This is a genomic window from Brevibacillus porteri (genome assembly GCF_003013475.1).
Lineage (GTDB): Bacteria > Bacillota > Bacilli > Brevibacillales > Brevibacillaceae > Brevibacillus > Brevibacillus porteri.
Map to the genome: position 1 here is coordinate 1 of NZ_PXZO01000027.1, position 115,343 is coordinate 115,343.

At 48.1% G+C, this 115,343-nt stretch carries 106 protein-coding genes and 3 riboswitches (1 of these 109 running past the window's edge); of the genes, 29 read left to right on the forward strand and 77 right to left on the reverse strand.

What is annotated here, in order from left to right:
* Positions 1 to 51 precede the first annotated feature (51 nt).
* From pstB to C7R92_RS15120, 4 genes are all read right to left on the reverse strand, one after another.
* The gene (pstB, locus tag C7R92_RS15105; RefSeq protein WP_017247278.1) at positions 52 to 825 is read right to left on the reverse strand and encodes a phosphate ABC transporter ATP-binding protein PstB; all 774 of its coding nucleotides are present in this window, start codon (positions 823 to 825) and stop codon (positions 52 to 54) included.
* Positions 826 to 844: 19 nt separating this feature from the next.
* A complete protein-coding gene (pstA, locus tag C7R92_RS15110; RefSeq protein ID WP_017247277.1) occupies positions 845 to 1,735 on the reverse strand; it encodes a phosphate ABC transporter permease PstA in 891 nt (296 codons plus the stop codon).
* Positions 1,736 to 2,683, reverse strand: coding sequence for a phosphate ABC transporter permease subunit PstC (gene pstC / locus C7R92_RS15115; RefSeq protein ID WP_017247276.1), 948 nt, complete (start codon positions 2,681 to 2,683; stop codon positions 1,736 to 1,738). It lies immediately after the preceding gene.
* Positions 2,684 to 2,772: 89 nt separating this feature from the next.
* Entirely contained in the window at positions 2,773 to 3,702 is a 930-nt protein-coding gene (locus C7R92_RS15120; protein WP_017247275.1) for a phosphate ABC transporter substrate-binding protein PstS family protein, read from the reverse strand.
* 181 nt (positions 3,703 to 3,883) lie between these two features.
* On the opposite strand from C7R92_RS15120, the gene C7R92_RS15125 reads away from it, so the two are divergent.
* Positions 3,884 to 4,084 (forward strand): DUF378 domain-containing protein, encoded by a 201-nt coding sequence (locus tag C7R92_RS15125; protein ID WP_106834815.1) that lies wholly within the window; start codon positions 3,884 to 3,886, stop codon positions 4,082 to 4,084.
* Positions 4,085 to 4,666: 582 nt separating this feature from the next.
* Here the strand turns inward: C7R92_RS15125 and C7R92_RS15130 are convergent.
* From C7R92_RS15130 to C7R92_RS15165, 8 genes are all read right to left on the reverse strand, one after another.
* Positions 4,667 to 5,215: a GerMN domain-containing protein gene (locus tag C7R92_RS15130; RefSeq protein ID WP_106834816.1), complete on the reverse strand. Its 549-nt coding sequence runs from the start codon at positions 5,213 to 5,215 to the stop codon at positions 4,667 to 4,669.
* Positions 5,216 to 5,229: 14 nt separating this feature from the next.
* A complete protein-coding gene (locus C7R92_RS15135) occupies positions 5,230 to 6,885 on the reverse strand; it encodes an N-acetylmuramoyl-L-alanine amidase family protein (protein WP_106834817.1) in 1,656 nt (551 codons plus the stop codon).
* 172 nt (positions 6,886 to 7,057) lie between these two features.
* On the reverse strand, positions 7,058 to 7,534 hold the full coding sequence (locus C7R92_RS15140; protein WP_017247271.1) for a hypothetical protein: 477 nt from the start codon (positions 7,532 to 7,534) through the stop codon (positions 7,058 to 7,060).
* Between the two features lie 41 nt (positions 7,535 to 7,575).
* On the reverse strand, positions 7,576 to 7,833 hold the full coding sequence (locus tag C7R92_RS15145; RefSeq protein ID WP_106834818.1) for a hypothetical protein: 258 nt from the start codon (positions 7,831 to 7,833) through the stop codon (positions 7,576 to 7,578).
* A gap of 129 nt (positions 7,834 to 7,962) precedes the next feature.
* Positions 7,963 to 9,558, reverse strand: coding sequence for a peptide ABC transporter substrate-binding protein (locus C7R92_RS15150; RefSeq protein ID WP_106834819.1), 1,596 nt, complete (start codon positions 9,556 to 9,558; stop codon positions 7,963 to 7,965).
* Positions 9,559 to 9,694: 136 nt separating this feature from the next.
* Positions 9,695 to 11,347 carry a peptide ABC transporter substrate-binding protein gene (locus tag C7R92_RS15155; protein ID WP_069852078.1) on the reverse strand — a complete coding sequence of 551 codons (1,653 nt, stop codon included), beginning with the start codon at positions 11,345 to 11,347 and terminating at the stop codon, positions 9,695 to 9,697.
* Positions 11,348 to 11,770: 423 nt separating this feature from the next.
* Positions 11,771 to 13,396 (reverse strand): peptide ABC transporter substrate-binding protein, encoded by a 1,626-nt coding sequence (locus C7R92_RS15160; protein ID WP_106834820.1) that lies wholly within the window; start codon positions 13,394 to 13,396, stop codon positions 11,771 to 11,773.
* 242 nt (positions 13,397 to 13,638) lie between these two features.
* The gene (locus C7R92_RS15165; protein WP_208636210.1) at positions 13,639 to 14,448 is read right to left on the reverse strand and encodes an AraC family transcriptional regulator; all 810 of its coding nucleotides are present in this window, start codon (positions 14,446 to 14,448) and stop codon (positions 13,639 to 13,641) included.
* 115 nt (positions 14,449 to 14,563) lie between these two features.
* On the opposite strand from C7R92_RS15165, the gene C7R92_RS15170 reads away from it, so the two are divergent.
* Positions 14,564 to 15,013, forward strand: a complete 450-nt coding sequence (locus tag C7R92_RS15170; RefSeq protein WP_106834821.1) for an SRPBCC family protein — start codon at positions 14,564 to 14,566, stop codon at positions 15,011 to 15,013.
* A gap of 57 nt (positions 15,014 to 15,070) precedes the next feature.
* Here C7R92_RS15170 and C7R92_RS15175 read toward each other — a convergent pair whose 3' ends face one another.
* The 8 genes from C7R92_RS15175 to C7R92_RS15210 all read right to left on the reverse strand — a co-directional run bounded on the left by C7R92_RS15175 (position 15,071) and on the right by C7R92_RS15210 (position 24,616).
* Positions 15,071 to 16,720, reverse strand: coding sequence for a peptide ABC transporter substrate-binding protein (locus C7R92_RS15175; RefSeq protein ID WP_106834822.1), 1,650 nt, complete (start codon positions 16,718 to 16,720; stop codon positions 15,071 to 15,073).
* 188 nt (positions 16,721 to 16,908) lie between these two features.
* Positions 16,909 to 17,748: a MetQ/NlpA family ABC transporter substrate-binding protein gene (locus tag C7R92_RS15180; protein WP_106834823.1), complete on the reverse strand. Its 840-nt coding sequence runs from the start codon at positions 17,746 to 17,748 to the stop codon at positions 16,909 to 16,911.
* 59 nt (positions 17,749 to 17,807) lie between these two features.
* A complete protein-coding gene (locus tag C7R92_RS15185; protein WP_106834824.1) occupies positions 17,808 to 18,473 on the reverse strand; it encodes a methionine ABC transporter permease in 666 nt (221 codons plus the stop codon).
* On the reverse strand, positions 18,474 to 19,487 hold the full coding sequence (locus C7R92_RS15190) for a methionine ABC transporter ATP-binding protein (protein WP_106834825.1): 1,014 nt from the start codon (positions 19,485 to 19,487) through the stop codon (positions 18,474 to 18,476).
* 101 nt (positions 19,488 to 19,588) lie between these two features.
* Positions 19,589 to 19,705: riboswitch (SAM riboswitch) on the reverse strand.
* Between the two features lie 106 nt (positions 19,706 to 19,811).
* Entirely contained in the window at positions 19,812 to 20,972 is a 1,161-nt protein-coding gene (locus tag C7R92_RS15195; RefSeq protein WP_106834826.1) for a Ger(x)C family spore germination protein, read from the reverse strand.
* Entirely contained in the window at positions 20,972 to 22,096 is a 1,125-nt protein-coding gene (locus tag C7R92_RS15200) for a GerAB/ArcD/ProY family transporter (protein WP_106834827.1), read from the reverse strand. Before C7R92_RS15200 ends, C7R92_RS15195 begins: the two co-directional genes overlap by 1 nt.
* A gap of 11 nt (positions 22,097 to 22,107) precedes the next feature.
* The gene (locus C7R92_RS15205) at positions 22,108 to 23,559 is read right to left on the reverse strand and encodes a spore germination protein (RefSeq protein ID WP_106834828.1); all 1,452 of its coding nucleotides are present in this window, start codon (positions 23,557 to 23,559) and stop codon (positions 22,108 to 22,110) included.
* A gap of 70 nt (positions 23,560 to 23,629) precedes the next feature.
* A complete protein-coding gene (locus C7R92_RS15210; protein WP_106834829.1) occupies positions 23,630 to 24,616 on the reverse strand; it encodes an LCP family protein in 987 nt (328 codons plus the stop codon).
* A gap of 186 nt (positions 24,617 to 24,802) precedes the next feature.
* Here C7R92_RS15210 and C7R92_RS15215 point away from each other — a divergent pair, with 186 nt between their 5' ends.
* Entirely contained in the window at positions 24,803 to 26,035 is a 1,233-nt protein-coding gene (locus C7R92_RS15215; protein WP_106834830.1) for an MFS transporter, read from the forward strand.
* Positions 26,036 to 26,094: 59 nt separating this feature from the next.
* On the opposite strand, the gene C7R92_RS15220 is transcribed toward C7R92_RS15215, so the two are convergent.
* The 6 genes from C7R92_RS15220 to C7R92_RS15250 all read right to left on the reverse strand — a co-directional run bounded on the left by C7R92_RS15220 (position 26,095) and on the right by C7R92_RS15250 (position 33,020).
* Positions 26,095 to 27,807 carry a DUF4179 domain-containing protein gene (locus tag C7R92_RS15220; RefSeq protein WP_106834831.1) on the reverse strand — a complete coding sequence of 571 codons (1,713 nt, stop codon included), beginning with the start codon at positions 27,805 to 27,807 and terminating at the stop codon, positions 26,095 to 26,097.
* Positions 27,804 to 28,358 (reverse strand): RNA polymerase sigma factor, encoded by a 555-nt coding sequence (locus C7R92_RS15225; protein WP_106834832.1) that lies wholly within the window; start codon positions 28,356 to 28,358, stop codon positions 27,804 to 27,806. Before C7R92_RS15225 ends, C7R92_RS15220 begins: the two co-directional genes overlap by 4 nt.
* Positions 28,359 to 28,611: 253 nt before the next feature.
* On the reverse strand, positions 28,612 to 29,313 hold the full coding sequence (locus C7R92_RS15235; RefSeq protein WP_106834834.1) for an SDR family oxidoreductase: 702 nt from the start codon (positions 29,311 to 29,313) through the stop codon (positions 28,612 to 28,614).
* Between the two features lie 658 nt (positions 29,314 to 29,971).
* On the reverse strand, positions 29,972 to 30,400 hold the full coding sequence (locus C7R92_RS15240; protein WP_007721164.1) for a BrxA/BrxB family bacilliredoxin: 429 nt from the start codon (positions 30,398 to 30,400) through the stop codon (positions 29,972 to 29,974).
* Positions 30,401 to 30,480: 80 nt separating this feature from the next.
* Positions 30,481 to 32,151, reverse strand: coding sequence for a ribonuclease J1 (gene rnjA / locus C7R92_RS15245; RefSeq protein WP_106834835.1), 1,671 nt, complete (start codon positions 32,149 to 32,151; stop codon positions 30,481 to 30,483).
* A gap of 98 nt (positions 32,152 to 32,249) precedes the next feature.
* Positions 32,250 to 33,020, reverse strand: a complete 771-nt coding sequence (locus tag C7R92_RS15250) for a hypothetical protein (RefSeq protein WP_106834836.1) — start codon at positions 33,018 to 33,020, stop codon at positions 32,250 to 32,252.
* Positions 33,021 to 33,123: 103 nt separating this feature from the next.
* On the opposite strand from C7R92_RS15250, the gene C7R92_RS15255 reads away from it, so the two are divergent.
* Positions 33,124 to 33,462 carry a YqzG/YhdC family protein gene (locus C7R92_RS15255; RefSeq protein ID WP_106834837.1) on the forward strand — a complete coding sequence of 113 codons (339 nt, stop codon included), beginning with the start codon at positions 33,124 to 33,126 and terminating at the stop codon, positions 33,460 to 33,462.
* On the opposite strand, the gene C7R92_RS15260 is transcribed toward C7R92_RS15255, so the two are convergent.
* Together C7R92_RS15260 and C7R92_RS15265 are read right to left on the reverse strand one after the other, a co-directional pair.
* Positions 33,459 to 34,085, reverse strand: a complete 627-nt coding sequence (locus C7R92_RS15260; RefSeq protein WP_244195753.1) for an SCO family protein — start codon at positions 34,083 to 34,085, stop codon at positions 33,459 to 33,461. The two genes, C7R92_RS15255 and C7R92_RS15260, sit on opposite strands and share 4 nt — an antisense overlap.
* Positions 34,086 to 34,166: 81 nt before the next feature.
* A complete protein-coding gene (locus C7R92_RS15265) occupies positions 34,167 to 34,478 on the reverse strand; it encodes a rhodanese-like domain-containing protein (RefSeq protein WP_106834839.1) in 312 nt (103 codons plus the stop codon).
* Between the two features lie 312 nt (positions 34,479 to 34,790).
* Positions 34,791 to 34,897: riboswitch (SAM riboswitch) on the forward strand.
* 89 nt (positions 34,898 to 34,986) lie between these two features.
* Here C7R92_RS15265 and C7R92_RS15270 point away from each other — a divergent pair.
* The 10 genes from C7R92_RS15270 to C7R92_RS15315 all read left to right on the forward strand — a co-directional run bounded on the left by C7R92_RS15270 (position 34,987) and on the right by C7R92_RS15315 (position 46,105).
* Complete coding sequence (locus tag C7R92_RS15270; RefSeq protein WP_106834840.1) at positions 34,987 to 36,291, forward strand: homocysteine synthase; 1,305 nt, start codon at positions 34,987 to 34,989, stop codon at positions 36,289 to 36,291.
* A gap of 158 nt (positions 36,292 to 36,449) precedes the next feature.
* The gene (locus tag C7R92_RS15275; RefSeq protein ID WP_106834841.1) at positions 36,450 to 37,499 is read left to right on the forward strand and encodes an ArsR/SmtB family transcription factor; all 1,050 of its coding nucleotides are present in this window, start codon (positions 36,450 to 36,452) and stop codon (positions 37,497 to 37,499) included.
* Positions 37,496 to 38,722, forward strand: coding sequence for an MFS transporter (locus C7R92_RS15280; protein ID WP_106834842.1), 1,227 nt, complete (start codon positions 37,496 to 37,498; stop codon positions 38,720 to 38,722). Before C7R92_RS15275 ends, C7R92_RS15280 begins: the two co-directional genes overlap by 4 nt.
* Before the next feature lie 47 nt (positions 38,723 to 38,769).
* Entirely contained in the window at positions 38,770 to 39,708 is a 939-nt protein-coding gene (locus C7R92_RS15285) for an AAA family ATPase (protein WP_106834843.1), read from the forward strand.
* A 4-nt stretch (positions 39,709 to 39,712) separates the two neighbouring features.
* Positions 39,713 to 40,903 (forward strand): DUF58 domain-containing protein, encoded by a 1,191-nt coding sequence (locus C7R92_RS15290; protein ID WP_106834844.1) that lies wholly within the window; start codon positions 39,713 to 39,715, stop codon positions 40,901 to 40,903.
* Positions 40,900 to 42,228, forward strand: a complete 1,329-nt coding sequence (locus tag C7R92_RS15295) for a DUF4129 domain-containing protein (RefSeq protein ID WP_106834845.1) — start codon at positions 40,900 to 40,902, stop codon at positions 42,226 to 42,228. Before C7R92_RS15290 ends, C7R92_RS15295 begins: the two co-directional genes overlap by 4 nt.
* 152 nt (positions 42,229 to 42,380) lie before the next feature.
* Positions 42,381 to 43,478, forward strand: a complete 1,098-nt coding sequence (locus C7R92_RS15300; protein WP_106834846.1) for an ArsR/SmtB family transcription factor — start codon at positions 42,381 to 42,383, stop codon at positions 43,476 to 43,478.
* 1 nt (position 43,479) lies between these two features.
* Positions 43,480 to 44,289, forward strand: coding sequence for an ABC transporter permease (locus tag C7R92_RS15305; RefSeq protein ID WP_106834847.1), 810 nt, complete (start codon positions 43,480 to 43,482; stop codon positions 44,287 to 44,289).
* A gap of 17 nt (positions 44,290 to 44,306) precedes the next feature.
* The gene (locus C7R92_RS15310; protein ID WP_017247238.1) at positions 44,307 to 45,293 is read left to right on the forward strand and encodes an ABC transporter ATP-binding protein; all 987 of its coding nucleotides are present in this window, start codon (positions 44,307 to 44,309) and stop codon (positions 45,291 to 45,293) included.
* Positions 45,290 to 46,105 carry an ABC transporter permease gene (locus tag C7R92_RS15315; protein WP_106834848.1) on the forward strand — a complete coding sequence of 272 codons (816 nt, stop codon included), beginning with the start codon at positions 45,290 to 45,292 and terminating at the stop codon, positions 46,103 to 46,105. Before C7R92_RS15310 ends, C7R92_RS15315 begins: the two co-directional genes overlap by 4 nt.
* A gap of 68 nt (positions 46,106 to 46,173) precedes the next feature.
* On the opposite strand, the gene C7R92_RS15320 is transcribed toward C7R92_RS15315, so the two are convergent.
* The 9 genes from C7R92_RS15320 to C7R92_RS15360 all read right to left on the reverse strand — a co-directional run bounded on the left by C7R92_RS15320 (position 46,174) and on the right by C7R92_RS15360 (position 56,703).
* Positions 46,174 to 46,866 (reverse strand): M24 family metallopeptidase, encoded by a 693-nt coding sequence (locus C7R92_RS15320; RefSeq protein WP_167403212.1) that lies wholly within the window; start codon positions 46,864 to 46,866, stop codon positions 46,174 to 46,176.
* 414 nt (positions 46,867 to 47,280) lie between these two features.
* A complete protein-coding gene (locus C7R92_RS15325) occupies positions 47,281 to 48,039 on the reverse strand; it encodes an HAD-IIB family hydrolase (RefSeq protein ID WP_106834850.1) in 759 nt (252 codons plus the stop codon).
* 103 nt (positions 48,040 to 48,142) lie between these two features.
* Positions 48,143 to 49,528, reverse strand: a complete 1,386-nt coding sequence (pdxR, locus tag C7R92_RS15330) for a MocR-like pyridoxine biosynthesis transcription factor PdxR (protein ID WP_106834851.1) — start codon at positions 49,526 to 49,528, stop codon at positions 48,143 to 48,145.
* 70 nt (positions 49,529 to 49,598) lie between these two features.
* The gene (locus tag C7R92_RS15335) at positions 49,599 to 50,978 is read right to left on the reverse strand and encodes an MFS transporter (protein WP_106834852.1); all 1,380 of its coding nucleotides are present in this window, start codon (positions 50,976 to 50,978) and stop codon (positions 49,599 to 49,601) included.
* Positions 50,979 to 51,052: 74 nt separating this feature from the next.
* Positions 51,053 to 51,643, reverse strand: a complete 591-nt coding sequence (locus C7R92_RS15340) for a TetR/AcrR family transcriptional regulator (RefSeq protein ID WP_244195754.1) — start codon at positions 51,641 to 51,643, stop codon at positions 51,053 to 51,055.
* Positions 51,644 to 51,790: 147 nt separating this feature from the next.
* Complete coding sequence (locus C7R92_RS15345) at positions 51,791 to 52,819, reverse strand: NADH:flavin oxidoreductase/NADH oxidase (RefSeq protein WP_106834854.1); 1,029 nt, start codon at positions 52,817 to 52,819, stop codon at positions 51,791 to 51,793.
* A 579-nt stretch (positions 52,820 to 53,398) separates the two neighbouring features.
* Positions 53,399 to 54,502, reverse strand: coding sequence for a citrate synthase/methylcitrate synthase (locus C7R92_RS15350; protein ID WP_069852010.1), 1,104 nt, complete (start codon positions 54,500 to 54,502; stop codon positions 53,399 to 53,401).
* A 99-nt stretch (positions 54,503 to 54,601) separates the two neighbouring features.
* Positions 54,602 to 55,690: a DUF418 domain-containing protein gene (locus C7R92_RS15355; RefSeq protein WP_244195755.1), complete on the reverse strand. Its 1,089-nt coding sequence runs from the start codon at positions 55,688 to 55,690 to the stop codon at positions 54,602 to 54,604.
* A 98-nt stretch (positions 55,691 to 55,788) separates the two neighbouring features.
* The gene (locus C7R92_RS15360) at positions 55,789 to 56,703 is read right to left on the reverse strand and encodes a LysR family transcriptional regulator (RefSeq protein WP_106834856.1); all 915 of its coding nucleotides are present in this window, start codon (positions 56,701 to 56,703) and stop codon (positions 55,789 to 55,791) included.
* 210 nt (positions 56,704 to 56,913) lie between these two features.
* On the opposite strand from C7R92_RS15360, the gene C7R92_RS15365 reads away from it, so the two are divergent.
* The 3 genes from C7R92_RS15365 (at position 56,914) to C7R92_RS15375 (ending at position 60,173) form a co-directional block, all read left to right on the forward strand.
* A complete protein-coding gene (locus C7R92_RS15365) occupies positions 56,914 to 58,563 on the forward strand; it encodes a DUF6583 family protein (RefSeq protein ID WP_328141022.1) in 1,650 nt (549 codons plus the stop codon).
* Between the two features lie 352 nt (positions 58,564 to 58,915).
* Positions 58,916 to 59,608, forward strand: a complete 693-nt coding sequence (locus C7R92_RS15370; protein ID WP_106834857.1) for a hypothetical protein — start codon at positions 58,916 to 58,918, stop codon at positions 59,606 to 59,608.
* Between the two features lie 139 nt (positions 59,609 to 59,747).
* Positions 59,748 to 60,173: a hypothetical protein gene (locus C7R92_RS15375; protein WP_106834858.1), complete on the forward strand. Its 426-nt coding sequence runs from the start codon at positions 59,748 to 59,750 to the stop codon at positions 60,171 to 60,173.
* A 45-nt stretch (positions 60,174 to 60,218) separates the two neighbouring features.
* Here the strand turns inward: C7R92_RS15375 and C7R92_RS15380 are convergent, their stop codons facing one another.
* The 9 genes from C7R92_RS15380 to C7R92_RS15420 all read right to left on the reverse strand — a co-directional run bounded on the left by C7R92_RS15380 (position 60,219) and on the right by C7R92_RS15420 (position 67,486).
* Positions 60,219 to 60,653, reverse strand: coding sequence for a metal-dependent hydrolase (locus C7R92_RS15380; protein WP_017247226.1), 435 nt, complete (start codon positions 60,651 to 60,653; stop codon positions 60,219 to 60,221).
* An 89-nt stretch (positions 60,654 to 60,742) separates the two neighbouring features.
* Positions 60,743 to 61,105 carry a cupin domain-containing protein gene (locus C7R92_RS15385; RefSeq protein WP_106834859.1) on the reverse strand — a complete coding sequence of 121 codons (363 nt, stop codon included), beginning with the start codon at positions 61,103 to 61,105 and terminating at the stop codon, positions 60,743 to 60,745.
* A gap of 593 nt (positions 61,106 to 61,698) precedes the next feature.
* Complete coding sequence (locus C7R92_RS15390; protein ID WP_106834860.1) at positions 61,699 to 63,384, reverse strand: methyl-accepting chemotaxis protein; 1,686 nt, start codon at positions 63,382 to 63,384, stop codon at positions 61,699 to 61,701.
* Between the two features lie 140 nt (positions 63,385 to 63,524).
* Positions 63,525 to 64,538 carry an NAD-dependent epimerase/dehydratase family protein gene (locus C7R92_RS15395; RefSeq protein WP_106834861.1) on the reverse strand — a complete coding sequence of 338 codons (1,014 nt, stop codon included), beginning with the start codon at positions 64,536 to 64,538 and terminating at the stop codon, positions 63,525 to 63,527.
* Between the two features lie 16 nt (positions 64,539 to 64,554).
* Positions 64,555 to 65,136, reverse strand: a complete 582-nt coding sequence (gene clpP / locus C7R92_RS15400) for an ATP-dependent Clp endopeptidase proteolytic subunit ClpP (protein WP_017247222.1) — start codon at positions 65,134 to 65,136, stop codon at positions 64,555 to 64,557.
* Positions 65,137 to 65,171: 35 nt separating this feature from the next.
* The gene (locus tag C7R92_RS15405; protein ID WP_069851996.1) at positions 65,172 to 65,429 is read right to left on the reverse strand and encodes a hypothetical protein; all 258 of its coding nucleotides are present in this window, start codon (positions 65,427 to 65,429) and stop codon (positions 65,172 to 65,174) included.
* Positions 65,426 to 66,019 (reverse strand): winged helix-turn-helix domain-containing protein, encoded by a 594-nt coding sequence (locus tag C7R92_RS15410; protein WP_017247220.1) that lies wholly within the window; start codon positions 66,017 to 66,019, stop codon positions 65,426 to 65,428. The genes C7R92_RS15405 and C7R92_RS15410 overlap by 4 nt, the downstream gene beginning before the upstream one ends.
* A gap of 425 nt (positions 66,020 to 66,444) precedes the next feature.
* The gene (locus tag C7R92_RS32590) at positions 66,445 to 66,600 is read right to left on the reverse strand and encodes a hypothetical protein (protein ID WP_158265756.1); all 156 of its coding nucleotides are present in this window, start codon (positions 66,598 to 66,600) and stop codon (positions 66,445 to 66,447) included.
* A gap of 127 nt (positions 66,601 to 66,727) precedes the next feature.
* Positions 66,728 to 67,486, reverse strand: coding sequence for an MBL fold metallo-hydrolase (locus C7R92_RS15420; RefSeq protein ID WP_106834863.1), 759 nt, complete (start codon positions 67,484 to 67,486; stop codon positions 66,728 to 66,730).
* A gap of 118 nt (positions 67,487 to 67,604) precedes the next feature.
* On the opposite strand from C7R92_RS15420, the gene C7R92_RS15425 reads away from it, so the two are divergent.
* The 3 genes from C7R92_RS15425 to C7R92_RS33155 all read left to right on the forward strand — a co-directional run bounded on the left by C7R92_RS15425 (position 67,605) and on the right by C7R92_RS33155 (position 68,568).
* Complete coding sequence (locus C7R92_RS15425; protein ID WP_069851992.1) at positions 67,605 to 68,018, forward strand: Lrp/AsnC family transcriptional regulator; 414 nt, start codon at positions 67,605 to 67,607, stop codon at positions 68,016 to 68,018.
* A gap of 98 nt (positions 68,019 to 68,116) precedes the next feature.
* The gene (locus C7R92_RS15430) at positions 68,117 to 68,407 is read left to right on the forward strand and encodes a hypothetical protein (protein ID WP_106834864.1); all 291 of its coding nucleotides are present in this window, start codon (positions 68,117 to 68,119) and stop codon (positions 68,405 to 68,407) included.
* Positions 68,408 to 68,433: 26 nt separating this feature from the next.
* Entirely contained in the window at positions 68,434 to 68,568 is a 135-nt protein-coding gene (locus tag C7R92_RS33155) for a hypothetical protein (RefSeq protein WP_017247216.1), read from the forward strand.
* A 50-nt stretch (positions 68,569 to 68,618) separates the two neighbouring features.
* Here the strand turns inward: C7R92_RS33155 and C7R92_RS15435 are convergent, their stop codons facing one another.
* Positions 68,619 to 68,963 (reverse strand): cupin domain-containing protein, encoded by a 345-nt coding sequence (locus C7R92_RS15435; protein WP_007726152.1) that lies wholly within the window; start codon positions 68,961 to 68,963, stop codon positions 68,619 to 68,621.
* Between the two features lie 230 nt (positions 68,964 to 69,193).
* Here C7R92_RS15435 and C7R92_RS15440 point away from each other — a divergent pair, with 230 nt between their 5' ends.
* Positions 69,194 to 70,357, forward strand: coding sequence for a cation:proton antiporter (locus C7R92_RS15440; protein WP_106834865.1), 1,164 nt, complete (start codon positions 69,194 to 69,196; stop codon positions 70,355 to 70,357).
* A gap of 91 nt (positions 70,358 to 70,448) precedes the next feature.
* Positions 70,449 to 71,582 carry a glycerate kinase gene (locus tag C7R92_RS15445; protein WP_106834866.1) on the forward strand — a complete coding sequence of 378 codons (1,134 nt, stop codon included), beginning with the start codon at positions 70,449 to 70,451 and terminating at the stop codon, positions 71,580 to 71,582.
* 11 nt (positions 71,583 to 71,593) lie between these two features.
* Here the strand turns inward: C7R92_RS15445 and C7R92_RS15450 are convergent, their stop codons facing one another.
* The 4 genes from C7R92_RS15450 to C7R92_RS15465 form a co-directional block, all read right to left on the reverse strand.
* The gene (locus C7R92_RS15450) at positions 71,594 to 73,069 is read right to left on the reverse strand and encodes a glycosyltransferase family 4 protein (protein WP_106834867.1); all 1,476 of its coding nucleotides are present in this window, start codon (positions 73,067 to 73,069) and stop codon (positions 71,594 to 71,596) included.
* A 202-nt stretch (positions 73,070 to 73,271) separates the two neighbouring features.
* Positions 73,272 to 73,421: a 50S ribosomal protein L33 gene (rpmG, locus tag C7R92_RS15455; RefSeq protein ID WP_007726139.1), complete on the reverse strand. Its 150-nt coding sequence runs from the start codon at positions 73,419 to 73,421 to the stop codon at positions 73,272 to 73,274.
* Positions 73,422 to 73,445: 24 nt separating this feature from the next.
* A complete protein-coding gene (locus tag C7R92_RS15460; protein WP_106834868.1) occupies positions 73,446 to 74,660 on the reverse strand; it encodes a GTP-binding protein in 1,215 nt (404 codons plus the stop codon).
* Positions 74,661 to 74,909: 249 nt separating this feature from the next.
* Complete coding sequence (locus tag C7R92_RS15465) at positions 74,910 to 75,866, reverse strand: hypothetical protein (protein WP_106834869.1); 957 nt, start codon at positions 75,864 to 75,866, stop codon at positions 74,910 to 74,912.
* A gap of 255 nt (positions 75,867 to 76,121) precedes the next feature.
* Here C7R92_RS15465 and C7R92_RS15470 point away from each other — a divergent pair, with 255 nt between their 5' ends.
* From C7R92_RS15470 to C7R92_RS15480, 3 genes are read left to right on the forward strand one after another with little or no spacing between them, the layout of a single operon-like run.
* Positions 76,122 to 77,486, forward strand: a complete 1,365-nt coding sequence (locus tag C7R92_RS15470) for a VCBS repeat-containing protein (protein ID WP_106834912.1) — start codon at positions 76,122 to 76,124, stop codon at positions 77,484 to 77,486.
* A gap of 37 nt (positions 77,487 to 77,523) precedes the next feature.
* Positions 77,524 to 78,231 (forward strand): response regulator transcription factor, encoded by a 708-nt coding sequence (locus tag C7R92_RS15475; RefSeq protein WP_017247206.1) that lies wholly within the window; start codon positions 77,524 to 77,526, stop codon positions 78,229 to 78,231.
* A complete protein-coding gene (locus C7R92_RS15480; RefSeq protein ID WP_244195756.1) occupies positions 78,218 to 79,612 on the forward strand; it encodes an ATP-binding protein in 1,395 nt (464 codons plus the stop codon). Before C7R92_RS15475 ends, C7R92_RS15480 begins: the two co-directional genes overlap by 14 nt.
* A gap of 106 nt (positions 79,613 to 79,718) precedes the next feature.
* Here C7R92_RS15480 and C7R92_RS15485 read toward each other — a convergent pair whose 3' ends face one another.
* Positions 79,719 to 80,351, reverse strand: a complete 633-nt coding sequence (locus C7R92_RS15485; protein WP_017247204.1) for a nitroreductase family protein — start codon at positions 80,349 to 80,351, stop codon at positions 79,719 to 79,721.
* A 127-nt stretch (positions 80,352 to 80,478) separates the two neighbouring features.
* Between C7R92_RS15485 and C7R92_RS15490 the strand changes: the two genes are divergently transcribed.
* Positions 80,479 to 81,234, forward strand: a complete 756-nt coding sequence (locus C7R92_RS15490) for an SDR family NAD(P)-dependent oxidoreductase (protein ID WP_106834871.1) — start codon at positions 80,479 to 80,481, stop codon at positions 81,232 to 81,234.
* Between the two features lie 222 nt (positions 81,235 to 81,456).
* Here C7R92_RS15490 and C7R92_RS15495 read toward each other — a convergent pair whose 3' ends face one another.
* The 7 genes from C7R92_RS15495 to C7R92_RS15530 form a co-directional block, all read right to left on the reverse strand.
* Positions 81,457 to 83,130: a b(o/a)3-type cytochrome-c oxidase subunit 1 gene (locus C7R92_RS15495; RefSeq protein WP_106834872.1), complete on the reverse strand. Its 1,674-nt coding sequence runs from the start codon at positions 83,128 to 83,130 to the stop codon at positions 81,457 to 81,459.
* A gap of 15 nt (positions 83,131 to 83,145) precedes the next feature.
* Positions 83,146 to 83,613 carry a cytochrome c oxidase subunit II gene (locus C7R92_RS15500; protein ID WP_017247200.1) on the reverse strand — a complete coding sequence of 156 codons (468 nt, stop codon included), beginning with the start codon at positions 83,611 to 83,613 and terminating at the stop codon, positions 83,146 to 83,148.
* Between the two features lie 23 nt (positions 83,614 to 83,636).
* Positions 83,637 to 83,804: a hypothetical protein gene (locus C7R92_RS15505; protein ID WP_017247199.1), complete on the reverse strand. Its 168-nt coding sequence runs from the start codon at positions 83,802 to 83,804 to the stop codon at positions 83,637 to 83,639.
* Between the two features lie 603 nt (positions 83,805 to 84,407).
* Entirely contained in the window at positions 84,408 to 84,800 is a 393-nt protein-coding gene (locus tag C7R92_RS15510; RefSeq protein ID WP_106834873.1) for a peptidase M56 BlaR1, read from the reverse strand.
* 329 nt (positions 84,801 to 85,129) lie between these two features.
* A complete protein-coding gene (locus C7R92_RS15520) occupies positions 85,130 to 85,537 on the reverse strand; it encodes a hypothetical protein (protein WP_106834875.1) in 408 nt (135 codons plus the stop codon).
* 313 nt (positions 85,538 to 85,850) lie between these two features.
* Positions 85,851 to 86,507 carry a response regulator transcription factor gene (locus tag C7R92_RS15525; protein WP_069851973.1) on the reverse strand — a complete coding sequence of 219 codons (657 nt, stop codon included), beginning with the start codon at positions 86,505 to 86,507 and terminating at the stop codon, positions 85,851 to 85,853.
* Positions 86,482 to 87,552 carry a PAS domain-containing sensor histidine kinase gene (locus C7R92_RS15530; protein WP_106834876.1) on the reverse strand — a complete coding sequence of 357 codons (1,071 nt, stop codon included), beginning with the start codon at positions 87,550 to 87,552 and terminating at the stop codon, positions 86,482 to 86,484. Before C7R92_RS15530 ends, C7R92_RS15525 begins: the two co-directional genes overlap by 26 nt.
* A 161-nt stretch (positions 87,553 to 87,713) precedes the next feature.
* On the opposite strand from C7R92_RS15530, the gene C7R92_RS15535 reads away from it, so the two are divergent.
* A complete protein-coding gene (locus tag C7R92_RS15535; RefSeq protein WP_106834877.1) occupies positions 87,714 to 88,229 on the forward strand; it encodes a GNAT family N-acetyltransferase in 516 nt (171 codons plus the stop codon).
* Between the two features lie 47 nt (positions 88,230 to 88,276).
* On the opposite strand, the gene C7R92_RS15540 is transcribed toward C7R92_RS15535, so the two are convergent.
* The 4 genes from C7R92_RS15540 to ytaF all read right to left on the reverse strand — a co-directional run bounded on the left by C7R92_RS15540 (position 88,277) and on the right by ytaF (position 93,715).
* Positions 88,277 to 89,251, reverse strand: a complete 975-nt coding sequence (locus C7R92_RS15540; RefSeq protein ID WP_017247196.1) for a copper amine oxidase N-terminal domain-containing protein — start codon at positions 89,249 to 89,251, stop codon at positions 88,277 to 88,279.
* Between the two features lie 126 nt (positions 89,252 to 89,377).
* Positions 89,378 to 90,079, reverse strand: coding sequence for a sporulation protein YunB (gene yunB / locus C7R92_RS15545; RefSeq protein ID WP_106834878.1), 702 nt, complete (start codon positions 90,077 to 90,079; stop codon positions 89,378 to 89,380).
* A gap of 30 nt (positions 90,080 to 90,109) precedes the next feature.
* On the reverse strand, positions 90,110 to 92,914 hold the full coding sequence (locus tag C7R92_RS15550) for a calcium-translocating P-type ATPase, SERCA-type (protein WP_106834879.1): 2,805 nt from the start codon (positions 92,912 to 92,914) through the stop codon (positions 90,110 to 90,112).
* A 108-nt stretch (positions 92,915 to 93,022) separates the two neighbouring features.
* A complete protein-coding gene (gene ytaF / locus C7R92_RS15555; RefSeq protein WP_017247193.1) occupies positions 93,023 to 93,715 on the reverse strand; it encodes a sporulation membrane protein YtaF in 693 nt (230 codons plus the stop codon).
* A gap of 166 nt (positions 93,716 to 93,881) precedes the next feature.
* Here ytaF and C7R92_RS15560 point away from each other — a divergent pair, with 166 nt between their 5' ends.
* On the forward strand, positions 93,882 to 94,472 hold the full coding sequence (locus tag C7R92_RS15560; protein ID WP_106834880.1) for a TetR/AcrR family transcriptional regulator: 591 nt from the start codon (positions 93,882 to 93,884) through the stop codon (positions 94,470 to 94,472).
* A 19-nt stretch (positions 94,473 to 94,491) separates the two neighbouring features.
* A complete protein-coding gene (locus C7R92_RS15565) occupies positions 94,492 to 95,121 on the forward strand; it encodes an HXXEE domain-containing protein (protein WP_106834881.1) in 630 nt (209 codons plus the stop codon).
* A gap of 59 nt (positions 95,122 to 95,180) precedes the next feature.
* On the opposite strand, the gene C7R92_RS15570 is transcribed toward C7R92_RS15565, so the two are convergent.
* From C7R92_RS15570 to kdpB (C7R92_RS15640), 14 genes are all read right to left on the reverse strand, one after another.
* A complete protein-coding gene (locus tag C7R92_RS15570; protein ID WP_106834882.1) occupies positions 95,181 to 96,842 on the reverse strand; it encodes a DUF4179 domain-containing protein in 1,662 nt (553 codons plus the stop codon).
* Positions 96,823 to 97,389, reverse strand: coding sequence for an RNA polymerase sigma factor (locus C7R92_RS15575; RefSeq protein ID WP_106834883.1), 567 nt, complete (start codon positions 97,387 to 97,389; stop codon positions 96,823 to 96,825). The genes C7R92_RS15570 and C7R92_RS15575 overlap by 20 nt, the downstream gene beginning before the upstream one ends.
* 195 nt (positions 97,390 to 97,584) lie before the next feature.
* Complete coding sequence (locus tag C7R92_RS15580; RefSeq protein ID WP_106834884.1) at positions 97,585 to 99,237, reverse strand: DUF4179 domain-containing protein; 1,653 nt, start codon at positions 99,235 to 99,237, stop codon at positions 97,585 to 97,587.
* Complete coding sequence (locus C7R92_RS15585; protein ID WP_106834885.1) at positions 99,218 to 99,784, reverse strand: RNA polymerase sigma factor; 567 nt, start codon at positions 99,782 to 99,784, stop codon at positions 99,218 to 99,220. The genes C7R92_RS15580 and C7R92_RS15585 overlap by 20 nt, the downstream gene beginning before the upstream one ends.
* Positions 99,785 to 99,906: 122 nt before the next feature.
* Positions 99,907 to 101,238 carry a DUF4179 domain-containing protein gene (locus C7R92_RS15590; RefSeq protein WP_106834886.1) on the reverse strand — a complete coding sequence of 444 codons (1,332 nt, stop codon included), beginning with the start codon at positions 101,236 to 101,238 and terminating at the stop codon, positions 99,907 to 99,909.
* Between the two features lie 157 nt (positions 101,239 to 101,395).
* Positions 101,396 to 102,238 carry an arginase family protein gene (locus tag C7R92_RS15595; protein ID WP_106834887.1) on the reverse strand — a complete coding sequence of 281 codons (843 nt, stop codon included), beginning with the start codon at positions 102,236 to 102,238 and terminating at the stop codon, positions 101,396 to 101,398.
* Positions 102,239 to 102,300: 62 nt separating this feature from the next.
* Positions 102,301 to 103,026 carry a hypothetical protein gene (locus tag C7R92_RS15600; protein ID WP_017247184.1) on the reverse strand — a complete coding sequence of 242 codons (726 nt, stop codon included), beginning with the start codon at positions 103,024 to 103,026 and terminating at the stop codon, positions 102,301 to 102,303.
* A gap of 12 nt (positions 103,027 to 103,038) precedes the next feature.
* Positions 103,039 to 105,369: a universal stress protein gene (locus tag C7R92_RS15605; RefSeq protein WP_106834888.1), complete on the reverse strand. Its 2,331-nt coding sequence runs from the start codon at positions 105,367 to 105,369 to the stop codon at positions 103,039 to 103,041.
* Between the two features lie 21 nt (positions 105,370 to 105,390).
* On the reverse strand, positions 105,391 to 105,954 hold the full coding sequence (kdpC, locus tag C7R92_RS15610) for a potassium-transporting ATPase subunit KdpC (protein WP_106834889.1): 564 nt from the start codon (positions 105,952 to 105,954) through the stop codon (positions 105,391 to 105,393).
* 36 nt (positions 105,955 to 105,990) lie between these two features.
* The gene (gene kdpB, locus C7R92_RS15615) at positions 105,991 to 108,030 is read right to left on the reverse strand and encodes a potassium-transporting ATPase subunit KdpB (RefSeq protein WP_106834890.1); all 2,040 of its coding nucleotides are present in this window, start codon (positions 108,028 to 108,030) and stop codon (positions 105,991 to 105,993) included.
* A gap of 210 nt (positions 108,031 to 108,240) precedes the next feature.
* The gene (kdpA, locus tag C7R92_RS15625; RefSeq protein ID WP_106834891.1) at positions 108,241 to 109,914 is read right to left on the reverse strand and encodes a potassium-transporting ATPase subunit KdpA; all 1,674 of its coding nucleotides are present in this window, start codon (positions 109,912 to 109,914) and stop codon (positions 108,241 to 108,243) included.
* A 694-nt stretch (positions 109,915 to 110,608) separates the two neighbouring features.
* A riboswitch (cyclic di-AMP (ydaO/yuaA leader) is annotated at positions 110,609 to 110,755 on the reverse strand.
* Positions 110,756 to 110,917: 162 nt separating this feature from the next.
* Positions 110,918 to 112,855 (reverse strand): putative bifunctional diguanylate cyclase/phosphodiesterase, encoded by a 1,938-nt coding sequence (locus C7R92_RS15630; RefSeq protein WP_158265757.1) that lies wholly within the window; start codon positions 112,853 to 112,855, stop codon positions 110,918 to 110,920.
* Between the two features lie 9 nt (positions 112,856 to 112,864).
* Positions 112,865 to 114,190 carry a methyl-accepting chemotaxis protein gene (locus tag C7R92_RS15635; protein WP_158265758.1) on the reverse strand — a complete coding sequence of 442 codons (1,326 nt, stop codon included), beginning with the start codon at positions 114,188 to 114,190 and terminating at the stop codon, positions 112,865 to 112,867.
* A 37-nt stretch (positions 114,191 to 114,227) separates the two neighbouring features.
* Positions 114,228 to 115,343: the 3' portion of a potassium-transporting ATPase subunit KdpB gene (kdpB, locus tag C7R92_RS15640; RefSeq protein ID WP_069851937.1), read on the reverse strand. The gene runs 885 nt beyond the window's last position; the window shows 1,116 of its 2,001 coding nt (coding positions 886-2,001); its start codon lies off the right edge, out of view; the stop codon is at positions 114,228 to 114,230.

A 115,343-nucleotide genomic window follows, 5' to 3' on the forward strand; every position in this document is an offset into this window, starting at 1 on the left:
ATTCTAAGGGGTGCACTTCAACATGTGCTCGGGAGGGCTATTATTTTTCTATCAACCAAAACGTCCGCTAATATACGCTTCGGTTTTTTCGTTCTCAGGTGATGTGAAGATTTTCCCCGTCTCATCCATCTCGATCAGCTCACCCATCAGGAAGAAGGCGGTTTTCTCCGAAATTCGCGCTGCCTGATGGAGGTTATGGGTAACGATCACGATCGTATACTCATCTTTTAGCTGCATGACAAGCTCTTCGATTTTCATGGTAGAGATCGGATCGAGAGCGGAAGCCGGTTCGTCCAACAGCAAAATGGTTGGTTGCATCGCGATTGCACGCGCGATACAAAGCCTTTGCTGCTGTCCACCAGAAAGGGAGAGCGCTGAATCGCGAAGACGATCCTTTACCTCATCCCAAAGCGCTGCTTTTCGCAAGCTCGACTCAACCAATTCATCCAAATCACGTCTATTGGTCATCCCGTGGAAACGCGGTGCAAATGCGATGTTTTCATAGATCGATTTGAAAAATGGATTCGCTCGTTGGAACACCATTCCTACCACTTGGCGCAGGCTCTCGATGTTTACTTGCGAGCTGTTAATGTCGATACCATCTACAATAATGGAGCCCTCTACACGACAAGAAGGAACCAGATCATTCATCCGGTTCAAGCTCCGTAGAAGCGTCGATTTCCCACATCCGGACGGACCGATAAAGGCCGTCACGGAGTTACGTTCAATATCCATTGATATATTTTTTACGGCTTGCTTCTCTCCGTAGTATACATTCACGTTATTCGTCTGAATGATCGTTTCTTGCATGGTCAGTACGGACATGGCTGCCACCTACCTCTTCTTAGTTTGATCCTGACGTCATCTTTTTGTAAACCCAATTCCCGAACCAACGAGCGGAAAGGTTAAAGAGCAAGACGGCAATAATCAGAACAGCAGCCGCGCCATCTGCGACATCACGCGCATCCGGTGTCAGCCCCTCGCTGTTTACCTTCCAAATATGCACGGCCAAGGTCTCGGCAGGACGGAACGGGTTCAACGGTGAGGTCGTACTATTCAATGAGAAGTCGGTGAAATCCAGATTCGGTGAAGACATCCCTGCTGTAAACAGCAAGGCAGCCGCTTCCCCAAATACACGGCCAGATGCCAGAATGGCACCCGTAATGATACCTGGGAGCGCTGCTGGAAGGATGACAGACACGATGGTACGCCATTTGGTAATACCAAGCGCGAGACTCGCTTCCTTTTGACTGCGAGGTACGTTGCGCAGTGCATCCTCTGTTACGCGAACCAAGAGTGGCAGGTTAAATACTGTCAGCGCAAGTGCTCCACCAAACAGGGTATAGCCCCAGCCAGTCATATTTACGAACACGAGTAATCCAAACAAACCAACTACGATAGACGGAAGGGAAGACAATACTTCTATACTCATGCGGATAAACTGTGTAATCTTGTTATCCGGCGCATATTCGGCCATATAAATGCCTGCTCCGATTCCGAGTGGCAACGCGATCAGCATGGTCAGGACCAGCAAGTACAACGAGTTGAAAAGCTGTGGTCCAATCCCGCCACCCGCATTGACGATATCCGGCGGAGAGGTCAAAAAGTCGAGATTCAGCTTATGCCAACCTTGAGAGAGAATGAAGCCCAATAGTCCCACCAAGGTACCAATAATCAGTACGGCAATCAGTGTCAAAACAACAGTAGCAGCGCGGTCCATCAGTCTCGCTTTCATCTATTTCGCCAACCTCTTTCTGCCCAACAGGCGCAAAATCACGATAAAGATGAAAGACATCGCCAAGAGCAGCAAAGCCATTGACCAGAGAGCATTGTTATACGGAGTTCCTTGAATCGTATTCCCCATGTTCAATGTAATACCGCTAGTGAGCGTACTGATCGGTTCGAACAAACCGCCTGGCAGCTTCGTTGTGTTACCGATAACCATTTGCACAGCCAAAGCTTCTCCAAAAGCGCGAGACATCCCCAAAACAATGGCCGTTAAACAGCCAGGAAGCGCGGAATGCAACACGACATTCCAAATGGTTTGCCAGCGAGTAGCACCCAGCGCGAGTGAAGCGTTGCGCAAATCTTGCGGAACAGCCTCAATTGCATCTGCTGCCACACTCGTAATGGTAGGCAAAATCATCAGGGCAAGAACAAGTCCCCCTGCCAATAAGCTGAAGCCAAGAACATCAAATTGTTCGCGAATAAATGGAACAAGCAAAGTTAGTCCAACATAACCGTAAACGACTGATGGAATACCAACCAACAGCTCGATAACCGGCTTCAATACTTTTTTCCCGAAGCCAGGAAAGATCTCTGTCATAAAAATAGCGGCGCCGATTCCAAGTGGCGCGGCAATCAAAGCAGCCAGTGCCGTTACGAAAAACGAACCGAGGATAAAGGGCAACACACCATACGCGGATGGTTCACCTTCTGGGTCCCATTTGTCATGCGTTAAAAATTCTTTGAAGCTTACTCCATCGACGAAGAACGTCGACAGCCCTTTTGAAGCAATAAAATAGGTGATGGATAAAACAACAATAACGAGCAAACCCGCACAAATCATCGCGATGGTTTTGCCGGTAATATTCTCTGTCTTTTGACGCTTGTTCGTTGTCAGCATTTTTTGCGCAATCATCGATTTACGCTCTGTATTTACCCCTTCAGTACGATGGCTCATGTTCTCCCTCCTGGAAAGAAAACGACTGTACGCAAGCAAAATGAGGGGAAGGCCCCCCTACCCCTCTATTTTGCTGTTGACGATAACGCTTATTTTTGTGTTACTTTGCCTTCTGCATCACGTTCCACTTTCATATCTGTGATTGGCAGGAAGCCCAATTCTGTTACAGTTTTCTTTTGTACTTCGTCAGTCAGGATGAAGTCCAGGAACGCTTTTGCATCGCCAGCTGCTTCACCTTTGGTGTACATATGCTCGTACGCCCATACTGGATATTTGTTCGATGTAATGTTTTCTGCGTTTGCTTCCACACCATCCAATTTCAGAGCTTTTACAGAGTCATTGAAGTAGGACAGAGCCAAGTAACCAATTGCACCTGGTGTTTCAGCAATGATTTTGCGAACAGTACCGGAGGAATCCTCTGTGATACCTTCTGCTTCTTCTTTACCATCCAACGCGAATTTGCTGAATGTCGCGCGAGTTCCGGAAGATTTCGGACGGTTAACCAGCGTGATCTTCATGTCTTCACCGCCAACGTCTTTCCAGTTGGTGATTTTACCAGTGAAGATGTCGATCAATTGTTGCTTAGTCAAGTTGTCTACTTTTACTTGCGGGCTTACTGCTGCTGCCATACCGACAACCGCTACTTTATGGTCTACCAGTTCGTTTGCTGGAATGCCTTTTTTCTCTTCTGCAAAAATATCGGAGTTACCGATCGTTGCTGCACCGCTTGCTACTTGGCTCAAGCCCGTGCCGCTTCCTCCGCCTTGTACTTGGATTTGTGCGCCTGCATTTTTTGCCATAAAGTCTTTGGCCGCTTGCTCGACCAGAGGCTGTAAAGCGGTAGAACCCACTGCTGTTACAGGTTCACCGGAAGTTTTTGGTGTCGAACCAGAGTTGCTTTGCTCTTTAGCTGGTTGTTGCGCTGGTGCTGGAGTCTGCGCAGTGTTGCCGCTTCCACACCCCGCGAGTAATGCCCCTACACATGTCAGCGCAATAAACATTTTGCTGAGTTTTTTCATTGGATGAAAATCCTCCTTAAAAGGTTCGGTTTGTTTTTTCTCTCTTACAAGTACAAACTATACAGCGGGAATGTTGTCGTATTATGTTGTGAATGTAAAGCTTTCTTAAAGATGGAGGGATTCCTGTTGTCAAACCGCAAACATGGGAATAATGTCCCTATTCTTTTCTGGGGGTGTCCATATGGATCGGCTGGCCTTGCTGTTTGTTATCATTGGTGCCCTGAACTGGGGATTAATCGGGTTATTTCAGTTTGATTTAGTCGCAAGCTTGTTTGGGGGAGCGGAGTCTATCGTAAGTCGAATCGTGTATACGATGGTAGGCTTGTTTGGGGTGTATGCCATCAAGTTTCTTTTCACGGATCGGGAAGAAACACCAACATAAAAAAAGATGTCCCGCTGTCCGGCTGTTGGGGAGAGGAGGAAACAGGAGAAAACGCTCAGCTTCTTGTCCCACCCGCTGAGGGATTCATTGCCCGCCTCCATGAAAAAAAGCGAAACCCGCGTCCAAAGTGGTCCATTCAAGAGGTGTCTCAGAGGTGGACGCTAAAAGCTTGTTTCGCTTTTTTTCATTACGCCTCGGTCGGTGTACCAAAGATCTTCGCTTATTTCTCCTGTTTCCTCTACGAGCTTTCCGTGCTATTCGAGGTTTTAAAAGCCTTAAAAAAAGATTGAAGAATGTACTCAGTCACGACAGAGAAGAATATTTCCAGACGTAGCGACTTGTGGAGTCCTACCGAGCGGAGAAGCGATTAGCGGGCAAAAGAAATGCAACGTGCCCATGCGACGAAGCGGCTACCACTTTTGCGTTTCCCCGTTAATCGCTTCGGAGCGGACAGTCTCAACCCCCAGCAGGACGGAGCCTGGAGCCTAGACTGGAAATATTCTTCTCCCTACGACAGCCACGATACGAGAAAAAAAGCGGCACATCCCGATTAACAGGATGTGCCCCCTTTATGGTGATGAATTAATTGTCTCGTTTCAGTGGCTCAGAGAGATCTACGTGCCCCATCAGCGTTTCTACTTTCTTGCCATCCTCTAAGAAGACAATTTCCTTTACTTCCGAGAACTGAAAGAATGTATTCTTCAACGCATCCAAAGCCATCGTCTCGCCACTTGAACCCATATTGAACTGATTCTTGCTATCCGCATCAATCGTCAGGGTTCCTTTATCAAATGTGATCGAATGGTACTTGAAGTCTTTCCACAGTGGAATGTGCACGTCTGGCTTCACAGGCGTCTCCAGCAGGGACAGTGCCTTTTTGTACTTCTCGATATCTTCGGCAAACGTGATCTCTTGCTCTTCTTTTTGCAGCTCCATCACGTTATTATCTGAATAGTAAACGGTGACCATTTGCTTTTTCAGAGTCGGCTCTGTTGTCGATGGATCAGTGTTTGAACCAGATGGCTGTTCTACTGGTGTGGTTGGCTGTGGTGTTTCTGTCGCGTTTTGCCCACATCCGGCCAAAAGCAGCATCACTAACGCTGCCATCCAGATCACTCGACTTTTTTTCATCGTGAAAAGCCCCCTTACTGATAAGACTCGTAGTATTCACGAATAGCCGTAACCATAGCTTTCGCGATTTTATCTTGGAATGCCGGATTCATTAGCTGCGCACTCTCCTGTGGATTGGAGAGAAAGCCTGTCTCGGTCAATACGGCAGGCATTTTTGTGTTTTTGATCACATAAAAGCCTGATTTCTTGACTCCACGATCCGGGAACTGCGTTGCCCCTTGTAAATGTTTATGTACCAATTGGGCAAAAGCTTTACTGTTTTCATTATAATAGAAAGTTTCTGTCCCAGCCGCTGTTGGTTTCGGGAATGAGTTGGCATGAATGGACAAGAACAAGTCTGCTTCCAGATCATTGGCAATAGCAACTCGCTCTGACAGTTCATAAAACACATCCGTTGTCCGTACTGGAACGACCTGAAATTCTGGATATTGCTTCAGCAAAGCAACGACTTTATTGGCTACAGCCAAAGTGAAATCTTTTTCACGCTTGTCAGCAGCACTAGAAGTCCCCGGGTCTTTTCCTCCATGACCGGCGTCAACGACGATCAGGTAGCCCGTTTTCTTCGGTTTTGGCGTCAATTTTACTTCGATACCGTCTTCCGTGTAAGCCAGCTCATACGCGCTCTTTTGGTTCAGCTCAATGACGACGCGAACTGTGTCAGGAGATGCACTGTATTGGCTGTAACGCAGGTCAGCGATGAGAGGTTCTTCTTTCGCTTGTTCTGCCTGATTCTGTTCATCAGAATCTGAATCTCTGTCTTGGTCTTCATCATCAGCGGAGGCTATTTCCTCGGATTCACCTACACTATCATGTTTCTCGTCTTGACGTTTTAGATCTTCGATTAAATCATCATCCAATGCTGTTTGTGGGAGATCCAAGACGATCCGGTGAGGACCTGTCATCACAAAGGACTGAGGAATTACAGGTATGGTCGTTTCAATACGAACACGGTCGCCATCCTTAGATACATCTTTCAAAACATTGAGGCGATCGATCTCAACCTGATTATTTTTCTTGTCCCACGCAAATGACCCGCCAAGCTCGTCCTCCAATTGACGTAATGGGAGGACCAACTGATCATCAATCGTCATCCCGCGCTCAGGTCGTTTCCACGCAAAGCCTTTTTGTCCCACTTGCTCAGCTACAGCCTGTGCGGACGCGTACATCGTGTCTTCCACTTGATACAGCTTGATCGGCTGGGTTGGGGCCTTGCCATTCAGCTTTACCTGTGGTGTTTCGTTTGCAATGACAGTTCGTGTGCTGTTGTCCCACCCGACTGTAACACCAAGTGACTCCCCGACAAAACGCAGTGGCAGCAGCATACGCTTTTGTGAAATAACAGGCGGCGTATCGAGCTTCACTTGTTTACCGTTCAACATTGCCGAACTGGAGTCAAGTGTAAGGGAGAGCTGCTGCGTGCCTTTGGAAATGACAGCTGTTCGAGTAGCTTCATTCCAATCCACTTTTGCACCTAGCCCTTCGGCGATGACACGGACGGGAACCAACGTGCGTCCATTCTTGATGACTGGCGGCACTTCAGCATTCACTGCTTGTCCACCAATCATGAGATTGACAGCTTCCTCTGAAGCACTGCTTGCTGCAACCGCCCAACCGGGGATTAGCAGTAGGACCAGCAATGCAAAAAGCAGAGGGTAAAATCGTCTCTTCATCCTGACCTCCTCCGTGATGTCTGTTTTCTTCGTTATGTGGCGTCAGCCAATGTGCAACGTTCACCATTCTATTAGACGCTATATGATCTGTAAAGTTTATAGTCTTTTGGTACCAAAATGAAAAGACCGCCTCCGCAAGCCCCGCGAGACAGTCTTTGCAACTAATCATTTGTTATCGAAAAAATCCCCTTCTCTCTTGCCTACTTACTTCTTGAACCGGTTTTTTTATCATGTTCAAGCCCCCGTTGGCAAGAAATTGCTGGATCAGCGAAATCACAGCTGGATTCGACAGCACCTTAATGGAGTCGGCTACCTTGGGGTTTTTCAATTGGGGAATAGCGTCGCCTAGATACGGTAAAAGCGGTAGTAAGTCTTCGATAGAAATGGCAGGCTTTTGTGGTTGGGGTACAGCTTCCACTTGAGCGGCATTCCGTCGTCCTCCAAACAGCAGCCCTCGACGTTCTCCTGTACTTCTTGGAGGTGCTTGTTTGAGACGCCCCAGTGTATTCTTCATATCCTGCAGCTCCTGTCGCACCTGACTCATTTCTCTCATCATTTGGGCATTGTTTGCATGCTGTGCATCCGCTAGTTTGTTGATCGATTCTTGCAAATTGCCCCTGGGGACAGCCTGCTTCTTTTTCGCTTTCATTTTTTCAACGATAATCCCACCTCCCTCCTCACTCTACCCCCTTATCTAAAACGTTTTTTTATATTTTCCAAATCCTTTGCAGTGACACCTTTTTTCGAAAGCTTATTCAACAGGCTTCCGACATTTTCTGTTTTCTGCATCTGACGAAACTGCGCAGCATAACTGTTTACCTCTTGCTCGGTCAATTTTTTCCCTGACTTTTTGGCCATTTCACGAATGACTTCCTTGATTCCCGCATCTGTCCTCAGCTTTTCCTTAGGAATTGATTTGACAATGTTGAGCAAAGAACCAATATCCATCAATATCCCCCCTGGTTGCAGTTAGTTCCTTTTTACTCTATGTAGCCAAGGGCGTAATGGATTGGTCATTTGTCCATGAGACTAAAAAAAAGAAGAGGGACACGAAAATAGCCCTCTTCTCCTGCATTCTTATTTTTTGGTGATATCCGCATATTTGAAGTCAACATCCCCAAGTCCATCCATCACGACATCTTTCAGATTTTCGTTCTGCACCCAAGAGTTCGCATAGAAGTAGATTGGCATGATTGGCATTTCGTCCATCAGGATTTGCTCCGCCTGCAGTAGAATTGCTTTGCGCTTCTCCAGGTCTTGCTCCAGAGCGGATTGGTTCAGGAGTTCCTTGTACTTTGGATTTTCCCAACGTGTATCGTTGTTTCCGCCGTCTTTTTCCTGGAACATATCCAAGAAGTTGATGGGATCATTGAAGTCACCCAACCAGCCTCCACGAGCGATTTGATACTTACCTTGGTGAACGTCTTCTAAGTATACCTTCCATTCTTTATTTTCGAGCTTTATATCTACACCGAGGTTTTTCTTCCATTGAGCTTGTATTTCTTTTGCGATCTTTTTATGCCCTTCGGATGTGTTGTAGATGAGTGTGATTGGCGGGAGTTTGGAGATACCCTCTTCCTCCATACCTTCTACCAGTAATTTCTTTGCAACTTTAAGGTCATTATCTTTGAAGTAACCGTCTTTGTTCAACGCCATGCTCGGAGGTACATAGCCTGTTGCCGGTACTTGACCAGCTTGCAGGATATCGGTGGTGATGCTTTCACGTTTAATTGCATACGCGAACGCCTTACGAATTTTTGCGTTGGTAAACGGTGCTTGCTCTGTATTGAAACGATAAAAATAGGCACCGGCGATTGGCTGTGTCTTCAAGATGCCAGCTTCCCTCAAAACCGGAAGTGCATCGGTTGGCAGCGAGGAGTTTGGAGCACCAGCCCAATCCAGTTCGTCGTTATCAAACATGGATAATTCCGTATTCTCATCTTCTATCATGGTGAATTCGATCTTATCCAATTTTACATTGGCTTTATCCCAGTACTTCTCGTTTTTCACAACAGTCAGATTGCTATTGTGTTTCCATGTTTCCATTTTGAATGGCCCATTGCCAACAACCGTCTTGGCCTCCTCAGCCCATTTTTTGTTACCTTCGACTACCTTCTTGTTCACTGGGAAGTATGTTTTAAAAGCAACCAGCTCCGGGAAAAATGGTGTCGAGTTTGTCAGTTCCACTTTTAGCGTCTTATCGTCAATCGCCTTTACGCCAACGTCTCCCGCCTTGCCAATCCCTTTGTTGAAGTCTTCTGCACCTTTCACATAATACAACTGGTAGGCGTAGTTAGAAGCTGTCTTTGGATCGAGAGCACGTTTCCAAGCATATTCGAAGTCATATGCCGTTACTGGATCGCCGTTGCTCCATTTTGCTTCACGAATCTTGAATGTATAAGTCTTCCCATCCGCAGAAACGGTAAAGCTCTCGGCAGCGGCTGGGTGCAGCTTTCCATCTGTTCCGAGACGTGTCAGACCTTCGAATGTAGCTGTGATGATCGTACTAGAGGTAGTATCCTCCGCAATTCCTGGGTCTGCTGTAGGAGGCTCCCCTTGCAGATTCATTCTTAATACTTTAGGTTCAGCTGCTTGGATAGCGCCTTCGTACCCTGTCATCATTCCACCGAAAACGAGGATTGAACTCAAAGCCAGAAAAACACTCTTTTTCATCATACACACCCCTATTTTCTTAATGAAAATCTTCCAATAATTAGTATACATGAAAAGTGTAAAAATTTGGATATTAAATAGATAAAAAAAGAAGAGAGGTGAGTATAACACCGCTCTTCTTTTACATACATAGCTATTATTTCTTTTCTGCGATATCTGCGTATTTGTAGTCTACAGCACCCAGACCATCGATGATTACGTCTTGAACCTTGTCGTCTTTCACCCAAGATTGTGTGTAGTAGTAGATTGGCATAATTGGCATTTCATCCATCAGGATTTGCTCCGCTTGTGCCAGGATTGCTTTACGTTTTTCTGGGTCTAGCTCCAGAGCGGATTGGTTCAGGAGTTCTTTGTACTTCGGATTTTCCCAACGAGTATCGTTGTTTCCGCCGTCTTTTTCCTTGAACATTTCCAGGAAGTTGATTGGATCGTTGAAGTCTCCCAACCAGCCTGCACGAGCCACTTGGTATTTACCTTGGTGTACGTCATCCAGGTATACCTTCCACTCTTTGTTCTCGAGCTTTACGTCTACGCCCAGATTTTTCTTCCATTGGTCTTGGATTGCTTCAGCAATCTTTTTGTGACCTTCGGAAGTGTTGAAGGAAAGAGTAAGTGCCGGGAATTTGCTAAGACCCTCTTCTTTCAATCCTTCTTCGAGCAATTTCTTCGCTGTCTCGATGTCATTATCCTTGTAGAAACCGTCTTTGTTCAGTGCCATGCTTGGTGGTACATAGCCTGTTGCAGGCAATTGACCAGCTTGCAGGATGTTGTCGATCAGGCTTTGACGATCGATCGCATAGGCAAACGCTTTACGGATTTTTACGTTGTTGAATGGTGGTTTTTCTGTGTTGAAACGGTAGAAGTAAGTACCCGCGATTGGCTGAGTTGTCATTTTTCCGGAGTCTTTCAAAGCCGGGATCGCGTCTGTTGGCAACGCAGATGTTGGAGCACCTGCCCAGTGCAGTTCACCGTTTTCGTACATGGACAGCTCAGTATTCTCATCCTCTACCATGGAGAATTCGATTTTGTCCAATTTTACATTGTCTTTATCCCAGTAGTTGTCGTTTTTGGAAACTACGAGCTTGCTCTTGTGCTCCCAAGAATCCATTTTGAATGGACCGTTACCAATAACTGTTTTCGCATCGGTAGCCCATTTCTCGTTGCCATCTACTACTTTTGGATTAACTGGGAAGTATGTTTTGAATGCAACCAGCTCCAGGAAGAATGGAGTTGGGTTCGCCAATTCTACTTCGAGTGTCTTATCGTCAACTGCTTTTACGCCAACGTCTTCTACTTTACCCTTGCCTTTGTTGTAGGCTTCTGCGCCCTTCACATAGTACAATTGGTATGCATAGTTGGAAGCTGTTTTTGGATTAAGAGCACGTTTCCACGCATATTCGAAATCTTTTGCGGATACAGGATCGCCGTTGCTCCATTTGTTATCACGGATTTTGAATGTATATTTTTTACCGTCCTCAGAAACAGTATAGCTCTCTGCTGCTGCTGGAGCATATTTACCGTCTTTACCAACGCGAGTCAGACCTTCGAAGGTAGCTGTGATGATTGTGCTGGAAGTTGTATCTTCCGCGATACCTGGGTCAGCTGTTGGTGGCTCGGAGTGCAGGTTCAGTTTCAGTAATTTAGGGCCAGTTGCTGGTGCAGAATTTTCTGTCTTTCCTGCGGATGCATTGCTATCTGCTGGTGCCGCCTGGTTTCCGCCACCGCATCCTGCGAGTGCCGCACCAAGAACGAGGATAGAACTCATTGCCACGAAAACATTCTTTTTCATACAAGTAATCCCCCTTTTCTAAATCTTTTATCAATATACATGGTTTTATATATTTTTTAAATATGTTTTAGAATGATTTAATAAATTTTTATTTATTTATAAAGAGAATTAATGAATTATAAAATATATTGATCGATAAATAAATTTTCCAGAACATCCCTATCTCGAAATTCCTACGAAAAACCGCATAATATCAAGTTTTTTCAGAGTTGAGGACCCAAACTTCATTTGTTGATATATTTTTTCATTCACCCAACTTTATCTACATTCAGCAAAATCGCAATAGTGATTTAATTTATAATTTTATAATTTCTAACATCGTTATCCATTCTCTGCTCGATTGTTCTCTCTTATAAATGGTTTATAAAAAAAGAAGAGTGCCGTAGCACCCTTCTCTTGTTACAACGTATTATGCGGTTTTTCTTATTGAATGTCTGCCCATTTCCAGTCTACGAAACCGAGACCGTCGAGTACTACACCTTTTACTTTGTCTTTTTTCACATAAGAATGAGTGTAGTAGTAGATTGGCATTGCTGGCATTTCGTCCATGAAAATGGCTTCTGCTTGTGCCAGGATTTGTTTGCGTTTTTCTGGGTCTTTTTCCAAAGCAGACTGGTTCAGCAGCTCTTTGTACTTCGGATTTTCCCATTTCGTGTCGTTGTTTCCGCCATCTTTGTCCTTGAACAGGTCCAAGAATGTGTATGGATCGTTGTAGTCACCAGTCCAGCTGGAACGTGCGATTTGGAATTTACCTTGGTTTACATCTTCCAAGAATACTTTCCATTCTTTGTTCTCCAGCTTAATGTCTACGCCGAGTGCTTTCTTCCATTGGTCTTGGATGGCTTCGGCAATTTTCTTGTGACCTTCAGACGTGTTGAAGGAAAGAGTAAGGGTCGGCATTTTGGTAATGCCTTCTTCCTTCATACCTTCTTCCAGCAATTTTTTCGCTACTTCTGCATCGCCGTCTTTGAAGTACGGGCTTGTTGCCACTGCCATTGTTGGCGGGATCAGACCCATTGCTGGTTCTTGGTTTGCTTGCGTGATGTTGTCGATGATAGATTTACGATCGATTGCATAAGCAAACGCCTTACGGATTTTCGCGTTGTTGAACGGCGGAACTTCCGTATTGAATTTGTACAGGTACGTACCCGCGATCGGGCGTGTTTGCATTTGGCCGGATTCTTTCAATGCAGGAATCGCATCGGTAGGAAGTGAGCTCAAAGGTGCTCCGGACCAATCCAAATCGTCATTGTCGAACATGGACAGCTCTGTATTTGCATCTTCAACCATGGAGAAGTTGAGTTTGTCGAGTTTTACAACGTCTTTATCCCAGTAGGTATCGCTCTTCACGAGAACCAATTTGCTCTTATGTTCCCATTTTTCCATTTTGAATGGACCGTTACCTACGTGTGTAGCTGCTTCGCCCGCCCATTTATCGTTGCCTTCCACTACTTTTTGGTTAACTGGGAAGTACGTATAGAACGCAGTCAGCTCCAAGAAGAATGGTGTTGGGTTTTTCAAAGTCACGACGAGTGTTTTATCGTCTTTTGCTTTTACGCCAACATCTTCAGCTTTTGCTTTACCCTTGTTGTATTCTTCTGCATTTTTGAGGTAATACAATTGGTAGGAGTAGTTAGATGCTGTTTTCGGATTGAGCGCTCGCTTCCAAGCGAATTCGAAATCCTTTGCAGTAACTGGCTCCCCATTGCTCCATTTGCTGTCACGCAGGGTGAATGTATAAGTAAGACCATCTTCGGATACGTCAATTTTTTCTGCTACAGATGGATGTGGTTTGCCATCTTCGCCAATACGAGTGAGACCATCAAATGTTGCACGCAGAACCGCACTGGAAGTAGAATCTTCAGCCAATGCAGGGTCAGCAGTTGGTGGCTCGGACATCATGTTCATTCTCAATTCTTTAGGACCGCTTGTTTGCTCCTTAGAAGCATTGCCTTGCTCGCCTGCTTTCTCACCGCCGCCGCCACAGCCTGCCAGCGCCGCACTCAGAACCAGGATAGAACTCATTGCTGCAAAAACGCTTTTTTTCACGGTGTTGACCCCCTATTTTTCTATCGGTAAAACTTCATTGAAAGCTACTCCACAAATATACTGCATTTTTAGTAATATTGAAGACATTTTAAGTAAAATTAATTATGTTTTATTCAAACATCAAATTCTATTAAAGGAAATAAATTTGGTATTTTCATCATGATGAAGTATGCCTCGTATATAAAAATTTATGCAGGAATGAAACAACCCCTCCGGCCAGAAGGCGAAGGGGTTCACTATGATTAAATTTGGGCTCGTCGATACTCGTTCGGCGCTACACCAACGATTGCTCGAAAATCTCGAATGAAGTGAGAGTGATCGTAGTAGCCAAGAGAGGTAGACAGGTCCAGCCAATCTTGGACTGTTCCCTGGTCAATCTGCTCTGCTGCCTCATGCAGTCTGTATCGTTGGATGACCGACTTCGGACTGACGCCTACATAACGATCAAACAAACGCTGCATCGTCCGCATGTTCATTCCGGTCAACTGTACCGCATCCTCGACCTTGAGTACGGATCGATCTGCCTGGATCATCCTGACAATTTCACTGATGCGCGCTACATTCGGGTCAGGCTTCGGCAAATATTCGAATAGAAAGGCTTCTACCCTTTTTATCATTTGCTCATCATCTGGCAGGCTGAGCACTTCTTTCTCAAGCTGCTCGGTTGAAACACCAACACCAAATAAGGCTTCCAGACTCGTAGAAGTACCACTCAACTTTGATACCGGGGCATTCAGAAACGGATAAAAACCTCCTGGCCTGAATTTCACTCCAAACACTTGGCCTTGTCCCGCTAAAAGATGCGAGGAAGTCGTGCGGGCTACACCAAAAATGCCAGTTGCTCCTTTTTCAAACACGAGTTTCACATTAGGATGAGCCAGTACGGTTTGCGAGTAAGGAAGTTGTGTACGCAAATCCCACCTGACGACCCAGTAGTGCTGCACGAAGTAGCTCATTTCGGCAGATGGCTCGTATCTGTCCAGCGAAAATTTCTTCTGCCCAATCATGGCATGCAGTACACCCTTTGGGAGCTTGGCAGTCTGATTTTCCAAGGTGTGCCTCCTGTCGTGTTTTTACAATACACACTACCGAATTCTTCTTATAGTAAGAGTAGTAGTTGGGAGACTTGATTACAATTCCCAAATGAAAAAATCAGGGGGTAAAACGATGGATCTTCGCTTCGATTTCTACATTGGTGCTACGCCAGAGCAAGTCTGGCATGTCCTTACTTCCGATGAAGGCGTAAAGAGTACCTTCTTTGGCTGTACAATTCGTTCGACTTTTCAAGTAGGCGATGAGATGGCTTACGTTGGTCCGGGAAAAGACGGTGACGACACGGTTCATGTATACGGGAAGATCTTGCAGCTCGAACCTCATCACATTTTCAGTTTCACTGAACATCCTGGTCCTGCCTACTACGAGAATCATGCGGAATTGCAGTCTCGCGTCACCATTACCTTAGAAGCGGTTGGTGGCTGCACCAAGCTGACGTTGATTCAAGATCAATGGACAGAAAACCACCCCTCCCACGTAAGTGCCAGCAACAATTGGCCAATGATGCTCTCGTCGATCAAGACGTATGCGGAGACAGGCAAGACACTTGATTTTGGCTACTAATACAAAAGAATCCCGAGACCAGCAATTTCGTTGGCCTCGGGATTTTTGTTATTTTCGTTACTCCGTCATTTCTGCCCACTTCAGGTCAATAAATCCGAGTCCATCCACTTGAACGCCTTTCACCTTGTCGCTTTGTACCCAGACATCCACATCCGTGAACATGGGGATCAAAGGCATAGCATCCATGAAGATTTGCTCAGCCTCTCCAAACAGCTGCTTGCGCTTCTCTGGATCAATTTCTACTGATGCCCGTTTCAGAAGCTCTTGGTAGCGTGGGTCTTCCCAGCCCGTGTCGTTGTTGCCTGTATTACCATCCCGGAACATTTCCAGGTAATTCATTGGATCATTAAAGTCTGCATTCCAGCCGATACGGCCTATTTCGTAATTAAGTTGATGCATATCCTGTATGTGAACAGTGGCCTCCTTCACCATGAGCTTTACTTCAATGCCAAGTTTTTGTTTCCATTGGTCCTGAAGCGCCTCGGCAATTTTCTTATGTCTGTCGCTTGGGTTGTACGTCAAGGTGATCGGAGGCAGCGTTGTCACGTTAAGCTCCTTCATACCTTCTTCCAACAGCTTTTTGGCCGTTTCTACATCATTATCCTTGAAGTAGCCTTCTTTTTTGATAATCATGGATTGTGGCAACATCCCCATCGTTGGCACTTGGCCCACTTGTGTGATGTTATCCACGATGGTTTTACGGTCAACCGAGTATGCCAAGGCTTTACGAATTTTCACATTGCTGAGCGGCCCTTTTGTCGTATTCAACTTGTACCAGTACATCGTCGCTTTTGGATGAACAACAAGTTTGCCCGCGTCTCTCAGTGTCGGGATCGCATCGGTGGGAAGTCCACCGAGTGGCTGACCTGCCCAATCCAGCTCACCGTTTTCGAACATGGACAGGGCTGTATTATCGTCCTCGATCATCGCGATCTCGATGCGATCGAGCTTCACTACGTCTTTATCCCAGTAGTGCTCGTTCTTTTCAAGCACGATCTTGCTCTTGTGCTCCCACGCTTTCATCTTAAATGGACCGTTGCTTACGTGCGTCGCCGCTTCGTTTGCCCATTTTGGATTGGCCTCCACTACTTTTTGGTTAACCGGGTAGTACGTGTAGAAAGCCGTCAGCTCCAGGAAGTAAGGCGTTGGATTCTCAAGTGTGACTTCCAGTGTTTTGTCATCGATTGCCTTCGCACCGAGTTCGTCGGGCTTCGCCTGGCCTTTGTGAATCAGCTGCGCATTTTTAATGTAGTACAGCTGATAAGCATACTCAGCCCCAAAAGTCTTGCCGAGTGCACGCTTCCATGCATACACGAAGTCATGGGCAGTGACTGGATCACCATTGCTCCATTTGGAGTCGCGGAGCGTGAACGTATACACCAGTTTGTCATCCGAGATTTTCACATCGGATGCTACTGAATTCACTGGCTTTGCGTTTGCATCAAAGCGAGTCAAGCCATCAAACGTAGCACGAACGATCGCTCCCGCAGTGGCATCCTTCGCAAGACCAGGGTCCGCTGTCGCAGGCTCACTCATAATGTTCGCCCGAAATAATTGCGGCTTTGCATTTGCAGACTTTTCAGCTGGCGCCGCGGTTCCCTCAGCTGGAGGGGTTGTCGTTGATGGCTGCGTACTCGTGGAGCATCCAGCTAACACGCTTCCGGCGACGAGCATCGCGCCAAGAAACAACTTGAGATTTCTATTCATCTGAAAATTCCCCCTTATCTTTATTTTCGCATTTCAAACACAATATACTCGACGGGAATTGGGTTGAAAACTGGGTTAGTATAGATTTAATTAAATTTTATGAAAATTCACTACATTATAAATAAAAGTAAAACCCAACCAGCTTTTCGGCCAGTTGGGTTTCGTTGATCGATCAATTATTTGTTGATTTAGAACGCTGGAATAATCGCGCCTTTGTATTCATCTTCAATGAACTTTTTCACTTCAGGTGAGTTCAGTTCTTTCACCAGCTTTTGCATTGCTTCGGAATCCTTGTTGTCAGGACGAGCTACCAAGAAGTTTGCGTATGGAGAATCTTTATCTTCAATCAACAGAGCGTCTTTGGTTGGAACAAGTTTTGCTTCCAACGCATAGTTGGTGTTGATCAACGCCAGATCTACTTCTTCCAGAACGCGTGGCAGCATTGCTGCTTCTACTTCTTTGAACTTCAGGTTTTTCTTGTTCTCAACAACGTCTTTCACTGTACCGCTGATGCCAGCGCCTTCTTTCAGCTTGATCACGCCGTTTTTCTCCAAGAGTGCGAGTGCGCGACCGCTGTTTGTTGGATCGTTTGGCAGCGCGATAGTTGCGCCATCAGCTAATTCATCCACTGATTTCACTTTTTTGCTGTAAGCGCCGAATGGCTCGATGTGTACAGCCACTACTGGCTCCAGGTTCATGTTTTGTCCTTTATTGAAGTCTTCCAGGTAAGGCTTGTGCTGGAAGAAGTTTGCGTCGAGTTGTTTCTCGTTCACTTGAACGTTAGGTTGTACGTAATCGGTGAACTCTTTGATTTCCAGGTTCACGCCTTGTTCTTTCAGTTTTGGTTGAACGAATTTCAAGATTGCTGCATGTGGAACGGGAGAAGCGCCTACCTTCAATGTTACTTCCTGTTGTCCGCCTTGTGCGCCACCTTCAGCTGGAGCAGGTGCTGTTTCGGTTTTGCCTCCGCAAGCTGCCAAAGAAAATGCCAACACAGTAGAAAGTACAGATACGACTAGCTTTTTCATGAATGATTTCCCCCTTGCATGTATTTGTCTTATTCTTTGATAACTTTTATGGAAAAATCCTACTTACGGCTGAACTTGAGAACCAGACGGTCCCCCAGCGATTGTAAGATCTGTACCATCACCAGCAAAATAACAACAGTCACAATCATGACATCGGTTTGGAAACGTTGATAACCGTATCGGATCGCCAAGTCACCCAGACCACCACCGCCAATTACCCCAGACATTGCAGTGTAGGATACCAGCGTAACCGTTGTAATTGTAATACCCGCGATCAAGCCTGATCTAGACTCTGGCAAAAGGACATTCCAGACGATCTGCCAATTGGAAGCCCCCATGGATTGTGCGGCCTCAATCACGCCTTTATCAATCTCACGTAGAGAGGTTTCCACCAAACGTGCGAAAAACGGAGCGGCACCAAATACGAGTGGTGGAATAGCACCCAGTACGCCGAGTGAGGTTCCTACGATCATTTTCGTCACAGGAATCAGCAAAATCATCAAAATGATAAACGGTACCGAACGCAATACGTTGACAACGAATGATGCGATCGTATAAAAAGAGCGGTTTTGCAGAAGCTGTCCGCGTGAAGTCAAAAATAGAATGATTCCCAGCGGCAAACCAATCAGGACAGTAAACAGAGTGGAAAAGCCGAGCATCGTGAGCGTATCCATCGTGCCTACGCCGATTTCAGCCCAATCCACATTTTCGAATGTCCAGTCCATTTATATCACCTCTACTTCCAAGCCACGTTGGCGCAGCGTCTCAATGGTCTTTTGATTCTGTGCGACATCGCCTTCCAGCTCGATCACCAACTGACCATACGGCGTATCCTTCATGCGGGAGATTGTTCCCTGCAAAATGCTGAACACCGTACCGGTCTCTTGCATCGTTTGGAACAGGATCGGCTGGTACGTTTTTTCTCCGAGGAAGGTGACACGAGCAATCGTGCGGTTCCCCGAGGCCTTTTCGTGCGCGACTGCTTCACGTAGCTCTGTAGAATCCGCTACTTGTTCCACGAATTCTTGTGTTGTTAGATGCTGCGGACGAAGGAATACATCCAGTACGTTACCCGACTCGACGATCTTTCCTCCATCAATGACGCCAACACGATCACAAATGGAGCGAATAACGTGCATCTCGTGGGTAATCAACACAATGGTCAAGCCCAGCTTGCGGTTGATATCCAAGAGCAGTGCCAAAATGGAGTTCGTCGTCTGCGGATCGAGAGCCGATGTAGCTTCGTCACAGAGTAGCACTTTTGGGTCATTCGCGAGCGCACGGGCGATTCCGACACGCTGCTTTTGTCCGCCAGACAGTTGAGACGGATATTTGTCCTTATGTGCCTCCAAGCCAACCAGCTTCAGCAGCTCGTTTACTTTCTTATCAATTTCTGCCTTCGGACGCTTTGCCAGCTTAAGCGGAAAAGCGACATTTTCGCCGACTGTTGAAGAAGACAGCAAGTTGAAGTGCTGAAAAATCATGCCAATTGCGCGGCGCTTTGCTTGCAGCTTCCCTTCATCCAGCTTTGTCAAATCGACGCCGTCGACAATAACTTCCCCTGAAGTTGGACGCTCCAGCAAATTGATGCATCGGATCAACGTACTTTTCCCTGCACCAGAGTGTCCGATGATCCCATATATTTCTCCTTGCTCTATGGAAAGGTCGATCCCCGTTAACGCTGGGATGGTTTTCCCTTGTACTTGATAGCTTTTATGCAAATGACGCAGTTGGATCAACGCATCCACCTCCCGACCACAATCTAAATAAAATCAGAAAACCCCTTTTTTCATAAACGAAAAAGGGGCTGCAACGCAATGTTATACGTTCGCATCCACCCTTCTCATCTATACAAGATCCAAACAATCTTGTAGGAATTGGCACCGCGACGTTCATCCGAAAATGAACCGGCTGCCGGGCTTCATAGGGCCTGTCCCTCCGCCTCTCTTGATAAGAAAGATATCTACGTATATTATGTTCGTCTTTTCTATTTCATGATGATACAAAACGGATTATATCCTTTTCGGAAATATCACGTCAATAGTAATAGAAGGAAAAGTTTTTTAATCCATGACGCCGTTGCGGATGATGGTTGACTTTACGTGAAAGCGAAATGTCGCGTCCTGAAACATCTTCCGCCATTCCGCCTGCGTCATGTTTGCCATCCCTCTTCTATTTGAACGATAGATCGAGCCGAAGCCGGTTGGGTCAACATCGAGGCTCTTCAGTTTGCTTATCAGTTTATGCAATTCTTTTTCAAGCTCTTTCTCCAGGCCATGTTCCATAATTTTCATCAGCTTGGCATTTTCTAGCTTTAGCGGGATGGTTAACTCCAAAATTCGAGCATGCAACTCGACATGAATATCGAAGATCGGTGGGGATACTTGGCTTAGTTTGATTTTCGAATGGCTGGAAATTGTATCGAAAACGAGCTGCACTTGGTCTTTTTTGCTGTTGTGGTTTTTGGGTGACTCCCCAAAAATAGCAACAGGAACAGAAGTATCATAGCTGCCGATGCGGAACTTTCCGTGGATAAGTTTGAGTAGAAAGGCTTCCTTGGGTGTAACCCATGACACATAACGATCACCTTTGAATAAGGCGATGCCTTTGATTTTCAGTTCATTTCCCTTTCTTTCTATGTACGGCATGACCGGGTCGATCCCTTTTTCATAGTAAGCCCGGAAAAACTCATGCATGGTCGAAGAAGGAATTTTTTCCCCACGGATATTTTGCTCAATCAAACGATACAGGTAGATTCCAATATTCCCTTGTTCTGAATAAGGATACGTCAGCATATCATATGTTTCGCCTGCAAACACACAAAGATAAATCCTGCTAGAAAGGGACGAGTCCCGATACAACGTGTCAATGATGCTGCCAAGTCCCTTCTTTGCAAAGTTTTCACTGTAGAGGGCAACACGAATTTGCCCACCCAATACTCTTTTGTCTGATTGCAAATTCATCTTATCCCGGATTCCTTTGCTGGTTTCCCCTGTGGCTGATAAGATCTGTATCTTATTCCTTGCCTCTGGATTAATGGAAGGCATGACAGACGTCCCGCGAATTTTGCCATCTTTCAACAGATCATAGCCGACAGCCGTTGCAAGTCCTGTCTCATCGAAAATTTGCCGATCCGAGCAGCCTGTTACAATCAAGATGCCCGAACACCACAGCGCCAAAAACCGCTTCAACAAGGGCATCGCGTATTTTCGATCATGTCGCATCAGGCACTTTCCCCTTTGCTCGTCGATTTCGCCGGTTGCGTTCGCTGCTTTAGCAGAACCATGATGTACAAAAAATAGGGGTACAGGAATGCAACATACATACTCGTTGTCCCATACCAATCATTGATCATATTCATCTCCAGCCTTGTAAACACCGTCAATGAAGTAATATAGATCAGGGGCATAATCCAATTCAACGATGTTCGCAAGTTGAATCCGAAGAGGCGTTTGAGTCCACGTGCAGAGCACCACAAATACAACATAATATTAGGCAAGATGACGATGAGCCACAAAGAAATGACAACCAGCTCGAACCTTTCCAGAACGGGGAGGTACACCATCTTGTGCAGATTGAGTGTCGCCCAGATCGTCCGCATAAGCTGACCCTGACTAAAGAAGACCAGGGACACGAGCATGATAAGCAAATAGGCCAGATACGTCACCAGCACCGCCCACTGGGTACTTTTGTTGACCCTATCTTTATTTTCTACAAAGGGGTAAACCACGTAGATCACCTCAAAGCCAACACTGGTCAAAGACATGGCCAGCATTCCGTTGAAAAGGTTCTCCAAACTGCTGTCCATGATCGGAAACAAATACTCCCAATGCGCGTATTGCAGCGGAAAATAAAGATCACATAAAAGCCAGATCGTTACCGCAATCGAAAAAAACGTATATCCGGCTACTACTCTAATCCCCCCCACAATGGTGTAATACACGAGAAACAAGATGATTCCAGACAAAATCCACGTAGGCAAATTCGGAAACACCCATGTTTGGACCACTTCGATGTAGTTGCGCAGAATAACTCCCGCCGATATAAAAAAATAAGTCAAATAAAGGAGGCTAATGCCTGTTCCAAGCCACCTTCCATACACATCTTCTTGAATCCCGTACAGATCGGCTGAAGGGTATTTTTGTAAGGTCTTGATAATGATCCAGACCGTGACATGAGTAATCAAGCCAGCAAGTATGACCGAAATCCAGGCATCATGCCCTGCTTCCTTGGCAATGATTCGTTGAAAGCCCAGGACACCCATCCCAACTTGAGTGCCATGCACCAGAACCCCGGCAAGAAATGCTGATATCGTATTGCTCTTCGTTACATTCAAATTGATCTTCATAGCCGCCTCGCTTACTCGTCAATGTCTTTCTTCTCTTTGGCTTTGTCTCTGTCAAAACGCGATATTCGTTTTGGATTAAAAAACTTGAGGCGTTCCGAAAGGGAGGATAAGGGAGCGCGTATAAAGCCATCCTTCCAATCTGAAAATCGGACGGGATATATAGGGTACATATACGGACGCCCCAAGCTAGTCTGACGTAGCAAATGGCTAGCTAGAAAGCTAAATCCGACTACAATGCCTAATGCACCCAGCACACCTGCCAGCAAAATCATCGGAAAACGAACCACCCGGATTGTAGAACCGATCATATAGCTAGGCGCGATAAAGGATGACAAAGCCCCGAGGGCAACAATAATAATCAAGATATTGCTGGTGAATCCAGCCTGAACGATGGCTTGTCCGATAACAATACCGCCCACGATACCAATCGTCTGACCGACCTTGGTCGGCAGCCTCGCTCCCGCTTCCCGCAAAAGCTCAATGATCAGCTCCATCAAAATGGCCTCCCACAGTGGTGGAAAAGGTACCCGAGAGCGCGATTGCGCGAGCGAAAGCAACAGATCAGCCGGAATCATCTCGTAATGATAGGTCAGAGCTGCCACATAAATCGGTGTCAGCATCAGGGACAAAATCATGGCAAAGATGCGCATGAGCCTGTTGAAGGTAGCAAGACTCCAACGCAAGTAATAGTCATCTGGCGACTGAAAAAATTGCAAGAGGGTGGTTGGCCCGAGCAAAGCGAACGGGCTCCCCTCCACGAGTATGGCAATCTGTCCTTGGCGCAAACCGTGTATGACACGGTCTGGACGCTCTGTTTGCTGAAGAGTAGGAAATAATGATTTCTCATTGTCTGCGATATGCTGAGCCAGTATGGTAGAATCCAGAGTGGTGTCCAATTCCAGATCATCAATCCGTTGACGCACCGTATTCACATTTTCCTCATCGGCCGTCCCGCTCAAATACAGTATTGATACATTCATCGGTATTCTTTTTCCCACGCTCAATCGTTCATGGAACAACCTTGGGGTAGACATATATTTGCGAATGATGCAGATGTTCACGTTCAGTTCTTCTACAAAGGCGATCTGTGGGCCTAGTACAACGGTTTCGATTTCGGGCGCTTGAATGCTTCTGCCAACCGTGCCATCACTAGGGAACGACAAGCCGTAGGACGAGTCCTCCACTTGAATGACAATATGACCGCTGAGTAAACGTTCAATGGCTTCCCCTTCATCAAAAACCCGGTTGCTGCTAGACGCTCCTAGGTGCCGAGCAATTTCCTCCACTCCGCTTTCTTCCAAACAAATCTCACGTAGCTTCGGAATGAGCTCACTGTAAACAACCTTGGCATCCGCCATGGTCGATAAATAGAAAAGTCGCACGCGGTCTTCAGGCTCATCGATATGTTCAGTGACCAAGTCGCTCGTATGTGTAAACCAATTGCGTGCACTCTCCCGATCCATCGACACTGTCACCTCAGCACGTAGAAAATCATGGTTAGTCTTTCCTAAAAAACACAAAAAAACAGCACGCTTAGTTTTGCGTGCTGCTTTTCTTTTCTCCCACAGGTTGATCTGTTGCTTCTGTAGGAGGTGCGATTTTTTCTTGGACAAACGACTGAACCTGATCGACATCTGGAACCAGAACGGAGCCTGCGCGGTGCGATTCACGGAACATCCCCATTGGCGGCAATTGATAATTGCCTGGCTCTAACGTATTCAATTTTAATCCGAGTGAAGACAGCTTCAGCATGTCCATTGAGCTAATATTGGTTTGCACATATGGTGTTACTTCCTTCAAAATCGTAGGAAGCTGCATCAGCGTCGTACCATTCTTCATCTGATCGACGACTGCCGTCATTAATTTCCGCTGACGCTCTGTCCGTGTATAATCGGAGGTCGCATCATGACGGAAACGAACATATTGCAAGGCTTTGTCTCCATCCAGCTTTTGCAGACCCTTTTTCAGATTAATATCGTACGCACCTTTGTCTGTCGGGTCATGATAATACATATTTTTTTCTACATCGATCTCGACTCCGCCCACTGCATCAATCAGAGCCTTAAAGCCTTCAAAGTCAGTAATCACGTAACGATCTACTGGAATTCCAGTGAACTGACTAACCGTTTCCATTGCCAGCTCAGGTCCACCCTCTACAATCGCAGAGTTGATCCGCGAGCTACCTCTTCCGGGAATATCTACATACGTATCACGCAGGATTGAAAACATGTCATAACGTTTCCCCGTAGGATCGATGCTGACCAGCATCATGGAGTCAGAACGAGGAAGCCCGTTATTTTTCATTCCTCTGCGGTCTACTCCCATCAGCAGGATATTAACACGTTCCTTGCCATCCCACTCTGGTATTTCTGCTGCTTTGGTGGGATTCCCACCACTAGGCGGTGCGATGTTAGGCTCTTGAATATTTTGAGCAAATTGATAAAAAGAGTATCCGTAGTATCCAGCTGTCGTAGCCATCACGACAAGCAAAAGAAGCAACACTCGTTTCCATATTTTCATAAAGTCCACCTTTATTCTCTATATCCTCAGTTAATGTCATCTCTCCACTTTGTCTAGTATACTCGAATTCGACAAAAGTGGAGCAGCCTTTATTTGGGTACCTGTGACATTATATACATTTTAATTTACAAAGTTTAGAATGTTCGCTATACTATTCTTATCCTTAATGGTAAGGGGTGTATTCGCGTGATATCACCATCAGCTTTCCTCAATCGCTATCCACGTGAGGCCATTTTCTTCCTCATCGCCAGCTTCATTAACTCCTCCGGGAGCGCCTTCATGTGGCCACTTACTACCTTATACGTACATACCATTTTGCAACGCTCGATGACAGAAGCTGGATTCGTCTTGATGATCCAATCTCTGGCCGGAATCTTTGGCCAATTCATCGGCGGATCGTTATTTCATCGACTAGGTGCCAAGCGTCTTATTGTCGGCGCATTGATTATTCAAGGACTTATTCAATTTTCCATTCCTTTCGTTCAGAGCTGGCCTGTCTACCTGATACTCATGATGGGGCTTGGCTTTACGTTCAACCTGTCGTTTCCTGCCATTCAGGCATTTATCGGTTTTCGCTGGAAAGAACAGCGTCGAGAATTGTTTAACATCGTCTATGTCGGAAACAACCTCGGGATGGCAATCGGTACCGCGTTGGCTGGAGTCATTGCCACTTTATCCTTCCAGCTTACTTTTTGGTTCAACAGTACGAGCACCTTATTGTTTGCCCTGTTCTTCTTCCTTTTTATGAAGAATATTTCTCATCAAGAGCTGGTCGGAGAGCAACAGGAAGAAAAGCAAAAACACCGCGAGAAAAACAACTTTACCCTGTTATTACGCTACCAATTGTACTTGTTTATGGCATTAGGCGCAGCACTCATTTTCTTTTCCAATACGGTATGGAACACAGGCGTCGCTCCTTATATTACCGAGCAGGGGATGCCTCTGTCTTCATATAGCTGGCTGTGGACCATCAACGGTATCATCATTTTTGCTGGGCAACCCATCACGTCCTGGATCAAGCGGCTCGTGAATCAGAGCTTGTCTGCTCAACTCGTCGTTAGTGCTATCGCGTATGCTGTCGGTTTTGGGTGTATGCTCGCCTACCACGGTAGTTATTACGCATTTGTTGTCGGAATGGTTATCACTACATTTGGAGAAATGCTCATCTCGCCCACTATTCCTACTTTTATATCGGAAAAAACTGGGGAGAATGCACCGTTTTATTTGGGAGTCGTAGGGGCGATCACAACTGGCGGGAGACTGCTGGGGCCTTTGGCTATGGGGTTCATGTACGACCAAGGTGGAATTAATCCAACCCTGTTCTTGGCAACGCTTGTCTCTGCGGGTTCGGTCCTGCTCTGTCTGTTACATGCTTATTTTCATCGGGAAAACCGAACTGAGATTGAAGCTAAATACTGATTTAAACTGCAAAGAAGCCGCCCGATCCTTTTACAGGACCGAGCGGCTTGTTCATTACACTACTTCTTTTCTCCCTTGATTGGCACTTCCCAATCGACTTTGTTCTCTTTTATTACACGATCGAGCACAACTGATATTTCCTTCACATCTTTTTTCTCAAAGCGCACTTCTAACTTCCCTTCGAGTTTTATCGTACCATCTTGGTTTTCTTTTTTGTTGACCCTTAACCATACTAGTTCGGCATCATTCCCGTTTTCGTCCTTCACCGTCCATCGCTCTGGAAGCCCCACAATATCTTTGGCCAGAATGGCTTCCAATGGAATATCGAATGAGGTATCCTCCTCATCAACTTCCATTTCGATCGATTGAAACGTGATTTGGTTCCCAGCTACATCCACTTTTTTCGGACCTTTCTCCAGTTCAGCAAGAGATAGCTTAGTTTGAGAAGAGACTTTCTCTCCTGTATAGACAGCATCGAGCTTCATTGTCAAGTTTTTTGCAGGGTCCAGCGGCATGTACGTATGGACAAAACTCGTACTTGGCTGCCACTTCTCTGTGAAGTTAATCGACGCGCCATGGCTCATGCCTATGATATTGAGCGTGCTGTTGATTTCATCGGATTCAATCATATCATCCCATTTGCCCACTACAGTACCCTTTTCATCGACAAGCTCGTAACGAAAACCCTCCACTACTTTCTCATTCGGATGGCTGTTTGAGAACTCTAGCTGCGTAGCAGTAGGAAAGAAGCGTGCTTCTTTTAGCTCTACTGTTGCCCCTGTTGGCGTTTCTAACTCCTTGTTCAACGCTACTGTTTTCATGGCTGCTTTTGCTGGTCGCATATCAATCGGGATATCGAAATTCCACGTGCCTTTCGTATCTGTCAGGCGCTTCACGCGCATTTCCAAAATCAATTCGTCCGGCATTGGATTCGCTTCATTAAAGAATGCGCCCAGACCGCCTCCGTAGCCGTAGGCGAAGTTTTCACCGTTCGGCAGCGGCAGCCACCTCAGCAATTCCGATTGATCATCTAATCGTTTGATTACTTTGCCACTTTTATCTTTCAGTCGAACTTCCCTGAATTCATTCACATTGTCGCTTGAAATGAACGTGAACTCATCCTTCCAGAACGAAGGAATCTTTTTGCCTGACGAGTCCGTTACAGAGCCCAGAACTATGATACGCAAGGGATCTGCTACAACCGCACTGATTTCCATGGTCAGACCTTGGTCTGTCACCTTCATGTCAAGCGGCTGTACAAAGCCGTTTTCTGCCGCTTTCTTCACGCCAATGTCTGTCTGCTTTTTATCAAACAGGTCAACTACTTGTTTCGCATTGTATGGCCCTTTTGTTATCGTTACCTCGCTCGGATTGATCGACGCATAAATCCCATTCATATAGCTCGCAAACGTAGGAGAAACTGCTGTTCCGAATGTGACAACCATAGCCAATCCCGCAACTGCAATCGTAGTTTTCTTCACAATATCCACACTCCGCTTTTTCCAATTTATTTGAACTGGATTTTTTTGTATGGGTTTGAGCACGTTCATCGGGTATGCGGGGAGCTTGTCTATGACATTTTGGATGGTTGCCCCCGTCTGCCATACATCTTCGGCTTCATCATCGGAGTTATCCAGCTCATCCAAATATTGTTCAAACTTGCTCTGACACGAACCACATGTATCCAGATGACGCTGTATGTTTTGTTGCATTCGCAAAGAAAGCTTGTCTTCCAGATACGCGTTTAGCATAAATTTATCCAAGCATGTCATAGGTAGAGATCCCCTCCTTTCCCCGAATTTGTAATGGCATTTTTGAGCTTGGCCCTGCCTCTGGAAAGACGTGTTCGCACCGTACTGATGGGAACACCCAGCTCCTCGCTAATTTCTTCGTAGCTCAAAAATTGGAGGTAACGCAGTTCCAGGACGACGCGGTATTTGGACTCCAGGGTCATCATTCGATTTTGCAAAAAGACTTTCTGCTCTTTCGCAAGGTACTCGAGTTCAGGTGTATGACTGGTAGCCAGTTCAATCTCTGCTTCTGCAACCGGAATCGATCGTTTCCGGTTACGCAGCTCATCAAAGCAATAATTGGTGGCGATCCTGTAGAGCCAGGCACCAAATTCGTAGCTTTTGCTGTAGTCACCCAAATGGTAATACACCTTGATAAAGATCTCCTGAGCCATGTCCTGCTCAAGATGCGGCTGTCCGATCATCTTGCGAATGAGCAACCTGACCCTTTTGTTGTATTTTTGTATGATCTGAGAATACGCCTCTTTGTTTCCTTGGAGGACCTCCTCAATGATCAGCCTGTCGTCCTGCATCTGTTTTCCTCCCCATATCAAAACCTGTATCGAGGGCTACAGGTTCAAAAAGGTACGCTGCGCAGCTATTGCCTTTTTGCTTGTACACCTTAGTACGACGGAAAATGGTGGAAAAAGATCGCAACTTTTTTTGAAAAACTTTATGTAAGTGAAATAATCGATCAATAATACTCCCATTGACGGGAGATTTTTTCATAACAAAAAAGCTGCCGAGGACATTCTCGACAGCATGATGAAACAATGGCAACGACCTTCAGTTGTTTCTCACTGGTGGGCAGGTGAGCGACTTTCCGTTGTCTTGCGGACCAAGGCCAATGATGTAAGGTACCGCTACACGGCTCCACTCTGCCGGATTCGGTGCAGTGTCCACCTCTTCTGGCGAGCATGATTGGAGCATGGAGGTATCGATACTGCCTCCTGGATCAAGCGCCACTGCTGCCATTCCCTCAGGTAATTCGGCTGCCAATGATTGCGTCAATCCTTCGATGGCGAACTTCGATGCGCAGTACGGCGATAAAAACGCTTCCCCGTGTCTTCCCCAGTACGAGCTGATATTTACGACGACTCCGCCATTTGCGCGCTGAACCATAAACGGTAAAAAGGCACGAATGACATAGAAAACACCATTTACATTGATGTCCATCACTCTCGAAAACTCACTTGCCGCAAGCCCAATGACAGGGCTATTCCGGTTTATAATGGAGGCATTGTTAATCAACAAATCGGGAACGCCCACCTCGACTTTGATTTCCTCTGCCCACTTTTCCACCTGCTCCATTACCGAAACGTCGACGACAGAAAAATGATGCTGTTCTCCGAATTGCTGACGCAGTCCTTGTACCTCTTTCTCCGAACGACCGCAGCCTGCAACCGTCCAGCCTGCTTCGTGAAAACGCTCGACCATTTCTCTGCCCAAACCACGGGTCACGCCTGTAATCACTACCAGCTTCCTCATTCTCTCTCCCCCTCTATCGTTATACTTATTAAACATTTTAGTATAATAATAAGAGGAAATCAATCCCAATAAACTTAAGTTTGGGAGTAGTGTTGGGGAGGAAACAGGAGAAAACGCTCAGATTCTAGGTCCACCCACTGGGGGATTGACTGCCCGACTCCATGCAAAAAGCGAAACCGCGTCCAAAGTGGTCCTTTCAGGATGTGCTTTCAGAGGTGGACGCTTAAGGGCGTGTTTCGCTTTTTGCATTCTGTCTCGGTCGGTGTCCCTAAGATCTTCGCTGTTTTCTCCTGTTTCCTCTACGAGCTTTCCCTGTTTAAACGGGCTTTTAAAGATTTAAAAGAATGAAGAAATGTCCTCAGTAACGACAGAGAAGAATATTTCCAGGCGTAGCGACTTGTGGAGTCCTACCGAGCGGAGAAGGGATTCGCGGGCAACAGAAACGCAACCGTGCCCATACGGCGTAGCGGCTACCACTTTTGCGTTTCCCCGCGAATCCCTTCGGAGGCGGACAGTCTTAACCCTCAGATGGACGGAGCCTGGAGCCTAGACTGGAAATATTCTTCTCTTCACTACAGCCCCATTTCAAACGATTACTAACACCAAGTCCATCAAAAAAGACGCCCGTTGCCGAGCGCCTCGTGATGTTTCATACTTCTTATTTGTAAGTGTCGTAAGCATTGGTCAACAGGCCAGCGATTGTTGCCAGTTCGTTGTTCTCGATCTGATGACGCTCAACCATGGTCATGATTTTGCCGTCTTTCATGATCGCGAAGGATGGGGAGGACGGTGCATAGCCTTCGAAATACTCACGTGCTTTTGCAGTCGCTTCCTTGTCTTGACCTGCGAATACAGTGAAGATGTTATCTGGCTTTGTAGCGTGATTCAAGGAATGTACAACTGCTGGACGAGCGAGTCCTGCTGCGCAGCCACAAACCGAGTTCACGACAACAAGTGTCAGGCCTTTTGCATTTGGCAGTGCTTGCTCTACTTCTTCAGCAGTGCGAAGCTCTTGGAAACCGTTGCGAGTTAACTCATCGCGCATCGGTTGAATTACTTGGCTCATATATGCTTCATAAGACATCATTGGGCAACCTCTCCTTTATATCACGAAGTTCAACTTACTTATTATTATAACCCGATCACACCTACCCGAGAAAGCAGGAGCTACACTTCCATCAAAATGGTAAGAATCATTGGATTACGGCCTGTCTTTTCGTAAATGAACGGCTTAATCACTTCATTAATCTGTGACTTCAGCTCAGACCATTCTTTGATTTTCTTATCCAATGCTTCCTGTAAACGACCACGAACGAGCTGTGTCGCTTCCTGAATCAAGGATTCCGAACCTCGTACGTATACGAAGCCACGGCTCACGATATCTGGGCCCGTCAAAATTTTGAAGTTCTTCATATCGAGGCTGACAACCACGACCATCAAGCCATCCTCAGCCAAATGCTTGCGATCGCGCAGGACGATATTGCCAACGTCGCCGACACCACTGCCATCAATGAGGACAATCCCTGCTTGTACTTTACTGAGCCACGCTTTTTCGCGGTTGCAATTCAGCACTTCGCCGTTGTCCATAATAAAGATGTTGCTCTCCTCGATCCCAACCTGTTGGGCCAGCTTGGAGTGAGTCTTGAGCATCCGGTATTCCCCGTGGATCGGGATGAAATATTTCGGACGAATGAAGTTGAGCATGAGCTTCAACTCTTCGCTGCTTCCATGACCCGATGCGTGAATATCAAATTCGTGACTCAATACTACGTTGGCACCCGCACGGAACAGCTTGTCTATCGTGCGGCTTACGTTAATCGTATTTCCTGGGATCGGAGATGCAGAAATGATCACCGTATCTTCCGGATAAATGGAAACGGTACGATGCGAACCGGCTGCAATCCGGGTCAACGCTGCCATCGGCTCACCTTGGCTGCCTGTGCAAATAATCAGCACTTGGTTGTCTGCGTAGTTGTCGATGTGCTTAATATCAATCAGCATGCCCTCTGGCATCTGGATATAGCCCAGTTCTTGTCCAATCAAGAAAACCTTTTCCATACTGCGGCCAATAACCGCCACTTTGCGATTGCACTGCTCCGCAGCATCTACCACCTGTTGGAGGCGATGTACGTTGGAAGCGAAGGTAGCCAGAATGATGCGACCACGCGCTTTGCGTACCACATCGAGAATCCCTTCCCCTACCGCTCTCTCTGACATCGTAAATCCAGGACGCTCACTGTTCGTACTATCAGACAAAAGTGCCAAAACGTCACCGCTCGCACCAATGCGTGCAATTTTTCCGTACTCCGTTGTTTGTCCGACTGGTGTCATGTCAAACTTGAAGTCACCTGTGTGAATGACCATTCCCTCTGGTGTATGGAGCACAACTCCCAAAGAATCAGGGATACTGTGGTTCGTCCGGAAGAATGTCGCCTTCAGCTTCGCAAAAGGAATTTCCGTATCTTCCGAAATCGGAATCAGCTTCACTTCATTTTGCAAACGGTGCTCTTCCAGCTTCGCCTTGACCAAGCCCAGGGTCAGACGACCACCGTAAATCGGCACCTTGATTTGCCGTAAAATATAAGGAATCGCACCAATGTGATCCTCATGTCCGTGCGTTAACAAAAGTGCTTTAATCTTGTGCTGGTTATCCACTAAATAGGAAACATCCGGGATAACCAGGTCAATACCAAACATTTCATTTTCAGGGAATTTCACCCCGCAGTCAATGATGATGATTTCGTCCTCATACTCGACGCAGTACATATTTTTTCCGATCTCGCCGAGGCCGCCCATCGCGAAAATCTTAACGTCGCTCAAACTCTTTCCTCCTAACATCGTCGTGCATGATTATGGGAATCCGAACCAAGCATGCCATTCTTATTATATCACAACGTATGACGTTCGTTTCACACAGTCTTGTCTATTCCACACATTCATCTTCGGTCAATAATGGAATACTGATACTCCAAATCAGCAACTCTTTCATCGGTAACGACACTGGCTCTCGCCCAGAAGTCGTCCTTTGCATAGGAATCGCCCGTCCATACCTCCGTAATTTCTCCTGAAGAGAGCTTTAGTGGTACGGCTTCGATTTCTTTTACTACGGCGCCACTTTTGTTTTGCAATCGCAGTTTCAAATCAATCTCCATCGGCTGATCCGACTGATTCCGTACCAGGATTAGACTTGTATACGGATACCCTGCACAATTTTTGGTACAATCTTGTCTGCTGTATACGATGGCGAGATCAATGGGCTTCTCATTGTCCATCTTCGCCGCTTTCCACTTGTCTTTTGCTTTTTGCACAACGGTGACGTACTCCGCTTTTTTCAAAAAGGGTCCCATGCCTAAAAAGGCAGCAGCAAAAAAGCTAAACATGCCAATGGCTGTGCATAGAAAAACGAGGTTCATTTTCCAAAACTGTTTTCTCATCGTGATCAAGAAGCCAATATACATGAGGATACAAACAAACACCAACAGGATACAAAAGTATAAAAATAGCTCCAAGTCGGCCGCCGTAGGTAACACCGGAATGCCATACTTCATTTGCCAATGTACATTCGCAGCGAAGCAACCTCCGTAAATCAATATGGCTGAAGCAATCGTGGGCCCCCAATTTTTCCAGAAAGGAGGCTTTTGGAATATTGCAGCGAGAACCCCCACCAAAACAGGAACGCCAAATAAGGGAATCAGCAAGTAATGCATCGAAAACCTCCCTCACTTCATTGTCATTATTTTCTACGAATGATATTCCGAAAAGTCTTCAAAATACATGACAAACCATTTCGAAAAGGAGAGGGATCAGCAAATGCTAACCGCTCGTCGCCTATTTCGCTATCGGAACATGATGCCCCTTCTCTGTCCCGTACTTTTCCTGCTTCTATTTCAGACGTTTCCTACCTATGCCCAGCCTCCCTATGCAAAATGGGGCAGGCTCGCGATGCAGGAAACGATGAAGCGATATCCAAACGCTCAAATTGTGGACTACCTGCACGTCGGACGAAAACAAAAAACGCCCACCACGTCAGAAGAGACGTTTAAGCTCTTGCTTCAAGAAAGCAATCGCAGGTGGGCGTTACTCGTTCATATTGAATTTGTGAATCAGACAGAAGAAGTCGTAAACATCTCCTATGAGGAGACTCGCTAGTCAGCGAGCTGTTCCATCTCTTTCATCATGACTTCCAGTTCCATGTTAGCTGCCATCCCGTACGCGCGGCGCATGTTTCCATCTCCATCCACCAGGAACATGCGAGCCGTATGGGAATAAGAACCATCTGGCTCCTTAATGACCATCATACCAAAATCCTTCGTCACTTTCTCTACAGCCTGAGCGTCACCGCGCAGGAACTTCCAGCCACTCTGATCTGCCTTGAACTTGGCTGCGTACTCTTGCAAGACTTCTGGCGTATCGTTATCAGGGTCAAAGGAAATGGAGATAAACTCTACTTTGTCTCCAAACAGTCCCTTTTCCTTCAACTGATCTTGCAGCTTGGCCATGTTGTACGTGGTAGCCGGACAAATATCCGGGCATTTGGTAAACATAAACTCAACCAGTCGTACCTTACCAGCACTTTCATTAAATGTATAGGTTGTTCCGTTACTGTTGTCTAAGGTGAAGTCTGCGATGGGCTTCAATACTTCGATCTTCTCTTGTGTCATGTACTTATAACCAAATACTCCGACGATAGCCAAAAGGATAATACCAGCTAACACAGGAAACCAATGTTTTTTCATCCCAGATTCCTGCTGCAATTGTGTTCCTTCACTCATGGGTTGCTTCCTCCCTGCTTGTCCCATGCGTGATGCCTCCTGATTACACGCGGGAGGCATTCACACTGTTTCTATCACTTCTTACTGTTCTACTTCACCTGGCCATGCGAGCATGCCGCCAACCATATTCGCCACGTCATATCCTTGTGCACTCAAATACGCTGTAGCATTATGGCTTCTGGCACCACTACGGCAAACCATCACAATCGGAATGTTCTTATCCAGCTCATCGATACGATGTGGCAAAAAGCCGAGTGGGATCAGCTTCGCCTCTTTAATGTGACCTGCATTCCACTCATCGACCTCACGCACATCAATGACTTGCAGCTCCTCTTTGGCTTCCAGCTTTTCCAACAACTCTTGTGGTGTCATTTCCTTTACTTCATGGCTCATCGCTATTTATCCTCCTATATGTACGATCAGATCAGTTGTAACCACCTCCATGATATCACACGCTTTTTTACTTTTCTAACGCGAAGAGCACTTGGCTTTACCCTGCATCTATGCTCCCTATTTTCTACCATTATCTCCTATTTCGCTGTGGCAGTAGCCACACGGGATGTGAACAGCTTGAGACAAAAGCGTTACAAATTAATGGCATGAGTGAAACACCTTTCATCCATATATACATAAAAACCTCCCTGATAACTACATATTCCACATTGACAGCAAGGTTTTATTTTCATACAATTACGACAACAACTTTTCTCATCAAGAGCGGTGGAGGGACAGGCCCTACGAAGCCCGGCAACCAGCAGACTAGCTGCATGGTGCCAATTCCTGCAGAATCCAGTGATTCTGAGAGATGAACACAAGCCCGTGCATGATCGGAGCCTTCTTCTTCTCAGGAGAATGCTCCGTTTTTTTATTAGTCGATTTCATAGTAGAAGGAGAGATGAACATGTCCGATCAACAACAATGGAAGCCAGAAACGCTTGCGGTACACGGTGGGCAAGAGGTTGACCCTGTAACAGGCTCACGTGCTGTTCCGATCTATCAGACGACCTCCTACGTTTTCCGCGATACGGAGCATGCAGCCAATCTGTTTGGGTTAAAAGAGTTTGGGAACATCTATACACGCATCATGAATCCGACCCAGGATGTATTTGAGAAGCGTGTTGCCCTGCTCGAAGGTGGTGTTGGTGCATTGGCGACCGCATCCGGGCAAGCTGCCATTACATTCGCCATCTTAAATATTGCGCATGCAGGAGACGAGATCGTCGCTTCCAGCAGTCTCTACGGCGGTACCTACAACCTGTTCGCCCACACGCTTCCCCGCCTCGGTATCAACGTTCATTTTGCTGATCAATCCAATCCGGAAAATTTCCGTGCCTATATCAATGAAAAGACAAAAGCCGTGTTTTGCGAGACGATCGGAAATCCACGCATTGATGTCGCTGATATTGAGGCGATCGCCAATATTGCCCACGAAAATGGCGTACCTTTGATCGTAGACAACACCTTCGCGACTCCGATTTTGTGCCGTCCTTTTGAGCACGGGGCCGATATTGTCGTGCACTCCACCACCAAATTCATCGGCGGCCACGGAACAGCAATTGGCGGTATTATCGTAGACTCTGGAAAATTTGACTGGAACAACGGAAAATTCCCAGGTCTGACTACACCAGACCCAAGCTACCATGGCGTTGTCTATACAGAGGCAGTCGGTCCGATCGCCTATATTATCAAGGCGCGCGTCCAGCTCCAGCGCGATATTGGTGCTGCCGTCGCCCCGATCAATTCCTTCTTGTTCCTGCAAGGATTAGAAACACTGCATCTGCGCATCGAACGGCATAGCCAGAACGCCTTGGCAGTAGCCCAATTCCTCGCCAATCACTCTGCCGTAGAGTGGGTGAGTTATCCAGGACTCGAGTCAGACTCCCAGCGTGAGTTGGCACAAAAATATTTGCCAAAAGGTGCTGGCGCGATCCTGACCTTTGGAATTCGCGGTGGCGTTGAGGCAGGAAAAACGTTGATCGAGTCCGTGAAGCTGTTCTCCCATCTCGCAAATGTCGGGGACTCCAAGTCACTCATCATTCATCCAGCTAGCACAACACATCAGCAGATGACAGAAGAAGAGCAGGCAGCAGCCGGAGTGACTCCGGGACTTATTCGCCTCTCCGTCGGTACAGAATCGATCGACGATATCATTTCTGATCTGGAGCAGGCATTGCAGCGTGCGTTGCAATTATCCACGGTAGGTTAACCAAAACCTTCAAAAGAAAGAAGAATCATGATCTCTCTGGGTAGAGATTTATGATTCTTCTTTATTATTTTTCTATTCATGTTCGAAAAATATTGAATTTTACATTCGTTATTTATAAAATACATAATTATGTACAAATTTTGGAAGGATGAATAGACGTGAAAGTTTTGAACATCGGAAGTGAACGGACAACGTATCGCGTGGAGATCTCGTATTCTCCTTTATTCGAAGCTGCCTTGGGAATCGCTGCCGCTACCTACGATCAATTGCATCACACGATGGAACACCCTCCTGCCTACTGGCGTCAACTGTTGGACGAGCTATCGCCTTCTGTACGGCAAGAGGTCGACTATGCGAAGGAGCACAACACGTGGAAGACGCTTTTGCAACTGCTCGATCTTTGCCCTTTCGCTGATCTGGATTCATTTCTCTCGTATGTCAGAGAGCTCTCAACAGAACAGCTCCGATACGAGGCCCTCCCTTATTTAGGTGAGAATATGCAAGAAGCACGTTGGAAGGCTGCACAAGGAAGCAAGGAGGATTGCGCCGCTTTACAGGAAGCGTGCCGCGCGCACCTCTTTTTTGAATCGTATATCGGACATATTACTTTCGTTGATGCAGAAGAGCTGCGGAGTCATATTCTCCGATTGATGGAAGGCTGGTATGGCACCCACATCAAGCCGCATGAGGAAAGAATCGTTCGCATGCTAGAACGTGATTGGTCGCAAAAGCAAAACAAGCTAGGGAAGCTCACCCCGGAAGCCTTGGTGGAGTATGCGACGGGATCGAGCTACCTCCCTGAACCTGCCGTAACACGCGTACTGCTGATCCCACAAGCAATCTATCGCCCGTGGACCGTACAGGCCGATGCTGTCGGGACGAAAATTTTTTATTACCCTGTTGCCGACGAAAATTTGCACGATGCTGTAGATCCAAATCAGCCACCCCCTTCACTGGTGCAAGCCTTAAAAGCACTCGGAGATGAGCACAGGCTGCGCATGGTCAAAATGCTCGCGGAAAAGGACCTGAGTCTGCAAGAAATAACAGAGCAACTCTCTATGGCAAAATCGACAGTGCACCATCACCTGTCCATGCTGCGGTCTGCCCATCTCGTTGAAACAGTCGGCTCCCGTTACAGACTCCGCCGTCATACTCTGGACAAGCTCCCCCTGATATGGGATGAATTCCTGGACAGGAGCGCCCCATGAACCAAACTGCGGTACAAGCCTCTGTCTGGCAGCAGCGTTCTTATCGCTGGATTCTTTTTGGTCAGCTCATTTCCGAACTCGGGGCCTCACTCGGTACCCTCGCCAATAGCTGGTTAATCTATCAGGCAACAGGCTCACAAGGTGCGGTCGGACAGATGTGGCTGCTGTATTTCATACCGTCGCTCGCTATTCAGTTGGTAGCCGGACCGTACATCGACCGATTCGACAAGAAGCGTGTCATGCTTTTTTCTCAATGGATGCGAGCTGCTGCGTTTTGTTTGTCCTTTGTGGTCATTACTTCCGGGACAGAATCGCTCTGGCCGTTGTATTTCACTGCCTTGATCAACGGTCTCGTTCAACCGCTATATGTGCCAGCCAGCCAATCGCTCCTCCCTGTTCTGGTCAAAAGAGAGCAGCTCCTCCAAGCCAATGCCTATTTGGATAGTGTCCTGCGCATTGCCTTGATTACAGGTCCTCCTTTGGCTGGGATTCTCGTAGCCAGTATCGGCGGCGAGTCAGTACTCGCATTGGTCGCGATCAGCTATGCGCTCAGCGGTTTCTTTCTGGTTCTTTGTCCAATCGCCCCAGCAGATACTGCCAGCAAGAAGCAATCGTGGTTTGTCATGCTTAAGGCTGGTCTTGCGATCTTTTGGCAGAAGCCCCTTCTACTCTGGCTTGGCCTGTACTCAGCTCTCGTCCAATTTGCTGTCGGAGTCACACTCGTACTAAACCTGCCTTTTGTAGTCGGCGAGCTACAAGGCACCTCGTTTCATGTAGGCTTGTTTTTGGCTGGTTATCCGTTGGGATATTTCTTCGGCTCCTTGCTCGTACCACGCTTCCGTAACAGCCTTGGTCAGCCCCTGATCATGTTGGGATCACTGGTATTAGGTGGCTTAAGCTTTGTTGCGATAGGCTTTACCCATGACATCTGGCTGGCAATCACCATCGAACTACTGGCTGGTCTGTTTGCTCCTTTTTTCCAAGTACATAGCACAAGCTTGTATCAGCTTCACGTTCCTTCCGAGTTGATGGGGCGTGTACTGTCTGTCCGCCTGCTCATCGTGCGTGCGACGATGCCCGTCGGTATTTGGCTTGGCGGACAGCTAAGCGATCAGGTAGGGATTCGCCCTCTTTACATCTCTGTAGGTGCCGTCATCGTGCTCGCCGCGCTGGGGGGAATATTATTTCGAAAATTTGTAAATAACAGGATATTCCCTATATAATAAAAACCGTATGGCTCCTAAATTTTGAATGGGAAAGGAGAATTTTCATGACTCATCCGACATTGGATAACCTTCAGCATGTTATCAGCAGCGTTATCGTGGGCAAGGAAAGTCAGATCCGCCTATTGGTAACGGCCTTGCTCGCCCGTGGTCACGTATTGCTGGAGGACTTGCCCGGAATGGGAAAAACCGTGCTTGCTAAAACATTGGCGCAAGCGATTGGCGGCTCTTACAACCGCCTGCAATTTACTGCGGATCTACTGCCATCTGATGTCGTCGGTCTACACGTATTCAATCAGCGAACAAGTGAATTCGAACTGCGCAAGGGACCTGTTTTTGCAGATGTCTTGCTCGCAGATGAAATAAACCGAGCCACTCCCAGGACTCAATCCGGCCTACTGGAATGCATGGAGGAACGCCAGGTCACGATCGAAGGCGTCACCTTGCCACTTCCATCGACCATGCTGGTCATTGCGACTCAAAATCCGATTGAATCGGAAGGGACCTATCCGCTGCCGGAAGCACAGCTGGACCGCTTCCTTTTCAAGCTGTCTCTTGGCTACGGTACGCGAGAGGATGCCAAAGAAATTTTGCGGAGATTCCGCAGTGGCTCCCCATTAGAGGCCGTCGAGCCGGTCATCACTGTCGAGCAAATTGCGGCTCTGCAACGCGAGGTCACGACCGTTCATGTCAGTCAACCGGTGGAAGACTATATCATCGATCTGACGGAAGCGACTCGCCAGCATCGTTCTGTCGAGGTGGGCATCAGTCCGCGTGCCATGCTCGCCCTGTTGCGATCCGCCCAGGCTTACGCGTTCGTTTCTGGTCGTACTTATGTCTTGCCGGATGATGCGAAAGTGGTGTTCCCCAGTCTGGCAGCTCACCGCATTCGCCTCTCCATGGAAGCAGAGCTGCATGTGACGGAGCAGGAAGTCGTGGAGCAAATTTTGACCAGCGTCCCCGCTCCCGTCGAAGAAAGCGTGTAGCGCTATGATCACCAAGCAAACCTTTCACGTAATCGGTTTTGTCTTGCTACTCTTCGCCGTTTTTTCCGGCCACTGGTTTTTCTTTCTGTTTGGGGGCTTTTTCTTTTTTCTCCCCGCTGCACAAGACTGGTGGGTCAAATCCATGTCCAAATGGGTATCACTCGAATGGTCTAGTGATCAAACGCGCGTCCTGTCAGGGACCCCCGTGCACATTACAGTTCGCTTGCACAATCGTTCGTGGCTGCCTTTGCCTGCTACCTGGCTTCGCTTCACATTGCCGGAGCATGTCTCGGTGGAAGGTGCAGACGAGGTGCGACTCCTCAATCATCGGACGAGCGTTCGCCTGCGCTTTGATCTGCCGATGCGACAAAGTGCTACACGCACCTTGATTCTCATCCCGAACAAGCGAGGCACGGTCTGGCTGACGGATGTGCAATCCGAGACATTGCCGTTATTGGGCGAGGAGCCTACCGCTATGACATTGTCGATTTCCTTTTCCTTGCTGGTCTATCCGTTGCCTCTTGCTCTTTCTCCTGTTGTGCTTGGTGAAACGGAACCAGATGGGAATCGGATTTCTCGTCAGCGCCAACTAGACGATGTCACTTTTCAGCGTGGCGTTCGGTCGTATATGCCAGGCGACCGTTTCAAGCACATCCATTGGAAGGCAACCGCCAAAACAGGCTCACTGGAGACGCGTCTTTTTGAGTATACAGCCCATCCGAACTGGCAAATCGTCGGGCATATCCTGCCCTCCTATGAACCGATGATGCAAAAGTATAACGATACCACCAATGAACGGACGATCTCCTGTCTTGCGGCTTTAGCTGGCCAGTGCAGGAGAAAATCAGTCGGATACGAGCTGTACCTCACCGTGAAGCAACGAGGACGTGAGCATTTTCATTTGCCTGCGGGAAGTGGCAAGGCGCACCACCTGCACGTCATGACTCAACTGGCGCAAATGCATCATTTTGTGACAACGCCACTGACGACTGTTCTTCGCCGGTTAGAGGGAACCCATGGGAAGGAAGTCATTCTCATTGTGACACCACGAATGGACCAATCCGTACAAGCCTCCGCGGAGCGCCTTGTTCAACGCGGTCATCAGGTTGCGGTGCTGGATGTTTCTTCTGACCCTGTCATCATCCAGCGTTTTGAGCATGCTCGCTTGAAAAAAAGGAGCGTGATGATGGGATGACACTCTCCTTGATGGGGCGCTGGACGTTCGCGTTTTGGCTGGAGGCCATGCTGACGGGCGTTTTCCTGATCTTGTTTGGGTATATGACAGCAGGCTTTGGTCAACTTCTCTCGTTTTGCCTAGTCGCAGCGCCACTGCTCATGGCTGGGAGCTGGTTGTACCATGCTGGTGGCGGTCGCTTGATGCTTCATCTGTTGCTGTATCCCATTGTGTTTATCATAGGAATCGGCAGCTTCTACTTCTACGATTCCTGGCTCATCGCGCTTGTATTGGCTGCTGTTTATTTTTGGAGAGTACAAAGTGCTGCATCGGAAGGTTATCGACATGACAGTCTGCAACGCAGATTTGTTCTGGCACTGATGGCGGGCCTGATACAGCTTGTGTTAGCGGTACTTTACACCTCCATCGTTGACCCGGGCTCCTATTCGCTCGCAGCCTCTTTTTCCATGCTTGTCCTCATTACTCTCAGCTATATTTGGGTGGCGATTGGGGCGTTTGTACTGCGGGAAGGATCACTTTCTACGAGGCTGCCTGTTCGCATTAGCATGCTACTCGGCAGTCAAGTGCTTGGCACTCGTTTTCTTTTGATCACAGGTTATTTGGCTGTCGGTTCTATCGTACTTGGTCTCATCTATTGGATCTGGAGTTGGATTAAAGGACCTGTCAGCGATGGTCTGTATACGCTCTTTGAGCCTGTGCTTATTTTCATTGTGGAATTGTTTGAACGCTTGTACGAGAGGGCGAGCCAAAAACAAGCAGCGATTCAGTTATTAACGGAAAATACAGGACAAAAACCAGATAACCCCAGTGTGCAGATACAGCTCGGAGAACCACTCTTTTCTGTTCTACAGCCATACTTAATCATTGCCTTCATCCTCGCCTGTGTGATCCTGCTCGGCCGGTACATATGGAAAAAGCGCTTCAAGGGGACGATTACGCTAGAAAAAGAAGTGGCGGCTGTACAAAATACCGTATTGACCACTGTTCCTCCCTCTTCCAGTGAAGAAAGCACAGAAGATGGCTCTGCCAAATGGTTCAAACAGCCTGTTGGTCCAGAGGATGACCCCACTAGGTACGCCTACTATCAATTTCTCGTCCTCATGGAGAAGCAAGGCATGCCCATCGAGCTGCACGAGACACCCCAAGAGTTTTTCAATCGGCTGCGCGAAAAGTCCTTGCTAGATGCAGGTCAACTGGATGCAGTCGCTCGCATCACACGTTACTATCAGCAATATCGCTACCAGGAAAAGTCGCTTCCCGAAGCCGATTTGACAGCGATGCAGCAAGCCGTGCAGACGCTCGGCTCTCGTTTCTCTGCGACGTAATTCTGTCCCACAACCACGTGCTACCCGTTAGCCGTGGTTGTTTTCTTTTTCTCTTGACATCGGGATGCCCCTCCGGCATAATTTCTTCAATTTTGCCCACTCCCAAATTAAATTCACCAAATGGTTAATTGAACGAGAAAGGAGGATGCTCGATGCAAGATTTGCCTGACTGGCTGCGTAAGCATCTTCACGTCGCATACATACCCGGCTATGAGTTTTTCTTAAGTCTCCATGTGCTTGCCAAGCCTGCGCATCACACCTCCCGCTTGCATTGGGCGGAGGAGTTGCTCACTGCTTTACCTACGCCGCTCTTGAAAAAGCTTCACTATTTTAGTTCCATGTCCAATCAGTTTCTTGATGCCATGGACTTCCTGGCACCTTGGGAGGAGTGCTTTGAGCATTCTGTCGAGGCCGCATTGGAGCGTGTACAGGCAATGGATGCCGGTGAGTTTGCCCAGCTCATGATCGGTCCTGTCTATCATCCCAGACAACTTCACGCTTGGATGCAAGGGCGTACGGACGAGATTTTTGATGAACTGAAACCGGAGCATCGGGAGCTTTTGCGCCATCCGCTCTCGACCAAGCGCAGTTTTCTGGAGTTTTGCTACGACTACCTGCCTTTTTTCCAGGCAGAAGAACGGCGGATTGAACCGTGGCTCATCCGCGCCGTACATGAAGCACAAGAGCAGATCAAGCTTGATCCGATTCCGTTTTTGTCGCAGGTACACCCGCGCTTGAAGGTGCACGAAGACTTCTTGCAATTTCACAAGGCAAAAACGTACACATTTGGCTATTCGGAGCTGGCTCGTATCCATTTGCGTGTCTCAACGTTTGTCTCGCCGCATTTGTTGCTAGGCATTTACGACGACCATATCTCCGTGTGCTTAACCGTTGACGTTCCCGGCACCAGAGCCACCTCGGTGATTCCCGCTGACTTTATCAGCAAAATGAAGGTGTTCAGTGACCCGACGCGGACAGCGATTCTCAAATCGTTATTGGCTCATCCTTACTGCACGCAGCAGTTGGCTGACCTGCACAACATCAGTGAGCCTGCCGTCAACAAGCACTTGAATCTGTTGGTAGACACAGGGTTTATCTGGAGTGAACGGCGGGGACGGTATGTGTTTTACCGCGCGATTGCATCACGGCTGGAACAACTCGCCGTCGATCTGCATGAGTTCATCGATATGCCTGTTCCCGGAATTCTCGCTCCACCTACTTCATCACATCCCCCAGAACGGAGGAAATAACGTGTTTCATGTCGCCAAAGCTACCTTTATCCGCAATACCCGCGTTATGATTCGTGCCTATCCGTGGTCGTTTGTCATCGGCCACATTTTTTCCGGAGTGTATACGGTGCTGTTCGCCTTCTTCGCCTATCACTATGTTTTTGCCGGACAGTTGGACGAGAATTTCGCACATTTCACCGACTCGTCCGATTACTTGTCGTACGCCATCCTCGGCGGAGCTTTTTATGCGTTCGCCGTCTCGACCTTGATGAATGTCAGCCGCTCACTCATTACGGAGCTTCGGGAAGGGACCTTGGAGGCTGTTTTGCTCACCCCTTCCTTGCGCAGGGGGTACTTTTTGGGGAATGTCGCCCAACAACTCATGCGTACTTTGTTCGAATTTTCGGTGATTGTGTTTGTAGGGGCGTTGTTTGGACTCACGCTCTCTCATACGAACGTATGGAGCGCCGTTCTTGTCTGGATATTGTCTACAGGGGCTTTCTTTTGCCAAGCGCTCGTATTGGGCAGTCTCATGCTTTGGTTCCGCGATACGTACATCACACAAAACACGCTGTTTGCCGTGATGGCCTTTGTCAGTGGAGTCACGTTTCCGATTCCATATTTGCCTGAATGGCTGCAACCGCTCGGTCTCATCATGCCGCTCGCGCCTGCGCTGGATGCGTTTCGGCAATGTGTGATTCAAGGAGCGCCGCTGCATGCTGTTTCACCACAGCTGTTTCATATGGCAGCCCTGTCCCTCGTCTATCTCGTCATCGGAGTGTGGGGCATTCGTAAGATGGAAAAACGCGTCATGGAATCGATTTTTGGATAACAAGGAGGACAACGATCATGCTGATTGCAGAGAATGTACGGAAGGTATACCGGGTGAAGGAGAAAAAAGGCTGGTTTCGCCAGCAATGGACAGAGGTCGAGGCAGTCGCTGATCTGTCCTTTCGCATGGTACCCGGCAAAATCATTGGATTGTTAGGTATTAATGGGGCAGGAAAAACAACCACGATCAAGATGTGCTCCACGCTGCTCACTCCAACCAGCGGCACAATCACGGTAGACGGGTACGACGCGGTAAAGGACGATCGGTTCGTCAAGGCCAAGGTCAACATGATCGCAGGGGGCGAGCGCATGCTGTACTGGCGGCTGACAGGGCGGGAAAACCTGCAATACTTCGGTAGTCTGTACGGTTTGCAAGGGCAGGCCTTGCGCGATCGGATCGATTCATTACTCTTGCAGGTTGGTCTGTATGAGGCGGCCAACACCCCAGTCGAGCGTTACTCTAAAGGCATGAAGCAACGACTACAAATCGCCCGGGGCCTGATCAATGATCCGCACTACCTGTTCCTTGACGAACCGACTCTCGGCTTGGACGCCCCCATTGCCCGGCAGCTTCGCAAGCATGTGAGTGAGCTCGCTTCTCAACATGGAAAAGCCATTCTGCTGACCAGCCACTACATTCATGAGGTAGAAGAGCTTTGCGACGAGGTATACATCATCGATAAAGGAAGGCTCGTGGCGCATGATACACCGGAGCACCTGACCAAATCGCTCCACCTAGATACAGCCTTACAGGTAGTGATCCCCTCTCTCTCCGACTCGCTCGATTACGATCTGCGCCAGCTGGCTCTGGATTATGGCGGCTCACGGGAAATCGCAGAAACAGACGAGCAGACCTGGGAAGTGACGTTACGGGGGAAAACGGATATGACGACGCCATTACTTTCCCTCTTGGCTGCCCACCAATCCCCTGTCTTGCGTCTCTCCACGCAACAGCCATCTCTGGAGGACGTCATCCTGCACATGGCAGATCGGAGGGGGGCATGAAACAGCTAGGCAGTCTGCTTTTGGCCGAAATCATCAAGGAGCATCGCCATTCGTTTCACAGCAAAATGATCTACTTCTCGCTCTTGGTCTGGCCCGTCATCAATTTTGTAACCGCGTATTATTCGTTTGCCCCGTTTCGGATGGGAGCTGATTCCCCTCTAGCCCGGTTCATCAGTTACGAGCAGTTGCCGTTGTTCCTGTTGACTGGCTATTTAGGCTATATCTTTTATTGGTGCCTGGTACAGTCGTCATGGCAAATGAGCTTTGAACGACAAGCAGGAACCATGGAAATGATCTTCATCAGCCCAGTCAACCGGTTCGCTTTTCTATACGGGCGTTCGCTTTCCTCGCTGATCGAAGGGGTCTGGCTGTTCTTCTGCTTTGCCCTGTTAGCCTTGTTTTTTGTCGATGGCATTCAGCTGAGCGGCTGGTGGGCGCCTCCACTCGCCTTCCTCATTTTGCTGGTTTCGGCCATCGTCTGGGGCGGCTTTCTCTGTGTGCTCTTCCTGTTTTCACGCGATGCGAGCTTCCTGTACACCGTTCTGGATGAGCCGATGCTGATTTTTTCTGGTGTCCGTCTGCCCCCGATGGCCTTTCCGGTTTGGGCCAAGGTCATTTCCTTTTGCTTTCCCCTGACCTACGCGCTTCAGTTGATTCGGGAGCTGCTGATGGAGGGGGCGTCATTGCAAGCCATGCTGCCGAGTATGGGACTTCTCGCCGCTGTTCTGCTGGTGCTCGTGACAGCGACTGTCGTGTTGTTGAGGCAAGCGGAGAAGCATATGAAAAAGACTGGGAACATGGTGATGTATTAGTAAGGCAAAGAATAGGTAAATAAAGAACGCCCTTTCCTAATTGGAAAAGGCGTCTTCTTATTTCCCTCTTACTCCACCGTCAACAGCTTCTCTACAAATCCCCCAATTTCTCGTTCCCGATCAATAAAATGAACCTCCAGGATCCAATCGCGCGGGCGTCCGTTATGATCCGGCTCTCTCATTGGCTTGTGATTGTCAGGGTGAATATAGTTGACGATATCCTCCCCTTGAATTATTTCATGCGGGAATTCGCCGATGAGATGCCCTGCGTGCGGACCACCGTACTCCCAGCCGTATGCTTTGGCGCGCTCGCACATGTAGGCAAACAGCTCGCTGCTCGTAATATCCGGCTTGGACAAAAAGTAAGCCTTGCCCTCGTCCCACGCTTTTTCAATATCGTCGCGCAGCTTTTGTTTTACCGGATCATTTCCAAGCACATACGTCCGCCCGAGATCAGCCTCCCAGTCCTCAAAAATGGGCCCGAAATCGAGAAAGACAATATCTTCGGGTGCGACAGTCAAGTTCGGTGGATTTTCTCGGTACGGAAACAGCGTGTTTCTTCCCGCTCGCACAATTCGCTTATGCCAGTATTTCTTGATCCCGAACAATTGAAAGGCCAGCTCGTAAATCTCCTTGTTGATATCCTTTTCCGTCACGCCGCTGCGAATAATGCCCTTCTCTTCGATTGTGGCAAATAAAAACTCCGCTTTGGTCTCTGCTTCGCGCAGTGCCTGATGTCTCTTTTCCAATGATGGATTCATCATGTCATAGCCTCCTAGAAAATGTAGCAACCCGCAGATGGATTTATAAGAACAAGTGATTGATCCATTTTTTGTAATCGGTGATGCATGTCTATTCCATAGAAATTTTTGAGCATACCCTATCGTATCCCATCAAAAGGAGTGATCATCATTGAGAAGGAATAAATCCCGCAACAAAGGATTCAAGAAAGTAAATGGTCGTTTGGTGCAGTATTCTACTCCTCGTCATCCTGATCGTGATCCTTATTCTAGGCAAAATCCTCCCAGAGAAAGAAGCATGAGATGCAGAGCCTGTTGCTGGGAAGATCCTGATCGGCTGCAAAGTGTATGCGGTTGGTGTTGTGCTGAGATGATCCAATAATCGTTGATGGAAACAAGCGTCCGGATCTCCACCATTCGGACGTTTTTCATCATTCAGTTGTTCGCGCCCAACTCTCGCAATTTTGCGATAATAGATTGCTCCACATGATCATCCATGGTGATTTTTTCTTTTGCCAGTGAAAGCAGCGGCTCATATTCGCCAATCAATACGGAATGATGCGCTTTTTCAAACAGCGGCAAATCATTCATGTCATTACCAAAGCAGATGAACGGCTCCCCTGCCACATCGAACCGATTCAGGGCCGCCCATTTATTCACTCCCTGGTAAGTAAGGTCGAGAATGCCTTCTGCCGAATGAAAATGCAGCGTAACGTCGAGTTCCTTGATTCTCGCCATCAATTCTTCATAACGGTCACACGATAAAATCAGGATTTTCAGCACGGCATTCAATTGATCTACGTCCACGCGGCTGGCTGTCCGATTGGGATCGATATAGCTCAAAAAAGGATGGGTCGACACACAATTATGTGCGTAATTCCACGAGTCATCGATGAAATACTGCGCCCGATAATCATCGAGAATGCTGATAATTTCATGTGCCAAACGATCCGGGATCGGCACGCAGCCCTGCAAGCTCCCTTTGTGATGCGTCATCGCTCCATTCGCGCCAATGAGGAGATGGTTGGCAAACCGCTCATCGAGGACAGGCAGCATGTCGCGACACGGTCTTGCGGAGGCGAAACCCACCGTATGTCCCGCTTGTTCGAGTGCAAGCAGGCTATCCAAAATGTTTGTTGAGATCGGTTGACCCTTGAAGCAGATCGTCCCGTCCAAATCAAAAATGAACTTCATTTTTCCCACCCTTTCTAATCGCTGTCCTGTCCATCGTAATGGATAGCCGTCTGGGGCCAAAGGGACAGATCCTTCAAGATGAGTGGGACAGAAAGCTGATCTGTTACTCAAACCAGGCGCAAGCCAACAAGCGAATGCCCTCCTGAATATCGTCGGGGGTCAATGCTCCGTATCCTAGCAATACCGTCGGATGCTCCCTTGTATCATGCAGCCAGTATCGGGCAGTTCCGTAGACTTTTACGCCTTTTTGATAGGCACGCTCCATGAGTTCCGCTTCCGTACGCTGACTTTTTACGGTCAAAAATACATGCAGCCCCGTATCCTTCCCTTCTATTTCCACACGTCCGTCCATGTAACGAACGACTGCCTGAAGAAATACCTCTCGCTTTTCCATGTAGTTTTTTCGCATGTGCTGCAAGTGTCTATGCCAATAGCCATCGGACAAATACGTCGCTAGCGTCAACTGGTCCAAGCGGGAAACGGGCTGATCGTATTCAGGCATGCGCTGGTGAAAACGCGCTAACAGCTCGTAAGGAAGGACGACGTAGCTGACGTTTACGAGCGGCAGCAATGCTTTGGAGAGCCGCCCAATGTAAACAACCTTTTGGGGAGACAGGCTCTGGATCGAAGGGATGTAGCTCTCTTGATATTTGAACTCCCATTCGTAGTCATCCTCTACCAAATAAGAATGCGATAAGGATTGCGCCCACAGGGTCAATTGGTTTCTTTTCTCCAAAGGCATCGTCATTTTGTTAATGAATTGCTGAGAAGGACTCACGTACATGATGCTTGCCCCGCTTCTCTTCAGCTCTTCGATGGATACACCGTCTGCCTCCAAGGAAATGCCATGTACACGGTAGCCACCGTTGAGAAACGTATTTCTCGCACCATCATAGCCCGGATTTTCTACGCCAATCACATGCTTCTCTCTGTCCAGAAGCTGGACAACAATCGATACCAACTGTTGTGGGGTGGCTCCAATAATGATCTGCTCCGGCGTGGCGAGGACTCCTCTCGTTTCATACAGCAATTTCGAGAGTTCCTTTCGCAATACGTATTCGCCTTGAGCCAGCCCCTCCACCATATACGTGCGCTGATGATAGGAGATGAGCTTGTTGCGCAGCTTATTCCACGAATGAAAAGGGAATGCTCCCAGTTCGATGTTGCCGTAGCGGAAGTCATAGCGAATCGGCGGTATACGAGAGTCTTCTCGTTCCGTGGCATGCTGCCCAGAAGGAGGTCCTGCTTTGTACGTCACTTGATACCCTTTTTTCGGAATACTGCTGACGTACCCTTCCGATACCAGTAGCTGATAGGCAACTTCTACCGTGTTTTTGCTGACAGCAAGCGTTTGGGCACAGCTTCTGATCGAGGGGAGAAACTCTTCATACGTGATTTGGTTACGCAATATTTCATCTTTGATAAAGTGATAGATTTGGATGAACAGTGGCTCTCCCTCTGTAAAACGAATGGCAGCAAGCTCTCGCACCGAACAGGAACCCCCTTCCTTTTTTGTTTTAGTCTACCACATATTAGATTAAGCCTGAATGAACAAAAGGTCAGCTATCCGCTAGAAGGCTTTGTCTCTTGGCCCTACCGAACTGAAAGTAGTAGAAGACCATCAGACATACATGCATCAGGGCCATCATCAAATAAATATTGCTGTAAATGAAGCCGCTCGTATATGGATTCACCGGGTTCCAATTGGTTGTCGCGCCAAGATCGATAACCTTGCTGTATACCGCAGACGCGATCCCCATGGAGATGAAGCTCAGCATCGAAAAGATTCCCATGCCTACTCCCGCCTGCTCCTTCGTCAACGTCCTTGAGATCGCGTTCGCCATTGTGATTTGCATAAAAGACTGTCCCACATTGCCCAGGATCAAAAAGAGCGCAATGACTAAAACCGAGGCGCTTGTGAAAGTGGACAGCAAGCCAAAGCAGCTAATCAGTAAGCTAGAGGCAATGAAATATAGAAAAGCATTCCCACGCCGGTCTGCGAGCTTTCCCCCCACGCGTCCAAGCAATGCCGAAGCAATGGCCGCGGGAACCATCACAAAGCCGATCCAGCTCGTCGATAGCTGCTGCACCTGAGCCAAGAGCAGCGGACTGAGATAATAAAGCGATATCCCCATTCCATTTATGAGAAATGCCATGAGAATCCCCACTGTATACTGCTTGTTGGCAAAAACCTTCGGCTGAACAAACGGCTCTGCTATCGAACGAATTCGTACGACGAACAGGAGCAAAGCAACCAAGCTGCCCAAAGCAAACCACCACGATCCATTCGTTACTCCCAAGAGCAGTGACGTCACGCTGATCGCAAGTAAAGAGCCGCCTACCCAATCGAACTTCCCGCCAGACGCTGTTTCCTCATCCTCCAAATATTTGCGGTAAAGCGGCAGCGTAAGCAAGATCAGCAGTGGTATGGAAAATAACCAGCGCCAATGAGCAAAGCTGACGATTAACGCCGCGACCACAGGACCGAGTGCACCGCCAAGAGCCAATCCTACTGCCGTTCTACCTAAAACAGAACCCCTGCGCTCAGGCGGGAAGTATCGCAAAGGAATGAGCATCGCAGTAGCCGGAATGACAGCCGCCCCTACTGCCTGCAAGCATCTACCGAAAAGAGCCATCGCAAAGGAATCGGAGACCAAACCGAAAAACGAACCAGCCGTAAACACCAAGAGTCCAAACGTCAACAAATTCTTGAGCTTGTATCGATCTGCCAGCTTGCCATACGTCACGGTTCCGATCGCGTATAACAATCCATATGCGGTCGATAGCCAGCTCACCTGCGCGATGCTCAAACCAAACTCCTTGCTAATTTCGGGGAGTGCAATGTTAAACACCAAAGCACTCATGGAGGAAATGACTAAGGTAAACATCAAAATCCGGATTAATATGTCCCTGTTTTGCTGCGTTTTTGTCGCTTCCATGCCGCATCTTCTCCTTCACTTTGTTATTCGCATTTCGACCGTCAGTACTGACTGACATTTGGGTGGTAAAAAAACTAGGGAGTCAAACCCCTAGCGAAAACCTCTACACTCTCTTCGATAAATGCCTCCAGAGATACCCCTGAAAAATTGCTAGTGCCATCCAGATCGTTCAAAAACGCCCCGAAGTTCATGACCATAAAGGCAGTCGCCTGTGCCTCCGGATTCGTTTGGATCATCTTGCCCTTTTTCCCCATCTCTTTGAAGTAATCTGTAAACAGTACCATCAACTGTCTCGGGTGCTTTTGGGTCCGCTCGCGGAATCCGGGCAAATGGGCCTCATCCTTCATGCTAATCAAAATCATTTTTCGATTGCGGTTCATCATTTCGTGATACGTTCGGCTGATTAAAAGCAAATCCTCGCGCAAATCCCACGCAAGCCTCTCCGCGAAAAGCTTTGTCAGTCCTTCCGTGTAATGAAAACGGTCAAAGGCGCACTCAAGCAAATTCCGCTTGCTGCCGAAGTGACGAAACAACGTCTTCTCGCTCAATCCTGCCGCAGTGGCAATTTCTTGCGTGGTTACGCCGTTGTAGCCTCTTTCCGCGATGAGATCGATTGCGGCTATCATCAATTTTTCGCTGCTTGTAAGACTTTTGCTGCTGCTCATTGCGATCCTCATTCCCGGAAGTGATTGTCAGTACTGACTGGCATTTATAATAAACGGACTGTCAAAAAGTGTCAAGGACTCACCGTGAAAAAGGGCTCTCCTCCGACTCATGCAGTCGAAAGGAAAGCCCCTCGCTCTTTTACTCGATTAAAACGCTCTTGAATATTGCTTCGGTGGCTGCAATTCATCCGCCGACAGCTCATGAATCGCATGCAGTGCCCAATAAGGATCACGCAGCATACCACGACCGACTGCTACCAAATCCGTATCGCCATTGCCAATTGATGCTTCCGCCACTTTTGGATCATCGAGGTTGCCGACAGCAATGACTGGTACATCCAGTGCCTGCTTAATTGCGCGTGCCAATGGTACTTGATAACCAGGATGAACACCTGGACGACCTGCTGAACCAATTGGTCCTTCCCCGCCACTGGATAGATGGAAAATATCCACGCCTGCTTCCTTGTAACGACGGCACAGCTCTGTACTGTAATCCAGCCCATATCCATCATCCACGTACTCTACGGCAGAGACGCGCATGATCAGCGGCATGTCAGCTGGCATGACCTCTTTGATTGCCTGAATAATTTCCACGCCAAACAGCGCTTTATCCCGCCCGTACTCATCGTCTCGCTGATTTGTCAAAGGGGAGTGGAACTGGTGAATCAAGTATCCGTGCGCACCGTGAATTTCAATGGTGTCAAACCCGGCTTCCACCGCACGTCTGGCTGAGTCCTGGAACTTGACGACCATTTGCTTGACTTCTTCTGTCGTCAACGCCCGTGGCGTTTTGTAGCGTGCCCCTGGGAAAGCAATCGCAGACGCCGATACAGGCACTTCTGCGTCTTCCGCTTTGCGGCCCGCATGAGCAATCTGAATGCCAATTTTGGCCCCATACTTATGAACCTCGGAGACGATCCGCGCATATGCCGGAATCTGCTCGTCGGACCACAAGCCCAAATCGCCGTTGGAAATTCTGCCATCAGGCTCGACATCGGTCATTTCCACGATAATCAGGCCTGTTCCGCCTACTGCACGAGAAACATAATGAACAAAATGCCAGTCCGTTGGTGTTCCATCGTGTGCATCCACAGAGTATTGGCACATCGGCGGCATGACAATCCGATTTTTCAAGCTAAGTCCTTTAAACTGAAACGGGGTAGACAACAACGCCATTTGCTCCACTCCTTACTTTTTTTTATTATCATGCCAAAAGTAAGCATCATCTGCAATCCCAAGTTGCACTTTGTGAAGACGATATAATGCTTTGTCCGGCTGTTGTGGTGGGGAGGAAACAGGAGAAAACGCTCAGCTTCTTGTCCCTCCCGCTGTGGGATTCACTGCCCGGCTCCATGAAAAAAAGCGAAACCCGCGTCCAAAGTGGTCCATTCAGGAGGCGTCTCAGAGGTGGCCGCTAACAGCTTGTTTCTCTTTTTTTCATTGCGCCTCGGTCGGCGTCCCAAAGATCTTCGCTTATTTCTCCTGTTTCCTCTACGAGCTTTCCGTGTCAATCGATTTTTTAAATCTTAAAAGAGATGTAAGAACCTCATCAGTAACGCCAGAGAAGAATATTCCAGGCGTAGCGACTTGTGGAGTCCTACCGAGCGGAGAAGGGATTTGCGGGCAGTCTAATCTCCCAGCAGGACGGAGCCTGGAGCCTAGACTGGAAATATTCTTCTCCCCACCGCAGCCACATTTATAAACACGAAAAAAAGCTACCCGCATAACGGATAGCTTTCATGATTCACGTCTCGATTATTCTGGCATCGTGCCAATGTAATTGGATTGCGGGCGAATAATGCGGTTTTTGCCTGCCTGCTCCAGAATATGCGCACTCCAACCAACTACACGGCTCACGGCAAATGTTGGTGTAAACAAATTGTCGTCCAAGCCCACCGCACGCATCACAGCTGCGGCAAAAAATTCTACGTTTGTATTCAGCTTGCGGCCTGGTTTGTACTCTTCCAGCAGCTGCAAGCCTACTTTTTCTACGTGTGTCGCCAGATCGAACCACGGATCGTTGGACGACAGCTCGGATGCAACAACGCGCAGAGCCGTTGCACGCGGATCAACCGTTTTATAGACGCGGTGTCCGAAGCCCATCAAGCGTCCGCCACTCTCCAGCTTGTTGCGAAGCCACGGCTCTGCATTTTCCTTTGTGCCGATAGCCTCAATCATCTCCGTCACCTCAGATGGTGCTCCGCCGTGCAAAGGACCTTTCAAGGTTCCGATCGCTGCCGTAATGGAAGAAATCAGATCGGATTCGGTCGAGCTGACGACACGACCGGAGAATGTCGATGCATTCATGCCATGCTCCTGCGTCAAAATCAGGTACGCATCCAGTGCACGTACGTGTGCCGCTTTCGGCTTTTCCCCCTTGAGCATATACAGATAGTTCGCTGTATGATCCAGCTCCGGATTCGGTGCCAACGGCTCGCGGCCCTCCAGACAAGCGAAACGATACGCAACGATTGTCGGCATCTTGGCAGCCAGCGAAATCACTTCATCAATACTCGGCGGGAAGCCGTGCGAGGAACTGCCCAGCGCCGAAACACCTGTACGCAGTACACTCATCATATCTACATCTGCCGGGATCAGCTTCAGGATTCCCTTTACGTGCTCCGGCAGCTCACGGTTTGCTTTGAGCTTATCTTTTAAATTAGTCAACTCCTGCTCGCTAGGCAAATGTCCGAACCAGAGCAGGTGTGCCACTTCCTCAAATGTGTGGTGGATAGCCAAATCACGCGCCCAATGACCGCGGTACACCAGCAGTCCATTAATCCCATCCACCAAACTAAGGTCTGTTTCTGCTACGGCGATACCATCCAAGCCGATAGCCAAAGGATGTTGTTTTGTCATCATCACCACTCCATTTTCGTCTCTTTTCTCTTCAGTATAATCGATTCATAATCGCGAAGGGAAATAAAAGAAAACCGGGGTATTGATCACGTTTTACAATCAGTTAGCAATAGCTGGAATCGACTTCTTTTTACGTCCGTACGTCAGGAAGCGCCACAGCTTTTCCATCGGCCCTCGGTTAAAACGCTTCAGCCACAGCCAGCTTACGAGTAATTGAAACGCATAGATCGGCAGCGCAAGCAAAAGCCAAGAAGAGAGCGGCATTGCCGTAATACCAAACAAAGGAATCAGAATGGTCATGATGACGGTCTGACCCAAATAAGTCGTTAACCCCATTTGTCCCGTGTAGGCAAATGGCTGGAGAACCTTCCGTGCCGGCTCACGATCCAGCAACAGAAACAAGCTGGCTATGAAGCACAGCGCCATAGGTAGCGTACTCAGATCAACCAATATTTTATTCGCCTGTTCAAGCTTTAGACCAAAGCCGACACCGCTAGCCCAAACAATCCCTGCTGCGATCGGAAGACTGATTACAAGAGTAGTAGCAGCGATTCGTTTCAACAACGGCTTATGCTCGCGAATTTGAGCAATCAAACCGCGTTTTCCCGCATACAAACCAAACAGGAACATCACGAAAATCGGTATCATTGTCGACTGTAATGATGCGATAAACGGATAGACTTCTTGACCATTGAGCGTCTGTACGAGCGCCACACCTTGAGTGAGCATGTACACTCCTCCCAAACTGGCTGCCCATACTAGAATCGTAGAAGACTTTCTTCGATAAAAAGGCATCAGTAAAAAGCCGAGGAGTGCGTACACCGTCAAAATATCGCCAAACCACAAAATGACGTGAATCACACCAATGAAAAACATCGCGAACAACCGTCTGCTGAAGAGACGAAATACTTTTTGTCCACGCTGTTCAGCCCGTGACATAAAAATGTAAAAACCTAAGCCAAATAGAAACGAAAAGATCCCGAAAAATTTCGTCTGAATGAATAAATCATAGCTTAAGCGAATCCATGCATCGATCCCTGCCTCTATTGGCATACGAACGTCTTCCGAATACATGATAAAGCCTGGCAAGTTCACCAGCAAAATCCCGAACAATGCCAATCCCCTTACAATATCAATAGAATAAATCCGATCCTTCTGTGCGATTGGTTCAGCCTGCATATTCGTCATTCCCCCCCTGCTGTCATCTAGCAGGGTTCAGTATAGGTTACATATACTGGTCAAAACTATCGATTCACCTTACATCTACCTTACAGGCTTGTTATCTTTTATGTCCGTCCCCCCGACTGAACAAGTGGCATCGGTGGATACAAGGAATGCAAGATTTCCATAAAATGCTGGGCTGGCTCGCTAATCCCTGCTTTGGGTACCAGCAAATAAGAAGCGACCTTCGGTAAAACAAGGCCAGGTGTGGGCAATTCAATAAAACGGTTTTCAAACAAATCCCGATCGACAGCCGTCCGAGGCAAAAAGGAAACGCCCAAACCATCCTCGATGAATCGCTTTGTAATGTCTACCTGCGAAACAGCCATCGTACGCAAGGAAAGCCCCCTCTGACGCAAAAGCAACAGCAACTCATCCCAGTAGCCCGGGTGATTGTGGGTCAGCAGACGGTTCGCTTGCACCTCTTGCTCCCAATCAGGCAAGGGCGCCTCCATATCTCCGCCACTGTGAGGGACTGCAAAAACGACAGGATCTTCGTACAAAAGATAAGTAGACAACTGGAATTCTCCCGGCACCATCCGGGTTAAGCCCAGATCAGCTTGTCCATTCTGAACCAGCGGGCCAATTTCCACGGAGTCGACAATTTTAATCGAGAGATCTACATCGGGATAGAGCTTGGTGTAACGGTGCAACAAATGGGAAAAACGAGCACGGGCAATAATCGGTGAAACAGCCAGTTGCAGCTTTTCCCGATAGCCCTGTCTCCAAGCCTGCAAATCTTCCATACTGTTATGCCACTGTTGAAGGAGTCCTTTTGCATGTGGCAGGTAGCGTTTGCCCGCTGCTGTTAACCGAACGCGTTTGCCAACCCGTTCAAACAGCTTGATCCCCAATTCCTTTTCCAATTGTCGTATATGCTGGCTGACAGTAGGCTGCGCAATAAACAACGCTTCTGCTGTCTGGTGAAAATTTTCTGTCGTGGCCGCCACCATAAACGTTTGCAGCACGCGAAAATCCACGTGATCTCCCCCCTGCTGTCGCTTTTTCTTTGTTCTATATGCATACAAAAGAAGGAGGAACGCAACTATTTGGGTCTTTCTTCCTCTTTTTTGAAGAATTTTACTGGAAATCGTTCCCCTTCATCCTCCTTATGGTACAATACAAAATCGAGTGCGCAAAATCATTACGCACATCGTACTCACCAAAGAGAGAGCAAAAAGGGGAGAGAAATGATGGAAACTGCAACAAACGTGAACCCACCGCGCAAAAGCAAGAAAAAAGTATGGTTGATCGCGGGGGCAGCGGCTGTCGTTGTGTTGGGTGGATTAGGTACCGCCTATGCCAAGTACGATTTGTTTAAGAGCGCTAAAACGATTTACCTGCAAGCGGAAGCGGAGAGCATGATGAAGTTTTCAAGCGACGTATCCAAAGCTTACGGGGAATACCAAGACTACATGAAGCCATACCTGGAAAAACCAGTTCACTCCACTGCTGAGGTAAGTGAAATTGCCCTAGATGCAACGATCCCAGACCCGGAAGCAAAAAAAATTCTCGACATGCTGGGCAAAGCGAAGCTCGTGATGCAAAGCAACATCGATGAACAGAAAAATCAGCAATCTGGTAATCTGGAAGTTCACCTTCAAGATAAAAAGCTGGCTACTCTTGAGTACTTCATGAATGATTCCGTGATGGGCTTCAAGCTGCCAGAGTTTTACTCGAAATACGCTTATATGGACCTGAAAGATCGCGATGCTCTTAAGGAAAAGATGGGCGAAGAACTGCCAAAACGCATTGTAAGCTATAGCGATTTGTATGAAGCGATCAATTTTAATCAAGATGAACTCAAAACAGTAATGACTCCGTATGCCGTGCTGTATGCTGACAGCATCAAAGACAGCCAGGTAAGCATCAAGAAAGACGTTTCTTTCTCTGAAGAAGGACTCAAGGAAGATGCACGTGAGATCACGATTACTTTTAATGACGCAGAAGGCGCGGCTCTCGCGAAGCAAATCGCAGAGAAGGCAAAAGCTGACCAAAAGTTGTTTGACCTGATCTACAGTCGCTACCACAATGTGGCTACACTGATGCTCGACAGCGGCTACAAAGTAGAAGAAATCAGCAAAGAAGAATTCAAGAAAAATTACGAGCAAGCCTTTGATGACATCATCAAGGACACACAAGACACCGACACGAAATCAACCGATCAATTGAGAATGGTCGTACTCGTGGACGGCGACCATCAAATCTTGTCCCGCAAGCTCTTGTTCGATGACAAAGAGAAAAAAGATCAGCTGGTCTACAGCAGTGTTTCCTACGATAAAGGTGCAGAAACGTACTACCGTTACTCCCTGCACAACCTGTCTGATCTGCAAAGTGGCGAAATGTCCTTCACGTACAGAGCGACAGAAGAAAAAGACAAAACAAAGGGCAAGTTCAGCATCCTGGCGAAAGAAACCGACCAGCCAATTCTGGACTTCTCGACTACTTTCGAGACAACCAAGCAAGACAAGAAAAAAACCGGAAAGTATGACTTTGCACTCGTAGCAGCAGACGAATATTCCTCCAACCCTGTTGCTCTGACCGGTAATGTTACCGTGAACGAGACGAAGACGGACAATGGTGTAGATTCTGATGGCACGGTAAAAGTGAACTTCTCGAACCCTACCCCAGATATGCCAAAAGGCTTTAGCTTCAAGCTGAAGTCCAAAGCAGAATTCGGCAAAGCACTGGAAATTCCAGCTATGACTGCTGACAACTCCATCAACTTCGCTACTGTGACTGACCAACAAATGATGGAAGCACAACAAGAAGTCATGCAAAACGCAGAAAAATTCATGACTGAACACGCTGAACTCGTGCAACAGTTCATGATGCCTTAGTTGTTTCGTGATAAGAAGAATCTGCTCGTAATGGTCAAAGCTATATGATAGTCATTGAAAAAGTGGCAAGCTGACATCGGTCCCCAACTGATGTCAGCTTTTTTTAGTTTCCTAAGTATTCTAAATATGCGAACGATCGCCAACACGCTGACTATTTTGCAGAATAAACACACTCAATCGTTATTATCCCCCTAACTCCTTATTCTTTGAGTATTTACCCTAACAATGATCAACGCATTTATCTCGCGAATATTTACAATGATGTTATTTTTTTGATATTTTATATTAATAAAAATATCTCAGGAGGTAAAAAAAGAAAAAAATTAAAAAGGGATTTATTTGGTTTACAGTTATGTCCTTACTTTCCTTATCTAACTTAATTGTAACCAATGATGCCTATGCTTTAGCTAAAAATGGTTTGAGATCACAAGTTGCTTTAAACATTACGACAGCGAGTGTAAATACTCCTAATGATACAGATGTAGTACCTTTGGCGATGTCTTTACAAGAAAAGATAGAAACATATGACTTAGCTGCTATTGAAACATCAGGGATTATTTTTTCTGACACTCTAGAGTTTACTGATTGGGATGAGATAACTGGTGAAGAGTTTACTGTCTTTGTAACAGTGAATGCTAGTGGACAGATAACATATGTCAATGATAGTGCGCATTCTCCTCAACAAATAGATGCATTCAAAAAGAAAAAGAGAAAGAGACCTGCTTCGGTACCAACTAAAACGAATGGTGGATTTGACGCAAAAGACTTTATCACTGATCATGCTTACACTAAACATAAGTATGATCCGTCAATTAAATCTACGAGTTCAAAAACTCAGTACGGAAAAAACGTAAATGTAAAAAAATTACGTGAAGTAACCGAAGCTGATGATGTGAAAAAAGTTAGAAGTACGAAGTACAATGTTACATTTTATTATAAAAGTTTCAAGAATAATATAAGTACAAGCGATACTCCAACTGATCAACATGTCGTTATCATAAATAATTCGGTTCCTGATAGAAGCACACAATACCCAATGTTCTAGAAAAGCTCACTCTTTGAACCAAGTACCTCTTCTTCTAAAAGTCACTAGAGGAAATTAAAACAACCGAATCACTAAATATTCAATTTCCTCTGGAGTTAAGCGAATAGAAAATGCAACAAAATAAGGATGCGTGATACACATGCATAAAGCAGGGCAAAGTTATGTACACTCAAGATCCAGGGTTGGGATAAACCGTAACGTTTTAGAAGAAATAAAAGATGTCATTCGATATCTTGATACCGAACCTGACGAATACATGGAAGTCGATCAAATTACAAAAATCAGTCAAAAATCGTTATTGTTTTCACTAAATAGCTATGGTATCAACCAGAAATCGGAAGCGACTCTAACAAGTAGAGAAAGAGGGTCCTCTATGAAAAAAATAAAACAGACATATGCTTATTTGGAATGCCAAAATAAACAAGAGAGTGATATTGTCGATGTCCTTTATGAACATATGGAGTCCATTGAGAAAGAGCCTAATGAATACGTAGAGATAGGACAAATCGTCAAATTACGTACGAACACTTTTCTGCTAATTATAAATCACTATCATGCTGATTAATAGGGGGACCTCCTTAGGGAGGTCCTTTCTCCATGTCCATTCTTCTTACTGATAACCTCTGATCACGATATACACAATTGCTACATAAAACACGATTCGATCCACAGTCCGATACATCGATTTGGACACCCGAATACCGAGCCATCCCACTCGTAACGGCCACAATAACTGAATGCGGCCCACCAGCATATCGCTGATCAGATGGGACAATATCCCCCACAGAGCTGCCATAGCGGCCGGAGAATCACCAAATAGCAGAAATGGAAGGAACAATATTACCCATGAGTGTGTCACTGTTCGATGACCGAATCCTTTTTGCAGCATTTTGGATACAGGTCCCATCAAGTTTCCGAGCTTGCTATTTGCCTGATCGATATCAGGTACGAGTGCCATTGTCGCGCCAATGACGCTGCCCTTCCATGAAGGATAGGCGCAGTAGCCTGCGATGGCACCAAGTGCCATATGTGTTTTCCAATTCATTCGCCTTTCACACCGTCTTTCTAAGATAGTCTAATGAGCTTATGTACGGTTAGTGGAATGGCAAACCAATACCTTCATACATACGGATTCTACGTCTCCAACAAGGACATAAAGCTCTCCGGATCGAGTCCATCTCCTTCGATCACGATTGCCGTCATTCCGGTTTCACTGCCTGACTCGTGCCCTTCCCCTGTGATCCAAAATGCTGCTTGTCCACTTTGGATCGGGATGCGCGCTGTACCCTCACCGCGTACCCAGCCCTCTCCGCTCACCACTAGAAAAAGCTGAGGGCAAGTCGCCGGATGATAACCGACAATCCCGCCTGGCTCCAGATGGATACACCCGATCGAAACCGCTTCGGGCGTGCGCATAACACGAGAAATCGTCGCCTGGACGGAATTATAGCGGTCAATCGTTTTGCCTACTTGCTGATCAAATCGAAATCGTTTCATACTTTCGCCTCCGCTTTTTGACATGTAAGCCTTATCATAGCGCAACTAGAGGCGCTGTGACAGACTCATCTCCCACGATTACTGCCGAAACCATATATTTTGGTAGTCGACAAGAGCAAAATGGTAAGCAGAAATATCCCCAGTCGGATTCCTTCGTAATGTTTGCATTCGCATTTCATTTTGTTTTTTGAAAAATCGGGTGAATGCATCTGCGAGGTTTTGGAGGGAGGATTGAAGGACGGTGCTTTCTATCTCTTGGACAGGGCAGTTCCTTTTTTAACAGTGGCAGTTGAACCCCACAGAAGGAGTTTATCACAACAGGAACGTATGTTCTACAAAAATATTGAGAAATTTAACTAAAAAAGCAACAAAGCACTTACCTCTCGGGACAGATTTATCCCCCACTTTCGCCAAGCTAGGCAAGGCTTAGCAGTGGGCGTATTCTCGGCTGTTATGATTCACCATATGCGATTCTATACGCCTGTTGACAAAGCAGGATCGAGAGCAGGAATCGTGTGGAAATTAGCGTAAACGAAAAAACACCCCTCAGAATCTTTCTGTCGATTCTAAGCGGTGTTTCTTGTGGCGAAGCTTTATACCTTGAAATGGCCAATCAGTTTTTCCAAATCATCTGCAAGACTCGCCAACGATGCAGCCGAGGCGTGAATTTCCTCCATCGAGGCAAGCTGTTCTTCTGTAGCAGACGAGACTTCCAGCGAGTGAGAGACAGCCGATTGCGCTACAGTGGCAATCATTTGCATCGATTGTCCGACCTTGCCTGTACGTTCCGTAAGAGTATGTGCGGCAGTCGATACTTCTTGAATTTCATTCGTTACGCCCACAACCGCATCGCGAATATGTGAGAACGCTTCTCCGGCCCTTGCGACGCCCCCCATACCCTCTGACACTTCTTGAGAACCTTTTTCCATCGTGAGGACCGCTTCGTTCGTCTCCATTTGGATCGACGCTACCAGCTGGGAAATTTCTTGCGCCGATGCAGATGCTTGCTCCGCCAGCTTTCGCACTTCATCCGCGACGACCGCAAAGCCTCTGCCATGCTCGCCCGCCCTCGCCGCTTCGATCGCAGCATTCAATGCCAAGAGATTCGTCTGACCTGAAATCTGCGTAATGACTTCGACGATTTGGCCGATTTGTTCGGAGCGTTTTCCTAAACCACCTACCAGTGCAGTCAAATGCTCCATAGTTTCTCCGATCCCGTCCATCTGGGATACCGACTGCTGGATGGTTCGATCCCCATCTGTCGCCAGCTCTGAGGTACTTGCAGCCGCAGCAGACACGCTTTGCGCACGTGCTGCAATTTTTTCAATTCCTGCTGAAATTTCTTCGACCTCCTGCTGACTCTCCTCTACGTTTTGGGATTGCCTGTCCGTTCCTTCCGTCATTTCCTGGATCGTGATGGCGATCTGTTCCGTAGCTTGGCTCGTTTGCTTCGAGCTCGCTGTCAGTTGTTCAGCTGCGGCTGCAACCTGCTGGGCATGCTCGCGAACCTGAGAAATCAGCTCTCGTAAATTGGCGAGCATCCGGTTGAATGAGCCTGCCAACTGTCCAATCTCGTCTTTTGAAAAGACGGTCAACTCTTGCGTCAAATCTCCTTTTCCGTCAGCGATATCATGGAGCTGTTTGTTCACCCGATGCAGCGGTGCCACAATCGAGCGAATCAGAAGACCCCCAACCACAATCGCAACGAGAATTCCCACTACATTAAAAAACAACTGAATCATGGCTGAAATTCCTTCGTTCTCCGCCAGCTCCTGTTGATCTACCTTGATTTCATTACGCACCTCTTCAACCAATCCACTCACAACCGAATCCATTTCTTTTCTCGCTTGCCGTTCCTGACCAAAATGGTGCGAGATAGCCTCTTCACGTAGTCCATTATCCAGTGACTCTACCGCTTTATCGCTCGATTCCAAATAGGACTTGTATAACCTCTCTGCTTCTTCCATTTTTTCACGATGATGAGAAGACTCAAGGGAACTGCTCATTTTGGCAAACAGGCTGTCCACCTTTGCTGCCTTTTCCTTCAATTCCATTCGAAATTCTTCATCGCTCGTTAACAAATAGGCTCGCTCGTCATTATTTCGACCCGTCATGATAAACTGCATTTCTCGCAGGTCGGTCAATAATTTTTCCTCTTCGATAATTTTTGTGTAGGATGCCTTCATTGCTGACATTTGCACGTACATATACGTACCTGAACCGAACATGACTGCCAATATGATACCAAAAGCCAGGATGATTTTTGTTCTGATTTTCACAAGGTGTGCCTCCCGTCATCTGCTACTCTTGTTCATACCCAGCTCCTCCTTGCTTCAAACACTTTGATGTGCAAACAAAAAACCGCCAGATACCATCCTGACGGTTCAAACAGACTATGCACGAAACTCCGTGCTACATACTAGACACCGAGCTTCGCGAGCAGTTTATCCTCTGTGAAATAGTTGTTTCCTTGTAACATGCTTTCAGGAGGATGATCAATCTCCCATGCAATCGTACGTCGCATAGACTCCTCTGCGGTGGCTTGTTCTGTATACCCCAGCTCACGCCTGATTTTTGCTGTGTCCAACTGAACATGCTGCTTCGTTTCGAGCTGCGGGACCCACTCATTTGGCAACTCAGCAGAAGGCGCTGTAATCACTTTGCCATTCCAACCGTAAACACTGCCGATTCGTTCAATCCACTCTCGCATCGACAAGCATTGCTCTTCTGCTACATGGTAAATCTGATTTTTTGCTCGATCGTCGGTAGCCACCAGACAAATGGCATGCGCGATGTCTTCTACGTAGCTGCGTGCCCAACGCCAAGAAGCAAAGCTTTCTTCGAGCAAAATAAACGGACGTCCATCACGCATCTGCTGAAGGTACGGGTAGACGCGATGCTGGTAATCATGCGGGCCATACACCATCGGCAGGCGCAAAATCGTGCCCGGTAGACTCTGTTGCCCCATCACGACTCCCTCCACGAGCACCTTGTCATAGTATTCGCGATCTGGTCTGGCCCCGCGGAACGGATAGCGCTTCTCGCAAAGTGGAGACTGCTCCGTAAGCGGCTCGGTCGTAATCGGACCAGACTCGATCTTGTTCACCCGTCCGAACGCCTGATACACGTCACAGCTGCTGATCGCTACGACACGACCTGCTATATCCTGAAACGTTTCTATCAGCAGGCGGGCATCTGCTTCTGTGTACGGAAACAGATCAATAACGACATCAGGTGCAAAGGAGCGAAAAGTCTCCCGATATTCACTCAGGCTGGCACGATCTCCCGTAATAGAGACGACACCTTGTGGTAGAGAGGCTGCGCCGAGGGAAAGCCCCCTATTACATACAGCAACCTCATGACCTGCTTCTGCCAAGCGCTTCACTGCATGTGGACCGATAAAACGCGTTCCCCCCAAAAATAGGATCTTCACCTCGGCACCCCCAGCTCTACAATTTTTCGATCACTTTATCAATCAAGCCGTATTCGAGCGCTTCTGCGGCGGTAAGGAAATAGTCGCGGTCTGCATCCTTTTCGATTTGCTCGACTGTCTTTCCCGTACGCTCCGCGATGATCGTATACAGCATGTTGCGATGTCGCATAATACGGTCTGCTGCGATCTTGATATCGCTCGCCTGTCCTTGACTGCCTCCCCACGGCTGGTGGAGCATGACTTCTGCATTAGGCAGCGCATACCGTTTGCCCGGCGCTCCTGCTACGAGAAGCATCGCGCCCATAGACGCTGCCATCCCCGTGCAGATCGTGGACACCTCAGGTGCTACGAATTTCATGGTATCGATAATCGCCATCCCTGCTGTGACAGAGCCTCCTGGCGAATTGATATAAAGGTGAATGTCTTTTTTCGGGTCTTCTGCTGCCAGGAACAGCAGCTGAGCTACCACTGCATTGGCTACCTGATCATCGATGGCACTGCCGAGAAAAATGATGCGATCCTTTAACAACCGGGAGTAAATGTCATAAGACCTCTCTCCATAACTCGTTTGCTCGACTACTACCGGAATGAGATTCATGAAAAACCCTCCTTCGCTTGTTTACGCTTGAGTTTTTACGCGGCCATACGCATGCTGGTTGCTTGTGGCATTGCCACTGATTTTTTGTTAAATCCAGATGAAACCTGCGTCACCACTGCGGGATTACTCGCCGGACCTACTGACCATGTCTGAACAGCTGCTTCTCTTTCGACCGCAACCCCATTTCCGCTTCGGGCTGGCATGACAATAACCTGATCAGCTTGTGGCTGGATACGATTTTCCCAAATGACTACGGGTTTGGACTTGTTAGACTCTGTCACTTGTGCCTTCATGCCTCGTCTCCTCCTTGTTTTGGATAAACCGCGAGAACGACCTGATACGTCTCTTGTCCCTTTTCTTTTGGCTGATACTTTGCCACAAGCTGATTCACCAGTTGGACGTACTCCTCTACAAAAGCACTGCGCTGTTCCGCACTGGCAAGCTGAATACTCGCGTTCAGTGAGGCACTCGGAACCTCCACCTCTTGATCGGAACGCTCCAGCAAGAGCATGGCATCCCGCTTGATCCGTTCTGCTGTCTGGACCAGATGAGACAACGATCCTTGATCCTTCATTTGCTGAATGGTATCGTTGCCCCAGTTCAGTCCTTCCGAGAGCACATACGTCCGCGCAATCGCCAAATAAAGCACCTCGACGAGATTGCGCACTTGTCGACTTCCTACCCGTCTGACCAATCCGACCTTTTCCAAGGCCTTCAAGTGATAATTGACACGCTGCGGGATTTCATTGATACCACGTGCGACTTCTGCTGCTGAAGCAGGCTCTGCCAAACGGCTTAATATCTCGGCACGGAGCGGGTTCAATAAGGCCATCGCCTGTTCCGGCTTCTCGACTACATATGTTTCCAGTTGTTCGTGCGCCACAACAACACCTCATGACATTAATCATTTACGTAAAAATAGTTTATTACGTTCGTTTTTGTTTGTCAAATGATGGATAAGCCTTTTTTTCGACAACGTCAAAAGCCCCGCTATGACCTGCGGAACTTTGTTTTTCATTTCTATTCAGTTCGCGCAGAGAGATAAGTGTAGTTAAAGGGATAAACATGAAGAAAAAATAGAAATGGATCGCCTAGAAAGCGACCCACGACTGAATGACTTATGCTGTTGCTATGAAGTGATGATTTCAACAGGCCCATGATCGTCACAATGATCACCATGAACATGATGCAATCTCCCATTCACAAGATAATCCTTGTGGTCACCATGAGGTACTAACTCGTGACCACAATCAGGTCCATGATCACAGCCACAAGTCATTGGCTTACATTCGCTTGGATTGGTGGAGCTCACAGGAATCTTGCATTCATCCCAGTGACCAGCATGTTCATGGTGAAGATGACCATTGTGAACGTAATCAATATGATCGTCATGTCGGATTTTTGTATGTCCGCAAGCAGGGCTGTGTTGATGGGGATGGTCGTGATGGGTATTATGTTCCACATTAAAAACCTCCTTTAATCAAATCAAGTATGCCCTCAGCTTCGACACAGTATCCTTCAGCCGGGACAATTTTACCTAATTAGTTATTGTGTATCTAGTAGCGGGACTATGCATTTGTTTACATAATGCTCAATGAAAAGAGATGATTTCGCCATCCTGCGGAACATGTACGCGTTCGGACAGCTGTTTTTCCTGCAAACATTCATTCAATTCCCGGCGGCTGAGCAAGCAATGGTTCCACGTCTCCATGTGGGCAACGAGGATTCGGCTGTCGGGCACGGCAATTGCGACATGAACGATATCCTCCTTCGTCATCGTGATCGGGCCTCCGGTCAAAAACTGCGCTGCACCTGCGAAAACGACGATCGCATCTGGACGATACGCTGTAACAGCCTGCTCCACTTCCTCACACCAAATCGTATCACCTGCCACATACAGCGTCGGCTCACCAGCCCGCTTCCATACAAAGCCAGATACTGGCCCCATCTGTTGTCCGATTTCCCCTGTTCCGTGTTGACCACCAGTCCGGTGCAGGTGAACCCCTTGCCATGTATACTCCTCTTCGATGGCAATAACTTGTTCAAAGCCATGCTGCACCAGCTTATCCAGATCCGGTGGCTGGCAAAATACAGGTAAATGCTTCGGGAGAAGGCGTATGGCCGCTTCATCGAGATGATCGAAATGGGTATGCGTCACCAAGAGGGCGTCCACGCCAGCAAGTATTTCCTCCACGGATAGGGGCAATTCTACTCCTGGATTCGGGCGCTGATTCGGCGTATTTGGTACTGCTGGCATTTCGCCTTTAGAGCTAAACATTGGATCGATCAAAAATGTCAGCCCTGCATATTCCACGCGTAAGGTAGCATGTCTTACAAGCTGAATCTCCATGTCATTTCTTCCTTTCCTCGTAATCGATATAATGGATGTACGTTTATTGTATAAGGCCATGAACGGTTGCCGCGAAACGATTGCTGGCTACCGACTTTCGCCGTGAAAGGAGATACACATGCTCGATCAAACCGATCTCTCCATCCTTGCCTTGCTACGCAAAAACAGCCGATTGCAGTGGAAGGACATCGGCGAACAGGTACATCTAAGTGGTCAAGCCGTCGGCAACCGCATTAGACGAATGGAGGAGCAGGGCATTATTCAAGGCTATACAACGCTCATTGATGAAGCCAAAATCGCCCCAGTCCTCACTGCTTTGGTCACCATGTTCATGACCACTACCGATCATTCACTCTTCACTCGTTTTATCAAAAGCCGCAGCGAGATCGTCGAAGCCCATCGCATTAGCGGAGAAGGCTGCTATACCATGATGGTACATGTGCCAGATCAAGAGGCCCTCAATCATTTTTTAGATGCCCTGCTTCCTTTTGGCAACTACCGTGTCAACCTATCGATTAACAAATTGAAATAGTTGGCAGTTTGGCAATGTATCCGCTCTCATGAATTTTCGGGGTTGCTCGATATTGTGAACAAGAGTAGAATGATGAATACGAAAGGAGGAGAATCGCCATGGAAGATATGCTATTGCTGCTGTTTTCGCTGGAAGAATTCTTCGCCTTGGTCGCGCTTTTTGTAGGATGCTTCACTTCTGCTTTTTGTCTCAGACAGTGTTACCTGCAAAACCGGACTCTTCATCAGAACGTCACGGATACGTACCGACCTTCCATTAACAAGTTGTTGGTTGAGACTTATCCAATGGCGGCAAGGCAACCGCAGCGCCATCGCTTATTCAGGCGCATACAGCATACAGACGGCGAAATGGATACATATGGTTCCTTCGTTTTGGATCGCGTAGCGTAACAAACATCCAAAAGGAGGTTGATCATATGATCGCCAAATATATCGGAGAAGTTTTGTTGTTTGTTGTGGGTCTGCCTATTTTCGCTTATCAAACATTCGAAGGAATGCACGCATTGGCAGATATCTTCGCACAAATGTCCGATTTCACCAATTTCAAATAAGCTTGACGCATATAAAAGCCTGACCGCTTCTTTTGACGGTCAGGCTTTCTTTAATCTGCCTGGATGCGGTCTCCTCTTGTTGTCGGCTGCGAGATCACAAGAAACTCTACATCCTCTGCTCCCTCGTTTTTCATCTGGTGTTTGACTCCCGGTGGGACTTCTACGCCTTCCTGCCTGCCCAACACATGACGCACGCCATCCACTTCCAGCATAGCTTGTCCTGACAGTACGAAGAAAAACTGACGCGACCGCTCGTGATAATGGCGCACTTCTGCGGTATTTCCGGGCATCCGCTCATGAATGACGCTGAGCTCTTGGCCTTTAACCAGATGCCAGCCATCGCATTGATCGCCCCAATGATAATGCTCTGCATTCTCTTTGCTGATTTTCGCCATGCCTGCTCCTCCTCCGTTTTTTTGCTCTATCTTCACACGCTGAGGAGCATTTGTCACCAAGTGTTTACTTTTTCGGCCCAGTATGTTAAAATATATGTGTATTGTAAGTGAATATTTGATTCGTTACTGGAGGAGCCTGTCATCATAGGGTTCTTTTTGTCTTTTTTAGCCGACAAAAAGAAAGCTGTGATCGCGGGCTCTTTTTTATTTCGAAAAAAGGGGGAAACCACATGCTTATTTTTCAGCTGGCTGTCATTTTGATCGCCTCCAAAATCGCTGGTGACATCAGCGTGCGGCTGGGACAGCCATCCGTTTTGGGGAAACTGCTCATCGGTATCGTTTTAGGTCCTACGGTTCTCGGGCTGGTCACAGACACAGAAATCCTCAAGGAAATTAGCCAAATCGGGGTTATCCTGCTCATGTTTATCGCGGGCTTAGAGACTGATATTGATGAGTTCAAACGCACCGCCAAGTCTTCAACCAGCGTGGGTATCGCAGGAATTGTCATGCCGCTCGCACTCGGCTATGGTGCCGGGATTGCGATTGGTCTCTCCAACATCGAAGCGATCTTCCTGGGCCTGTTGCTCGCTGCTACTAGTGTGAGTATTTCCGTACAAACGTTGAAGGAATTGGGCAAGCTAAAATCAAGAGAAGGCGCTACGATCATGGGAGCCGCTGTTATTGATGACGTTTTGGTCATCTTGGCACTCGCTTTCTTGATGAGCTTTGCTGGCGGCGACGTCAATCTCGGCATGGTGGTTTTGAAAAAGGTCGCTTTTTTTGCCATCGTCATCGTTCTCTCTTGGAAGGTTGTCCCATGGATTTTGAAAAAGTTCGCACCGTTGCAGGTCACAGAATCAGTCATTTCCGCAGCGCTTATCATCTGTTTCCTGTTCGCATATTTTGCTGAATATACAGGGGTTGCTGCCATCATCGGTTCCTACATCGCCGGGGTTGCGATCAGCTTGACCAATTACAAGCAAGAAGTGACGCACAAGGTCGAGACCATCAGCTACGCGGTTTTCGTGCCAGTATTCTTCACCTCGATCGGGGTAACAGCACAGTTCTCTGGCATCTTGGACAATCTCGGACTGATTGTGCTCCTGAGCGTCATCGCGATTATTTCCAAGCTCGTCGGTGGGGCTTTTGGTGCAAAAATCACAGGTTTCCCGTGGAAAAACTCGATGGCCATTGGTGCGGCCATGGTATCGCGTGGGGAAGTCGCCCTCATTATCGCTGCCATCGGCTTGGAAAACAATTTGCTTACACAAGACATGTTTGCGGTCCTGATTGTCGTCGTACTCTTAACAACCATCGTCACTCCACCGATGATGAAATGGTTCTTCTCGAAAACGGCACAGCCAGAAGAAATAGCATTGAAAAAGAATGCCTAACACAACCAAGACTGTTTCTCGCCTAGACGCGGGGGACAGTCTTTTTTATGATGGAAAAAATACCCTCTTTACTGATAGGAGGAACACTGGCATGAAAATTGTAATCGCTCCGGACTCCTTTAAAGGTAGCCTGACTGCCAAACAAGTAGGCGAAGCCATTCGCTCAGGGATTCGACGCGTACTCCCGCAAAGTGAACTCCTCGTGAAACCGATGGCTGACGGCGGCGAAGGTACCATGCAATGCCTGGTCGATGCCACAGACGGAAGAATACTGACCGCCACCGTAAACAACCCGCTCGGACAGGACATTTCTGCTGAATTCGGCATTTTGGGTGACGGTGTAACCTGTGTGATCGAAATGGCTGCTGCCTCTGGTCTTTACTTAATTTCTGCCGCAGATTGCAACCCGCTTGTCACGACGACCTATGGCTTTGGTCAATTGATTACGGCCGGACTGGATCAAGGCTGCCGCAAGTTCATCCTGGGACTGGGTGGCAGCTCTACCAATGACGGAGGCGCTGGCATGCTCCAAGCTCTCGGATTTTTGCTACTCGATCAAGACGATCAGCCCCTCTCTTTTGGAGGTGGTGAATTATCACGACTGAGCCGAATTGATACGAGTCAGGTTGATAAGCGGCTGGCTGACTGTCAGTTCGTCATTGCGTGTGATGTCACCAATCCTTTTGTTGGACCCAATGGCGCTTCTCACGTTTTCGGCCCGCAAAAAGGAGCCACAACGGAAATGGTCCTGCAATTAGATGATCATTTGCGCCATTTCGCTGACTTGATCGAAGAGACCCGCGGCATCGCCATTCACGATTTACCTGGGACAGGTGCTGCGGGTGGTGTCGCTGGTGCCCTTCTTGCTTTTCTGAATGGCCAGCTGCGTTCTGGGATTGAGATTGTGATCGAGACGACCGGACTCGCGGAAGCCATGGACAAAGCCACTCTGGTGATCACTGGTGAGGGACAAGTCGACTTCCAGACGGCCCAAGGAAAGACGCCATGTGGAGTTGCCCAAGTCGCAAAACGATACGGCATTCCCGTCATCGTCCTCGCTGGCTCCATTGGAACTGGCATCGACGCCCTTTATGAAGAAGGCGTTTCTGCCGTTGTCAGCATCACCAACAAACCGATGACGCTGGATCAATCAATGCGCGAAGCAGCCTCGCTCTTGGAGCAGACAGCCGAACAGGTCATGCGGATTTATAGCTTGAAATCCTGAGCGGCATTGTGTTAACCGTATAGGAGTGCATCGACAAGCCTTTGATAGCCGATATCGGAAAAGAAATCGAAAGTGGCTTCGGCGGAATCACTCCCATCAAACTCCTCATCATTTTCGGTACACAGATCGGCAAAATTTTGGAAAACTCCGGTACTGGTGATGCTTTGGTTGTCATCATCAAAGCAACTCCAATCGTGGACGATGCTAAATGGTTGCAGGATGGTATCACAGTATTGATTGCTTTTCTCGTCATGATCTCCACCCTTGTCAGGCTCCGCTTGCCTTCGCTCGGGCTGAACGCCATGCTCGGTACCAAGGCATTCGCGTAAATTTTGACGTTCATGGCAATCGACAGCGGTGCACTGGTCTTTTGGAAGCTCATCCTTTTGTAAAGCTTTTTCAGATTCATAAATGTGATTGAGTCTATCTGCTGTTGCACGCCAACTAAATTTATCCAAGGCAATTTGACGAGCTTCTTGCTTCATTTTCAAATACAGTGGCTTATTCATGATCAGCGAACAGATCGCATCGGCGAAGGCTTGCGGATTTTTATATTGGTTGATCAACAATCCAGAACGGCCATGCTGAATCACTTCTTTTATGCCCCCGTTTTTCGAGGCAACGACTGGCAATCCGGAAGACATCGCTTCGACGTTAACAAGGCCGAACGATTCATGCTTTTGCGAAGGACAAATGAACAAATCGGCCTTTCTAAAAACACGGTGGATATGACAATGGGGAATCGTACCTAGAAATTCGGCATGTACCCCAATTTTACGAGAGAGCGACTGCAATTGCCTTGCATATTTGCTTGTTGGTGTTCCTCCTGCAATCATTACTTTGACAGGTTGGGCTACCTGTTTATTCACGAGCTTAACTGCTTGAAGCAATATGGGAACGCCTTTGCGCGGAATCAGCCTGCCTGCGAACAATAAGGTGAAGGCACCGGAATGAGAGGTTTTTTGAATAGGGGAAAAGCGAGATGTATCCACGCCAAGCCATGCAACCCGGATTTTTCTCGACATACTAGGAAAACGAGCAGAAAGCCGACTTTCAAGCGAAGAGCTGTTGGTAATAATCAAGTCTGCTTTTCGTAATCCGGCCAGGGTCTCTGCTCGACTAGTATGGGGAAAGTTGACAAAAGTCAGTGAGTGAAGATACAAGGACACAGTCGCATTCGGAAACATCGATTTAATCTGCCTGACGAACTCCGGACGGTTATCAATTTGTAAAACGTCAAATCGGCGTTTTTTCAGGATTTTTTTCACATGGGTCAAATATTTCGCAGGACTGCCGGTAGGAACGCGATATATGTGCACCCCATCAATAACAGAATACTTCGGATAACGAGGATGCGCTCTGCTGATGATCGAGACCGAGTGCCACTTACTCAATTCTTTGGCGATCGCCAGAATCGTAATTTCGACGGACCCCCCAAGAATGGGGGGGACGGGAATTTGCTCGGGGGCGATGATCACGATTTTCATACCGAACCCTCTCCTGTTTAAGAGCTAGGACTTGCAGCATACTCATCAAGTTCCTGCAAAAAAGGACCGATTCTCCTCACTCAAGCAAGTGCCCATCCCATCCGGGAAGAATTCTTCATTCGATAGACACACGTACATTTTATGTTTTGGTGATAAGAAGGTGTTGGGCAGGGTGCCTATGGTCTTCAGACATTTTTTAGAATCACTTTGTTTCCCTATGAAGGGTATAGCGTTTTAGACGCGGGGAGTATTTTTTCAGTTCTAATCGCTCGGGATGATTCCGCTTGTTTTTGGATGTGATATAGTTGCGGTCTCCGGTTTCAGTGCATTGCAGGGTAACGTTCACGCGCATGGATGTCAGCCTCCTCTGTTTTGGTTACAATGTCGTCTCGATTACAGCATCTGCTGTTGGGAGTGGATCGGGCAGCTTACTCCAGTCCGCCTCGTATTCCTCATCGTTCAAGAGGCATGCATCGAGCTGCTTCACGATTTGCTCCTGGTTCAGATCGATCCCGATAAAGACGAGTTCAATAGTTCGATCCCCATGTACGGGATGCCATGTTTGCTGCCAGTCTGGCTCTTCTACCAGAATGGCTTTTTGCTCTTCCGCCGATAACGCTGCTGTCCAATAGCCAGCCGTTCCGATTTCAATGGATGGTCCCGCCTGGCTGAGTGACATCGCCACGTCATTCCGTGTCGCCAACCAGAAAAAGCCTTTGGCACGCACGACCTCCTCAGGCCACTCCTCCAACCACTTTTCTAAACGGGCTGGATGAAACGGCCTGCGACTGCGATAAACGAAGGAGGAAATTCCGTACTCGTCCGTCTCAGGTGTATGCTCTTCCTTTTGCAGCTCAGCAATCCATCCCGCTGATTGACTGGCAGCCTCGAAGTCGAACAGGTTGGTATTCAAAATTTCTTGCGGGTCTACCTGCCCACGAACAGCGCGGATGAAGCGAGCATTTGGCTGTAGCTTGCGCAGAACGGCTTCCAGCTGTATTAAATCGTCTGGAGCGACACGATCGCATTTGTTCAGGATCAACACATCACAGAATTCAATCTGGTCGATTAAAAGATCGGCCACCTCACGGGTATCCTCTTCGCCAACTGCCTGCCCTCTGTCCAAAAGGTTTTCGCCGGACGAAAAGTCATGCCAGAAGCGGTATGCATCCACTACGGTCACCATCGTGTCCAAGCGGCACAGCGACGATAAATTGATGCCATTTTCTTCGTCTACGTATGTGAAAGTCTGAGCGACAGGAACCGGCTCGCCTACTCCCGTCGATTCAATCAATATGTAGTCATACCGTCCTTCCAAAGCCAGACGCTCTACCTCTGTCAGCAAATCCTCTCGCAAGGTGCAGCAAATGCAGCCATTCGAGAGCTCCACGACCTTTTCGTCCACGCGTGAAAGACCACTGCCCGAGAGGATCAGAGAGGCGTCTACGTTTACTTCGCTCAAGTCGTTAACGATCACGGCGACTCGTAGCCCGTCCCGATTGTTCAGGACATGGTTCAGTAGCGTCGTTTTTCCCGCTCCCAAGTACCCGCTTAGGACTGTGACGGGGATTTTCGTTTCTTTCATGTTCATGCTGGGTTCTCCTTTTTGTTTTACTTAAAGCGTAATCATTACGATTTGTTTGTTATCATAACGCATCGAAATACCCGAAGTCAATATAAAACGTAATAATTACGATTTAATTACCGGAGAATAACCTTTATTTCTCCTTTCGGAATGACTTTTCACGAATAATCCTGCAAGATGGCTAATGCCTGCAAATTTGTATTAAAAAAAATCAGCCAGATTTCACTCTGACTGATTTCCTCCACACCTACTCCATTATTGTTTTTTCGCCTTATTCATCCCAATCGCTTCCCCATAAACCCCAATAACTGGCTGGTACGCCTCACGATCATTTAATTTCCCCTGCTCGACGACTGGCTGCAGGCTATTTTTTTTCCATGTAAGTTGACTGTATACATGACCTGTCGCAGTCGGCATCGTGACGAGGATGTCTTTTACCTGATCGGCATTGCCATCCGTGATGGCGAGCTTCGGAAGAACACCGCTGTCTCGTTTTCCTACAGAGATAAACGTCTGGTGATTATCCTTTCCTCCGCGAACCACGACACGCAGGTTATGGGCCGTCTGATTCATCGATACGCCCATCTTATCGCCTACAAGCAAAATGTGATCCTTAATATTGTCTCCGGTCACATCTGCATACTTCGAATCAAGGACAAAGGTACTATCGTTGCCCAAATTGAAGCCGCTATTGATCGTCACATCTGGCGACGGCATATTGTCCCAGTCTGCTTTTTGAACCGTTACCTGTAAAAGCTGCGGCTGTTTATTGACGATGTTCCACACACTGGTCGCCACTGCCAAGCGATCCTCCGTATTCAGCCCCCACAAGGTTTGCTTGCCTATATAACGCAGGTTGCCTTTCGTATCCCGGAATGGCACCAACTCCACCAGCTTTTGCGTATATCCATCGGTTGCCTTTTGCAGCTTTCCATTGGCATGATAAATCCCTTGCCTCACGTACGTAGCCTTATTGTCCGATATATCTACTGTACTCGTCGCTTTCGTTTTTGCATTCGTTACTTTTGCCACAAATCCATCGATAAATTGTATGCTGAACGGGATATTTTGCTCTGGTTGCAATAAAACTACTGGCGCGTACGCTTGCGATTGGGTGCCACTCGCTTGAACCAGGTCAGCCCCAACGCCCGAAGCCATGAGAACCGCACCGCTGCAAAGAACTGCCGCCATCGTTTTGTGCCATGCTTTCATCCTATTCTCCTCCTTCGTATAGATAACATCCAACTCCGATCCTACATTTTTAAACGAAATTGTTAGGTCAATTGTTGCTAGTAATATACTCCCTGTTCTTTCGCACTTTTTTCCTGTATAAGGAAGGTCAGAGCACGTTCACTCGTTCATGAAAAAGCTCGAAAACGGGTTTTTTTACCGTTTTGCAACAATTTTGCTGGATGGGCAAGCTACAATATAGTCAAATGGATGCAGCAACAGAAAGGAACATTTGAAATGAAAAAGGCTTGGCTCGTAACGACAGCACTCTGCGCCTCGCTTGTTAGCGGTTGCGGACTCACAGATACACCCAATGAATTGATGCGCGCCCCATCAGCAGACGGCGATCAAAAATCGATCAATCAGGCCGTCATGCAATTTTTGCCGGCTGGGTCACAATTATCTGTTCCTCTACATCCCGCAGAAGCCAGTGCCGTCTCCCTACAGGATCTAAACGGAGATGGGATTGCGGAGGTAGTCGCTTTTTACAAAACAGAAAAAACCGACTACGAAATCGGTGTGCTTGTGCTTACCCAAAAGCAAGGAAACTGGGAAAAGCTCTCCTCCTTTACTGGTGTCGGCAGCGAATTGGATTACGTCTCCTTTCAAGATCTCACAGGTGACAAAGTTCCGGATATGCTGATTGGAATGGGTGGCGGCGAAGATTTGAACAAGGAACTCTCCGTTTATTCGCTAGCGAATAATATGACTCAGGAATTGATGAAGCAGCCCTATTCCATTATGGCAGTAGGTGATTTGACAGGAGATGATCACGCGGATCTCGCTCTCGTTGTTCTTGATAAAAATAACTTCACATCCAAAGCCGAGCTGTATGGGGCGGCGAGCGGCACAATCGCTAAAAAGACTGAGTTAGCCCTAGACGGATATGTAAATGGTTACTATCAGGCTATCATCGGAAAAGCTTCGCCAACCCGAAACGGACTATTTATTGATGCTGGATTAGGTGCTCACTCTGCTTCTACTGAACTACTCCTCTGGGACAATGGACAACTCTCCAACCCTTTGGCAAAAATAGAAGGAGAGATGGATCTGACCTTCAAGCCATATTCTTTGGAAAGTGAAGATATCAACGGTGATGGCATCATCGAGATCGGCACGAAAATACAACCTGCTGGGACAGAGGATTTGGCCATGGCAGAGATCCCTTGGGTCTCCTCCTACTTCCAATGGGACGGGAAAACGGGCTTGAAACACATCGAGGATCATTATCAAAATTACACACAAGGGTTTGACCTCAAGATTCCGGAAAAATGGGGCGAAAAATACACCATCTCCATCAACCATGATACGAATCCGTTTCTCGTCCGATTCCTTTATTACGGAGCGAATGGAAAAAATAAGGCAGAATTACTAACGCTGCAAAGCATCCCCCAAAACGAATGGATGAAATTTGAAAACGGATTGAAGCAAAAACAAGTTCCCTACATTTTGCTGAAGGAAGAGGGAAAACAAGTCTTAATCGCCATTTTACCGCAAACGACACCTACCCTTGGGAAGGCTGCTCTCGCGGAATATCGATCGATGCAGCTTACCGCAGAGGAAGTTCGTCAGCTCTACAAACCGATAACGAGCCGGGAATAAAGTGAAATAGTAAATCCTTATCAAGGAGATTTGCCCTATGAAGGTTCTATTACTGGAAGACGAGAAATCCATCCGAGATTTTGTGCGCATTAATCTCAAACGCGAGGGCTATGAGGTAATCGAGGCTGGCACCGGAGAAGAGGCACTTGATCTCGCAGATCAACAATCGGACATCGTCATTGCAATTCTCGACGTCATGCTCCCCGGCATTGATGGCTTCGAAGTATGCGGGCAGCTGCGCAAAAAATATCCGCGTCTCGGGATCATTATGCTGACAGCTAAAAGCCAGGAGCTGGACAAAGTCATGGGTCTCGAATTCGGAGCAGACGATTACGTCTCCAAGCCATTTAGCCCTGCGGAACTGCTAGCCCGTGTCAAAGCGTTGCACCGCAGATTGACACCCATTCCTGAGGCTGAGGACAAAAATGAAATTAACATTGCCCCCTTCACGCTGTTGCTCGATGAACGCAAGCTGATTCGGGTGGAACAAGAAATTGACCTCACGCCAAAAGAATTTGCCATCATTAAACTACTCGCTGAAAATGCGAACAAAGCCATCAGTCGCGACGAGATTTTGACAGCAGTTTGGGGTCAATTTTTTGTCGGGGACTTAAAAATCGTGGATGTGAATATCCGCAGAATCCGGCAAAAAATTGAGGACGATCCGGCTCATCCAGCTTTCTTGGAGACAGTCTGGGGGTATGGCTACCTGTGGCGAAAGGACGTCCCCGATGAAAGGCATTAAGAGTAGGCTGGTTCTTCATTTCGGCCTGATCCTCCTTTTAATCGTACTGCTCTTGGAAGGACTGTTTTACTGGGCCGTTCATACGTATTACATCGGGACTGCGACCGAAGCATTAGTGACCCGCAGCACGACCTTCACCAATTTTATTAACAAGTACGCCACTGGCTATCGGTTAAAAGACAAAGCACGCTACATTTTGGAAAATGTTTCGAATCAGGAATACGCCAAAATTGAGGTCTTGGACCCAGGAGGAAAAGTCATTCTCAACTCCTACGGCTTTCAGACCAGCGAGATCATCAATACCCCTGACGTCATGGATGCCATCAAGGGACAAAGTGGTCTCTACATCGGGAAAAGTCCACAGTCGCGGGAGCGTGTCATCGCGGTGTCCAATCCACTAACGTACAGCGGAGAATTTGTAGGCGTTCTGCGATACACGATCTCCGCTGAACCGCTCTATCAAGCAGTCAATCGCATTGCCTTGTACGGGGCAGGCGTTGGGACAAGCGTAGTCGTCCTCGCTTTTGCGCTCAGCCTACTCATGGCAAAACGAATCGTCGACCCTATCGAAGATTTAACGAGTGCGGCTAAACAAATGGCGGAAGGAAATTTCGCTGTCCGCGCGCCAAAACGATTCGATGATGAGGTAGGAACCCTCGCGGACACTTTCAATTACATGGCAGCGGAGATCGGGAAAAACGAAAAGCTGAAAAATGACTTCATCTCCTCTGTCTCCCATGAGTTGCGTACCCCACTTACGTCGATTAAAGGATGGGGCGAAACGCTCATTTCGGGCGGTCTGGAAGAGCCTGAAGAGACGATGCTCGGTCTGGAAGTCATCTCCAAGGAGACAGATCGTTTGATCGGGCTCGTCGAGGAATTGCTCGATTTCTCGAAGTTTCAATCCGGTGAGATGAATTTGTCCCGCGAACGCATGGATGTCCGAGAGCTTCTCAATGATTTGCATCTTCAATTTTCAGTACGTGCCAATGCGAAACAAATCGAGTTGAAGCTAGAGACTCCCCCTACCCCACTCATGGTTTTGGGAGACCCGAATCGGCTGAAGCAAGTTTTTGTGAATCTATTGGACAACGCGTTGAAATTCACGCCACAAAATGGCTCGATCGTCATCGCAGCTTCCTTGTCAGGCGATAGGCTCCTTGTCACCGTCACGGATACTGGTGAAGGCATTAACCAGGAAGACCTGCCGCATGTCACAGAAAAGTTTTTCAAGGGACGCTCCAAGCTCTCCGGTAGTGGTCTGGGATTGGCGATCTGCAAAGAGATCATTCACCTCCATGCCGGGCGGTTTTCGGTCAGCAGCGCCCTTGGTCAAGGAACATCGATTATGGTGGATTTACCGTTGTTGGCGAATCAATAAGGCAGGAAGAGCGAATAGCTCTCCTGGAGAAGATATGACAAAAAAACTCATCCTTGCCGCATTGAATATGAGGCGTGGATGAGTTTTTTGCTGTTGGAACACGATATTAGAAGCTGTTTTGAATGACCAGTTCGTCCAGGCCAAAACGGGAAGTTGAATAAGCTTGCACGCTTGCTTTCCCCAAAGTCAGCATGAGTGTTGGCAAATAGCGGGATGGGATGTTCAGCTCTTTAATGAGCGCATCGCGGTTGTAGCCACCCATTGGGCACGTGTCGTACCCTTTTGCTTTTGCCGCCAGCATGAGCTGCATCGCTGCATAGGACGAATTGCGGATTGCTTCATCACGCGCGATTTCTGGGTTGTTATTGTAAGCCCCTTCGATTTGCGCGATCATAGTCTCACGCACTTGCTCTGTAACGTATCCTTTTGCCAATGCTTCATCATAAACAGGGCGAGCAGACTTATAAGCCTCCAGATCGCCGAGAATGATGATGGTAGCATAAGCATCCACTACCTGCTGCTGATTGTATGCAATTGGGAGCAGTTTTTCTTTGATAGCCGGATCAGTCACGACAAGAAAACGCCAATGCTGCAAATTCCAGGACGATGGCGCACTTGCTGCAAGACGCAGGATTTCGTTCAGCTCGCCTTGTGGAATTTTTTCATTCGGATCGTATTTACGCACGCTGTGACGGGCTTCCATTACCTGTTCAGCGGTAATTTTCAGTTCTGTATTCATGGTTGAATCTCCTCCATACTGTATAGTATGCTGTTAAAAAGATACTACTTACTTTATTATTGTTACGAACATTTTGCAATTACTTTTTTCATTTCGCTTCATACTCTATTGTTTGGAGGCACTCTCGATGAAATACACGGATAACATTGTCATCGTCACTGGCGGTGGCCAAGGCATTGGACGGGCTGTTGCCACCATGTATGCTGTCGAAGGTGCACATGTCGTCATCGCCGAATACAATCGCGCAGCGGGAGAAGAAGCGGCCTCGCTAATCAACACGACAGAAGCAGTGAAAGGCACAGCCCACTTCGAGCACATTGACGTCAGCGTGCCAGCGCAGATCGAACAATTGATGAGAACCGTCGATGAACGCTGGGGACGCCTCGATGTTTTGATCAACAACGCGGGCTTGTCCGTATGGGAATCCCCCTATGAACTGACCGTCGAAGCGTGGGACCATATCTTGAACACGAATTTGCGGAGTGTCTTTCTCGCATCGAGAGAAGCAGCCAAAATCATGCGTCGCCATGGTGGAGGCGCTATCCTTAATCTTTGTTCGACGCGGGCGCACATGTCCGAGCCACATTCAGAGGCATACGCGGCTTCCAAAGGAGGCATATTATCCTTAACCCATGCGCTTGGCGTCTCACTCGGCCCCGATGGAATTCGTGTCAATGCGATCTCTCCCGGCTGGATTGAACACCACGATTATGCCGCTCTTCGACCCGGGGATCATGCCCAGCATCCGGCAGGTCGCGTAGGTACACCCGATGATATTGCCCGTGCGTGCCTATTTTTGACGCAAAAGGACAACGATTTCATTACGGGTACTGAGCTGATTGTAGATGGCGGAATGACCCGCAAGATGATATATGAGCCATAAGCTAAACCAATGTCCTCCCTCTTGAATATATTGTGCTAACAAGAGATAAAGGAGGAGTTGTATGCCATTTGAAGAGGAAGACCTCAGAATTCTCGCCCTATGGCTTTTGGCAATCGGGTATCTGATTCTTGCCTTTACCGAATTGGCAGCGCTAGAGCTTTTTTAAAAAGAAGGGCCGCTCGCTTCCAAACGGAATGAGCGGCTTTTTTCGTACGTATCGTCTTACCAAGTCACAAAAGGCGGCGAGCCTGGTGCCTGGTGCTGAATTTGTTCCAAAATCGGATAACCGTAGGCGAGAATAATCAGGAAGGCAACGAGTCCGATCCAAACTGGCCAGCGTTCCAAAATTTTTGGAACTTCTTGCGTTGTTTCTGTCTCGGCAATCGGATATTCCGTATTTCCCTTTGGTGCGTAGAAAGTCAGATACAGCAAGATGGCGATCAAGAGAATCGCGGATACGAACAGCAGTCCGCCACCAAACGCCATCACGCGCTGATAATCCATCCAGCCCAAAGCTAACGGGTGGTCCATATACGTCGTGTAATCTGTGCGGCGCGGAGCCCCTTGCAAGCCCATTGCGTGCATGGCGAGCGACATCAGGAACATTCCTACTGCCCAGAATACCGTTTGTACCATTCCCATGCGATTCGCAGTCTTGGTTAACTGACGTCCAGTCAATGCAGGTATCAGCCAAAAGCTGACGCCGAAGAAGGTGAGCGCCACCGCAGCTCCTACGGTGATGTGGAAGTGACCCGTAACCCAAATCGTATTGTGTACGACCGCGTTAATCTGGTTACTTGCGTTAATAATTCCCCCAGCTCCGCCAGGAATGAAGAACAGCATCCCAACAAATGGGGCGAAGAAGCGTACATCTGTCCACGGCAGTTTTTTCAACCATCCGAAAAGACCAACACCACCTTTTTTACGTCCGGTCGTTTCAAAAACCGCAAACATCGAAAAGGCTGTCATCAACGACGGGATAACGACGATCAGCGTTAATGTCACGTGTATCATTTTCCATGCTGGCGAAATTCCTGGCTCCATCAATTGATGGTGGAACCCAACTGGGATGGAGAACAAGAGCAAGCAGAGAAAGGCAAGTCGACTGAGCGAATCACTGAAGACATGACCGCCAATGATTCTTGGTAAGCATACATACCACGCCATATAAGCAGGCAATAGCCAAAAATAAACGAGTGGATGACCGAAAAACCAGAACAGCGTACGGCTGAGCATGACGTTAATCGTTGGGACCAGCCCGAGTGACCACGGGATAAGTTGGAACAGAACCTCAACCGCTACAGGAATTGTCGCTGTAATCCACAAGACATAGGTAGTCACACCCATGAAGACGAACAACGGGGACATTTTCCCTTTATTTTCACGTTTCCATTTACGATAGCTGGCAAAAACCCCGAATCCCGCTAGCCAGCTACCTACTACGAGCAAGGCAGAACCAATGTAAAAGTACGGAGATGCTTTCAGTGGTGCGTAGAACGTATAAAGGACAGAGGCTTCATTCAGCAGAATGGTAACAACAGCCATCAATGTCCCTACCGTCATGAGAATCCAGCCGGCCCATCCAAATTTTAGAGCGGCTCCGTGCAAGGAACCACCTGTCGTGCGGGCGACTCCTGAGAAAATAAATCCGACGATGAAGTACGTGGTAAATATAAGTGCCATCAATACGCCGTGGGCGGTCAAAATTTGATAGTAATTTGTCCAGCTCGGCAGTTCCATGATTCCACCGCGAACCATGCCCTGTACCATCCCTGCCACAGCTGCCAATCCGAATGCAATATAAGCTACCCACACATAGGCCAAACTAAGTGTTGCCGCAGAACGCTGAACCGGAACATGGGGGAGTGTATCGTCGATCTTCCGTGCGATTACCATAGGATTCACCTACCTTTATTTCACAATAATCGTGGTCGCCATTACCTGATGACCTGCGCCACAGTATTCGTTACAAAGGATCAAATACTCACCTGGCTCGTCAAACGTGTGTGTCGCCGAGCTGATGTGTCCAGGCAGAACCATGAAGTTAATGTTGGTCTCTGGAATCTGGAATCCGTGAATAACGTCTGGACTCGTGACGTGGAAATTCACCGTTGCGCCAACAGGTATTTCCATCTTGTTCGGAGCGAAGCCGAACGCAAATGCTGTCATGTAAGCGTCGTATTCGTTGTCTCCTACCTGTTTCAAGCCTGGTTTATCAAAAGGAGGTGTCTCCGTAACCTTCTCCGGATCAATCATTTCCATATTACTTGGCGGAGCCATCCCCATGGCAAACGCATTGACGCACAACAATACAATAAATAAGGCCAAACCACCTGCGCCAAGCATCAACCAGATTTTTTCATATCGATGCAAATGCATAAGTACCCTCCTTTACTTCCTAATTACGCCCTATCCAGGAAAAGCCCGAATACACCCAACCAACCGACAAGAATAATACCTCCGACGATCAGAACCGCGACAAACGTTCCCTTCAAGTCTTCCTGGTTCGTTTGCAGCTTGCTGGATTTAGATTTCTTGCCTTTCTCCGCCTTGTCAACTTGCGTCTCCATCGCGCTCTTCTCCTTTCCTACGTGCCTCATGGGCGCGGTGTAGTATTCACGCCTTCATTTTACCGCTGGAACCCCTTGGAAGTAATTCGGGGAAATCCCCTAAAATGTTCTGGGAAACCCCTGATTTCGACCGTTTTATGACCGTTTTTGGTCACAGGTTCGACACAAAAAAAGACGACCCCTTATTGGGATCGTCTTTAGACTTATTGTAGCCTCGACAAAAATCATGACCGCTCTTGAGCTAGCAGGCCTGAGCGGTCATCCCCGTTTTAAATTCTACTGAGTCGATCCCCCGTCTACTGTACGATAGACCAGAGCGCTGGAACACTCTGGTCTATTTATTTTGCCATCGTTACTTAGCTTTTTCATAGCATATGGTTTTTATGTTGACATGGAAGACTTGAATAACAAAAAGAGCCATGAAGATACTGCTCTTTTTTGCTTGTAATGGGAATATACCGCAAAAGAGAAGGTCTTCACTTTGCTACTCATCCCTCCCCTCTTATGTATTTGGAAACAGAAAAACAGAAGGGGATAGGACGAAATTAACCATCTTACCCCTTCTGCGTCATACTAAAACAAGCTTAATTGGAAGCACTTCTCTTATTCTTTGTCCTCAATTGCCTCATGATTGGAGATCAATTCAAATTCTCCAATTTGAGTTTCTCCGTTCACATCATAAAGGGGGATAATTTGAACATCGCCCTTATCGTGATTCTGTTCAAGCGCTTCTTGAATTGTCTTGACTACTGGGGTTAAATCCTCTGCTCGTACGTATCCTTCTTCCCCATTTGTGCCGACAGCAGAAATCAAATCTGGGAATTCGCCTACTGACTCTTCAGACAATCCAGAACCGTAGGTTTCACCGTTGTCGTTTACATCGTATTCATCCAGTGATAGCAATTCCTCTATACTTGGTGAAGTTTCAGTTTCTTTTGCAAAAGAAGACCCTATTAGTTCTTGTTTGGGAGATTTATATCCAGTCACTTTGGGCATAGTATCTTCCAGGAGTTATTATACGTGGGGAATACCCAGTCCAACCTGCAACTTCGGAGTCATTATACTCCATGCTACTTGCTGTTTTCAAAGTTCCATTATCATCATACAAGAATGCTTGTCCACCCATATAACCGATTGGTACACTCCGAGCGGTATCAATATAGACAACGGCTTCCACTGAATCGTCACCTCCACGCGTCCCAGTACGCTCCCATACCTCAGATGTAAACGAATAGCTAATTCCTTTTACCGTTATCTTATACGGATCTGCTTTTTCACTTTTCGCTCTCCTCACCATATTGTGTTGGATTATATGTTGTGCTACATTAATCCCTTCTCGAAGAATACAGCCTAAATTCTCCAATGACAGTTTTGCCATCTGATTTATATAAAGGTATTGATTTGTAGCCGAGTTCTTCCATCGATTTCTGGTAAGCATAGGCTTCTTCGGGCGTAGAAACATTTGAATTCAAATCAGTGGCTTTTACATATCCATTGACACCATTTTCGCCAGTTGCACTAATTAAATCTGGTACTTGTGTTGTGCCCGCAGGGTAAGGTCCTTGTCCATAAGTTTGTCCCTGCTCATTTATTGGATAGTTAGGAATGCTTGGATTAGAAGCACCCTTGTAATTCATCGTAGAAAACAATGCTCCGCTCTGATTTATTACAAGCACAGCTACGAAACCTAATACGGCCAATGAAACTCCAATAAATACCTTTTTTTCATTCAATGACCACTTACCCTTCTTTTGTATAGTAGGTTCTGTTTGTTATGACGCAAAAAGGGTCCTAAATGTTTTATGTCAGCACATAATGTGAGGAAGCTGTGATACTTACGTCAGAAAAAGGAATATTTATCCTTTTTTGCAAATAACAACATATCACTTTCTTGATGTGTACTTCTTTCAAGTGAATTTATGAAATAGGATCTTTATGATTAGTGCTAAAGTTCCGAACTACTCCCCCGTAATGGAGACTTTCTGCTACGGCTGAAAACAAATAAGACTCGCAAATTAGCGAGTCTTATTATCTTCCACCAATTATCTATTCAAAATCAAGCCAGCCCTTCTTAATCGCATACCGCACCAAATCAGGGCGGGTACGCAGATGGAGCTTTTCCATAATATGCGCTTTATGCGATTCTACCGTCTTGACGGAAACAGTGAGCTGCTCCGCAATTTCCTTGTTACTAAAGCCCTTGGCAATCAAGACCAGCACTTCTTTTTCCCGATCAGTCAGGATGTCGTACTTGGCCTGCTCCTCACCGTTCTTGACCATTTGCAGAAATTCCTCGATCAGAGATTTCGTTGCAGATGGATACAAATAGGCCATGCCCTGATTGACCGAACGGATCGCCGTAATCAAATCGAGGTCAGGGGCGCTTTTTAAAATATAGCCAGCAGCACCTGCTTGGAGTACCCGAAACAGGTATTCCTCGTCATCATGCATCGTAAGCACGAGCACCTGAATGTCGGGTGCCGTTTCCTTCAGTCTGGCAGTTGCCGTCAAGCCGTTTTCCCCTGGCGGCATGCTCAAGTCCATCAAGACGACGTCGGGCCGGACTTCCCATGCTTTTTCACATGCCTCTTTTCCGTCAGCTGCATAACCGACGACTTCCATGTCCTCCTGGGCGTTGATCAGCATCCCCAGCCCAGAGCGTACAATCGCATGATCATCAGCGATCAAGACGCGAATGGTCATTCCCTACCCCCTCCTTCGGCACCGGAATTCGGACGATCACCGTCGTTCCTTCCTCGGGTGCGGAGCGAATATCAACGGTACCACCAAGCAGCTGGGCACGCTCCTTCATGCCAAACACACCGAGACCTTTGCCGATGTTCAATGTTTTCTCTACTTCAAACCCTACGCCGTCATCCACAATCGTGACGACAATTTCCTTCTCCCTATTCTCGAACATGATTCCCAGATGGCTCGCCTTTGCGTATTTTGCCGTATTAGTCATGGCTTCCTGTACAATCCGGTATAACGCTGTTTCCATCGCAGCGGAGTATCTGCGTTTCTCCCCCTGAACATGCAACTCCACCTGGATGTGAAACGTCTTTTCCACCCGTTTCATCAACGAACGTAATGCAGGGAGTAAACCGAGATCATCCAGTGCAGACGGACGCAGCTCCAGCGCCATGCGCTTCACTTCCTCCATCGCCTTGGAAGTCATATTCACCAATTCCGTGACATGCTGCATAACCGGCTCGCTCAATTCTCGTTGTCTGACTACGTTTAGTCCCACTAAAATACTATAAAGCGCCTGCCCTACGCCATCATGCAGCTCCCGGGCGATGCGCTTTCGTTCTTCTTCTTGTGCTTGGATTGCAAAATTCGTCAGCTTGTACTGGTAGCGCTCTTTTTCCACTCGCTGTTGCGCAGACATATCACGCAAAATCATGACCAGCTTCCCCTGCGATTCATCCTCTAGTCTCGCAGAGCTGGCAGCGACAGGGTAATCCACACCCGATTTCGTTCGAAGCCTCATCTCGAATGAAGGCATTTGCACGCGCTTAAAAAAGCAATCCGTGCAGCTCGTTTCTTCCATACACGTTGCCATTCCGAGACACAGCTCGCAAATATGTTTATCTCGAATCAGCTCTTCTTCTGTCCAGCCCGTCATCTGCTCCAACGCAGCATTGGCCTTTACGATTCGTCCCTCATGATCAATTACCAGGATCGCATCGCTAGCGTTGGCAAAGATGGACTGCATCAGGGAGAGCACTTCACTCGACGCACCCATGCGCTCCTCCTTTTGAGACAATCATTCTATCGTTATTGTAAAGTTTCCATAAAAGAAAGTGTATCAGGGAATTCCCTTATCATCATTCGAATTGACATTTTATTAAATTAGAATATCATCTAATTAGATGAACATAAAACATATTGAAAGGAGCTTTTGACATGCCAAGCACTACTCCCTTCCCAGCCCATAGCGCTCGATTGGTGTTTCAACCCGTCACGGAATACGATTTCCCCGAGCTACTGACGGTGTACAATTCAAACCCCGATTATATGGAGTTTGCCTTTGGACAACGGGTCGTCACTTTACAGACAGTAGCAGATGACCATCAAGATAATCTGGCGTTTGCGGACTCCTACAGCTTTTCGATAAGAGAAGTACACGGTACAGAGATCATCGGGATCGCCCAGTTCATTTTGCGTAATCCGCGAGATGGCCACCCTTGGCTAGGTCTCATCATGCTGCACAATGCTTACCAAAACCATGGTTACGCTAAAGAATTCCTGGATACGTTAATCGCCTGGTACCGGGAAAACGGCTACACCTCTCTGCATCTGGCCGTTTTGGAGAAGAATAGCCGGGTCGTACCTTTTTACGAGAGATACGGTTTTGTTGTCTACGAGGAAAGAGAGACGGAAAAACTCGGTCGCGTCATCTGTATGAAATACCCGATCTAGTCATGAACGCAAAAAACGGGATAGCAAATGCCATCCCGTTCTTTCTCTTACTCTACTACGATTTTTTCAGCAGTGCCGATAGGCGGCAGGCTCTTTGTCATCATTGGGCCGTAAAAGGCAACTACTTGCATATCTTCTTTCAGATCTGCAGGCGAGAGTACTTTGTTGTCTCGCGCATTGATGATAACCGTTTTCTCGGTAATGTTCAGGTTGATTTTTTCTTGGGAGGTTTCGGTAATACCGCGACCTTCTACGAGCATTTTGTAGTTGCCATCTTTATCAGCAGAGATGCTCGCTACTTTTCCCGCTGTTGCCAGGATGTCCTGAGTCTCCAGTCCGCCTTTTACCGTGATGCTGAGCACACTCGTTTGTGGCGGCATGCTCATCGCCATGAATTTTTCGGTAGTAGCATCTACAGCCATACCCAGCTTCAAGTCTTCTGGCTTCAGTACTTTACCAGCTTCATCCGTGATTTTCGTATCTTCCGTCAGGTGCAGGATGATGCCAGACTCGTAAATGTTCAGTGTAACCGAGTAGCCTTTGTCGGATTTGCTGATGTTAGTAATGGTACCTGTACGCATAGGAGCGATTTCGTCTTCCACTACAGTCACTGCATCATCGGTTACATTCACTTCTGCTTGCAGGATTTCGTCTACGAATTTAACTGGTACATATGTACTGCCATTCAGTACACGCGGCTCCGCTCCCAATGTTTTGTACATTTTTGCGAAAGGATAGCGATCCTCTCCTTCTTTTGCGTAGCTGGTGATCGCGCCTCTTTGCACTTCTGCTGCTTTTTCCTTGTCGTTCCAGCTTACTTTGAAGCCAAGAGCTTCAGCAACGGGACGAAGTGGAACCAGTACGGTTTGTTGACCTTTATCGAAGATCGCATCTTGTGCGATTGCTTGACCGTTAATGTTAACGGAAAGTTCTTTTACTGGTTCGGAGGTTGCAGATACCACGCTAGTTCCCAAAACGGCCAGTGCCGCGATTGTCATCATGCCTGTACGGATTGTTTTCATGTTGTTTACGCCTCCAATGTTCTTGCTTGTTTTTTTGTGTCTCTATTCATTGGACGGCACCATTTCAGAAACGTTTCAATAAATTTTTCATAGATGTGTAAATCGTTCGCGTATAAGCGAAAAACATCACGGCTGGCTTGGGATTTGGTTGTTTCGTGGCATCGGCACATCGGGCTTGCCTGACGGGTTATCGTACAAATAAGTCGGTACCTTGCCGACGATCAGGGCTTCGGAGACCGGGATTTGTGTGGTGACTGTCTGTTGCTTGGTCGCAAACGGGATAATGACCCGCAAATCGACCTCGACGTGAATGTAGACAGTCACCAGCACCATGTTGATCCCGGCTTGCTTCAGGCCTGTTTCCAGCTTCGTTTTGACGGCTCCAATCGGAACGAACGACACCGGAATATCAGGCCCAAAGTGCTCCAGAAAGACGTTTTTGGTAGCCAAGCCTAGTGGTATGGTTGTACGGACGTGCTCCTGCTCGAATTCCTTCAAGCGATTTTGAATACGGGCTGTCGTTTCTCCCACAATCCGGGAGTACTCTTTGAAATTAAAATTCACCGCTTTGATGCTGCCATTCTCGTCTTTCTCCATAATGACAACTTCGTTGACGTCGAGACCCTGCTGGGACATGCGTTTGGTGACTGCATCAGTAATAGCGAGCTTGGCGACCTGCTCTGCCTTGGCCTGGGCAATCAACATCAACGTCGGCTCTACCCTGCGTTCCACAACGATAAACAAAACGATCAATAGCACCATGATCAGCAGGATCCCAGCGAAAATTTTCCTTCTACGTCTTTTCCATCCTCCCCTTCTCAAGCGCACAATGGCTCCCTCTCCCCTTTGGCGGCTCGGTTAGTCAGGACGAACCGTACGCATAGCTGGACGTTTCTCTTTGCTTGTGCGCTGTCTGCCGCTGGTAAGCACCCCACCGATTCCCGCGACAAACGTAGGAACTCCCGCCGCGACTAAAATTAATGCCCAATCCCGCAGATTCAGATCCGTTGTTTTGAAGATCGGCTGGAGTGTCTCCATGTATACGACACCGATCACAAGCACGATCGAAGAAAGTACGGCCCAGACGAGATATTTGTTTTCAAATACATTGCGGTGAAAAACGCTGTATTGACTCCGGCAATCGAAAACGTGAATCAGCTGCGCCATAACCAATGTGACGAAAGCAACAGTTTGGGCATGCACCAAGTCATTCGGATTCTCTTTGAGAGTCAGCCAGAACGCCAAGAGCGTCATGGCCCCGATGAGGAAACCACGGCTAACAATTTTCCAGCCCAACCCCCGGCTGAATATGTTCTCTGCCTTGTTGCGCGGCTTCTGATACATCGTATCTTTCTCCGCCTGATCGACGCCCAGCGCCATGGCCGGTAAACCATCTGTCACGAGATTGACCCACAAGATCTGGATCGGCACCAAAGGTAAAGGAAGTCCGAGGAGCATTGCAAAAAACATGACGAGAATTTCGCCTACGTTGGACGCCAGCAAATAACGGATGAATTTTCGAATGTTGTCATAGATGTTACGCCCTTCCTCGACGGCGGCGACAATCGTGGCGAAGTTATCGTCGCGGAGCACGAGGTCGGCCGCTTCCTTCGTCACATCTGTACCAGTAATCCCCATCGCGATCCCAATGTCGGAGGTCTTGATCGCAGGAGCATCATTGACACCATCTCCGGTCATGGCAACAACATGGCCTTGGCTTTGCAGGGCACGGACGATCCGCAGCTTGTGCTCAGGGGATACACGGGCATAGACAGTCACTCGCTCCGCATACTCTGCGAGCTGCTCATCTGACATGTTGTCCAGTTCACGTCCCTCCAGCACCTCTCCGTAGCCACGCATCAAGCCAATCTGCCGGGCGATTGCCTCTGCTGTTACCTTGTGGTCGCCTGTAATCATGACCGTCTTGATTCCTGCTTGATGGCACAGATTGATCGCCGGACGCACCTCTTCACGTGGTGGATCGATCATCCCGGCCAATCCGACAAAGACGAGATTGTTTTCCAGGGTGCCGATCGGCTGTCCCGGGCGATAGCCTTGCAGTGTCTTATACGCGAAGCCCAGTACACGCAGCGCTTTGCCTGCCATCCTTTCCGTTTGCTCCAGTACTTGGTGGCGAAGCGTCGCGGAGAGTGGAATGAGCTCTCCCTTCCACAAAACGTGTGTCGATCTCGCCAGCAATGCCTCCGCTGCGCCTTTGGTTAGCAGGGAATACACACCGTCCGTCCCCTTTTCGACAACCGACATCATTTTGCGGTCAGAATCAAAGGGGAGCTCCTCCACACGCTGTCCCTGATTCTTCTGGTTGCTACGCTCTGTATTGCCGCCCAATGCCTTCGCAGAAAGCACCTTGAGAGCACCTTCTGTCGGGTCGCCTACGACTTGCCAAAAGCGTGACGTCTTGCCCATTCCAAGCAAATTGCGCGTGCTTTGCTCCTCGCATGTCAATCGAGCGTTGTTGCATCGGTCTGCGATTCGGATCATTTGCGAGAGCGCTCCGTCACGGGCGGGAGATACCATCTTCCCTAGATAGTGAAAGGCTCCCTCTGGTGCGTAGCCGCTACCGCTCACTTCATACGTGGAATCGCTGTGCCACACTTGCGTAACGGTCATTTTATTTTGAGTCAGGGTGCCTGTTTTATCAGAGCAAATGACAGAGGCGCAGCCCAATGTCTCGACTGATGGGAGCTTGCGTACGATCGCATTGCGCCGGATCATACGCTGGACGCCAAGCGCTAGCGCGACAGTCACAATTGCCGGCAAGCCTTCCGGAATCGCCGCCACTGCGAGACTCACCCCGGCGAGGAACATCGTAAATAGCTCATGACCATGCCAGACACCAGCAGCGATGACCACAATGGTCAACAGCAGTGCAACGACCACGAGAATTTTGCCCATTTGCTCCAATCGCAGCTGCAAAGGAGTTTCTGCTTCTTCCGCTGTATTCATCAAGTGCGCGATTTTCCCGATTTCCGTGCTCATCCCTGTCGCTACAACGAGGCCGCTCCCTGTTCCTCCGGTCACCATCGTGCCCATGAACGCGAGATTTTTTTGGTCGCCAAGCGGTACAGTAGATGCCTGGGCTGTCTCCAGTCTTTTCACGTTTTTACCGACGGGGACAGACTCCCCTGTCAACGCAGACTCCTCCACCTCTAGCCGATTGGCCGAAAGCAAACGCAAATCTGCGGGAACACGATCCCCGGCCTCCAATTGCACCAGATCACCAGGTACCAGCCGCGAAGCCGGTATCATGGAAATGTGCCCGCCCCGGATGACGCGCGCCATTGGGGATGCCAGCTCCTTCAGCGCTTGCAAGGATCGCTCAGCCTTGGCCTCCTGAATAAAACCGAGGATACCATTAATGAGGATGATCGCGATAATCGCAATCGCATCCAGGTACTCTCCGAGGAAGTATGAGATCAGTGTTGCGATGAACAGGATGAGTACCATAAAATCCTTGAACTGATCAACAAAGACCGAGTAGAGAGGCTTTCGCTTTTGTTCAGCCAACTGGTTGGCACCTTGTTTAGCCAGTCGCCGCTCCGCCTCCTGCTGAGTCAACCCTTGCGCAGCATCACTATGAAGGGCTTCGGTCACGTCGGCCGCCGCCAGCGTGTACCATTTTCGAATTGGCTGTGTATCCACCTACATCTCCTCCATCCACATCTCACTCCTTTTCATGTGTATGCAGACGAGCTAGAAAATAAAACAACCCGTCCATTTATCTGGACGGGTCTGTGATTGGTTTGTCGGTTATTTCAAGCTTTTGGCTACACCAATGCAAATCAACAAAATCGGCGGCAGCCAGGTGAGTCGCGTTAACCAGCTGGCTTTTCCTGCGCGCCTGCCGAGGGCAATTCCTACCACAAGAAGCAAGGCACTCATCACCGCGATACAGAGAGCGACGAGCAGTGGCGAGTATCCCAAAAACGTAAGGCTGATACCTGCCCCGAAAGCATCCAAAGACAGGGCAAGCCCCAACATGACGGCCTCCCAGCCCATAATATGCCCAGAGCGGTCAGCGTCGGCTTTGGAGGGGTCTTTTAAAATCTGAATCATGACACCAAAAATGCGGAACTGCGACAATAATACGATGGGTTCCTGCTCTTCCTGTTTTTCTGCGGCTACAACGGCACCGCTGCTCGCAGCAGTAGACTCCTGAGCCTCTGTCCCCGACCGTGTCGCAATGAGCCGCCACAGTGTAAACAAACCCATGAGGATCAAGACCGCGGCACCAATATACTTGCCGATCTCGGGGGTTAACCATTCGGTGAGGGATGAGCCTACAAGCATGACACCATATACAACAGCAAACGAACAACCGGAAACGACGACGAGCGACAAAAAGGGCATTCTCATGTTCCGTAAACCATACGTCAATCCTACACTGACACTGTCCATGCTGATGGCCAGGGAAACGAGCAGGAGTGCGAGCCATCCGCTCATATGTGGTCACCTCTTTCCCATTGCCTATTAGGTATACGCGAAAAGCTCCGCTGATGTGCCAAGAAATCATTGTCTTCTCAGTTGGAAAGTGCTACCATTGAATTAAACAACGTTTAAAAATTTGTTTAACACAAACGTTTTGCTTTCAATAAAAAGGAGGTTGGTCATGTCACAGGTAGATAAAAACAACGAAACGAAAGCGAAAATTTTGCAGTCGACACTGGATTTGATCAAGATGGAGGGCTTCGAGAGTGTGACGGTGCGGAAAATCGCAGCCGATTCTGGTACTAACGTAGCTTTGGTTAACTACTATTTCGGTTCCAAGGATAAGCTCATTAATGAAGCCCTCAGTGCATTTTTAGGAAGCTTTACAGCCACATTTGATATCTTGGCAAACACATCTCTGCTTCCCCAAGAACGACTCAAGCAGTTTTTCATGAGCTATGTGCAGATCATCCAGCAATATCCTGAGCTGGTTTCGCGAATCTTCTCACTTGGTGGCGCTGTATTTACCTCGCAATATGAGTACGGCCAATTTCTAAAAAGCATCGGGTTTGTGAAGATTGAGGGAGTTTTGAAGGAAATGACCCACGAAGAAAATCATGAAGTTCTCATGATGATGATCATGCAGCTGTTTGGAGCGATTTTTCTGCCAGCCTTGCTCAAGTCGATATTGTCTACTGGCGCTGGCATCGAGGTCGCTTCCGTAGAACAACAGATTGATTTGTTATTCGCACGCTATTTTCATGAAAATTAGGAAATAGGGGGAGAGACAGATGGGCTTTTTGCGAAAATATTGGTCTGATCTCGGTCTGTTAGTGGCAGTTGGCGCTGGTCTGTACTTGATGATTCAATGGGGTACCATTCCTGCTATTGAGAGGCTGTTGTGGCTAAGCTTCATTGCCATCCTTGTGCATCAGTATGAAGAGTACCGTTGGCCGGGATATTTTGCCGGACTGTTTAATGGTTTGATTTTTAAAAGTAGCCATCCAGAACGATACCCGCTGAATCCACAGTCTGCGATGATCATCAACCTCGTCATTGCCTATATCTTTTATCTAGTTCCCCTCTTCTTCCCGACGGTCGTCTGGCTCGGCTTGGCACCGATTCTCATGGGCTTCTTCCAGTTTATCTGGCATGGCGTTTTTGCGAATCTAAAAGCGAAAACGCTCTACAATCCGGGCTTGTTCGCCGTGATCTTCTTCCACATCCCGATCGGGGTATGGTATATCCGGCACATCATCTCCACTGGCATGGTAACCACTTCAGACTGGATCATCGGTACGGTCTACTTCATCGTTGCGGTGTACATTCTCATTGTGAAGGGCAATATGTGGCTGAAGGACGAAAATTCGCGTTATACCTTTACTCGTCAGCAGTTGGGGCCTTACGTACACAAATCATAAAAACCAGCTCCTGTGATGAAAAAGAAGAGGCCATTGTCGGCCTCTTCTTTTTCTTTGCACTATTTGATTTCAAAAGGTACTTCCCACTTCACGTCATGCTCCACCATATAGGAAGCATAGGATACCGAGAGCTTTTTCGGTTCTTGCTTCAAGCGTGGAATGGTGATCTTGCCTTTGATCTGTACCCGTCCGTCCTTGTCTCTGATGCTTTCAGTATTCACTGACGCATAGTAATCGTTCCCATTTTCATCCTTTACAGACCAAGAGTGGTTCTCGACTATGCCTTTTCCTAATGTACCCTCTATGGTCATTACAGCCTCTCCTAGATCTTCGCCTTTACCTGGCTCCCATGCAAAAGAAGAGAACGTAAAGGTACTGCCTGTCTCATCCTTGAAAGTCGCAGCTTTCTTGTCTAGCTCTGTTGGAACCAAATCGAATGTAGGTGAAGCCAGTTTTTTCTCATAAATTTTCTTGAGCTCAAGCTTTAATTTTTGTTCTCCCTGTATCGGGCCAAATGTATGCCACCAATTCAAGACATCGCCCTCTGCTTTTTCTTCGGGTTCTTCTTCTGTTCTTGGCGTCCATAGAACATTCTCCTTGTTATCAAGCCCATCATCCAATGATTTCATATCCCAAGCTGCTACCACTTCCCCTTTTTCATTGGTGATTTCGTACATCATATTCTCTCCCGAAAAAGCTGGTTCGCGCTCTTTTTCTGTGATAATGGCGCCTCGCGGATTTTTCTGATCGTACAGGATCGACGTTCGTTCAACCTCCAGATAAGCTGATTTTGGGAAAGTAGTATCCAGCATGACCCGTGTCGCACTCGGGGAAAATTCGATATTTTTCAGCTCAATCCCGAGCCCTTGTGGCGATTGAAAAGCTGTATCCTTGAAGGCAACCTTTTTCGTCGCTTCCTTGGCTTTTTTCATATCAATCGGAATTTCCAATGACCATTTTCCTTTCTTACCTGCGATTTCTGTCTGTTCGAAATGTAAGGTCAGTTGGTCGGGAATCGCCTCATGTGATTCAAAGATTTGGTTCAAAAATCGCTCTGTAATGAAAAACTCTCCATGACCTCCCGAATTATCTCCTCCATCATCCTCGAACCAATCTTTTCCGTTCTGATCAATCAGCTTCGCATTCAAAATATGATCTTCAATCTTCTTGCCGCTCTCGTCGTATACATCATAAATGACTGCGATCCTCATCGAGTCAGCCAACAGCTCTTTTGCTTCAACCGTAATACCTTGATCGGTTACTTTTTGCTCCAGCTTTTGGACAAGGCCTTTATGGACTGCGTTTTTCATACCGCTATCCGAATCCTTCTCAATCTGGAACAAGCTATTCACATAATTCGCAAACGTCGGTGAAACGGCCGTTCCTGTCACCACCAACGCGGTAAGTCCTGCTACTACCAATCCTGTCTTCTTCACAATATCCCAACCCCTTTGTCTTCTGATTCGCGAGGAGTGCTTTTGCGTAGAACGTAGAGGAACTGCATTAGTCAGCTTATCCATGACCTCGTCTGTAAACATATCGGGTACAGAAGCTTCCGGGATGTCGGAAAAATCCTCTTCTTGTATGCCTTCTACCCACTCTTGCAGGTGCTTCTGGCATTGTAGGCAATTTTCCACATGCTGCTCCACTCCCTTGCTCTCGGCAGGGGCCAGCTCATCGTTCACGTATAGCTTCAATTGATTAAACATGAAGCATTTCATAAATAGCTCCCCCTCCCATCGTTTTCGTAAGGCTGTCCTTCATCTTTTTGCGGGCACGGAATAGACGCATTTGAACGGAGTTCTCCGATAGGGACAGTCGCTCGCTGATTTCCCGATACGACAGCCGCTGTAGGTAAAACAGGACGAACACCTCGCGATACTCCTCATCCAGCAGCATGATGCTGCGTTCCAGCTCGGCGTCCCGTTCCTTTTTCAACAAAGTCGTCTCAGGCGTGTCTCGGTCAATTAGCTGCTCCCCATCGATTTCTACCTGCTCTGTCCGTTTGCGTTTTCTCATTTCATCGAAACATTGATTGCTCGCAATTCGATACAGCCATGAAGAAAACCTGTACTCAGGCCGATAGTCGTGCAAACGATAAAAGGTTTTGATAAACACGTCTTGAGCCAAATCCTGTGCGTCTTGCATGTTGCCGATCATCCTGTACAAATAGCCAACAATCTTGCCCTTGTATCTGTCGACAATTTGTCTGTACTGCTCATGATCGCCAGCCAGGATTTGCTCGATTAGTTCCTGATCGTCCGGCATTTTGCTACTCCTCCATCTATCACAGATCAAGCCAGCGGGGAATGCTGCGCAGCTTCCGTTTTGGTTGAATCATAAGCTAATACGGATTGGCTGGAAAATCCTTTCTCTTTTTTGAATAAATTCTTTAAATTACCAAAAATCTTTTGATTAAACGCGAAAAGAAGAGGCCTTTTTCAGCCTCTTCTCTCATTCGAACTATTTGATTTCAAACGGTACTTCCCAATTCACGTCGTGCTCCACCGTATATTCAGGATAGGAAATTGTGAGCTTTTTCGGTGCTTGCTCCAATTTCGGAATGACCAGCTCGCCTTTGACCAGTACGCGTCCTTCTTTATCTCTAGTGCTTTCTGGTCTCAATGTCGCATAGTAAACCTTCCCATTTTCATCCTTTACATACCAATATTTGATGGAGACCATATCTTTTCCTAGTATACCCTCTACAGTTATCACAGCCTTACCTTTTTCCTCCCCGCTAGCAGGTGTCCACGAAAAAGAGGAAAATGTAAACGAACTGCCTGTCTCATCCTTGAAAGTCGCTGCCTTCTTGTTTAAGTCTTCTGGAATAAGGTCGAATTTGGGAGAAGCCAGTTTGTTCTCATAAACTTTTTGGAGCTGAAACTTTAACTTTTGTTCACCCTGTAGCGGGCCAAATGTATGCCACCACTTCATGATATCGCCTTCTTGTTTACTGGACAGTCCAGAGACGTAAAGAACATTTTTCTTTTTCGCAATTCCTTCATCTAATACAAACATATCCCGAGCTGCCACGACCTCACCTTTCTCGTTGGTAATTTCGTACGCGATATCACCTCCTGATAAAGTAGGTTCGACTTTTTTGTTTGTGATGTGGACTCCTCCCGGATGATCCTTATCATACATGAGCACTGCCCGTTCAAACTCTACGTAAGCTGATTTTGGAACCGTTGAATCCAGCATAACCCGTGTCGCACTTGGGGAAAATTCGATTTGTTTCAGTTTAAGCTCAAGCCCTTGTGGTGATTGATACACGGCGTCTTTGAACGCAACCGTTTTGGTCGCTTCTTTCGCTTTCTTCATATCGACCGGAATTTCCAAGTCCCACTTCCCTGTCTTGCCTTCGATGTCTGTTGGTACGATTTTCAAGGTTAGTTGGTCAGGAGTAGCCTCCGCCGATTCGAAAATATCGTTCAAGCTCACCTCAGTGATGAAAAACTGCCCATGATTTCTCCCAGACTCCTCTCTTCCATCCTCCGCCAACCAATCTTTTCCCTTCGAATCAATTAACTGAAGCTTCATAGAGTGGTCTTCTATCTGCTTGCCATTCTGGTCGTACATATCAAAGATAAATGCAATCCTCATGGAGTCAGCCATCAGTTCTTTTGCTTCGAAAGTAATTCCTTGATCCGTTACCTTTTGCTCCAGCTTTTGGACAAGCCCTTTATGGACGGCATTTTTCATGCCGCTATCCGCATCCTTTTCAATCTGGAACAAGCTGTTCACATAATTCGCAAACGTCGGTGATACAACCGTTCCTGTCACTACTAACGCCGTAAGTCCTGCTACTACCAGTCCTGTCTTCTTCACAATATCCCAGCCCCTTTGTCTTCTGGTTCGGGAGGAGTGCTTCCGTGCAGTGCGTACGGGAACTGTTTCGAACAGTTTACTCATGACCTCATCCGTAAACGTATCGGGTACAGGAACCTCCGGATAGGCGGAAAATTCCTCTTCCAGCATGTGATCTATCCACTCTTGCAGCTTTCTTTGGCATTGTGGGCATTGTTCTGCGTGCTGCTCTAATCCTTTGCTTTCGGAAGGGGAGATCTCGCCATTTTCATAGAGCTTCCATTGATTAAACATGAAGCATGTCATAAACATCTCCCCCTCCCATCGTTTTCGTCAGGCTCTTCTTCATCTCTTTACGAGCACGGAACAAGCGCATTTGAACAGCACTCTCCGTAAGAGACAGTCGCTCGCTGATTTCCCGATACGACAGACGCTTCAAGTAATGCAGGACGAACACCTCGCGATACTCCTCATCCAGCAGCATGATACTGCGCTCCAGCTGGGCGTCCCGCTCCTTTTTTAACAGGGCGGTTTCTGGTGTCTCTGGATCAACGATCTGTTCCTCTACGATAGCGGTCTGCTCCGTCCTTTTGCGTCTTCTTATTTCATCGAGACAATGATTGCTCGCGATTCGATACAGCCATGAAGAAAACTTGTGCTCAGGCCGATAGTCTTTCAATAGGTAAAAGGTTTTGGTAAACACGTCTTGAGCCAAATCCTGTGCGTCAGGCATGTTACCGATCATTTTGTACAAGTATGTAACGATCTTGCCCTTGTACCTGTCGATAATCTGACTGTACAGCTGATGATTGCCAGCCAGGATTTGCTCGATCAATTCCCGATCGTCCGGCATTTCTACTACTCCTCCATCTATAACCGACCAGCCTTTGGGGAATGCTGCGCAGCTTCCGTTTTGGTTGATTCACAACTAATACGCACGGGCTGGAAAATCCTTTCTCGTTATTTTGGAAAATTTTATTTTCCTGTCAAAAAAGGTACCGCAAAGCTCACATCGCGATGCTCCTTCAACATACTGTCAAAGGTGATCGTCATTTGCTTCGGCAAGGATTTCATCTCCTCGATTTCCAAATTCCCGCTTACTTTCATCCGTCCATTTTGATTGGCGGATTCCTCGACATGGTATACCGCACTGTACTCTTTGCCCTTTTCGTCCGTCACGTACCATGTATCAAACGGGAAGATTCCCACAACTCCTTCCGCTAGCGTCCCCTCAAACTCGATGTTGTGGCGATCCTCTCTGCTTCCATTAGATACCTTGTGAAACGTGAAGCGAGTCCCATTCTTTTCTGCTGTAACTGGTTTTGCTCCCACACTGGCAGGGTCCAGTTTTACGCTGAATCCTGGCTCTTCCTCTGTATAAACAGCATGCAGCTTAAAGGTTAGACCATTCGATTCTTTCAGGTCGTGGAAGTAATGAAATTGTCGCAGCCCTTTTTCCACTGGAGCATACTCGCGCCATTTCATCGTATTGATTACGTTTTTCTGAACGCTCTCATCATGGATAGCGACTGCAGAGTCCCATGCGCCAAGGACGACTCCCTTTTCATTGACAAGCTGATAGCTGAAGTCCTTGTTATTCGAATCAATCACCACTTCTGTTCCACTAGGTGCAAAGGTAATCTCTCGCAAATCAAACTGAAATCCTTGGGGAGAGGTATAGGACTGATTGACAGCCACTGTTTTCGTCGCAGCTTTTGCTTTTTTCAAGTTCACGGGTACTGACAGCTGCCAGTTGCCTTTGGTACTGCCCATCTTTTTCATGTGGAACTCTACGACCAGCTCGTCCGGCAGCTTGTTCCCATCGTCAAAATAGCTTCTGAGCTCGTGTTCAAACAGGATATAATCGCCTATCTGGTTTGTTTTCCACGACACTTGATTGGGGGATGAGCTATGTAAAACCTTGCCCGCTTTATCCTTGATCGTGATTTCTTGATATTCATGGGTGGGGGCGTGGAAATTATCCCAATACACATCTGTTGCCTTGCCGTCTTTGTCTTTTACCCCGGCGATGATACTGATGCGAAGCGGGTCTGCCAGAACCTCTTTTGCTTCCAAGGTAAAGCCTTGATCGGTCACTTTCAGATCAAGCCGCTGGGCAAATCCTTTTTGAACGGCTTGCAAAATTCCAGGATCTCCAGCCTTTTGCGAGACAAACAAGCTAGTATTCACAGACGGTGCTGCATTCACCATTACTGCCGGACTACTTGTGAAAAACACCGGGGACACGAGGATTCCCGTTGATACAACGACTGCCAATGCTGCCACACATAACGCCATCTTTTTCATAACTGCTCCACTCCTTGTTTTCCTAGATTCACTTTATATTCACGAGAAACAATCGTTCGGTTCACGAGGAGCACGCAAAAAAAGAGCCCGACAGCCTGAACGAATCAGGATTACCGAGCTCACTTTCTATCGAATTGATTTCATAGATGGGAGGGCTTTACGCACGTGCAGCTAGTGCCTGAGCGAGCAACTCTACCAGTTTCCTTGCATACTCGCCAGTGGTATCCCTTGCCCCTGAGAATTCCGTCACTTCCATACTTGTCACGCGCGCATCTCGCAAGACAGTTTCCAGTAATGCCTCTGCTTCGGACAGCGACAACCCCATCTCACTTGGCGAATAGGCAGCTGCCATCGCGTCTTTGTGCATGATATCTACGTCGAAATGAACGAGGATTTTCGCATCCGGCGGGATCGATTGGAGCATATGAGAGACTCGCTCCTCTATGCTTCCTTCTGTGAGCTGGGACAAGGTCATGATCTCTACGCCAAACGTCTCCGCAGGCATCTGCTGACAGCCGACCAGGCGGATTCGCTCTGCATCCCAGCCGCTTGGTTCGATCCATTGTCCGCGATCCTTAAGTAAAAACCACAATCCCATCCCTGCTGCCCCAATACAGCGGGAAGCCGATGGCACTACTGCATCCAGATGACCGTCAAGCACCAGCAGATACGCTTTCTCTTGATGAATAGCCCGATGAGCCTGCGCCGTTGCAACGACCAAACTGCAATCGCCGCCGAGCATCAAGACAAAGTCGTCTGTATTGAGCCACTCTTGCGCGTCCTTTTGCAGCACATCCCAAAGCATACGAGGAGCCGGCCAATTACGAACCGGTGGAATATTATGGCGCGGCAAATCATCGGGAAGATGCAGATTACCTACATCCTGCACATCCAAGCCATGCTGCTGCAACTGCTCGATCAATCCTGCTGTACGAAGCGCGTCCGGAGCTAATTCTGTACCAGAGACATATGCTCCTGTGAAATGCGGGATACCAGCCACTTTTACGTTTATAAACAGTCCCTCCCAAGGAAATTCATCGTATGAACATCCCTAAAAGTATATCACAGCTTCGTTTGCAATAATTGGATGAGATCACTGACAGACGGCTGTAACCAACGATCTGGCATGGATGCTTTTTCCCCGCGTAGCAATTGGCAAGCAAGCGCATTCGGATGGACATCTGCACTTAAGAAATACACTTGGTTTACAGGTTGCGGGAGTGCGTCCATGACTTCTACATATTTGTTGACATACACTTGCAACGCATCCCGATAGGCTGGAGTGGTTAGTGCCGCGCCACACCACACGTCAATTCCAGTCAACGCCTTGGCATGGGCTGCATCCAAGCTTTTTGCGAGCGAGCAGACAACGAACAACAGCTTCTCTGGCGCCAGCTTGAATCGCTTCTGATACTGTTTGGCAAAACGGGCAAGTGTCGCATTCCAAGACGGCGTATCGTAGCTGCCGAGATCAGGGATGCATTTGAGTGCTCCTACCAGTTGTTCGTCTTTTTTCATAAACAACAGACCATCGATCACTTGAAACGAAAGCCCGGCTAATTGCCCAGACAAAAACTCACCCACCCGCTCATGCATGACGCGAGAGATTCGCTGTGAGGATTTGCGCTTTAGCTTTTGCCGTATGCGCACCTCTTCTTCCTCCAGGTAGACCCGTATCAGCCTGGAAAACAAATCTGCCTCCGTAGTTGGCTCTAGTATCAGGCACTCCAAACGGCTATAGGCGTCTGCCACGCTTTGGTCCCATTGCCCTTCTTTTTCTGTGCCCATCATTAACCTCCCTCACATCATATCGGGTGCGTGATCGGCCACGACCAGCACATCCATGTGTCGGACCTCCCGCAATAATCGCTGGATGACCGAACCCTCGAGAATTTCCTTCCAGCGAGTTCGCGCCGACTGCCCGATGACGACCTGTGTCGTTCCTTTTTCGTTCATATGCCAAACCAGCTTGGTGAAAACCTTGCGTCGGGAAGGAGCTTCGTATCGTTCGAAACGACCTCCGAGCCGCTCTGTTAGTGCCTTCAGCTTCGCCAGCTGTGTCTCTTCCTCTTCTGTCAGCGACGGATGATCCTGCACGTAAGCGACATGCCAGGACGCCTTCAACCGATACGCAATGCGGAACCCTCGGCGAATCAATCGTTCACTGTCTGCGCGCAAATTCACACAGACAAAAATGACTTCCTGCTGCCGCCAAGGCCCGCGCAACGTTCGTCGCTCCCACGCCTCCAAGCGTTCATCGACATCGTCAGCAACTTCACGCAAGGCCAGTTCTCTTAATGCGATCAAATTCCCTGTTTTGAAAAAGTTGGTCAGCGACTGCTCCACCTTTTCCAACGCGTAAATATTGCCCTCTCGCATCCGCTGACGTAGTGCTTTCGGTGAAATATCAATCAGCTCTACCTCATCTGCCTGATGCAGAATATGGTCCGGCACCGTCTCTCGCACGCGGATTCCCGTGATTTGCTCGACGCTGTCGTTCAAGCTCTCGAGGTGCTGAATATTCATCGTGGATATGACGGAAATACCCGCAGCCAAAATCTTCTCGACATCGTGATATCGCTTCTCATAGGCACTCCCCGGCACATTCGTATGTGCCAGCTCATCTACCAATACGACCTCCGGATTTCGCCGAATAATTTCGTCCGTGTCCATTTCTTCGAGCGTCACGTTTTTGTATGGAATGCGCTTGCGCGGGATAAGAGGAAGTCCCCCTACCTGCTCAATGGTTTCTTTTCGTCCATGCGTTTCCAAAAGCCCAATCACCACGTCAATGCCATTTTCGGCGAGCTCGTTTCCTTCTCTCAGCATTGTGTACGTCTTACCGACACCAGGTGCGGCTCCTACATATACTTTTAGCGTCCCACGCTTGATTTTCCCGATTTCCTCCTGCATCTCCTCATCGGAGAGGCGGCGGTACGGATTGGCCGTTACCGCTTGTTCTCGCTTGGTCGGCATGACGCGCTCACCGTCCCGCTCAGAACGATCTGCCACGATCAAGATATCGATATTTTTCGTTTGCCGAAGAATCTTATGAACGATGGAGCCATACCATATCTCTTCCCAGCGCGTACGCTTGGACTGCCCCATGACGATTCGGGTCACATTATTCTCCATCGCATAAGCGACGAGCTCGTTTGCTACGTCTTTTTCACGTGCAAGCATCTGCTCTTCAAAGGTACCTCCGACTTTGTCCACGAGCTTTCCGATGGATCTCTTAAAAGTCGCTTCTTCCTTCGTCAACTTCTTAGATAAAGGGAGAAAACAGACGACCAAGAGCTCTCCGCCGAGTCTCTTGGCAACCTGTTGTCCGCGCCGAACCAATATCGAGCCGTTCCAATGATACTGGGCAGAAACCAGCACCTTCTCTGTGGCTCCTGAAGCCCCCACCATGCCGTGCTTCTCCCGATAATCCTCCAAATCCTCGTTTACGCCCGTAGCAACAAAACGCAGCGCGAGTTCCCGCAGCATATGCAGATTGTCTCTGCGAAACAACGGATGCTTGGTTCGAGTCGGGTTGCGATCGTCTTCTTGCAGCCGTTTCAGGATGGCTTCTGGCGTAACATCGAGCAGCTTCACCTCGTCTGCCATGGCAAGCGTATCTTCCGGGACACACTGGTCGATCCGTACCTCTGCCTTCGTCAGTCGCTCTGCCATTTCTTTCATCCCGGCCAATTCGTAAATGTTTACCGTCGCTATCACACTAATATTGTGGTTCAGCAAATACTGAACATCGTCCAAGCTGGTTGGTCGCGGGGCATCTGGACGATTGCGATGAGCCAAACCGTCTACGAGCACGACTTCCGGATCTCGTTCGATAATGGTTGCAACGTCCAGATCATGTCTCGCTTCCCCGAGAGAATACCAGATGATTGGCTGGATTTGTTCCAAGCCCTCCCGCTTTTGCGCCAGCTTGGGATGAGTGGCCTCACCTGAGCCAGCTACAACCACATCAATCCCTTTTTTCTTAAGCGTCTGCCCTTCCATTAGCAAGTGATAGGTTTTCCCTGAACCACTGACTGCCCCCAGAATGATTTTCAGCCTGCCCCGGTGCATTCTGGAGATGGACTGCAAGATTTCCTCCGGGGACTTTCGCCGAAACTGCTCTACCATCTCGCAGCCCTCCTTCTATCTTTACTTCTTCAATTCGTCCAAGGCCAAATTTAGCTTCACCACATTGACACGCGGCTCCCCAAAAACACCCAAGCTTCTTCCGTCTGTATTGGCTTCAATCAGTGCCTGTAGTTGTACCGGTTCGAGATTGCGCGCCTTGGCTACACGCGCTACTTGTATCTGGGCAGCTTTTGGCGAGATATGCGGGTCCAAACCGGAAGCGGAATTGGTCAACAAATCAGCCGGGATGTCTTCCTGCTTCACGCCAGGATTCGCTGCTAGAAATGCGGCGATATCCTTTTGCGTACGTTCGATCAGGGCTGGGTTGGATGGTGCGTAGTTGTTCGAGCCAGAGCCTGACGCATTGTTATCAATAGAAGAAATGCGTCCCCAGAAGTACTTCGGATCGGTGAAGGTTTGCCCAATCAGCTCGGAGCCGACCACCTTGCCGCTCGCATCGGTGATGAGACTACCACTTGCTTGCGCAGGCATGATAACCTGTGCAACCCCTGTCATCGCCAGCGGGTAGGCAATGCCGCAAATCAGCAGCAAAACGAGGCTGAGACGCAAATTTTTCAATATCATATCGGTTCACCTGAGCTTTCTTTTTTTCAATATGAGTTACACCAGATTCAATCCGACCAAAATCAAGTCAATCAGCTTGATGCCCACGAACGGAACGAGAATTCCTCCCAAGCCATAGATTACCAGGTTGCGGCTAAGCAACTTTGTCGCGCTCATTGGCGTGTATTTCACGCCTTTCATCGCCAGCGGAATCAGGATCGGGATGATGATCGCATTGAAGATCAACGCGGACAGAATCGCACTTTGCGGTGTTGCCAGACCCATGATGTTGAGCGCACTCATTTGTGGGATCGCCAGCATGAACATCGCAGGAATGATCGCGAAGTATTTCGCTACGTCATTGGCGATACTGAACGTCGTCAATGCACCGCGTGTCATCAAAAGCTGCTTGCCAATCGCCACAACCTCGATGATCTTAGTCGGGTCCGAATCCAGATCGACCATGTTCGCTGCTTCCTTCGCCGCTACCGTACCCGTGTTCATCGCCAAACCGACATCGGCTTGTGCGAGAGCTGGCGCGTCATTCGTACCGTCACCTGTCATGGCGACCAGTTTGCCTGCCGCTTGTTCTTTGCGGATCAGTGCAATCTTATCTTCCGGCTTGGCTTCCGCTACGAAATCGTCCACACCTGCTTCGCGGGCAATCGTCGCTGCTGTCAGCGGGTTATCTCCCGTGCACATCACTGTGCGGATACCCATGCGGCGCAGCTCTTCAAAACGTTCGCGCATGCCCGGCTTCACAGTATCTTTCAAATAGATCAAACCGAGGATCGTATTTCCTTCTGCTACAGCCAACGGTGTGCCGCCCGCCGTTGCAATCCGGTTTGCTTTTTCATCCAAGTCAGCAGGGATGTTGCCTCCTTGCTCTACCACGTATTTTTTGATGGCGTCGACGGCCCCTTTGCGGATGAGGACGCCGCTTGCCAGATTCGTCCCGCTCATTCTTGTTTCCGCGCGGAACTCCACGCCTTCGGAACCAGGCAATTTCAGTTCAGCAGATGCCAGACCTTGTTTTTTCGCCAGCTCTACAACAGAGCGTCCTTCCGGTGTTTCGTCATGGACCGAGCTCTGTGCAGCTACTCGGTTCAATTCCATGCTTTTGCTGTTGCCTACGGTGACAAACTCGGCAGCCATCCGGTTACCATGCGTGATCGTTCCCGTTTTATCCAAGATAATGGTGTTGATGTCACCGGATGCCTCTACGGCTTTACCAGACATGGCGATGACGTTAAACTGTGTGACCCGGTCCATACCCGCAATCCCAATCGCTGACAAGAGTCCGCCAATCGTGGTCGGAATCAAGCAAACGAGCAAAGCAATCAGTGTCGCAACTGGAATGGCTGCATTCACATAGTTCGCAATAGGTTGCAAGGTCGTGCAGACGATCAGGAAAATCAACGTCAAGCTGACCAACAGCGTATTCAACGCGATTTCATTCGGGGTCTTCTGTCTCTTCGCGCCCTCTACCAACGAAATCATGCGATCCAAAAACGATTCGCCTGGATCCGTCGTCACGCGGACGCGGATGCGGTCACTGACGACACGTGTGCCTCCCGTGACGGAGCTAAAATCGCCACCTGCTTCTTTAATGACCGGAGCAGATTCACCCGTAATCGCTGATTCGTCCACAGAGGCGACACCCTCGACGATTTCCCCGTCGGATGGAATCAGCTCGCCTGCTTCCACTATGACCAGATCGCCTTTTCGCAGTTCTGTGGAACTGACGACTTGAATGCGACCATCTTTCCCCACTTTTTTTGCTTGCGTGTCCTGCTTCGTTTTTTTCAAGCTCTCTGCCTGTGCTTTGCCACGACCTTCTGCCAAGGCTTCTGCGAAGTTGGCGAACAAAATCGTCACGAACAGGATAAAGCTGACAACGCCGTTGAAAAACGGGTCCGAAGCCCCCCCAAACAAATTGGGTGCAAACGTCAGGAGGAGCGTAATGAAGAATCCGATCTCTACCACGAACATAACAGGATTTTTCATCATCACACGCGGGTCCAGTTTTTTGAAAGACTCGACAAAGGCCCGCTGGTACAAATCTTTAGGAAGCGCAACCGTGCGCGTTCTACTCATGGAAAATTACTCCTTTGCCTCTAGTATGGATATTTGTTCAAAAAGTCGGCTTTTCAGCACCGAGAAAGTGGCGAGAACCTGAAGAAGGAGGAGCGGAGTGTAGGGGACCTACATGAGCACCGGACTTCGAAGGTGAACGCTACTTTCGATGCCGAATTTGCTTTCACGATTACATCGTGATCGAAAGTCGACTTTTTGAACTTCCTCTAATTAACGGATCGTGAGCCACTCAGCGATTGGGCCAAGAGCAAGCACAGGCAGGAATGTCAGTGCGCCTACGATTACCACAGTCGCAATCAAAATCACCGTGAATACACTATTGTCTGTGCGCAGTGTACCCATCGTTTCTGGTACCGGCGTTTTTGCGAGCAAGGAGCCTGCTACCGCCAGCATCGTAATGATCGAAACATATCGACCGAACAGCATGACAAGTCCCGTAGAAATGTTCCAGAAAGGTGTGTTGTCGCCCAATCCTTCAAAACCGGAACCGTTGTTGGCTGCTGAAGAAGTGTATTCGTACAGCACTTGTGAAATGCCGTGGAAGCCTGGGTTCGACACTGCGGATGAACCCATTTCTGTCGCCAATGCAATAGCGGTTGGCGCCAAAATGATCAGGGGATGAACGAGAATCGCGATGGCGATCAGCTTCATCTCTTTTCCTTCGATCTTGCGGCCGAGGAATTCAGGCGTACGCCCTACCATCAAGCCCGCCAAGAATACAGCCAAAATCGCATACATCAAAATGTTAATCGTTCCGACGCCATCTCCGCCGAATACGCAGTTGAGCATCATTTCACCGAGCGGAACCAAACCGCCAAGTGGCGTCAATGTATCGTGCATGTTGTTCACGGTTCCTGTCGTTGCCGCTGTTGTCACGGCAGTGAACAAGGCGCTTTGTGCGATACCAAAACGGACTTCTTTTCCTTCCATGCTGCCCATTACTTGTGACAGGCCAGCCCGTTCCAGCGCCGGGTTACCGTTTACTTCATTGGCATACGCCGTGACCAGGAACGCCAGGAACATCGCGAACATCGCTCCAAAAATAACCCAGCCTTGCTTGCGGCTCTTCGCCATGAAGCCGAATGCGAATGGCAGTGCCGCCGGGATCAAAAACATCGACAAAATTTCGATCACGTTTGTTAGCGGTGTCGGGTTTTCAAATGGATGCGAGGAGTTTACCCCGAAGAATCCGCCTCCGTTTGTGCCCAAATGCTTGATCGATACGAGTGAAGCGACCGGGCCGCGAGCGATTTGTTGCTCCGTTCCGCTAATAGTTGTCGCTGTTGCCGTCGGCTCCATTGTCTGCGGCACGCCTTGGGTCACCAAGAGCAATGTCACGACAATCGCCAGCGGAATCAACACACGTGTATGAGCACGTACTAGGTCTACGTAGTAGTTACCGATGCTGCGCTGCCCTGTCAGCCCGCGCATGAAGGCCATCACGACCGCGATCCCTGTCGCTGGCGTTGTAAACATCAGGTAAATAATGACCAGCATTTGCGACAGATACGACAATCCGCTCTCCCCGCTGTAATGCTGAAGATTCGTATTCGTCAAAAAGCTGACAGCCGTGTTAAAGGAAAGCAACGGCTCCATCGCCGCAATTCCACTTGGGTTTCCCGGCAGCATCCCTTGCAAACGAAGCAAGAGATACGCAATAGCTACCATCGAAATGTTGCTGACCAGAACAGCCATTGCGTACTGCTTCCAGGTCATATCTGCTACGCGAATGCCAGACAGCTTGTATATCGCTTTTTCCACCCCGCCAAAAACACGGTCCAATCGGGTCGTCTCCAGCGAAAAGGAGCGTGCCAAATATTTTCCCATCGGTATGGCGAGCACGAAAAGCACCACCAAAACCAACGCTATTTGTAAAAAGTCCACGACAGTTCCTCCTACTCCCTCTAAAAAATGGTTCCAAATAAACGAATGATTCTAACCCCTAGTATTTTTCCGGGTAAATCAATGCGTGGCACAGGTACATCGAAAGCCCTCCCACAATCAGCAGCAACCAGATCATTTCTCTTTCCCTCCCTGTTCTCTTACCACGGCGTCACAAAACTTGATGAGTGCAAAAAATACACCGAATGAAAGCGCCAAGAGCAGTATGGAAACCACGTCCATGCAATGTCCCTCCTTTTTTCTGGTACTGACTATCCCGTAAAGTCTGGCCGACTCGTCTCTCTCGCTTCCCCCTGTACAGGCTTCCTTTTTTGAAAAAACCTGCCATTTGGGAAAAAAATAGACCAATGCTTACGATTTCCCCGAAAGACCGCCGCATCTGACCGAACGGAAGATGAACAGACGAACGAAGTCGCCCGCATCCCGCGGCAAATAAAACGATCCTTTGTATCGGAGAAAAAGTACTCATTGGTCTACCTAACGCCCAGCCGACTTGAAGTTGCCTTCTTTGCGTTTTGTCTCCCGTTTCCTTTTTCCGAAAACAGCTATTTACTTGTGAGTAAAACGGTCATTGGCCGTTTTTGAGCAAAACGAAAAGACCTGCATTACGTTTCGAGTCAACCCTTGTCGTCCCTCAATGGATAACAAAAAGGCCTCCTCAAACAGGCGGTCTTTAGACCTCCCTCGCTTTAGCCGACGAAGTTAGCTGACGGGTAGGATGGCGAAAGAGTTTCTCATCCCTCCCACGATTCATGCGTGGGATTAACCCCTACTGATTGGGTCCTCCGTTCCCGAGTGCCTCGGGATTTGGCCATATTTGCAATTGTTGGTTACGAGTCTCATTATACGTCCGGCATAATCGGATGTTAATGTCCTATTTCAGTCTTTTTCACACGATTTTTGCGTTCTTTATCCGTGTAAGCGATTTAAACCTATCAGGCCTCATCCGATCATGATATTTCATCGTTTCTCTCCTTTTTTCATATTATTTTCCCCATACTGCGTGAGCAGTCGTGCCTGATTGTTGCATCCATTCTTCCAATTGCTCTGCAGGTAATGGCTTACTACAGTAGTAGCCCTGCATTTCATCACACTGCTGCTCACGCAAAAAGGCCAGCTGAACTTCGTTTTCCACCCCCTCCGCCAGTACGTTCATTTGCAAGCTGTGCGCCATGGCAATGATCGACTTGGCGATGACGGCATCTTCGTTTTCTGTAATATCATTTACAAACGACCGATCGATCTTTAAGCGGTTAATGGGAAAATCACGCAAGTAGCTTAGCGAGGAGTAGCCTGTCCCAAAATCGTCGATGGACAGCCATATCCCCAGATTTTTCAGCTCATGCAGGATTCCGATGAACCGCGTGGCGTTTTGCATGACGGCACTTTCTGTAATCTCTAGCTCCAGAAATTGCGGTTGCATCTGCGTTTCTTGGAGCACCTGTTTGATCATGCCAACCAAATTCTCCTGCTGAAATTGGCGGGCTGATAAATTCACCGCTATGCGCAGGGAAGGATAGCCTGCTTCTGCCCATGCTTTGTTTTGCTGACAAGCCGTTCGAAGCACCCATTCCCCAATGGGCACAATCAAGCCAGTCTCTTCCGCCAAGGGGATAAATTCGGCTGGCGAGACCATTCCCCATTCAGGATGCCGCCACCTGAGCAGAGCCTCCACCCCGACCACCTGATTTGTTTTGCAATCGAGCTGCGGCTGATAATGCAGGCAAAACTCATTGCGCTCCAACGCCTTGCGCAGCTCCTGCTCGACTGCCAGCCGTTCCGCCGCATGAAGGCTCATCGTAGACGAATACAGGTTGTACCGATTCCTGCCCTTTTCTTTGGCACTGTACATGGCGGCATCTGCATGCTTCATGAGGGTTTGCGTATCCTCTCCATCTCTCGGGAAAATACTGATCCCGATACTTGTCGTGACAATGCATTCCCGATCCTCCACCTGAAGCGGCGATTGCAAGGACGCAATGATCCGATCCGCCAACGCAATCACCTCTGTCTCGTCAGAAATCGCAGGGAAGATCATCGTAAACTCATCTCCACCCATGCGAGCCAATATGCCTGCCGTGCCGACATTTTCCTTTAATCGATGAGAGAGCGACTGGAGCAAGCAGTCCCCGAAATAATGCCCCAAGGAGTCGTTGATGTATTTAAAACGATCCAAATCAAAAAACAGGATTGCCATCATCTGTCCTTGCTGCTTCGCCTGGGATAGCGCAATCGTCAGCTCCGCCTCGAAAAGTCGACGGTTCGGGAGATCAGTCAGCGCATCGTGGTACGCCATGTGATTGATTGTCTGCTCTGCCTGCCTGCGATCCGTCACGTCGCGGATAATCCCGCGCAGCCCGGTGACACCACCCGATTTTTCGCTAATTTTCACAATGGAGCCCTCCACTAAGCGCCTCTGACCGTCACGCTGGACAAACGCCCAGTCAATTTGCTGGACAGGCGTCCCGGTATGCGACACCCACCGAAACGCGTGCTTTAGCTTCAAAGCATCTTGCTTGCCCACATACTCCTGATAGCTTGCTCCCAGCAACTCATGCGCAGGTGCTCCAAGTATTTCAGAGAGTGCAGGATTCACAGCGAGAAACCGACCTCGCTCGTCCAATTCGTAATAACCGTCTTTGATGCTCTCCAATATCGAGTGAATCTTCCTTTCCTCGTTCTCCCAATACGTTTGTTCCAGCTGATGCGTATCACAGGCGTACCTCAGAGCCATGCGATAGCAGATAGCCGTGATAATCAAGATAGGCACTAACCCAGCCAGCCATACACCTCCTCGCGTTTCCTCCGTCAAGAAGAGCAGCAGCAAGACGATGACAAGCATGAGCGCGGCAACCGCAGCAGCCAGTTTTAACGCCGTTTGTTTTTGCCTCTCGATCCGTTGCTGCTCTAGCCATAGTCCCATACCCATCACCTATGTCTTGAATCTACGAATCAAACTTTTTTGCTGGTGTGCCAGCTTGCTGAGTGAATCAAGGCACTCACGAAACGCCTCCACCGCACTGTTTTGCTGACAGGCAGCTTGTGCCACTTGATCAGCCCGTTCAGACGCCGCCTTCGCGATATGTACCAGCTGACCCATTTGGGCTGTCACTGTCACCGTTTTACCCGAGGTATGATCCAGACCTGTCGCGACTTGGTTAATGTGCATGGATACTTGCTGGACCGCCAGACTAATTTTTGCAAAAGCATCTCCTGCTTCCTTTACGACTGTCACGCCAGAAGCGACCTCTGTATTTCCCTCTTCGATGGACCCTACTGCCCGGGCAACATCCTGTCGCATCTGTTCGAGCATGTCGGCAATCTGCTCCGCCGCTTGCCTGGATTGATCTGCGAGCTTTCTCACCTCACCGGCTACGACGGCGAAGCCTTTGCCTGACGCTCCCGCTCGTGCCGCTTCAATCGCAGCATTGATCGCCAAAAGATTCGTCTGATTCGCCATCGCCTTAATGATAGCCACACACGCTTCAATCTCCCTTGATCGCGTGCCCAGCTGCGTCACGGCTTTCTCTGTCGTAGTAAAAGCAGCCGCAATGTCTGCCATCTGCTGCACGGTTTTCGCGATGACTTCCGTTCCTGTATCGGCCGCCGCAGAGGCACTTTTGGCTGATCCGAAGACATGCTGCGCGTACTCCTCCATTTGTTTCACAGCTTCTTCTACGCGTTCCATCGAATCGACGGTTTGATCGGAGCCTTTCATTTGCTCCCCAGCTCCATCCACCAGCTCTTGCATCGCTGCGACAACCGATCGGCTGTTTTCCGTTGCTTGCAAGGCATTCGTCGCCAGCTCCTCAGAAGCATTCGCGACATGATCCGCTCCCGTACTGATTTGCCCGATCAAATTGCGTAAATTCCTCGCCATCTGGTTAATCGCTTGCGCTACCTGCCCCACCTCATCCTGCGTGGCGATCTGAATCTCTGCTCCTGTCAAATCTCCTGCTGCCATTGTTTCTGTCGCATGGGCAATGACACGAATGGATCGGCTAATTTTTCCAGAGATGATCCAGCCCAATCCGATGATCAAAACAAACATCCCAACACTCGTCACATAAATGTAGGAAAGCTCCTCAAGCACACTCTTTTCTACTTGCCTGATTGCTTCTTCTCCAAGTCCCAAACTGGCATCATAGCGCGTATTGATTTCAACCAGCTTTGTGTAATAGAGCTGCCCCAGCACTCCGATTAGCAGGGCCGTAGCGACAAAGCCGCACATGATTTTGGAACGCAACGATACGTTCACGTGAGTACACCTCCGTATGTCATTCATAGCTGTTTGGTTACCAGAACAGTTGCAGTCCCATATCAATCAGCTTGATTCCGATGAACGGAAAAATGATTCCTCCTACGCCGTAAATCAACAAGTTCCGGACGAGAAGCTGGTTCGCATTCATGGGCACATAGCGCACTCCCCGCAATGCCAGCGGGATTAAGAGTGGGATAATAATCGCATTGAATAAAAGTGCGGATAGAACAGCACTGGACGGAGACTGCAGGTTCATGATGTTCAAAAGCTGCATCTCGGGCACTTGCTCGACCAGCATCGCAGGGATGATCGCAAAATACTTGGAAAAGTCGTTCGCGATACTAAAGGTCGTCAATGCGCCGCGGGTCATGAGAAGCTGCTTCCCGATGGAAATGACCTGCAAAATCTTCGTCGGGTCTGAATCGAGATCGACCATGTTGGCCGCTTCCTTCGCAGCCGTTGTCCCGCTGTTCATCGCGATGCCTACATCGGCTTGGGCCAGCGCTGGCGCATCATTCGTGCCATCTCCGGTCATCGCAACCATTTTCCCTTGTGCCTGCTCTTCCCGAACGATTCTGATTTTGTCCTCGGGCTTGCTCTCGGCAATAAAGTCGTCGACCCCAGCTTCTTTGGCGATGGTGGCCGCTGTCAGTGGATTGTCGCCTGTGCACATGACGGTCCTAATGCCCATTTTCCGCAATTCTTCAAAACGCTCGCGAATCCCGGGCTTCACCGTATCCTTCAAGTAAATCAGGCCAAGGACCTGACTGTCCTTGCATACAGCGAGCGGAGTACCACCTTGCAGCGAGATTCGCGCGCTTTTTTCTTCAAGATCTGGTGGCACCATGCCCCCCCGCTCCCTGACATAGGCACTAATGGCGCTAACTGCTCCTTTTCGATAGTGGACGCCTTTGTAATTCAAACCGCTCATGCGCTCCTCGGCAGTAAACGGGATAATCTCTCCTTCGTACGCTTTGACGTCGCAGACAACCTGATTTGCTTGGGCGAGCATCATGACGGAGCTTCCCTCTGGCGTATCATCGAACAGCGAAGTGAGCACAGCGACTTCCATCAGCTCCCTCTGGTCGACTCCCGCTACAGGAACGAATTCTGCCGCCAGTCGGTTACCATACGTGATCGTGCCTGTCTT

Bases quoted from the DNA above. Each gene is read 5' to 3' on its own strand.
- pstB (WP_017247278.1), bottom strand. From the start codon at position 825: ATGTCCGTACTGACCATGCAAGAAACGATCATTCAGACGAATAACGTG.
- pstA (WP_017247277.1), bottom strand. From the start codon at position 1,735: ATGAAAGCGAGACTGATGGACCGCGCTGCTACTGTTGTTTTGACACTG.
- pstC (WP_017247276.1), bottom strand. From the start codon at position 2,683: ATGAGCCATCGTACTGAAGGGGTAAATACAGAGCGTAAATCGATGATT.
- C7R92_RS15120 (WP_017247275.1), bottom strand. From the start codon at position 3,702: ATGAAAAAACTCAGCAAAATGTTTATTGCGCTGACATGTGTAGGGGCA.
- C7R92_RS15125 (WP_106834815.1), top strand. From the start codon at position 3,884: ATGGATCGGCTGGCCTTGCTGTTTGTTATCATTGGTGCCCTGAACTGG.
- C7R92_RS15130 (WP_106834816.1), bottom strand. From the start codon at position 5,215: ATGAAAAAAAGTCGAGTGATCTGGATGGCAGCGTTAGTGATGCTGCTT.
- C7R92_RS15135 (WP_106834817.1), bottom strand. From the start codon at position 6,885: ATGAAGAGACGATTTTACCCTCTGCTTTTTGCATTGCTGGTCCTACTG.
- C7R92_RS15140 (WP_017247271.1), bottom strand. From the start codon at position 7,534: ATGAAAGCGAAAAAGAAGCAGGCTGTCCCCAGGGGCAATTTGCAAGAA.
- C7R92_RS15145 (WP_106834818.1), bottom strand. From the start codon at position 7,833: ATGGATATTGGTTCTTTGCTCAACATTGTCAAATCAATTCCTAAGGAA.
- C7R92_RS15150 (WP_106834819.1), bottom strand. From the start codon at position 9,558: ATGAAAAAGAGTGTTTTTCTGGCTTTGAGTTCAATCCTCGTTTTCGGT.
- C7R92_RS15155 (WP_069852078.1), bottom strand. From the start codon at position 11,347: ATGAAAAAGAATGTTTTCGTGGCAATGAGTTCTATCCTCGTTCTTGGT.
- C7R92_RS15170 (WP_106834821.1), top strand. From the start codon at position 14,564: ATGGATCTTCGCTTCGATTTCTACATTGGTGCTACGCCAGAGCAAGTC.
- C7R92_RS15175 (WP_106834822.1), bottom strand. From the start codon at position 16,720: ATGAATAGAAATCTCAAGTTGTTTCTTGGCGCGATGCTCGTCGCCGGA.
- C7R92_RS15180 (WP_106834823.1), bottom strand. From the start codon at position 17,748: ATGAAAAAGCTAGTCGTATCTGTACTTTCTACTGTGTTGGCATTTTCT.
- C7R92_RS15185 (WP_106834824.1), bottom strand. From the start codon at position 18,473: ATGGACTGGACATTCGAAAATGTGGATTGGGCTGAAATCGGCGTAGGC.
- C7R92_RS15195 (WP_106834826.1), bottom strand. From the start codon at position 20,972: ATGCGACATGATCGAAAATACGCGATGCCCTTGTTGAAGCGGTTTTTG.
- C7R92_RS15200 (WP_106834827.1), bottom strand. From the start codon at position 22,096: ATGAAGATCAATTTGAATGTAACGAAGAGCAATACGATATCAGCATTT.
- C7R92_RS15205 (WP_106834828.1), bottom strand. From the start codon at position 23,559: ATGGATCGGGAGAGTGCACGCAATTGGTTTACACATACGAGCGACTTG.
- C7R92_RS15210 (WP_106834829.1), bottom strand. From the start codon at position 24,616: ATGAAAATATGGAAACGAGTGTTGCTTCTTTTGCTTGTCGTGATGGCT.
- C7R92_RS15220 (WP_106834831.1), bottom strand. From the start codon at position 27,807: ATGACATGCTTGGATAAATTTATGCTAAACGCGTATCTGGAAGACAAG.
- C7R92_RS15225 (WP_106834832.1), bottom strand. From the start codon at position 28,358: ATGCAGGACGACAGGCTGATCATTGAGGAGGTCCTCCAAGGAAACAAA.
- C7R92_RS15235 (WP_106834834.1), bottom strand. From the start codon at position 29,313: ATGAGGAAGCTGGTAGTGATTACAGGCGTGACCCGTGGTTTGGGCAGA.
- C7R92_RS15240 (WP_007721164.1), bottom strand. From the start codon at position 30,400: ATGATGTCTTATGAAGCATATATGAGCCAAGTAATTCAACCGATGCGC.
- rnjA (WP_106834835.1), bottom strand. From the start codon at position 32,151: ATGTTAGGAGGAAAGAGTTTGAGCGACGTTAAGATTTTCGCGATGGGC.
- C7R92_RS15250 (WP_106834836.1), bottom strand. From the start codon at position 33,020: ATGCATTACTTGCTGATTCCCTTATTTGGCGTTCCTGTTTTGGTGGGG.
- C7R92_RS15255 (WP_106834837.1), top strand. From the start codon at position 33,124: ATGCTAACCGCTCGTCGCCTATTTCGCTATCGGAACATGATGCCCCTT.
- C7R92_RS15260 (WP_244195753.1), bottom strand. From the start codon at position 34,085: ATGAGTGAAGGAACACAATTGCAGCAGGAATCTGGGATGAAAAAACAT.
- C7R92_RS15265 (WP_106834839.1), bottom strand. From the start codon at position 34,478: ATGAGCCATGAAGTAAAGGAAATGACACCACAAGAGTTGTTGGAAAAG.
- C7R92_RS15270 (WP_106834840.1), top strand. From the start codon at position 34,987: ATGTCCGATCAACAACAATGGAAGCCAGAAACGCTTGCGGTACACGGT.
- C7R92_RS15280 (WP_106834842.1), top strand. From the start codon at position 37,496: ATGAACCAAACTGCGGTACAAGCCTCTGTCTGGCAGCAGCGTTCTTAT.
- C7R92_RS15285 (WP_106834843.1), top strand. From the start codon at position 38,770: ATGACTCATCCGACATTGGATAACCTTCAGCATGTTATCAGCAGCGTT.
- C7R92_RS15290 (WP_106834844.1), top strand. From the start codon at position 39,713: ATGATCACCAAGCAAACCTTTCACGTAATCGGTTTTGTCTTGCTACTC.
- C7R92_RS15295 (WP_106834845.1), top strand. From the start codon at position 40,900: ATGACACTCTCCTTGATGGGGCGCTGGACGTTCGCGTTTTGGCTGGAG.
- C7R92_RS15300 (WP_106834846.1), top strand. From the start codon at position 42,381: ATGCAAGATTTGCCTGACTGGCTGCGTAAGCATCTTCACGTCGCATAC.
- C7R92_RS15310 (WP_017247238.1), top strand. From the start codon at position 44,307: ATGCTGATTGCAGAGAATGTACGGAAGGTATACCGGGTGAAGGAGAAA.
- C7R92_RS15315 (WP_106834848.1), top strand. From the start codon at position 45,290: ATGAAACAGCTAGGCAGTCTGCTTTTGGCCGAAATCATCAAGGAGCAT.
- C7R92_RS15320 (WP_167403212.1), bottom strand. From the start codon at position 46,866: ATGAATCCATCATTGGAAAAGAGACATCAGGCACTGCGCGAAGCAGAG.
- C7R92_RS15325 (WP_106834850.1), bottom strand. From the start codon at position 48,039: ATGAAGTTCATTTTTGATTTGGACGGGACGATCTGCTTCAAGGGTCAA.
- C7R92_RS15335 (WP_106834852.1), bottom strand. From the start codon at position 50,978: ATGGAAGCGACAAAAACGCAGCAAAACAGGGACATATTAATCCGGATT.
- C7R92_RS15340 (WP_244195754.1), bottom strand. From the start codon at position 51,643: ATGAGCAGCAGCAAAAGTCTTACAAGCAGCGAAAAATTGATGATAGCC.
- C7R92_RS15345 (WP_106834854.1), bottom strand. From the start codon at position 52,819: ATGGCGTTGTTGTCTACCCCGTTTCAGTTTAAAGGACTTAGCTTGAAA.
- C7R92_RS15350 (WP_069852010.1), bottom strand. From the start codon at position 54,502: ATGACAAAACAACATCCTTTGGCTATCGGCTTGGATGGTATCGCCGTA.
- C7R92_RS15355 (WP_244195755.1), bottom strand. From the start codon at position 55,690: ATGACGAATATGCAGGCTGAACCAATCGCACAGAAGGATCGGATTTAT.
- C7R92_RS15365 (WP_328141022.1), top strand. From the start codon at position 56,914: ATGATGGAAACTGCAACAAACGTGAACCCACCGCGCAAAAGCAAGAAA.
- C7R92_RS15370 (WP_106834857.1), top strand. From the start codon at position 58,916: ATGTCCTTACTTTCCTTATCTAACTTAATTGTAACCAATGATGCCTAT.
- C7R92_RS15375 (WP_106834858.1), top strand. From the start codon at position 59,748: ATGCATAAAGCAGGGCAAAGTTATGTACACTCAAGATCCAGGGTTGGG.
- C7R92_RS15380 (WP_017247226.1), bottom strand. From the start codon at position 60,653: ATGAATTGGAAAACACATATGGCACTTGGTGCCATCGCAGGCTACTGC.
- C7R92_RS15385 (WP_106834859.1), bottom strand. From the start codon at position 61,105: ATGAAACGATTTCGATTTGATCAGCAAGTAGGCAAAACGATTGACCGC.
- clpP (WP_017247222.1), bottom strand. From the start codon at position 65,136: ATGAATCTCATTCCGGTAGTAGTCGAGCAAACGAGTTATGGAGAGAGG.
- C7R92_RS15405 (WP_069851996.1), bottom strand. From the start codon at position 65,429: ATGAAGGCACAAGTGACAGAGTCTAACAAGTCCAAACCCGTAGTCATT.
- C7R92_RS32590 (WP_158265756.1), bottom strand. From the start codon at position 66,600: ATGTGGAACATAATACCCATCACGACCATCCCCATCAACACAGCCCTG.
- C7R92_RS15420 (WP_106834863.1), bottom strand. From the start codon at position 67,486: ATGGAGATTCAGCTTGTAAGACATGCTACCTTACGCGTGGAATATGCA.
- C7R92_RS15425 (WP_069851992.1), top strand. From the start codon at position 67,605: ATGCTCGATCAAACCGATCTCTCCATCCTTGCCTTGCTACGCAAAAAC.
- C7R92_RS15430 (WP_106834864.1), top strand. From the start codon at position 68,117: ATGGAAGATATGCTATTGCTGCTGTTTTCGCTGGAAGAATTCTTCGCC.
- C7R92_RS33155 (WP_017247216.1), top strand. From the start codon at position 68,434: ATGATCGCCAAATATATCGGAGAAGTTTTGTTGTTTGTTGTGGGTCTG.
- C7R92_RS15435 (WP_007726152.1), bottom strand. From the start codon at position 68,963: ATGGCGAAAATCAGCAAAGAGAATGCAGAGCATTATCATTGGGGCGAT.
- C7R92_RS15440 (WP_106834865.1), top strand. From the start codon at position 69,194: ATGCTTATTTTTCAGCTGGCTGTCATTTTGATCGCCTCCAAAATCGCT.
- C7R92_RS15445 (WP_106834866.1), top strand. From the start codon at position 70,449: ATGAAAATTGTAATCGCTCCGGACTCCTTTAAAGGTAGCCTGACTGCC.
- C7R92_RS15450 (WP_106834867.1), bottom strand. From the start codon at position 73,069: ATGAAAATCGTGATCATCGCCCCCGAGCAAATTCCCGTCCCCCCCATT.
- rpmG (WP_007726139.1), bottom strand. From the start codon at position 73,421: ATGCGCGTGAACGTTACCCTGCAATGCACTGAAACCGGAGACCGCAAC.
- C7R92_RS15460 (WP_106834868.1), bottom strand. From the start codon at position 74,660: ATGAACATGAAAGAAACGAAAATCCCCGTCACAGTCCTAAGCGGGTAC.
- C7R92_RS15465 (WP_106834869.1), bottom strand. From the start codon at position 75,866: ATGAAAGCATGGCACAAAACGATGGCGGCAGTTCTTTGCAGCGGTGCG.
- C7R92_RS15470 (WP_106834912.1), top strand. From the start codon at position 76,122: ATGAAAAAGGCTTGGCTCGTAACGACAGCACTCTGCGCCTCGCTTGTT.
- C7R92_RS15475 (WP_017247206.1), top strand. From the start codon at position 77,524: ATGAAGGTTCTATTACTGGAAGACGAGAAATCCATCCGAGATTTTGTG.
- C7R92_RS15480 (WP_244195756.1), top strand. From the start codon at position 78,218: ATGAAAGGCATTAAGAGTAGGCTGGTTCTTCATTTCGGCCTGATCCTC.
- C7R92_RS15485 (WP_017247204.1), bottom strand. From the start codon at position 80,351: ATGAATACAGAACTGAAAATTACCGCTGAACAGGTAATGGAAGCCCGT.
- C7R92_RS15490 (WP_106834871.1), top strand. From the start codon at position 80,479: ATGAAATACACGGATAACATTGTCATCGTCACTGGCGGTGGCCAAGGC.
- C7R92_RS15495 (WP_106834872.1), bottom strand. From the start codon at position 83,130: ATGGTAATCGCACGGAAGATCGACGATACACTCCCCCATGTTCCGGTT.
- C7R92_RS15500 (WP_017247200.1), bottom strand. From the start codon at position 83,613: ATGCATTTGCATCGATATGAAAAAATCTGGTTGATGCTTGGCGCAGGT.
- C7R92_RS15505 (WP_017247199.1), bottom strand. From the start codon at position 83,804: ATGGAGACGCAAGTTGACAAGGCGGAGAAAGGCAAGAAATCTAAATCC.
- C7R92_RS15510 (WP_106834873.1), bottom strand. From the start codon at position 84,800: ATGCCCAAAGTGACTGGATATAAATCTCCCAAACAAGAACTAATAGGG.
- C7R92_RS15525 (WP_069851973.1), bottom strand. From the start codon at position 86,507: ATGACCATTCGCGTCTTGATCGCTGATGATCATGCGATTGTACGCTCT.
- C7R92_RS15530 (WP_106834876.1), bottom strand. From the start codon at position 87,552: ATGGGTGCGTCGAGTGAAGTGCTCTCCCTGATGCAGTCCATCTTTGCC.
- C7R92_RS15535 (WP_106834877.1), top strand. From the start codon at position 87,714: ATGCCAAGCACTACTCCCTTCCCAGCCCATAGCGCTCGATTGGTGTTT.
- C7R92_RS15540 (WP_017247196.1), bottom strand. From the start codon at position 89,251: ATGAAAACAATCCGTACAGGCATGATGACAATCGCGGCACTGGCCGTT.
- ytaF (WP_017247193.1), bottom strand. From the start codon at position 93,715: ATGAGCGGATGGCTCGCACTCCTGCTCGTTTCCCTGGCCATCAGCATG.
- C7R92_RS15560 (WP_106834880.1), top strand. From the start codon at position 93,882: ATGTCACAGGTAGATAAAAACAACGAAACGAAAGCGAAAATTTTGCAG.
- C7R92_RS15565 (WP_106834881.1), top strand. From the start codon at position 94,492: ATGGGCTTTTTGCGAAAATATTGGTCTGATCTCGGTCTGTTAGTGGCA.
- C7R92_RS15570 (WP_106834882.1), bottom strand. From the start codon at position 96,842: ATGAAATGCTTCATGTTTAATCAATTGAAGCTATACGTGAACGATGAG.
- C7R92_RS15575 (WP_106834883.1), bottom strand. From the start codon at position 97,389: ATGCCGGACGATCAGGAACTAATCGAGCAAATCCTGGCTGGCGATCAT.
- C7R92_RS15580 (WP_106834884.1), bottom strand. From the start codon at position 99,237: ATGACATGCTTCATGTTTAATCAATGGAAGCTCTATGAAAATGGCGAG.
- C7R92_RS15585 (WP_106834885.1), bottom strand. From the start codon at position 99,784: ATGCCGGACGATCGGGAATTGATCGAGCAAATCCTGGCTGGCAATCAT.
- C7R92_RS15590 (WP_106834886.1), bottom strand. From the start codon at position 101,238: ATGAAAAAGATGGCGTTATGTGTGGCAGCATTGGCAGTCGTTGTATCA.
- C7R92_RS15600 (WP_017247184.1), bottom strand. From the start codon at position 103,026: ATGGGCACAGAAAAAGAAGGGCAATGGGACCAAAGCGTGGCAGACGCC.
- C7R92_RS15605 (WP_106834888.1), bottom strand. From the start codon at position 105,369: ATGGTAGAGCAGTTTCGGCGAAAGTCCCCGGAGGAAATCTTGCAGTCC.
- kdpC (WP_106834889.1), bottom strand. From the start codon at position 105,954: ATGATATTGAAAAATTTGCGTCTCAGCCTCGTTTTGCTGCTGATTTGC.
- kdpB (WP_106834890.1), bottom strand. From the start codon at position 108,030: ATGAGTAGAACGCGCACGGTTGCGCTTCCTAAAGATTTGTACCAGCGG.
- C7R92_RS15630 (WP_158265757.1), bottom strand. From the start codon at position 112,855: ATGGGACTATGGCTAGAGCAGCAACGGATCGAGAGGCAAAAACAAACG.